Raw genomic sequence first — 114199 nt, forward strand, 5'->3', positions numbered from 1 at the left:
ACCGACACAGCCGCGCGCCCCGCAGGCGCCGGCGCGCCAGGCATTCGCCTGCGGCATCGCCGCGAACAGGCTGACGGCAGCGACCACGGCGCCCGCCGCCAGATAACGTGCACTCTTCATACCGGGATCTCCCTCGTCGATCGTTTCGCTCGTGCCGCCGACCGCATCAGCGCGAATCGAAGCCTAGCCGCACATGGTTAACGGAGCATCCGGGTTCGCCGGGATCGGGGACAATATTGCGGGTGCCCTGCACGCATGCTACGGCCCGCCTCAGCCGGAGGCCTGCCCCATGAACATCCGTCCGCTCATCATCGCCCCCTCCATCCTCGCCAGCGACTTCGCCCGCTTCGGCGAGGAAGTGCGCGCGGTCGACGCGGCCGGCGCCGACTGGATCCACATCGACATCATGGACGGGCATTTCGTGCCCAACATCTCGTTCGGCCCGGACGTGGTGAAGGCGATCCGCCCGCTCACCGCCAAGCCGTTCGACGTGCACCTCATGATCGAGCCGGCCGATCCCTATCTCGAAGCCTTCGCCAAGGCCGGCGCCGACCACATCAGCGTCCATGTCGAGGCGGGGCCGCACCTGCACCGCTCGCTGCAGGCGATCCGCGCGCTGGGCAAGAAGGCGGGCGTCGCCATCAACCCGGCGACGCCTCCCGAGACCATCGAATACGTGCTCGACATCATCGACGTGATCATCGTGATGACGGTCAATCCCGGCTTCGGCGGCCAGGCCTTCCTCACCCCGGTGATGGACAAGGTGCGGCGCCTCGCCGCGATGGTCGGCGACCGGCCGATCGACATCGAGATCGACGGCGGCATCGCCCCCGACACGGCGGGCCTGTGCATGGCCGCCGGCGCCAACGCGCTGGTCGCCGGCTCGGCGGTCTTCAAGGGCGGCCCCGGCGCCTATGCGGCCAATATCCGCGCCATCCGCGACGCCGCCGCGCGCGAGCGCGGGGAGCTCGTCTGAACGGACGGCACGGACCGGCGCCGACGGCGGGATTTGTCGTGCCCCCGCCTATCTGCTAATGCGCGCCATCCATTGCCCGACTGCCGAAAGAGCCGCCCGTGATCCCGCGCTATACACGTCCCGAGATGGCTTCCATCTGGGAGCCGCAGACCCGCTTCCGCATCTGGTTCGAGATCGAGGCCCACGCCACCGACGCCCTCGCCGAGATCGGCGTCGTGCCGAAGGAGGCCGCGGCGAAGATCTGGGAGATGGGGAAGGACGCGACCTTCGACGTCGCCCGCATCGACGAGATCGAGGCGGTTACCAAGCACGACGTGATCGCCTTCCTCACCCATCTCGCCGAGATCGTCGGCCCGGAGGCGCGCTTCGTCCACCAGGGCATGACCTCCTCGGACGTGCTCGACACCTGCCTCAACGTGCAGCTCGTGCGCGCGGCGGACATCCTCATCAAGGATGTCGACCGCCTGCTCGCGGCGCTGGAGGCCCGCGCCTTCGAGCACAAGCTGACCCCGACGGTCGGCCGCTCGCACGGCATCCACGCCGAGCCGACCACCTTCGGGCTCAAGCTCGCCCAGGCCCATGCCGAGTTCCAGCGCAACCGCGCCCGCCTCGTCGCCGCCCGCCACGAGGTCGCGACCTGCGCCATTTCCGGCGCCGTGGGCACCTTCGCGCAGATCGACCCGCGGGTTGAGGAATATGTGGCGGAGAAGATGGGGCTCGCGGTCGAGCCGGTCTCGACCCAGGTCATCCCGCGCGACCGCCACGCCATGTTCTTCGCCACGCTCGGCGTCGTCGCCTCCTCGATGGAGCGCGTGGCGACCGAGATCCGCCACCTTCAGCGCACCGAGGTTCTCGAGGTCGAGGAGTTCTTCTCCGCCGGCCAGAAGGGCTCGTCGGCCATGCCGCACAAGCGCAACCCGGTGCTCACGGAGAACATCACCGGCCTCGCCCGCCTCGTGCGCGGCATGGTGACGCCGGCGCTGGAGAACGTCGCCCTCTGGCACGAGCGCGACATCTCGCACTCCTCGGTGGAGCGCATGATCGGGCCGGACGGCACCGTCACGCTCGACTTCGCGCTGAACCGCCTCGCCGGCGTCGTCGAGAAGCTCGTCGTCTACCCGGAGAACATGCAGAAGAACCTCGACCGGCTCGGCGGGCTGGTGCACTCGCAGCGCGTGCTGCTGGCGCTGACCCAGAAGGGTGCCTCGCGGGAGGACGCCTACCGCCTCGTGCAGCGCAACGCGATGCCGGTGTGGCGGGGCGAAGGCGAGTTCCAGACCCTTCTCACCAACGACCCCGAGGTCCGCCAGTATCTCTCGGCCGAGGAGATCGTCGAGAAATTCGATCTCGGCTACCACCTCAAACACGTCGACACGATCTTCAGGCGCGTCTTCGGACGCGCCTGAGAAGGGCGCGCCCGCTCAGTGGCGCGCCGAGCCCGGCCGGTAGACCGGCGGGCGGCCGCCACCGCCGGGAGGTCCGCCGCGGGGGCCGTAGGCCGAGCGCGGCGGCGGGCGGTAGCCGGGCGGCCGCGGCCCGTAACTCGGCGACCTCGGCCCCGCATATGGCGGACGCGGACCCACGCCCGGACGGTAGCCGGGCTTTGAGCGATAGCCCGGCGGCGGGCGGTAGGCCGGCCGATTGCCCGGAGGCGGCCGGTAGCCCGGGGGCGGACGGTAGCCCGGAGGGGGCTTGGCACCCGGGGGCGGATTGGGACCCCAATAATTGCGGCCGTAATAGCGCGGCGGGCCCCAGTAGCCGCCCCAGGGCGCCCAGGTGGCCCCGCCCCAGCCCCAACCCCAGCTGGGGCCGTAGCCATAGCCGAAGCCGATATAGTCGTCGTCATAGTCGTCGTAGTAGTCCGGCCGCACGATGATGCGCGCGCCCGAGCCGCCGAAGGCGAGATAGCGCGAACTCGCATAGCCGCCGCCGACGCGGCACCAGCCGCCGCTGCACGAGCCGGCATCCACCTGCTGGCCCGCCTGCAGCACCCCGACCACCCGGTAGCGGGTGCCGGGGCCGCTTCGCACGTTGAGATCGGCCGTGGCGACGGCGGGACGTGCCGCCGCGGCCGCGCTGCCGGCCAAGAGAAGGCCAAGCGCCAGAAACAGCGGTCTGGGCGAAAGGCAGCCGGGAAGGAACATCGTACTCTCCTCACCACCCCGGGGGCCGAGCCCCGGCGGGCTGCCACGAAAGGCAGCCCCGGCGTTCATGTGAGATAGCAACATGCAAGCCGGCAATCGGTTGCACCACCTATCCCGCCGGCCGATCCGGTCACGTGATCGTCAATACCACCGCGAGGAGGCGCGCCAGACCACCGGACGGCCGCGATAGCCCGGCCCTTCCTGGTAGGGCCCCTGCCAGTGAGGGCCGATGCCGGAATAGTAGCTGGGCCGCTGCGGCAGGCGCCCGCCACCGCGCCGCGACCAGTAGGTGTCGCCGTTGCGGTCGCCGAAGCGCGCGGTGTAGGCGGGATAGCCGGGGTGCATGTTCCAGTAGGTCGGCCGCCCGCCCCAGTAGCTCGGCCGCGCGCCCCAGTAGGTCGGGCGGTTGGCGCCGTAGAGGCCCGGGCCCCAGTAGCCCGGCCCCCAGCTCGCCCGCCAGCGGTAGTTGAAGCCGTAGCCATAGCCGTAAGTGGGCGCGCCGCCGCCCCAGCCGTCGAAGCCGCTGGCCAGCGTGTCGACGGCCGCCGCCACGCCCACCACCGGCGCCGCGAGCGCCGCCAGCACCGGCGAGCCGACATAGCTGGGATAGGTGCCGCCGGGATAATACTGCCCGGGATAGCTCTCGGGCGGATAGCCCTCGGCGGGATAGCCCTGCGCCACATAAGTCGGGGTCGTATCGGCATAGCCCGTGGTGGCGCCGTAGCTCGGCCCGGCATAGGCGGCGCTGGAATAGCTGCCCGAACCGGCCTGCGCGGGCCGCACGGTGACGCGCGTCGGCGCCGCGCCGGAGGTCGAGAGATGCCGCGCGCTGACATAGCCGTACTGGGTCGCGCACCAGCCGGTGCCACAGGAGCGCACCTCCACCGGGCTGCCGGCCGGCAGGGTGGAGATGACGTCGTAGCTGGTGCCGGGGCCGGTGCGCACATTCACGCCGGCGAGCGTGGTGGCGGTGTAGCCGACCGGCGTCGCCGTCGTGCTGCCGCCCGCCATCTGCGAGGTCGAGGTGCCGGCGGGCGAGACGCCCGGCGCGTAGGCCCGCCCGACGGGCACCGCGGCCGGCGCCGCAGCCGATGGCACCCCGGCCGGCGGCTGCAAGGCGCTTCCGGTGAATGCCCCCGCGCCTACCTGCCCGAGATAGCGCGCGCTGACATAGCCGTACTGGGTCCGGCACCAGCTATCCGAGCAGCCGGCGACATTCACCGGCGTCCCCGCCGGCAGCGTGCCGAGCACGTTGGTGCCGGTGCCCGGACCCGAACGCACATTGACGGTGGCGGTCGTCGCCGCCGTCGCCATGGCCGTCGTCCCGTCGGCCGGGTTCGCGTAGCCAGCCGTCCCGTAGGCTCGCCCGGTCTGCGGCGCGACGTTCGGCGTCAGGCCGTAGATCTGGGTGGTCTCCTGCCCGGAGCCGGGAAGACGGGGTTGCGCCTGCGCCGGCAGGACCTGCTGCACCGCCCCGCGCGAGAGCAGGTAGATGCTGACATAGCCGCCGTCGACCTGGCACCACTCATTGTCGCAGCCCGAGACTTCCACCGATGTCGCGTCCGGCAGCGTCTTGACGATGTCGTACTGGGTGCCGGGGCCGCTGCGCACATTGGCCGTGCCGATGGTGGTGCGCGTACCCTTCATGCTGGTGTCGGCGCCCGCATGCACCGCGCCGGGCGCGGTGGCGATCTGCGCCGCCATCGCTGCGGTCGAGCCCACATCGGCCATGCCGGCCGGCGCATAGGCCGGCACCGTGCCCGGCGCCGCCATGCCGGGGGCGGCATAGGCCGGCGCGCCCGCATAGGTGGGCGCTACGTAGCTCGCGGCGGGAGGCGCCATCATCGTCCGGGCCTGCGACAGGCCGGGGCCCACCCCGCGAACGGTCTGGCCGAGATAGCGCGCGCTGACATAGCCGTACTGGGTGCGGCACCAGCTACCCGAACAGCCGGCAACGTTCACCGGCGTCCCCGCCGGCAGCGTGCCGAGCACGTTGGTGCCGGTGCCCGGACCCGAGCGCACATTGACGGTGGCGGTCGTCGCCGCCGTCGCCATGGCCGTCGTCCCGTAGGCCGGATTCGCGTAGCCAGCCGTCCCGTAGGCCCGCCCGGTCTGCGGCGCGACGTTCGGCGTCAGCCCGTAGATCTGGGTGGTCTCCTGCCCGGAGCCGGGAAGGCGCGGCTGCGCCTGCGCCGGCAGCACCTGCTGCACCGCGCCGCGCGAGAGCAGGTAGATGCTGACATAGCCGCCATCGACCTGGCACCACTCATTGTCACAGCCCGACACCTCGACCGAAGTCGCGTCCGGCAGCGTCTTGACGATGTCGTACTGGGTGCCGGGGCCGCTGCGCACATTGGCGGTGCCGATGGTGGTGCGCGTGCCCTTCATGCTGGTGTCGGCACCCGCATGCACCGCGCCGGGCGCGGTCGCGATCTGCGCCGCCATTGCCGCGGTCGAGCCCACATCGGCCATACCGGCCGGCGCATAGGCCGGCACCGTGCCCGGCCCCGCCATTCCCGGGGCGCCATAGGCCGGCGCACCCGCATAGCCAGCCGCCGGCGCGCTCTGCTGCAGCAGCCCGGCGCTGATATAGCCGTACTGGGTACGGCACCAGTCATTGGCACAGGAGACGACGTCCACCGGCGCGCCGGCCGGCAGGGTGCCGAGCATGCCATAGGCGGTGCCCGGCCCGCCCCTCACATTCGAGGTCGCGCGCGTCGTCGCCGGCCAGGCATCGGCGGACGGCATGCCCGCCACCAATGTGCCGGCTACCGCCAGGCCATACGCCACAGGCCCGGACGCAAGCGCGAAGGGTGTCGTGAACCGCATCGGTTCCTCCTGACGCCGTCGCCGCCACGTCGCGGCAACGGCCCACCTTCACGCTTGCCCGGAATACCCTCTATTTGCAATTGAATGCCGAAAAGATGGTTGCCAACGTGCAACCTCTGTGCATGCCGCCCGAATCGGGCGGCATCGCCCGGCGGCCCGCTCAGCCTTCGGTCTTGAGCGTCTGGATGGCTTCGGCGAGCAGCTCTTCCATGGTCCGGCGGATGCGATGCTCGGACACGTCGATGCCCTTGGCGTCGAAATCACCCTTCACCTTGCGGAAGACGTCCTCGTCGCCGGCCTCTTCCAGATCGGCCTCGATGAGCGTGCGCGCATAGGCCTCGGCCTCGGCGCCGGCCAGGCCGAGCTTCTCGGCCGCCCACATGCCGAGCGCCTTGTTGCGGCGCGCATGCGCCTTGAAGCGCAGCGTCTCGTCGTGGGCGAACTTCGCCTCGAACGCATCTTCGCGCTTATCGAACGTGCTCATGCGGTCTCGCCCCTGTTCCGGAAATCGCGGGGTTGATTATCCCGAGCCCGCACCCAAATCAACGCCGTCGACGCGTCATGGCCGCCCCTACGTCAATGTGACGCTCACAGGCCCTCTCGGGCGCCGCAGAACCGAACATGCACAGGCCCTTTCCGCCGGCGCGTTTGTATCCGCTCCCCCGATCGGCTAGTGTCCGGGCGTGGGTGCCGGTGCCTATGCGACGCGAATCGTCACGCGAGGGGTCGCGCAAAAGTTCGGTACCCCCGCCGTGAAGCCGTACACATCGGAGCCTCGGCACACCAATGGACTTCCTCAACCGACGGTACCCCCCCATGAGCCGCCGCCGCCGCATTTATGAAGGTAAGGCGAAGGTCCTGTATGAAGGCCCTGAGCCCGGCACCCTGATTCAGCATTTCAAAGACGACGCCACTGCTTTCAACAACAAGAAGCATGACGTCATCGATGGCAAGGGCGTCCTCAACAACCGCATCTCGGAATACGTCTTTCAGAAGCTGAACGAGATCGGCGTCCCGACCCATTTCATTCGGCGGTTGAACATGCGCGAGCAGCTCATCCGCGAGGTCGAGATCATTCCGCTCGAAGTGGTCGTGCGCAACGTCGCCGCCGGGTCGCTCTCTTCGCGCCTGGGCATCGAGGAAGGCACGCAGCTCCCGCGTTCGATCATCGAGTTCTATTACAAGAACGACCAGCTCAACGACCCGATGGTGTCGGAAGAGCACATCACCGCCTTCGGCTGGGCCACCACCCAGGAGATCGACGACATCATCGCGCTGGCGATCCGCGTCAACGACTTCCTGTCGGGCCTGTTCCTCGGCGTCGGCATCCGTCTCGTCGACTTCAAGATGGAATGCGGCCGGCTGTGGGAAGGCGACATGATGCGCATCGTCGTCGCCGACGAGATCAGCCCGGATTCGTGCCGGCTGTGGGACATCAAGTCGAACGACAAGCTCGACAAGGACCGTTTCCGCCGCGACATGGGCGGCCTCGTCGAGGCCTATTCGGAAGTCGCGCGCCGTCTCGGCATCATGGCCGAGAACGAGCGGCTCCAGGGCAGCGGCCCGGTTCTGGTGAAATCCGAGCCGGACGAGTGAGGGCCGGCGGCCGGAGCGATGCCCACATGGCTCGGCTGCCATCCGCATTCGCGCATTGAGCCGTTCGCGGCATGATGATAGGCGGGGGCGCAAAGGCCCCCGCTTCTTTATTCCCGAACCATTGTCGTCAAGAGTGGTCTGATGAAGGCACGCGTTCTCGTCACCCTGAAATCCGCGGTGCTCGATCCCCAGGGCAAGGCCATAGAGGGCGCCCTGCGCTCGCTCGGCGTGCCCGGCATCGCCAGTGTCCGCCAGGGCAAGGTGTTCGACGTCGAGCTCGACGGAACGGACAAGGACAAGGCCGAGGCGACCCTGAAGGACGCCTGCGAGAAGCTTCTCGCCAATACGGTGATCGAAACCTACCGCATCGAATTCGTCGGGTGAGGCCTCGCCGATGAAAGCCGCCGTCATCCTCTTCCCCGGCTCGAACCGCGAAGGCGACGTCGCCCACGCCATCCGGCAGATCACCGGCGTCGAGCCGGCCGTGGTCTGGCACGCCGATACCGAGCTTCCCGCCGGCACCGACCTCGTGGTGCTGCCGGGCGGCTTCTCCTATGGCGACTATCTGCGCTGCGGCGCCATCGCCGCCCGGGCCGCGATCATGGACGCGGTGCGCGCCCATGCCGCGCGCGGCGGGCTGGTACTGGGCGTGTGCAACGGCTTCCAGATCCTGTGCGAGAGCGGCCTGCTGCCGGGCGTGCTGGTGCGCAATGCGCGCCTGCGCTTCATCTGCCGCGAGGCGCTGCTGAAGGTCGAGCGCAACGACACCCCCTTCACCAGCCGCTACGCCCGGGGCGCGGTGGTGCGCTTCCCGGTCGCCCATGGCGAGGGCAACTACGCCGCCGACGCCGATACGCTCAAGCGGCTGGAGGGCGAGGGCCGCGTGGTGTTCCGCTATGTGATGCCCGACGGCCGGCGCGACGACACGCAGGTGCTGAATGGCGCCGCCAACTCGATCGCCGGCATCGTTTCCGAAAAGCTCAACGTGCTCGGCCTGATGCCGCACCCGGAGAACCAGGTCGATCCGCTCCTCGGTTCCACCGACGGGCGCGCCCTGTTCGAGAGCATGGTGGATGCGCTGGAGCGGGTGTGAGACCGCGGCTTCCCGCCCTCACCTCGCGCAACCGGATGACCGAACCCGCATGATCAGCGAACCGAAGATCACTCCCGAGCTCATCGCCGAACACGGCCTGAAGCCCGACGAATACGAGCGCATCCTCACGCTCATCGGCCGCGAGCCGAGCTTCACCGAGCTCGGCATCTTCTCGGCGATGTGGAACGAGCACTGCTCCTACAAGTCCTCGCGCCTGCACCTGAAGGGCCTGCCGACCAAGGCGCTCTGGGTGATCCAAGGGCCGGGCGAGAATGCCGGCGTCATCGACATCGGCGACGGCGAGGCCGCCGTGTTCAAGATGGAGAGCCACAACCACCCCTCCTATATCGAGCCCTATCAGGGCGCGGGGACGGGCGTCGGCGGCATCCTGCGCGACGTGTTCACCATGGGCGCGCGGCCGATCGCGGCGCTGAACGCGCTGCGCTTCGGCGATCCCGCCCACCCGCGCACCCGCCATCTGGTGGCGGGCGTGGTGGCCGGCATCGGCGGCTACGGCAATTCCTTCGGCGTGCCGACGGTCGGCGGCCAGGTGGGCTTCCACACCCGCTATGACGGCAACTGCCTTGTCAACGCGATGGCGGTCGGCCTCGCCGACGCCGACAAGATCTTCTACGCCGCGGCGACCGGCGTCGGCCTGCCGGTGGTCTATCTCGGCTCCAAGACCGGCCGCGACGGCATCCACGGCGCCACCATGGCCTCCGCCGAGTTCGGCGAGGGCGCGGAGGAGAAGCGCCCGACCGTGCAGGTCGGCGACCCCTTCGCCGAGAAGCTGCTGCTGGAAGCCTGCCTCGAGATCATGGGCGCGGGCTGCGTGGTCGCGATCCAGGACATGGGCGCGGCCGGCCTCACCTGCTCGGCGGTCGAGATGGGCGCCAAGGGCGACCTCGGCATCGAGCTCGACCTCGACGCCGTGCCCTGCCGCGAGGAGGGGATGAGCGCCTACGAGATGATGCTCTCCGAGAGCCAGGAGCGCATGCTCATGGTCATCGCGCCGGGCAAGGAGGAGCAGGCCGAGGCGATCTTCAGGAAGTGGGGCCTCGACTTCGCCATCGTCGGCCACACCACGGACGACCTGCGCTTCGTGGTGAAGCACAAGGGCGAGGTGAAGGCCGACCTCCCGATCAAGGAGCTCGGCGACCAGGCCCCGCTCTATGACCGCCCCTGGGTGGAGACGCCCAAGCAGCAGCGCATCGACCCGGCCTCGCTGGAGATCACCGGCACGCTGCCGGGCGCGCTGGAGCGGCTGATGGGCTCGCCCAACTTCGCCTCCAAGCGCTGGATCTGGGAGCAGTACGACCATCTCATCCTCAACAACACGGTGCAGCGCCCGGGCGGCGACGCCGCGGTCATCCGCGTCGCGGACGGCCCGAAGGCGCTCGCCCTGACCTGCGACGTCACCCCCCGCTATTGCGAGGCGGACCCGTTCGAAGGCGGCAAGCAGGCGGTGGCGGAAGCCTGGCGCAACATCACCGCCGTCGGCGGCAAGCCCTTGGCGCTGACCGACAATCTGAACTTCGGCAATCCCGAGAAGCCGGAGATCATGGGCCAGCTCGTGTGCTGCCTGCGCGGCATCGGCGAGGCCGCCCGCACGCTCGACTTCCCCGTCGTCTCGGGCAATGTCAGCCTCTACAACGAGACCCACGGGCGCGGCATCCTGCCGACCCCGACCATCGGCGGCGTCGGCCTGCTGCCGGACGTCGAGAAGATGGCCACCCTCGCCTTCAAGGCGAATGGCGAGACCATCCTCGCCGTCGGTGAGACCAGCGGATGGCTCGGCCAGTCCGCCTTCCTCGCCGAGGTGTTCGACCGCGAGGACGGCGCGCCGCCGCCGGTCGACCTCGAACTCGAGAAGCGCAATGGCGACTTCGTGCGCGCGCTGATCGAGGACGGGCTCGTCACCGCGGTCCATGACGTCTCCGACGGCGGCCTGCTGGTCGCGGTCGCGGAGATGGCGATGGCCGCCGGCATCGGCGCCACGCTGGTCTCCCCGCCCGCCGAGATGAGCCCCTTCGCCTACTGGTTCGGCGAGGACCAGGCCCGCTACGTGCTGACCGTGAACGGCGGCTCCAAGGGCGCCGTCATCAAGCGCGCCGAGGCCGCCGGCATCGCGCTCTCCAAGCTCGGCACCACGGGCGGCGACAAGATCGCCCTGCCCGGCGAGCGGGCGATCGTGCTGGAGGCCCTGCGCGAGCGCAACGAAGCCTGGCTGCCCATCTATATGGGCGCGGGCATGATGTGAGGGAGCCCCGACCATGGCGATGGAAGCAGCCGAGATCGAACGTCTCATCCGCGATGGCCTGCCGGACGCGCAGGTGACGATGCGCGACCTGGCCGGCGACGGCAATCACTGGCACGCCACCGTGGTCAGCGAGAGCTTCCGCGGCAAGTCGCGCGTGCAGCAGCACCAGATGGTTTATGCCGCCATCGGCGAGCCCATGGGCGGCGTCCTGCACGCCCTCGCCCTGCAGACCGAAATACCCAAGGCCTGACGGTAGCGGGCGGCGAAAGCCGCTGCCGAAGGTTTGAGGCGGCGCGGCACGACAGCGCGGCGGGCGTGGTTTATATAGGGTCCAAGGGTTGAATGGCGCGCCGGCGCCATCACCTATTCCACAGGACCAGGAACACGCGGCCCGGCGGGCCGCCAACGGGTGAATGCCAGATGAGCATCCAGGATTTCATCGACAGCCAGGTGAAGAGCAACGACATCGTCGTCTTCATGAAGGGGACGCCCCAGTTCCCCATGTGCGGCTTCTCGGGCCAGGTGGCGCAGATCTTCACCCTGCTCGGCGCCGACTACAAGGGCATCAACGTCCTCGATTCCGACGAGATCCGGCAGGGCATCAAGCAGTACACCAACTGGCCGACCATCCCGCAGATCTTCGTCAAGGGCGAGTTCGTCGGCGGTTGCGACATCCTGCGCGAGATGTACCAGTCGGGCGAGTTGCAGACCCTGCTCGAGGAAAAGGGCATCCCGGTGATGGGCCGCGCGAGCGCCTGAGGCCTCGCGCGCGGGGTCGCCTCCCGCGTAGGTTTTGCGGCGCCGGCGCAGCCGGCCGCGATCGCCTGTTCTCAACCCGGGGTCCAGGGTCGCACCCGGCCCGGACCGACAGTGACGGGAAGAGGCATGTCGCCCGAGCGACAGCCGTTGCGTGGCCATTTTTGCTTCGTTGAGCCGGACCAGTTCCGGCTCAAGAAGAACGCCCTGCCTCCTCAATGCTAGGATCGCCGGCATCTACGAACTGCCGGTCGCCGCGCTTTGAATGAGCGATCCCGTTCGGCCGGCGGATTGTAGAAAACCATCTGCTCTTCGCCTCCAGGTTCATGCGCGCGGGCGCAGCACCGGCCTGCGCGCGGCACGTCGAGTCTCATCGACTTCGACCGCTTCGGCGCCCTATATCCCCACCATCAAGAAGACGACCAACCTGAGCATCATCCGCGAACTGCGCGTGACGCGCGAGCAGGGCTGTCGCTGCCGCCGGTTATAGCGCTTCGCCGCCGGCGCCGACCTCTACGAGATTTAGACCTCGAAGCTGTTCCGCATCGGCGGCACGGTGGTGAAGACGCTGGCGCGACGGGTCGGCCTGCGCGACGCCGGCGTGAAGGACGGCGGCACGAAGGAAGACGCCGGCACGGCTCGCCCTTCCCGGCCCTGCTGAGCGCGGGACCGGGGCGGTATTCGTACGTGCCGACGCGGGCGGTGCCTAAACGTCTCGTCGGCTACATCATGCCGAGGTAGGCGGGCAACTGCGCATGGTCCGCATCATGGCGCATGCCGGCCACCTGCCGCGCGCGGCGATGAAGCTGCTGTTCGTCGAGATCGTCGGCCGGCTGCCAGCCCGCGACAAGAACCCTCCGCGCGGCGTGCGCTAAGTCACAGCTGAGCGATGGGACATGGCAGCGACTGCGCCGCTGGACCGGAATCAACCTCTCCAAATTCGCCGGCATCTCCTTGACCAACAACAAAAAAGCCGCCCGGATGGGCGGCTTTTCGTGTCTCGCGATCCGGAAGGATCAGCGCGAATAATACTCGACCACGAGGTTCGGCTCCATCACCACCGGATAAGGCACCTCGTTGAGCTCGGGCACGCGGGCATACTTCGCGGTCATCTTGGAGTGATCGACCTCAAGATAGTCCGGCACGTCGCGCTCGCCGGAGGCGACCGCCTCGAGCACCAGCGCGAGCTGCCTGGAAGCTTCCTTGACCTCGATCACATCGCCGATCTTCAGCTTGTAGCTCGGGATGTTGACGCGGCGGCCGTTCACCTTGACGTGGCCGTGGCTCACGAACTGGCGGGCGGCGAACACGGTCGGAACGAACTTGGCGCGGTAGATCACCGCGTCGAGACGGCGCTCGAGCAGGCCGATCAGGTTGGCGCCGGTGTCGCCCTTGAGGCGCGAGGCCTCGACATAGACGGCGTAGAACTGCTTCTCGCCGATCGAGCCGTAATAGCCCTTGAGCTTCTGCTTGGCGCGCAGCTGCACGCCGAAGTCGGAGAGCTTGCCCTTGCGGCGCTGGCCATGCTGGCCGGGGCCGTATTCACGCTTGTTGACAGGGCTCTTGGCACGGCCCCAGATGTTTTCGCCCATACGGCGGTCAAGCTTGTGCTTGGCCGAAACGCGCTTGCTCATGCGCAGGTCCTCTTCGCATCATGTTGCGTTTGGATCGCGCCCCCTCCTCTGCCCCTCGGGATTATTCCCTGAGGGCCGACAGGACCCCTCCGAACGCGCCGGAGGCATCCACGGGTGCGTGAAACACCACGCGGGGCCGTTGGACAGCCCCGCGAGTGGCGGGTGCATAGTGGGAAACGGACGAAAGGTCAAGGTGCGCGGCCCGGCCCGCCGCCCTCAGTGCGCCTTTCTCAGCGCCGCCAGCACGTCGAGCCCGGCATAGCCGTCCGGCTTCACGCCCATGCGGCGCTGGAAGGTGGCGACCGCGCCCATCGTCATGTTGCCGACGCGCCCGTCGACGCCGCCCGTGTCGAGCCCGATCCGCGTCAGGCGGCGCTGCACCTCCTGCACCTCGGCCAGCGTCAGCGCCCGCTCGCCGCCCGGGAAGGGGGTGACAAAATCGCCGCCGCCCAGCACCCGGTCGCCGAGATGGCAGACGGCGAGCGCGTAGTTCATCGACGGGTTGTAGCTGCGCACCGCGTAGAAGTTCTGCGTCAGCAGGAAGCACGGGCCGTCGGTGCCGACCGGCGCCCACAGGCGCGCCCGCGCCTTCGGATAGGCGAAGCGTCCCCCGCCCGCCGGCCGCACGCCGAGCTTGGCCCAGTCGGCGACCGTGCGCCAGCGCCGCGCGTCGGCATATTTGTCGTCGACGCCCTGCATCGTCACCTCGAAGCCCCAGGGCAGGCCACGCTGGTAGCTTCCGCGCTTGATGAGGTAGCGCGAGCTGCCCGCCAGCGCGTCGGCCACCGAATAGGGCGAGGGATAGCCGTTGCCATCATAGTCGACGCCGAGATTGAGCCACACCTCCGGCATCCACTGGGTGTGGCCCATTGCGCCGGCCCAGGAGCCGAGCATGCCCTCCGGCTTGCCCCAGCCGCGCTGGACGATCGCCAGCGCGTTCAGGTACTCGGTCTCCCAGTAGCGCCGCCGGCGCGGCTCGCCCCAGGCGAGCGCGGCGAGCGAGGGAAAGACCGGATGCATGTGGTCGGGATCGGTGACGAGCTCGCCGAAGGCGCTCTCCATGCCCCACAGGCCGAGCAGCACATCCGGCTCGACGCCGTAATCGGCCTTCAGCCGCTTCAGCAGCGACGCGTTCTCCTTGGCCGCCGCCCGGCCGGTGATCAGCCGCCACTCGGAAATCCGCCGGTTCAGATACTGCCAGAGCTCCTCGCGGAATTCGGGCTGGGCGCGGTCCTTGGCATAGACCGAGAGGTCCGGCTGCAGCCCGCGCGTCACCCGGTCATAGACCGCGTCGGTGATGCCGCGCGCCCGCGCCTTGGCCCGGAACTCCGCCACCCATACCGAAAAAGGCTGCTTGGCCGATTGCGCAACGGCCGGCGAGGCGCCGCCGGCAAGCGCCAGCGCACCCGCCCCAATCAGCAGCCCGCGGCGGGACAACGCTCCCCGCCGCGCCGTGCCGAGGCCGCTCTCATGCTCGTCGCTCACGGGGCGAATCTCCTCCTCCGGCCATTGCCGCCGCTGCGTCATGCTGGGGACGGATCGTGTCGTCGGCAAGGCGCCGGACTACCGCGCCAAAGATTGTCGACGCCTCAGGCCGGCTCGGGCACCGCCGGCACCAGCTCTCCCGCCCGCGCCGGGCGCCCGACGATACGCTCCACCAGCGCCGCGTCGAGAGGCGCGCCGGTGGAGAACAGGCGCAGCGGCGCCGGGCTCGCCGCGAAGGCGACCGGCCCGATGAGCGAGCTCAGCCGCCGGGCGATCGCCGCCGCCGGGTCGATCCAGCGCACTGGCCACGGCGCCAGTCGCTCCAGCCGGTCGAGGATCAGTGGATAATGGGTGCAGGCCAGCACGATCGTGTCGGTGCGCGCACGGCCCTCGCGCAGGAAGGCCGGCGCGCTCTCGGCGGCAATCTCCTCGTCCGCCACCTCCTCGCCGCGCATCGCCGCCTCGGCGAGCGCCGCGAGCCGCGCGCTGCCGACCAGATTGACGGCGCAGCCGCCGGCGAAGTCGCGGATCAGCGCCTGCGTATAGTCGCGGTGCACGGTGCCGGGGGTGGCCAGCACGCTCACCTGCCGCGACAGCGAGCCCTCGCAGGCCGGCTTGATGGCCGGCACCGTGCCGACGAAGGGAATGGGGTAGCGCGCCCGCAGGGCGGGCAGAACCAGCGTCGAGGCGGTGTTGCAGGCGATCACCACGGCGTCGGGCCCGATGCGCGCGATGAGCGCGTCCATCACCCCGAGGACGCGCGCGACGAGGGCCCCCTCCTCGCGCCCGCCATAGGGAAAGCCGGCGTCATCCGCTGCGTAAACGAAGCGCGCATCCGGCCGCGTGCGCGCCAGCTCGCGGAACACGGAAAGCCCGCCGAGGCCGGAATCGAAGACCAGAATGGTCGGCGCACGCAGCGCGCTCGCGGGCGGGTGGGACGGCGCGGAAGACACGAGCGCGGAAACCTGGGACGGCCCTGAGGAACGGAGCGAGGCGCCCCGCGCGGCGGGATCCAGACCGGAAACGGGTGAAGCCTCGATACGCATCTGATGTCCTCCATCCCGGCAGGATTGTGACGCATCCTGGTGAACGGAATCTTTCTTTCAGCGCTCCGTCCCGGCCTCTCCTTCCGCTTCGACGTCGGGCGCCTCCGGGTCGCTCCCGGCAGGCCCGCGCCGGCCGCCCAGACGCGCGGCGGTGCGCGCGGCGCGCGTCTCCCGCCCCTCGACCAGCGCCGCCACCATGCCGTGCAGCGTCGCCAGATCCTGCCGGGTCAGCCCCAGCCGGTGGAAGATGTTGCGGATGTTGCGGGTGGTGACCGGCTGCTTCTCCTTGGAGCGGAAGAACATCGCCGCGTCGAGCTCGCGCTCGACATGGTCGAAGAAGGCGTAGAGGTCGCCCTTGTCCGCGAGCGCATAGCGGTCCGGCTGCTGGAACGGCAGCGTGCCCTCGGAGGCGAGCTTGAACCACTCATAGCTCACCACCGCGACCGCCATGCCGAGATTGAGCGAAGCGAAGGCGGGATTGACCGGCAGGGTGAGGATGACGTCGGCGAGCGACACCTCCTCCGTATAAAGGCCGGTACGCTCGCGCCCGAACAGTATGCCCACCGTGTCGCCGGCGGCGATGCGCGAGGCGGTCTCGACCGCCATGGTATCGGCGCCGATCACCGATTTCTGCATCCCCCGCTCGCGCGCCGTCGCGGCGGCGAGGAAGTTGAGATCCGCCACAGCCGAGCGCAGGTCGGGGAAGATCTCCGCCTCATCGAGGATGCGGTCGGCGCCGGAGGCGAAGGTCACCGCCTTGGGGTTCGGCCAGCCCTCGCGCGGATTGACGATGCGCAGCCGCGACAGGCCGAAATTGCCCATCGCCCGCACGGCCGAGCCGATATTCTCGCCGAGCTGCGGCTCGACCAGAATGACCACCGGTCCGCCCTCCGGCCATGGCCTGGTGCTGTCCGTCCCGGCGCCGGGCATCGCTCGTCTCCTCTCCGCACGGGCGCCGCTCCGTCCGGCGCCGAAAGCTCGCTGATATAGAGGTTGCGGGCGGCGATGCGAAGCGGCCGCCGCGCGCGGCACGCCGCGGCAATAAATCGTGCCGATCGCCCGATTGGTCGAAAATTGGCCCGCCGCATGCTTTCCCTCCGATCCGAGGCGCGCTATCACCCGCGCACCCGGCGTCTGCCGCGCGGACACGACGCCGACCCTCCGACAACGATTTCCGTGCGAGGTGGCTATTCATGGCGAAGATCAAGGTGGCGAATCCGGTCGTCGAACTCGACGGCGATGAGATGACCCGGATCATCTGGCAGTACATCAAGGACAAGCTGATCCATCCCTATCTCGACATCGATCTGGAATATTACGACCTCAGCGTCCAGAACCGGGACGCCACCGAAGACCAGGTCACCGTCGATGCCGCCGAGGCCATCAAGCGCGTGGGCGTCGGCGTGAAATGCGCCACCATCACCCCGGACGCCGGCCGCGTCACCGAGTTCAGCCTCAAGAAGATGTGGCGCTCGCCGAACGGCACCATCCGCAACATCCTCGGCGGCGTGATCTTCCGCGAGCCGATCATCTGCAAGAACGTGCCCCGCCTCGTGCCCGGCTGGACCCAGCCGATCATCGTCGGCCGCCACGCCTTCGGCGACCAGTACCGCGCCACCGACTTCACCGTCCCGGGCCCGGGCACGCTCACCATCAAGTTCGTGGGCGAGAACGGCGAGACGATCGAGCACGAAGTCTACAAGTTCAAGGATTCGGGCGTCGCCATGTCGATGTACAACATCGACGAGTCGATTACCGAATTCGCCCGCGCCTCGCTGAACTACGGCCTGATGCGCAAGTACCCGGTGTACCTGTCGACCAAGGACACCATCCTGAAGCAGTATGACGGCCGCTTCCGCAAGATCTTCCAGGACATCTACGAGACCGAGTTCAAGGCCGAGTTCGAGAAGAACAAGATCTGGTACGAGCACCGGCTGATCGACGACATGGTCGCCTCGGCGCTGAAGTGGTCCGGCGGCTACGTCTGGGCGTGCAAGAACTACGACGGCGACGTGCAGTCGGACATCGTCGCGCAGGGCTTCGGCTCGCTCGGCCTGATGACCTCGGTGCTGATGACGCCGGACGGCAAGGTGGTCGAGGCCGAGGCCGCGCACGGCACGGTGACGCGCCACTACCGCGAGCACCAGAAGGGCAAGGAGACCTCGACCAACTCCATCGCCTCGATCTTCGCCTGGACCCGCGGCCTCGCCCATCGCGCCAAGCTCGACAACAACGCCGAGCTCGCCGCCTTCGCCTCCACGCTGGAGAAGGTGTGCGTCGACACGGTCGAGAGCGGCGACATGACGAAGGACCTCGCCCTTCTGGTCGGCGCCGACCAGAAGTGGCTGTCCACCACCGGCTTCCTCGACAAGATCTCCGACAATTTGCGCAAGGCGCTCGCCTGACGCGCGAACCTGCGCGGCGGGCGCTCAGCCGTCCGCCGCGTCGCCCTTGCCGGGCAGCTCCGGCACCGCGATGTCGACCCGGTGCCGCACCGCCCGCAGCCCTTCGTCGTCATTGATCATCGCGCGGATGCGCTCGCCGATCTCCGGGTGGCGCGAGATGACGTCCGCCAGGTCCCGCGCGTTGAGCATCAGCAGCATGGCGCGGGTGCGCGCCCGCGCCGTCGCCGCCCGCCGCGCGTGCTGCATGAGCGCCATCTCGCCGAAGAACTGCCCGTCCGACAGCACGACCGTCTCGTCCGCGAACTCCAACGCCACCTCGCCGGAGGCGATGAAATACATCGACGTGGCCTCGTCGCCGCGGCGCACGATGAGCTCGCCCGGCTGGGCGGTGTGCGCCGACAGCGCCTTGTGGATCTCGCCGATGCCCCGCGCGTCGAGGTCGGCGAAGAGCGGCACGCGGGCCACCATGCCCCAGGTGATGATGAAGTCGCGCCGCTTGATCACGTCGACGAAGGCGGTCGCGATGATGCCGACCGGCAGGGCGATCATGATGATGCCAGTGATCATGGTCAGCGCCGCGACGACGCGCCCGGCCAGCGTCACCGGATAGGTGTCGCCATAGCCGACCGTCGTCACCGTCGCCATAGCCCACCACATGGCCGCCGGGATCGAGCCGAACTGCTCGGGCTGCACGTTGCCCTCCACCACATACATGGCGGAGGCCGAGATCAGCACCGCGGCGGCGAGCAGCCAGAAGCAGGCGATCAGCGACTGGCGCTCGCTGTGCAGCACCTCCAGCAGCGACTGCATGCCTGGCGAGTAGCGCGCCAGCTTGACGAAGCGCAGCAGCCGCAGGATCGCCAGCGTGCGCAGGTCGATGCCGAAGAACATGGTGAGCACGAAGGGCAGCCAGGCGATCAGATCGATAATCGCCGCCGGCGTGCGCACATAGATTGCGCGCGCCCGCGCGTCGGACAGGCCGCGATAGCGTGGGTTCTCCGGCGCCACCCACACGCGCAGTAGATATTCGATGGCGAAGATGGTCAGCGAGAACAGCTCGAAGGCGCGGTAGAGCACGGCCTCGCGCAGCATCATGCTCGGCACCGTCTCCAGCACCGCGGTCAGCACATTGACCAGGATGAGGGCGATCAGGCCGTAATTGACCTTCTCGGCCAGCTTGTCCTGGGGCGAGTCGCGTTCCAGCACCTCATAGGTGCGCCGGCGCCGGCCGCGTCTCCAAATGGCCGAGCGCCAGCCGGCCTGGCCCTTGCCGGCGCCCATGCCGGTCACTCCTTCCCACGGCCCGGCCCGCCCGGCCTCACCCCGCCAGCGCGCTCTCGATCGCCGCCAGGGCCTCGGCCGCGCGCGCGCCGTCCGGCCCGCCCGCCTGGGCCATGTCCGCCCGGCCGCCGCCGCCCTTGCCGCCCAGCGCCTCGGCGCCGCGACGCACCAGCGCGACCGCGTCATAAGTGCCGGTCAGGTCGGGGGTGACGCCGACGACGATGCCCGCGCGCCCTTCCTCGGTGACGCCGACGATCGCCACCACGCCGGAGCCGAGCCGCTTCTTGCCTTCGTCGACCAGGCTCTTCAGGTCCTTGAGGTCGATGCCGCTCACCTGCCGCGCCATCAGCTTGACCGAGCCGACCATGCGCGCCGCGTCGCCGTCGCCCTCGCCGCCGCCCATGGCGAGCTTGCGGCGGGCATCGCCCAGCTCCCGCTCGAGCTTGCGGCGCTCATCGACGAGCTGGGCGATGCGCGCCTCGACCTCGCCGACCGGCGCCTTGAGCAGGCCCGCCGCGCCGCGCAGCGCACGGCTCTCGGCGTTGAGGTGATGGCGCGCCGCATCGCCCGTCATCGCCTCGATGCGCCGCACGCCGGCGCCGACCGCGCTCTCCCCGACCACGCTGATGAGGCCGATATCGCCGGTGCGCGCCACATGGGTGCCCCCGCACAGCTCGACCGAATAGGGCGCGCCGTTGCCGGCATCCGTCCCCATCGAAACCACCCGCACCTCGTCGCCGTATTTCTCGCCGAACAGCGCGCGGGCGCCGGAGGTGATGGCGTCGTCGACACCCATCAGCCGCGTCACCACCGGCTCGTTGCGAAGCACGATGGCGTTCGCCACGTCCTCGACCTTGATGAGCTCGGCCTCGTCGACCGGCTTGGGATGGCTGAAGTCGAAGCGCAGCCGGTCGGGCGCGACCAGCGAACCCTTCTGCGCGACATGGTCGCCGAGCACCCGGCGCAGCGCCTCGTGCAGCAGATGCGTCGCCGAATGGTTGGCGCAGATCTCGCGGCGCCGCGCGCCGTCCACCGTAAGCACGAGACTGGCGCCGACGGCGAGCGTGCCCCTTTCGACCTCCACCTCGTGGGCGAAGACGTCGCCGAGCTTCTTCTGCGTGCCGAGCACGCGCAGGACGACATCGTCCTCGCCGACCATGCGGCCGATATCACCGACCTGGCCGCCCGACTCCCCGTAGAAGGGCGTCTGGTTCAGCACCACGAGGCCCTGCATGCCGGCGGAGAGCTCCTTCACCTGGCGCCCCTGCGCGACCAGTGCCGTCACCGCGCCCTCGGCCGCCTCGGTCTCGTAGCCGAGGAACTCGGTCGGGCCGACCTCCTCGCGCACGGCGAACCACACCGCGTCGGTCGCCGCCTCGCCGGACCCCGACCAGGAGGCGCGCGCCTCGGCCTTCTGCCGCTCCATCGCCGCGTCGAAGGCGGAGGTGTCGACGCTCACGCCGCGCGCGCGCAGTGCGTCCTCGGTCAGGTCGAGCGGGAAACCATAGGTGTCGTAAAGCTTGAACGCCGTCTCGCCGGAGAACTTGGCGCCCGCGCCCAGCCCCTCGCTCTCGGTCTCGAGGATCGACAGGCCGCGCTCCAGCGTCTTGCGGAAGCGCGTCTCCTCGAGCCGCAGCGTCTCCGTCACCAGCGCCTCGGCGCGTACGATCTCCGGATAGGCACGGCCCATCTCGCGCACCAGCACCGGCACCAGACGGTGCATCAGCGGGTCGCGCGCGCCGAGAAGCTGCGCGTGGCGCATGGCGCGGCGCATGATGCGGCGCAGGACGTAGCCGCGCCCCTCATTCGAGGGCAGCACGCCGTCCGCGACCAGGAAGGTCGAGGCGCGCAGGTGATCGGCGATCACGCGGTGGCTCGCCTTCTGCGGGCCGTCCGCGGGAACGTCCGTCATCTCCTCGACGGCGCCGGTCAGCGCGCGCATCAGGTCGATCTCGTAATTGTCGTGCGTGCCCTGCAGCACCGCCGAGATGCGCTCGAGCCCCATACCGGTGTCGATCGAGGGGCGCGGAAGGTTGACGCGCTCGCCGCCCGGAAGCTGCTCGAACTGCATGAAGACGAGATTCCAGATCTCGATGAAGCGGTCGCCGTCGGCGTCGGGCGAGCCGGGGGGGCCGCCGAAGATGTGCGGGCCGTGATCGTAGAAGATCTCCGAGCAGGGACCGCACGGCCCCGTGTCGCCCATCTGCCAGAAATTGTCCGAGGTCGGGATGCGGATGATCTTCGAATCCGGCAGCCCCGCGATCCGCTTCCACAGGCTGAACGCTTCGTCGTCCTCCGAATAGACGGTGACGAGCAGCTTCTCGACCGGGAGCTCGAACTCGCGCGTGATCAGGTTCCAGGCGAACTCGATCGCGTTCTCCTTGAAGTAGTCGCCGAAGGAGAAATTGCCGAGCATCTCGAAGAAGGTGTGGTGGCGCGCCGTGTAGCCCACATTGTCGAGATCGTTGTGCTTGCCGCCCGCGCGCACGCATTTCTGCGAGGTGGTCGCGCGCGAATAGGGCCGCTTCTCGATGCCGGTGAAGACGTTCTTGAACTGCACCATTCCGGCATTGGTGAACATCAATGTCGGATCGTTGCGCGGGACAAGCGGCGAGGACTCCACGACCTCATGGCCGTTCCTCGCGAAATAGTCGAGAAAGGTCGATCGTATCTCGTTAACGCCGCTCATTGAATCCGGTCCGCCGCAATCTAGACTGCCGGCGCCGCGAGACGTCCGGCCCGCGCCGCAGGCGCGAGTGCACGGTTCTAGCGATGCGCCAAGACCTTGTCCAGAAAGGCCGGCCGGCTCATTTCGAAGGTCCCCGGGAGACTTCCGGAAGGCTTCCGGAACCGCGCCGGACGAGCCCGCCGGCTTGAGGTAAAAGGCGCGGGAGCCGGGCCGCGGCGCGTCCCGAACCTCGCATGGCGCACGGCGTCAGGCCTCGGCCGCGCCGTCGTCCTCTTCCCCTCCGTCGCCGGCGAGAATCTGCTCGGCGATCAGGCCGGCATTCTGCCGGATGGTCGCCTCGATCCGCCCGGCGACCTCGGGATGCTGACGCAGGAAGTTCTTCGCATTCTCGCGCCCCTGCCCCAGCCGCTGGCTGTCATGGGAGAACCAGGCGCCGGACTTCTCGACCACGCCGGCCTTGATGCCGAGGTCGATCAGCTCGCCCATCTTGGAGACGCCCTCGCCATACATGATGTCGAACTCGACCTGCTTGAAGGGCGGCGCCAGCTTGTTCTTCACGACCTTGACGCGGGTCTGGTTGCCGACGACCTCGTCGCGCTCCTTGATCGCACCGATGCGGCGGATGTCGAGACGCACGGAGGAATAGAACTTCAGCGCATTGCCGCCCGTCGTCGTCTCGGGGCTGCCGTACATCACGCCGATCTTCATGCGGATCTGGTTGATGAAGATCACCATGGTGTGGGAACGGTTGATGGAGGCGGTGAGCTTGCGCAGCGCCTGGCTCATCAGCCGCGCCTGCATGCCGGGCTGGTTGTCGCCCATCTCGCCGTCCAGCTCGGCACGCGGCGTCAGCGCCGCCACCGAATCCACCACCAGCACGTCCACCGCGCCGGAACGCACCAGCGTGTCGGCGATCTCCAGTGCCTGCTCGCCGGCGTCCGGCTGCGAGATCAGCAGGCCATCGAGGTCGACCCCGAGCTTGCGGGCGTAGATCGGGTCGAGCGCGTGCTCCGCGTCGATGAAGGCGCACACCCCGCCCTTCTTCTGCGATTCCGCGATGGTATGCAGCGCCAGCGTGGTCTTGCCCGACGATTCAGGGCCGAAGATCTCGACCACGCGCCCGCGCGGCAGCCCGCCGATGCCGAGCGCGATATCGAGCCCGAGCGAGCCGGTCGACACGGTCTCGATCTCCATTATGCGGTCGTTCTTGCCGAGCCGCATGATCGAGCCCTTGCCGAAATGCCGCTCGATCTGGGTGAGTGCGGCGTCGAGCGCCTTGGCCTTGTCCATGGAAGATCCTTCGACGAGTCGCAAAGTCGCTTGAGTCATTGCCGGGCTCCGGTTCGCACGCAAGGGGTAGGAGATGGGATCGGCGGGATTTCGGTGGACCGTACCCTTTTTGTTCGATGTTCGCAATATGTTCTGGCCATTTCGCGCCGAAATTCGGCTCCCTCGCGCGCCGGCCCCTCCTCTCTTTACGGCTTTGCCTCGCCGGCGCACGTGGTATGGGTGCGGCCGAGCCGGCACCGGCAATCACCTGCCCGAAGAAAGTCCCGACATGATCCTCGAAATCGCTCTCCTCGAAATCACCCCCGGCCAGGAAGCCGAGTTCGAACAGGCCTTCGTCAAGGCCGGCCCGCTGTTCCAGCGCGCCAAGGGCTGCCGCGGGATGGAGATCCAGCGCTCGATCGAGCACCCGAGCCGCTACCGCCTGTTCGTGAGCTGGGAGACGCTCGAGGATCACATGGTCGGCTTCCGCGAGTCGGAGGACTTCCAGGGGTGGCGCGCGCTCGTCAGCCCCTATTTCGTCAAGCCGCCCGAGGTGGAGCACACCCAGCTCGCGGTGAAGAACTTCTGAGGCGCAAGGCCGCGCGGCCGTCAGCGCGGCCAATGCCCGTCCCGCAACGCGGCGGGGCGGATGAGGCCGAAGGGCAGCTCGCAACCCTCCCAGAAGCCATCCAGCGCGGCGGCGAGCGCACCGTCGGTCCACCCCCTACCCGGCTCCCGTTCCGCGTGAAGAATGCGCACCTGCGGCAGAAGGGCGAGGCGCTCCCTCGCCCGCCGTTCGCGCGGCGTCGGCATCGAGCCGCCTTCGAGAAAGACGACAAGCAGCTCGCACCCGGTCCAGAACGCCGCGTCGCAACGCACGAAGCCGTGCGGCCCGCCCGCCTCCTCGCGCCAGCCGACATGGGCGGCGGGAAGCGGCAGGAGGGCGCTGAACGCCCAGTCGCGATAGTGCGGCAGCGCGCCCTCAGGGTCGAACCCCGCCTGCGCGAGGCGCTCGCTCAGCACGGTGCGCGCATCCTCCACCCGCGCAGCGACGAAGCCGACATAGTCGTCGAGAAAAGCCCGCAGCGGCGCGGCGAAGAGCGGTGCGCGGCGCCGCAGCGCCACGCCGGCGAAGGCGAGCATGGCCCGGCTGTCGTCGAGCCCGGCGATGGCGGCGGCCGGCGCGCGCAGCCAGCCGGCGCTGTTGAGGCGCAGCGCCGGCATGCCCGGCTGAACCAGGGCGAGCCTCGGGCTGAGGCACGCCCCGGCGGCCCGCATCGCGGCCTCCTCCTGGCGCACGGCCTCGCCGGCATCGGTGATCGGCCCGTAGGAGATGGCGAAGCCGTCGGCCGGCGGCAGGGCGGGCATCGTCGTCAGATGTCCGCCTCGAGGCAGTACAGCCCGCCCGACCAGCGGTCGCCCGAATAGATGACGCCGCGCTCGTCGACATAGATGTCGTTCATCTGCGCCGTCGGCACGCGCGAATTCTCCGGCCCCGGCGGGATGAAATAGGCGATGGTCTCGGGGCGGTACGGGTCGCGGATATCGTAGATGCGGATCCCGGCATTGAAGAAGCAGCCGAAGATGATCTCCTCGCTGTAGAAGGAGGGACCCGGCCGGTTCTCATGGATGTTATGCGAGCCGAAGCGGCCGCCCTTGTGGCCGAACTCCTCCACCGGCGGCAGCGGAAAGGTCGAGATCGGCACCAGATTGCTCTCCAGCCGGGCATCGACCATCCAGGTCAGCTTCGGCCAGTCCCCGGCGTCGTCCAGCACGCACTCGTCGCTCACCACCAGCAGCTCGCGCTCGAACAGCGGCAGCACGGTGTGGGTGAAGCCGGGATAGGGCGGGTGCGGGTTCCAGGCGCCGACGACCTTCGGGTTGGCCTTGTCGGCGATGTCGAGGATGAAGGCGCCGCCGTCGATATAGCCGAGATAGGCACGGTCCGGCCGCTGCGGGTAGACGTTGGCGTTGTGGAGCCGCACCGCGTCCGGCCCGCGGATCATGTCGAGCGGCTGCGGGTTGAGGCGCTTGGGCGGCGGGGCCTCGTCGCCCATGCGTGTGCCGGGATACCACCAGCGCCCCGCCTCGCGCGGGCGGGCGGGAACGCGCACGTCGATGATCTGGTAGAACTGGTCGTCGCGCGGATGGGTGGGCGTGAAGTCGGCCGCGCCGCTCGCGCAGTGCACGAATTCCCCGTCGACGAACCACAGGCAGTGCACGCCGCGCGAATGCGGCCCCGACGTGTCGTAGAACGACACCGAGCGCGGCTGTTCGGGCACGGAGACGTCGAACAGCTCGAAGCCGGCCGGCTTACCGCCATATTCCGAGGTCTGGTAGGCGACGGCCATGAGGTCGCCGACCACCTCCAGCGAGTTCGAACGCATGTTGCGGTTGGGCAGGTCGGTCTGGCAGACCACCGCCGGCTTGCGCGGGTCGCTGACGTCGACGCCGGTGAAGTTCTTCGGCGGCCCTTCATGGGCCAGCCAAAGGATACGCCGGCCGTCCCTGGCGATCTGCATGCTCATGCCTTCGCCCAGCGAACCGAAGCCGTTCAACGTGTCCTGCGACAGCAGCTTCATGTTCTTCGATATGGCGCCCTGCATGAATTTCCTCCCCGTTCGTTCTTGGTTTCGGCGGATCTGGCGGCCCGCTCGGTTGGCGCCAAGTATACAAATTCTCTCCGCCCTGGTATAAAAATATAAATTTTTGCCGGACGTGGCCGCACCTCCCGCGGCGCGAGTTCGAGGAATGTGTGATGAGCCTTCCGGCACCGACCGGACACGCATGGCGCTGCCCGGCCGACGGCCGGAGCCGGGGTGCCGCGTGATGGCCGTCCTGCCCTTCGACCACCCGCCCGCCGCGCGACGGGGCGCGATCCCCGCCTATCTGGTTTCGGGCTTCCTCGGCAGCGGCAAGACGACCCTGATCCGCCACCTGCTGGAACAGCCAGGCATGGCCGACACGGCACTGGTCATCAACGAGTTCGGTGAAGTCGGCCTCGACCAGATGCTGGTCCAGAGCGCGGTCGAGAACGTGCTGCTGATGGAAAATGGCTGCGTGTGCTGCTCGATCCGCGGCGATCTCACCGACACGATCGGCGACCTTTTCGCCAAGGTTGCGACCGGGCGTATGCCCGCTTTCTCGCGCATCGTGATCGAGACCACCGGCCTCGCCGATCCCGCCCCGATCGTGCAGGAGCTGACGACGACGCGCGGGCTGGTCGAGCGGATCCGGCTGGAAAAGGTGATCGTCACCGTCGATGCGGTGCTCGGCGCCCGCCAGCTCGGCGACACGCCGGAAGTAGCGGCGCAGGTGGCGCAGGCGGATCTGCTGCTCGTCACCAAATGCGACCTCGTGGACGACAACGCCGTCTCGGCGCTGGTGGTGCAGTTGCAGACGCTCAACCCGGCGGCGGAGATCGTGCGCTCCTCCGGCGCGGGCTTCGATGTCGGGGACCTGCTCGCCCCCGCCGCCGCGCCGCTTGCGCGCCTCCCCGCGATGCGCTGCGAGGGCGGAGAGCTCTGTGCCCATGCGCCCGGCGAGCCGTGCCCGGAGCACGGCCTTGTCGTCTCCGCGCCGGCATCCGTGCGCCACCACGGCATCGAGAGCTGGTCGACCCGCCACGACGCGCCGCTGCGCTGGGAGGACGTGCGCGACTGGCTGGACCTGCTCTATTCGCTGCGCCCGGCCCATCTCCTGCGCATGAAGGCGATCCTTCATCTCGCGGAGAGGCAGGCGCCGGTCGTCATCCATGGCGTCGGTCATCTCGTCGACCCGCCGGCGACGCTCGACCGCTGGCCGCAGGGCCGCCCGCGCTCGGAGATCGTGGTCATCACCCGGGGACTGGACCCGCGCCTCGTCGGCCGGAGCTTCGAGGCGCTCGCCCTTCGCGGGGCGCGCGCGCCGGCCCGGACCGCCTCCCCCTTCGCCGGCCGCGATCGCGCGGTGCCCGGCATTCCCCTCCACAGTTGACGAGCGACGCCATGTCACGCCGGAAAGCGCAGCAGGACGATAAGGAGCGGGAGGGCGACAGGCCGCCGTCGCTGGCGATGGCTGCCTACCGCCAGCTCTACCGCGACATCACCAACGGCACGCTGGCCCCGGGCCGCAAGCTGCCGGTCGGCGAGCTCCACGCCACCTACGGCATCGGCTTCAGCCCGATGCGCGACGCGTTGAACCGGCTCTGCGCCGAGGGGCTGGTCGAGAAGCGCGAGCAGCGCGGCTTCTTCGTCGCCGACCTCAACGAGGATGTCTTCCTGCAAATCACCAATGCGCGGCTGGTGCTGGAGGAGACCGCGCTGCGGCTCTCCATCGCCGCCGGGGACGTCGCCTGGGGCGAGTCCGTGATCCTCGCCTTCTACCATCTCAGCCGCGCGGCGCGCGACGAGACCAGCTTCGTGCTGACCCCGGAATGGTCGGCCGCCCACCGCGAGTTCCATTTCGCGCTGCTCGCCGGCTGCGGCAATGAATGGCTGCTCGGCTTCTGCCGCAAGCTCTACGAACAGAGTGAGCGCTACCGCGCCCGCCGGCGCCTACTCAGCACCGGCCTCTCACCCGGCACGCGCAGCCACCTTCAGGTGCACGAGGCGATCATGAAGGCCGCGCTCGCGCATGACGCCGATACGGCCAGCGACCTGCTGGTCCGGCACTACAAGGAATCGTTCGAGATCGTGATGAACGCGGATTTCGAGCTGCTCGACAATCCGCGCCGCCTCGTGCCGCGGGCCGCGAGCGAGCCCGAAGGCCGGCGCGACGCGGTCTGACCCGCACGGGATCGAAAGGGCGCGACGCCAAGTCCGCCCGCCTAGGGAGGAAACCATGGGAGACACCATCGTGAAGAGCGAAGGCGTGATATTGCGCCCCGACGAGATAAGGCCCGCCGACCGCGGCGGCGGGGCGAAGACCATCCCGCTCGTGACGCCCGGCATCGGCGCCGAGAGCCTCATCAACGGCATCACCATCTTCGCGCCCGGCGCCGCCGTGCCGTTCCACCTGCACAATTGCGAGGAGAGCGTGATGGTGCTGGCGGGCGACGCCCTCGTCATCATCGACGGCGTCGAGCACCGGCTGAAGCCGATGGACACGGCCTGGGTGCCGGCCAACCTGCCGCACCGATTCATCAACGTCTCCTTCACCGAGGAGATGCGCATCTTCTGGACCTATGCCGACGCGCACGCGACCCGCACCATCGTCGAGACGGGCGAGACCCGCCCGATCGCCGCCGAGCACCTGAAGAGGATGTCGTGATGAGCGAGACCGCGCTGAAGACCCAGCCGGCCCGGCAGGCGTGGCCGGCGGCGATCCTCATCGACTTCATCGCCCGCGCGCTGGAGACGACCGGCATGCGGCCGGCCGACGCCGCCATCGTCGGCGAACTGATGATCGAGGCCGATCTCAACGGCGCCGACGCGCACGGCATCTTCCGCCTGCCCCAGTATGTCCAGCTCATCAGGGACGGCGCCATCAACCCGACCGCCGAGATCAGCGTGAAGAAGACCGCCGCCGCCACTGCGCTGGTCGACGGCGGCAACGGCATGGGGCACCTGGTGGTGAAGCGCGTGGCCGATACCGCGATCGAGCTCGCGCGCGAGAGCGGCATCGGCTGGGTGGGCTGCCACCGCTCCAATCATGCCGGCTCGGGCTCGGTCTATGCGGCGATGCCGGTGCAGGCCGGCATGATCGGCATCTATGCGGCGGTCGCCAACGCCAACCACATGGCGGTCTGGGGCGGCATGGAGGCCGCGCTCGGCACCAACCCGCTCGCCATCGGCATGCCGATGGGCGAGGACCGCCAGCTCATGCTCGACATGGCGACGTCGATGGTCTCCTACGGCACCGTCAAGAAGCACGCCATGCAGGGCCAGCCGCTGCAGGAGGGCTGGATGGTCGATTTGCGCACGGGCGGGCCGCTGATCGACGCGGCGCAGTCCTCGCACGGCCTTCTGCTGCCGATCGGCGGCTATAAGGGGAGCGGCCTCGCGCTGATGCTCGGCTTCCTCGCCGGCACGCTGAACGGGGCGGCGATGGGGCTCGACATCGTCGACTTCAACGCGGTGACCGACACGCCGACCGACACCGGCCAGTTCGTGATCGCGATCGACATCGAGCGTTTCGTGCCGCGCGCCCAGTTCGAAAGCGAGCTGCGGCGCCACAGCAAGGCGCTCAAGGGCACGGCCCGCATGCCCGGCGTCGACGAGATCCGCCTGCCGGGCGAGCAGCGCAACGAGCGGCGCGCCCGCCGGATGAAGGACGGCCTGCAGCTCGCCGCCCCGCTGGTGGCGAAGCTGAACGCGCTCGCCGACAAACTCGGCATCGCCCCGCTCTGACACCGCATCCGGCGGCCGCGCGCCCAAGCGCCGCCGCCGGATTGCCGACAGTACCCGACGGGATTGGCGAGAGCATTTGTGCGCGCGGCGCAAATCGCTCAAGAAGGCGGCTCGTCTCGCAGCCTCCCGGAGAATGGACGTCATGTCTGCCTATGCCTCGCTGTCCGGCCATTTCGACCGCATCGCCGCCATGTCGAACGCCATCGGCATCCTGCAATGGGACAGCGACGCGATGATGCCGACCGGCGCGGCCGGCGCCCGCGCCGAGAGCATGGCGCTGCTGCGCGTTCTCCAGCACGAGATGGCCGTCGACCCGCGACTGGGCGACTGGCTCGCCGAGGCCGAGGGCGACGCGGACCTCACCGACTGGGAGCGCGCCAATCTCCGCGAGATCCGGCGCGTATGGAGCGTGCAGACCGCGCTGCCCGCCGATCTGGTGGCGGCCTCCAGCAAGGCCGTCTCGGCCTGCGAGATGGCATGGCGGCAGGCCCGGGCCGAATCCGACTTCCCTTCCCTGCTGCCCTATCTCGCCGAGGTGCTGAAGCTCCAGCGCGAGGCCGGCGTGGCCAAGGGCGAGAGGCTCGGCCTTGGCGTCTACGACGCGCTGCTCAACGACTACGAGCCGGGCGGCCGCGCGCAGAAGATCGACGCACTGTTCGACGACCTTGCCGCCTTCCTGCCCGGCTTCACCGAGGAGGCCCTCGCCGCGCAGGCGCGCCGCCCCGCGCCGGCACCGCTCGAAGGGCCGTTCCCGGTCGAGGCACAGCGCCGGCTCGGCACCAGGATCATGACCGCGCTCGGCTATGACTTCTCGCGCGGGCGGCTCGACGTCTCCACCCACCCCTTCTGCGGCGGCGCCGACAATGACGTGCGCATCACCACGCGCTATGACGAGACCGATTTCAGCAAGGCGCTGATGGGCGTCATCCACGAGACCGGCCACGCGCTCTACGAGCAGGGCCGCCCCGCCGCCTATATGGGCCAGCCGGTCGGGCAGGCGCGCGGCATGAGCGTGCACGAAAGCCAGTCCCTGCTGATGGAGATGCAGGCCTGCCGCAGCCCGCAATTCCTCGCCTATGCCGCCCCGGTCATGCGCGAGGCCTTCGGCGCCTCGGGCCCGGACTGGGAGGCGGAGGCGCTGTGGCGGCGCTACACCCGCATCGAGCGCGGCTTCATCCGCGTCGACGCGGACGAGGTGACCTATCCCGCCCACGTCATCCTGCGCTACCGGCTGGAGAAGGCGCTGATCGCCGACGCCATGCCGCTGGCCGAGCTGCCGATGGCATGGAACGCGGGCATGAAGGATCTGCTCGGCATCATCCCGCCCAACGACGCCCTCGGCTGCCTGCAGGACATCCACTGGCCGAGCGGGGGCTGGGGCTACTTCCCGACCTACACGCTCGGCGCGATGACTGCCGCCCAGCTCTTCGACGCCGCCTGCCGGGCGGAGCCGGACGCCCTGCCCGGCATCGCGCGCGGCGATTTCGCGCCGCTGGTCGGCTGGCTGCGCACCAACATCTACGAACAGGGCTCGCGCTACGAGACCGACGAGCTGCTGACCCGCGCCACAGGCCGCCCGCTCGACGCGAGCGTGTTCAAGGCCCATCTCGCCCGGCGCTATCTCCCCGCCGGCTGAGCGCGAACGCGCTTGGTTCGCGGGCCGCAGGCGCCGATAGTGGGCGCCCTCGCGGCCTCGGTCGCTGCCTCACACGAGGGTCCGTGCGAATGTCGCAGCCCGAAGCGGTGCCGACGGAGACCTCCGTCCCGGCGATGCAGCAGGTCCTGCGGCGGCTGGACCTCACCTCGCTGCGCCTGTTCATCGCCATTGGCGAAGAGGGATCGCTGACCCGCGCCGCTGCGCGCGAGGGCATCGCCGCCTCCGCCGTCTCCAAGCGCCTCGCCGACCTCGAGGAGATTCTCGGCGTCGCGCTGTTCGAGCGGCTGGCGCGCGGCATGGCCCTCACCCCGGCCGGCGAGACGCTGCTGCACCACGCCCGCGTCACCATGCGCACCATCGAGAAGATGGGCATGGAGCTCGGCGAATATTCGCTTGGCGTGCGCGGGCATGTGCGCATGCTGGCCAACCTGTCGGCGATCGTGCAGTTCCTGCCCGAGGACCTGCCCTCCTTCCTGGAGAGGCACAGCCTGCTGCGCTTCGACCTGCAGGAATGCCCGAGCTCGGAGGTGGTGCGCGGCATCGAGGAAGGCGCGGCCGATATCGGCATCTGCGCCGGCGACATCGAGAGCCGGGCGCTCGAGACCTTCCGCTACCGGCGCGACCGGTTGGTGGTGGTGGTCCACCGAGACCACCCGCTGGCCGTGCGCGACGAGGTGCATTTCGAGGAAACGCTCGATCACGACTATATCGGCCTGCATGCCGCGAGCTCGATCTTCCTGCGCTCGCAATACGCCGCGAACCTTGCCGGCCGCAGCATCCGGCTGCGCGTCCACGTGCCCGGCTTCGACGCCGTCTGCCGCATGGTGCAGGCCAATATGGGCATCGGCCTCATCCCCGACCGCGCTTTCGAAATCCTCGGCAAGGGTATGGGATTGAAGGCAATTCCGCTGCGGGACCGCTGGGGCCAGCGCCAGCTCAAGCTGGTGGTGCGCGAGGTGCAGGCCCTGCCCCCGACCGCGCGGCTGATGCTGGAGCACCTGCGCGCCAAGGACCGCCCGGAGCGTCGTGGACGCCGCACGGTGGGATGAAAGCGTTCGCGTTTGGCGAACGGTCTTTGTCTAAAGACTATTGGACCTGCGCCCCGTTTCGACCGATAGAGCGAAAAAAAGCATGTCGGTGAGGAGCGTCGCGTATGGAAGGATCGGCATCGATCCCGCACGAGGAGCCGCGTGAGGCCGGGCAGCAGGGCCCGCTCGCAGGCATCCGCGTCATCGAACTCGGCAACCTGATCGCCGCGCCCTTTGCCGCGCGGCTGATGGCGGAGTTCGGCGCGGAGGTCATCAAGGTCGAGGCCCCCGGCGAAGGCGACCCCATTCGCAAATGGCGCAAGCTCCACAAGGGCACCTCCCTGTGGTGGTACCTCCAGTCGCGCAACAAGAAGTCGATCGCCATCAACCTGCGCGCGCCCGAGGGACAGGAGATCGTCCGCCGGCTGGTACGCGACGCCGACGTGCTGATCGAGAACTTCCGCCCCGGCACGCTGGAGCGCTGGGGCCTCGGCTGGGACGCGCTGAAGCAGGTGAACCCCAACCTCGTCATGGTGCGCATCTCCGGCTTCGGCCAGGACGGGCCCTATCGCGAGCGCCCCGGCTTCGGCGCGGTGGGCGAGGCGATGGGCGGCATGCGCTTCACCACCGGCGACCCCGACCGACCGCCGGCGCGCACCGGCATCTCCATCGGCGACTCGCTCGCCGCGCTCCACGCCGTGATGGGCGCGCTGATGGCGCTCCTGCACATCAAGTCCGGGCGCGGCACCGGCCAGGTGGTCGACGTCTCGCTGTTCGAGAGCGTCTTCAACATGATGGAGAGCCTCGTCCCCGAATATGACCTGCTCGGCTATGTGCGTGAGCGCTCCGGCGGCTCGCTGCCGGGCATCGCGCCGTCCAATTCCTACGCCACCGCCGAAGGCAGCTATGTCATCGTCGCCGGCAACGGGGACGCCATCTTCCGCCGGCTGATGGCCGCCATCGGCCGCGACGACCTCGCGAGCGACCCGCGCCTTGCCTCCAATGACGGCCGAGTGGCGCATGTCGAGGAGATCGACGGCGCCATATCGGACTGGACCCGCCGCCACTCGATCGAAGAGGTCACCGCCGCCCTCGACCGCGCCGAGGTGCCCAACGGGCGCATCTATTCGGTCGCCGACATCGTGCGCGACGAGCAGTATCTCAGCCGCGACATGATCCTTCCCTCGCAGCTGCCGGACGGCACTGAGGTGAAGATGCCCGGCATCGTGCCCAAGCTCTCGCAGACCCCCGGCGGCGTGAGCTGGCCGGGACCGCGGCTTGGCGAGCACACCGCCGCGCTGATGGCTGGGCTCGGCTACGCGCCCGGGGAGATCGACGCGCTGGTGGCGAGCGGCGTCGTCGCCCGCGCACAGCAGCGCGCGGACAAGGCGGAGGACGTCGAATGAACTGGGAAGGCTTTCCCGAGCGCGTCCACATCCAGGAAGTGGTGACGCGCGACGGGCTGCAGATCGAGCCGCGCTTCCTGCCGACGCAGGAAAAGATCGCACTGATTGATGCGCTGTCGCTGACCGGCGTGTCGAAGATCGAGGTCACCTCCTTCGTCTCGCCCAGGGCGGTGCCGAACCTCGCCGATGCGCGCGAGGTGGCCGGCGCGATCAAGCGTCGCCCCGGCGTCACCTATGTCGCGCTGGTGCCCAATCTGCGCGGCGCGCAGGAGGCGCTCGCCGCCAATATGGACGAGCTCAACCTCGTCATGTCGGTGAGCGAGACCCACAACCTCGCCAATATGCGCATGACGCCGGCGCAGTCGCTGGAAGCCTTCCGCACCATCGTCGATGCCGCGCGCGGCACGCCGGCGGCGCTGAACGGCTCCATCGCCACCGCCTTCGGCTGCCCCTTCGAGGGCATCCAGCCCGAGGACAAGGTGCTAAGGCTCGCCGAGGCCTATCTCGCGCTCGGGCTCGATTCCGTCACGCTTGCCGACACCACCGGCATGGGCAATCCGCGCCAGGTGGCAAGCCTCGTCGGCGCCTTCCGCCGCCGGTTCGGCTCGGTGCCGCTGACGCTGCATTTCCACAACACGCGAGGCATGGGGCTGGCGAACGTGCTCGCCGCGCTCGACGCGGGCGCCGACCGCTTCGACGCCTCGCTGGGCGGCCTCGGCGGCTGCCCGTTCGCGCCGGGCGCGACCGGCAACATCTCGACCGAAGACCTCGTCCACATGCTGGACGAGATGGGCGTCGCCACCGGGGTCGACCTCGGACGCCTGATCGAACTTGCGCGGGGCCTGCCGGCCCTTCTCGGCCATGATATCCCCGGACAGGTGGCCAAGGCGGGGCGGAGCGGCGATCTTCATCCCGCACCGGCAGACATTCGCCTCGCCGCGAAATAAGAAGAACCGCCGAATGGGAGGACGTGACATGGATACCGCCACCGCGCGGAAGCCGGCCACCGAGCCGCCGCCGTCCGTCGCCGCCGCGCCCGTGGCGGTGGCGCTCGATGATGTGAGCATCAGCTTCGCGATGAAGGGGCAGCCGCTGTTCAAGGCGGTCGCGCCAACCTCGCTGCATGTGCGCGAGGGCGAGTTCGTCGCCATCGTCGGGCCGACCGGCTGCGGAAAGTCGACCCTGCTCAACGCCACCGCCGGGCTGCTGCGGCCGGCCGGCGGCACGGTCGCCATCTTCGGCGAGCCGCTGAGCGGGCTGAACGAGAAGGCCGGCTACCTGTTCCAGCAGGACGCGCTGATGCCGTGGAAGACGGCCGCCGACAATGTGGCGATCGCTCTCGAGATCGGCGGCACCCGCCGCGCCGAGGCGCTCGCCCAGGCGCAGGACTGGCTGAAGAAGGTGGGCCTCGGCCGTTTCGGCGACCGCTACCCGCACCAGCTTTCCGGCGGCCAGCGCAAGCGCGTCGGCCTCGCCCAGGTGCTGGTGCGCCACCCCAAGATCCTGCTGATGGACGAGCCCTTCGGCCCGCTCGACGCGCAGACGCGCCAGATCATGGGCACGCTGCTCCTCCGGCTATGGGCGCAGGACCGCAAGGCGGTGATGTTCGTCACCCACGACCTCGAGGAGGCGATCGCGCTGTCCGACCGCGTGGTCATCATGTCGGCGGGGCCCGAGGCGCGCATCATCGGCGATTTCCCGATCGACCTCGAGCGCCCGCGCGACACCGCAGAGATCCGGCTCGACCCGCGCTTCCACACGCTGCACCGGCAGATCTGGGACCAGCTCAAGACCGAAGTCGCCAAGACCTACGGGGAGGACATGCCCTCATGAGGATACATCCCGCCAAGCTGTTCCTCCTGCAGATCCTGGTCGCGGTCGCCGTGCTCGCCTTCTGGCAGGTCGGGGCGACGGTGCCGATCGGCGGCGATTACCTGCTGCCGGAGTTCTTCTTCTCCAAGCCCTGGGACGTCATCGCCCGCGTCTACCAGCTGTTCGCGACCGGCACGATCTGGAAGCACCTCTACATCACCCTCACCGAGACCGTGCTGGCCTTCGTGATCGGCTCGGCGGGCGGGATCGTCATCGGCTTCTGGTTCGCCCGCAAGCCGACCGTGGCGGCGGTGTTCGACCCCTATGTGAAGATGGTCAACGCCCTGCCCCGCGTCGTTCTCGCGCCGATCTTCATGCTGTGGCTCGGCCTCGGCATCTGGTCGAAGGTGGCGCTGGGCGTGACGCTGGTGTTCTTCATCGTGTTCTTCAACGTCTATCAGGGCGTGAAGGAGGTGAGCCCGGTCGTGCTCGCCAATGCGCGCATGATGGGCATGAGCGAGCGCCAGCTCTTCCGCAACGTGTACTGGCCCTCGGCGCTGTCCTGGATGTTCTCCTCGCTGCACACCTCGGTCGGCTTCGCGCTGGTGGGCGCGGTGGTGGGCGAATATCTCGGTTCCTCCGCCGGCCTCGGCTATCTCATCCATCAGGCCGAGGGCGTGTTCGACGTGACCGGCGTGTTCGCCGGCATGTTCATCCTCGCGGCCTTCGTGCTCGTCATCGACTTCGGCGTCACCCGGGTCGAGCGGCGCCTCCTCGTCTGGCGGCCCCAGCCGGCCGGCGAGCAGAACTGACAACGGATCCGACAATAAAGGGAGGAAAGACAATGAAGATGCGTGCATTGCTGCTCGCCGCGAGCCTGCTGATCCCCGCCTTCGGCGCGGCGCAGGCCGGCGAGATCGAAAAGCCGAACGTCACCCTCGGCGTCGGCGGCAAGCCCCTACTCTATTATCTCCCGCTGACGCTGGCGGAGCGGCTCGGCTACTTCAAGGATGCGGGCCTGAACGTCGAGATCAACGATTTCGGCGGCGGCTCCAAGTCGCTTCAGGCGCTCATCGGCGGCTCGGTGGACGGCGTCACCGGCGCCTATGAGCACACCATCCGCATGCAGCAGAAAAAGCAGGACATCCGCGCCGTCATCGACCTCGGCCGCTATCCCGGCATCGTCGTCGGCGTGCGCAAGGCCGAGGCGGACAAGATCAAGTCGGTCGCCGACCTCAAGGGCGCCAAGATCGGCGTCACCGCGCCCGGCTCCTCGACCTACATCCTGGTGCAGTACCTGATGCGCAAGGCCGGCATGAACCCGGACGACGCGTCGTTCATCGGCGTGGGCGGCGGCGCTTCGGCGGTCGCGGCGATGCAGAACGGCGAGATCGACGCCATCTCGCATCTCGACCCGGTTATCTCCAAGCTGCAGGACATGGGCGAGATCAACATCCTGGTCGACACCCGCACCACCGAGGGCACCGAGCAAGTGTTCGGCGGCATGAACCCGGCCGCCGTGCTCTACTTCAAGGAGAGCTTCATCAAGGATAACCCGAACACCGTGCAGGCGCTCACCAACGCCTTCTACCGGACGCTGAAGTGGCTGGAGAAGGCGACGCCGGAAGAGGTGGCCGCGACGGTGCCGGAGGAATACTGGCTCGGCGACAAGTCGCTCTACATCAAGGCGTTCAACGCCTCGCGCCAGTCCTACTCGACCGATGGCAACATCGACGAGGCGAGCATGAAGAGCGCGCTCAACCTCATCACCACCACCGATCCGAGCGTCGACCCGAAGAGCATCGACCTGTCGAAGACCTTCGACGGCTCGTTCCTGGCCAAGGCCAAAGGCCAGTGACGACGGGCCAGTGATGGCAGGCGAGTGATCTCGCCAGAGCATTGAAACGCCGCGACCGCCGCTAGCCGGTCGCGGCCCATCCGAACGACCCGTGCCGTCCGCGTCCATCGCGGACGGCACGGCTGTTTCCGGCGGACGAATTCAGGCCGTTTCCTCGGTCTCGTCCTGCAAGGCGGCGAGCAGCGACATGAAGCGCTCGCCCTGCACCAGCACATGGGCGCGGATGCGCTCGGCGGCGGTGGCGCCGTCCCCCTTCAGCAGGGCGTCGAGAATGGCCTCGTGCTCGGCGAGCGAGGCCTCGATCCGCCGCGGCACCTTGAGCTGCAGGCGGCGATAGGGCTGCAGGGCGAGCTGCAGCCGCAGCGCCTCGGCGCGCAGCACGCGGTTGTTGGTGGCGGCGTAGATCGCCGCATGGAAATCCGCATTGGCCGGATAATAGGCCGCGTCGTCCCCCGCCGAGACGGCGGCGCAGCACGCGTCATGGGCGCGCGAGATCGCCACCCGGTCGGTCGGCCCGAGCCGCTGGGCCGCGAGGCGCGCACAGGAGGCTTCCACCTCCGCCATCAGCTCGAAGGATTCCACCAGCTCGCGCGGCCCCAGCAGCGTGACGAAGGCGCCGCGCCGCGGGCGCATCTCCACGAGGCCGGAGGCGGAGAGCTGGATCAGCGCCTCGCGGATCGGCGTGCGCGACACGCCGAAACGCTCGGCGAGGCCCACCTCGTCGAGCCGCTGGCCCGGCCGCAAGCGGCCGACAACGATGTCGTCCTCCAGCGCTTCGCGAAGCCTGGGTGTCTGCTCACCACGCACGGGCTACCTCCATTGGGAAGAAGGACGCGATTCAAATCAAAGATGCAAGACCCAACTTCATGTATACATGATTGTTGACATTGAATGCCGATTGATCTTGATTTGATACAGCCGTCGACGGCACGACGCCGGGCGGCCGAGCGGGGATCGCGTCCCCGCGGGTTGGCAGGCACCTCGTGCCGGGAAGCTGCAATGGGTTCGAACGCATCGTTCGTCACAGGCCTTCTCACCTCCATCGCGGAGCGTGGCCGCACGCTGCTCGACCGCTCGAGCCGCACCAGTGCGGCGCCCAAGGTCGAGACGCTGATCGACCGCTGCGACACGCTGCTGTCGGGTCAGGGCGAAGCGTCCGGCGCGGCGCTGGCGGCCGACATCCTCGACCGTTACGCCCGCATGAAGCCCGAGGAATGCACCGCCTTCTTCGAGGCGCTGGCGCTGGCCTTCGGCCCCGATCCCGCGCGCCTCGACGCCGCCATCCGCACCTATGAGCGCACCGGCTCGCCGGCGGACGCGGCCAACATCCACGTCGCCAGCGAACCCCGCCGCCAGGAGCTGTTCCGCCGCTTCAACCTCGCTCCCGGCGCGACGCTGGCGCTGGTGCGCATGCGCGAGCAGCTCATGGACGTGCTGAGGCAGCGGCCGGAGCTCGCCGTGGTCGACCGCGACTTCGCGCATCTGTTCTCGTCCTGGTTCAACCGGGGGTTCCTCGTGCTGCGCAGGATCGACTGGTCGACGCCGGCCAACGTGCTCGAGAAGATCATCCGCTACGAGGCGGTTCACGCGATCCGGGACTGGGACGACCTGCGCGCCCGCGTCGACAGCCCGGACCGGCGCTGCTACGCCTTCTTCCATCCGGCGCTGGTCGACGAGCCGCTGATCTTCGTGGAAGTCGCGCTGACCAGGGAGACGCCGGGCGCCATCGCCCCCGTGCTCGACCAGTCGCGCCGGCACCTGACGCCGCAGGAGGCGAACACCGCCGTCTTCTATTCCATCTCCAACTGCCAGCGCGGCCTGGGCGGGGTGAGCTTCGGCAATTTCCTGATCAAGCAGGTGGTGGAGGAAATCTCCCGCGAGCTGCCCTCGCTCACCACTTTCGTCACCCTCTCCCCCGTGCCCGGCTTCCGCAAATGGCTGGAGGGCGAGCGCAAGGCCGAGCACAGCACCGTGCTGACGAGTGCTGACCGCAAGGCGCTGGAGCCGCTCGACACGCCGGACTGGCCCGAAAACGCCGAGCGCCGCGCCGAGCTCGGCGCCGTTCTGGGCCCGCTCGCCGCCTATTACTTCCTCGCCGCGCGCAGCCCCAACGGCAAGCCGGTCGATCCGGTGGCGCGTTTCCATCTCGGCAACGGTGCCCGGCTCGAGCGCATCAACCCGATGGGCGACCTCTCGCCCAAGGGCGTCGCCCAGGCGGCGGGACTGATGGTCAATTACCGCTATATCCTTTCCGACATCGAACGGAACCACGAAGCCTTTGCCGGCAAGGGCGAGGTCGTGGCGAGTCCGGCCGTGCGAAAGCTGGTCAAGGCCGATACGAGCTCGCGCGCCCTGGTGCCGGTCTCCTGAGAACGAGCATGAACGACATCGTGTCCAAGAACCACCTCTTCGCCGCCATCCGCGCCGCCGCCCCCGCGCCCGACAGGCCGCTCGCCCGGCTCGCCGACGGCAGCGTGGTGAGCTATGGCGACGCCTTCGCGCTCTCCGCCCGCCTCGCCGGCCTTCTGGTCGCGCGCGGCGTGAAGCCGGGCGACCGGATCGCGGTGCAGGTCGACAAGTCCTGGCCGGCCTTCGCGCTCTACCTCGCCGCCGTGCGGGCGGGCGCCGTCTATCTGCCGCTCAACACCGCCTACACGCTGAACGAGGTGCGCTACTTCCTCTCCGACGCGGAGCCGACCATGTTCGTCTGCCGGCCGGAGATCGAGGTTGAGGCGCGGACGCTGGCGGGCGAGCTCGGCGTGCCCTGCGTCGAGACCATCGGCGCCGATGGCGGCGGCTCGCTGATGGAGGCGGCGGCCGGCTTCCCGGACGCGTTCGAGGACGTGCCGCGCGGGCCGGACGATCTCGGCGCCATCCTCTACACCTCCGGCACCACGGGCCGCGCCAAGGGCGCCATGCTCACGCACGGCAACCTGCTGTCGAACGCCCTGACGCTGAGGGACTACTGGCGCTTCACCGCCGACGACGTGCTGATCCACGCGCTGCCCCTGTTCCACACCCACGGCCTGTTCGTCGGTGCCAATGTCGTGCTGCTCGCCGGCGCGTCGATGTTCTTCCGCTCGAAGTTCGACGCGCGCGAGGTCATCGACCTGATGCCGGAGGCGACCTGCCTCATGGGCGTGCCCACCTTCTACACCCGCCTGCTCGACCAGCCGGGCCTGACCCCCGAGGCGGCCGGCCATATGCGCCTGTTCATCTCCGGCTCGGCGCCGCTGCTGGCTGAGACCCACCGCGCCTTCCGCGAGCGCACCGGCAAGGCAATCCTCGAGCGCTACGGCATGACCGAGACCGGCATGAACACCTCGAACCCCTATGAGGGCGAGCGCATCGCCGGCACGGTCGGCTTCCCGCTGCCCGGCATCAGCCTGCGGGTGGTCGACCCCGAGACCGGCCGGGAGCTGCCCGAAGGCGAGATCGGAATGATCGAGGTGAAGGGCGCCAACGTCACCAAGGGCTACTGGCGCATGCCGGAGAAGACGGCGAGCGAGTTCCACGACGGCTTCTTCATCACCGGCGACCTCGGCAAGATCGACGAGCAGGGCTACGTCCACATCGTCGGCCGCGGCAAGGACCTCGTCATCACCGGCGGCTTCAACGTCTACCCGAAGGAAGTGGAAGGCGAGATCGACGCCCTGCCCGGCGTGCTGGAAAGCGCCGTGATCGGCGTCCCGCACCCCGATTTCGGCGAGGGCGTCACCGCCGTCGTGGTGCCGGCCGGCAATGCCGACCTGTCCGAGCAGGCGATCCAGAAGGCGCTCGAGAGCCGCCTCGCCCGCTTCAAGCAACCCAAGAGGGTGTTCTTCGTTTCCGAGCTGCCGCGCAACACGATGGGCAAGGTGCAGAAGAACATACTCAGGGACACCTATCGCGATATCTATCGACACAGTGCCTGAAATACTGCCGCCCCCGGGCGGGAGAAAACGTCGACGGCGGATCAACCGCCGCGACACGACAACGAAGCAGGAAACGCCATCCGTCCGCCGACCGGCGGGCCGACAAGGAGGAAAATCATGACCGGAACGCGTTCCGTTACGCGCGCCCTCGCGCTCAGCTGCGCCCTCGCCTTCGCCTCGTCCGCCTTCGCGCAGGACATCACGCTCCGCGCCTCGCACCAGTTTCCGGGCGGCAAGGGCGATCCGCGCGACGAAATGGTGCAGATGATCGCCCGCGACGTCGACGCGGCGAATGTCGGCCTCAAGATCCAGGTCTTCCCCGGCTCCTCGCTCTTCAAGCCGACCGAGCAGTGGGGCGCCCTGACCAAGGGCCAGCTCGACATCACGAGCTTCCCGCTCGACTACGCGTCCGGCCGCGTGCCCCAGTTCTCCGCCACGCTGATGCCGGGGCTGGTGCGCAATTTCGACCGCGCCGAGCGGCTGAACGACTCGCCCTTCATGCAGGAAATCAAGAAGATCATCGAGGACAACGGCGCCATCGTCATCTCCGACGCCTGGCTGTCGGGCGCCTTCGCCTCGAAGAAGGCCTGCATCACCAATCCGGACAGCATCAAAGGCCAGGTGACGCGCGCCGCCGGCCCGGCCTTCGAGCAGATGCTGGCAGCCGCCGGCGCCTCCATCTCCTCCATGCCCTCCTCCGAGATCTATTCGGGCATGCAGACCGGCGTGCTCGACGCGACCAACACCTCCTCGGCGAGCTTCGTCTCCTACCGGCTGTTCGAGCAGGTCAAGTGCCTCACCGCGCCGGGCGAGAACGCGCTGTGGTTCATGTATGAGCCGGTGCTGATGTCGAAGCGCGTCTTCGACCGCCTGAACCCCGACCAGCAGAAGGCGATCCTCGCCGCCGGCAAGAAGGCGCAGGACTGGTTCGCCAAGGAAGTGCGCAACGCCGACAAGAAGCTGGTCGACACCTTCAAGGGCGCCGGCGTCGAGGTGGTCGAGATGTCGTCCGACGACTACGACGCCTGGCTGAAGGTCGCGCAGGAGAGCGCCTACAAGAACTTCTCCGAGAAGGTGAAGGGTGGCGACGAGCTGATCAAGAAGGCCCTAGCCGTCCAGTGACCGAGCCGGGTCCCGCACGCCCGGCGCGTGCGGGACCGCCCGCTGCCGCCTGATCCGGCGGGCCGGCCTGCCCTGAGCGGCAGCCGGCCCGCGCCGCCGCCCGCAGCGAACGAGCCCACCTCCACGCACGAAAGCGCCCCGATGCTAAGCCTGTTCCTGCGAACGGTCGATTTCATCTCCAAGGCCGCCGCCATTCTCGCCGGCCTGATGCTGGTCGCCGCCATGCTGGTGATCTGCGAGATGATCTTCCTGCGCTACGTGTTCCGCGCCCCGACCATCTGGCAGACCGACTTCGTGGTCTTCACCGCGACCGCCGCCGTCTTCCTCGGCTCGCCCTATGTGCTGCACACGCGCGGCCATGTGGGCGTCGACGTGATCGAGCTGATGTTCGCCCCGCCCGTGCAGCGCCTGCTCGGCATTACCGGGGCGCTGCTGGGGCTCCTCTTCGCCCTGTCGATGACGGTCGCCAGCGCCATGTTCTTCCACGAGGCCTATGTGAACGACTGGCACACCTCGTCGGTCGCGGCGATCACGCTGTGGATCCCGCTGCTCCCGCTTCCCGTCAGCTTCGCGCTGCTGTCGCTGCAATATGTGGCCGAGATCATCCGCCGCGTCTGCGCCCCCCTCGAGGCGGGAGAACGGGCATGATGAACCTCTCCCCCACCTCCTCGGGCATGCTCGTCATCGGCCTGCTGCTGGCGCTGCTGGCGACCGGCATGCCGATCGCCTTCGCGCTCGGCCTCACCGCCATTGGCGGGCTCGTGATGGCGAACGGCATCGGCGTGTTCGACGTGCTGGCCGAGACCATGTTCTCGGGCATCGCCAACCTCGCCTATGTGTCGATCCCGATGTTCGTGCTGATGGGCGCGGCGGTCGCCGCGACCCCGGCCGGGCGCGACCTCTACGAGGCGCTCGACCGCTGGCTGAGCCGGGTGCCGGGCGGGCTGGTGCTCTCCAACATCGGCGCCTGCGCCATCTTCGCCGGCATGACCGGCTCGAGCCCGGCCACCTGCGCCGCCATCGGCAAGATGGGCGTGCCGGAGATGCTCAAGCGCGGCTATCCGGCCACGGTCGCGACCGGCTCGATCTGCGCCGGCGGCACGCTCGGCATCCTCATCCCGCCCTCGGTGACGATGATCGTCTACGGCATCGCCACCGAGACCTCGATCGGCCGGCTGTTCCTGGCCGGTGTCATGCCGGGCCTCATGCTCACCGCCATGTTCATGGGCTGGGCGCTCTTCGACTGCCGGCGCAAGGGCTTCCGCTTCGACCAGCAGGCGACCCGCTTCACCTTCTCGCAGAAGCTCGTCGCCCTGCCGAAGGTCGCCCCGTTCCTGATCATCATCCTCGGCACGCTCTACGTGCTCTATGGCGGCGTGGCGACGCCGTCCGAGGCGGCGGGCGCGGGCGCCTTCCTCACCCTGTGCGTCGTCATCATCATGTACCGGCTGTGCCGGCCGAAGCCGATCATCGACATCTTCTCGACCACGCTGCGCGAGAGCGTGATGATCATGATGATCATGGCGTCGGCGGAGCTGTTCGCCTTCGCGCTGTCCTCGCTCTTCATCACCCAGACCGTCGCCTCCTCGATCGCCGCGCTGGAGGTGAACCGCTGGGTGCTGATGGGGGTGGTCAACCTGTTCCTGCTGCTGGCCGGCATGTTCCTGCCGCCGGTGGCGATCATCGTGATGTCGGCGCCCCTGCTCTACCCGATCATCGTCTCCTCGGGCTTCGACCCCTACTGGTTCGCGGTGGTGCTGACGATCAACATGGAGATCGGCCTCATCACCCCGCCGGTGGGGCTCAACCTGTTCGTGGTGAAGGCGATCGCGCCGCAGGTGCCGGCCAGCCAGGTGCTGAGCGGCGCCCTGCCCTATGTGCTGCTGATGATGCTGGGGATCCTGATCCTGAGCATCTTCCCGGGCATCGCCACCTGGCTGCCGGACTTCATCATGGGGCCGATCAACTGAGGCGGCGGCGTCCGCGCCGCAGCCTGCCGCATTTATGTCTATACATATTGGGAGGTTGCGTTAAACTCCCCTACCCCTATCGGGCGAGAGGGAGCGACGCGCAGTGACAGTCCAGACCGAGCCTGCCAAGGCGGCTGCGCCCGCTACGACGCTCCACCAGCGCATCCGCGCGGACCTCGAGACGCGCATCCTCTCCGGAGAATGGCCGCCCGGGCATCGAATCCCGTTCGAGCACGAGCTGATGGCGCAGTATGGCTGCGCCCGCATGACCGTCAACAAGGTCATCGCCGGGCTGGTGGGCGCCGGGCTGATCGAGCGGCGGCGTCGGGCCGGCTCCTTCGTCGCGCAGCCGCGCATCCATTCGGCGGTGCTGCGCATCCCGGACATCCCGGTCGAGATCGCCGCGCGCGGCGAGATCTACGATTACGAGCTGATTTCGAGCCGGCGCCGCCGCGCCACCGCCGAGGACCGGCTGGAGACGGCGCTCGCCGCCGGCGCCGAGGTGCTGGACCTCTCCTGCCGCCATCTCGCAAATGGGCGCCCCTTCGCGCTGGAGGAGCGGCTGATCGGCCTCGACACCGTGCCGGAGGCGGCGAAGGTCGATTTCAGCGCCGAGCCGCCCGGCTCCTGGCTGCTGCGCCACGTGCCGTGGACCGAGGCCGAGCACCGCATCAGCGCGGTCAACGCCTCCGCCCGCGTGGCGAATTCGCTCGCCGTCCCCAAGGGCACGGCCTGCCTCACGCTGGAGCGCCGCACCTGGCGCGCCAATGCCACGGTCACCTTCGTGCGGCAGATCTTTCGCGGCGACCTCTACGATCTCGTCGCCCGCTTCTCGCCCCAGGGCTGAGCTACGCCCGAAATACGAAGGGCCGCGGCACCCTCGCGCCGCGGCCCCCGTCGATCGATGCGGAAGGCGCGTGCCTCAGAAGCTCGCCTCGGTCACGTAGTCGGGCGTCGACATGGCGGTGCCGAACCACTTCTTCTGCAGCGCGGCGAGCCGGCCGTCATGCTTCATGGCGATGATGACCTTGTCCACCGCGTCCATCAGCGACTTGGCGTCCTCCGCCTTGGTGCCGATGAAGCCGAAATAGACCGGCTTGCCGAAGGGCGGCTCGACCACCTCGAACACGTCGGGCTTCTGCTTGGCGAGGAAGGCGATGTTCGGCAGCGAGTTCGCCACCGCCACGATGCGGCCGGCGCCGAGGTCCGCATAGGACTGGCTGAAGTCGATATATTCCTGGATGGTGGGCTCCGGCGACAGCGTCTTGGCGAATTCCTGGAGCTGGGCGAGCTGGGCGGTCGCCTTGCCCGAGCCGACCTTCTTGCCGGCGATGTCCTGCGGCTTGGTGATCGAGCCGTCGCCCTTCTTCTTCAGGATCGCCACCGTCGCGTCGGCGATCGGCGAGGTGAAGCGGTAGCGCTCCATGCGCGCCTTGGTGATGGTCGCCGGGCCCGCCACCATGTCGAACTTGCCGGCCTCGAGCCCCGGCAGCACGCTCGGCCACGGCAGGTCGAGGAAGGTGACCTTGACGCCGAGATCCTTGCCGATCTCCGCGAAGATCTCCTTGTTCATGCCCGCCTGCTTGCCGTCCTCGATGAAGTCGAACGGCGCGAACTGCAGTTCGGTGCCGACCGTCAGCTCGCCCTTGGCCTTCACCTTGGCGAGCAGGTCCTCGGCATGGCCGAGCCCCGCGAACGCCATGGAGGCGACCAGGGAGGTGGCGACGCCGAGGGCGGCGAGCCGGACGGCGCGTATCACGGCGTACCGCCGAGCGGGATGCTGCATAGGTCTCTCCTGTTCCCCGACTGTTCTCATCGGATGACGCAGATGTCTTCCGAAACTATTTGAATATGCAAGTGTATCCACAAGCCCCGCAGCACCGCAACAAGTCGAAAGACGGGGGCGCCCTCCGCCTTCAGGACGCCGCCCCTTCCTCCGACTGCCAGAAGACGTTGCGGTCGAAATAGTTCTGCAGGAACTGGCGCAGACGCGGGTTCGGGTCGCGGCGGAAGACCTCTTCCGGCGAGCCGCTCGCGGCGATCCGGCCGTGGTCGAGGAACACCACCGTGTCCGCCACCTGCGCCGCGAAGCCCATCTCGTGAGTCACCACGGCCATGGTCATGCCCTCGCCGGCGAGGTCGCGCATCACCTGCAGCACCTCGCCCACCAGCTCCGGGTCGAGCGCCGAGGTCGGCTCGTCGAACAGCATGATGTGCGGCTCCATGGCGAGCGCGCGGGCGATTCCGACGCGCTGCTGCTGGCCGCCGGAGAGCTGGCTGGGATAAGCGCCCGCCCGCGCCGACAGGCCGACCTTCTCCAGCATCGCGCCGGCGCGCCGTGCCGCCTCGTCCCCCGCGATCCCGCGCGCGAGGCGCAGCGGCGCCGCCACGTTCTCCAGCGCCGTCATGTGCGGCCACAAATTGAACTGCTGGAACACGAAGCCGACATTGCGCCGCACCCGCGCCACCTCAGCCTCGGAAACGCGCCGGCGCTTGCCGCCCTCCTGCGCGAAGCCGAGCAGCTCGCCCTCGATGTAGATCTCGCCCTCGCTGTATTCCTCGAGGAAAGCGATGCAGCGCAGCAGGGTCGACTTGCCCGAGCCGGACGGCCCGATGATGCAGGTGACGTCCGACTTGTTGATCGACAGGTCGATGCCCTTCAGCACCTCGGTCGCGCCGAAGCGCTTCCACACGCCGCGCACGTCGATGATCGGCCCTTCGCTCATATCCGCCCTTTCCGGTCAGCCCTGCGCGCGCAGCATGAAGCGGCCGACCCGCTTCTCCAGCCGGCGCGCGGCGGCGGTGACGATTTCAAGCAGCGCCCAGTAGACGAGCGCGAGGAACAGCAGCGTCTCGGCAAAGGCGAAGGTGGTGGAGCCGATCGACTGCACCACCGAGGTCAGCTCGTTCACGGTGATGACCGAGAGCACCGCCGTCTCCTTCGACAGCAGCACCGTCATGTTGGCGAGCGCCGGCAGGATGATGACCAGCATCTGGGGAAGCTGCACGTGGCGCACGATGTCGAGCCGGCCGATCCCCATCATCCGCGCCGCCTCGATCTGGCCCGGCGACACGGAGACGAAGCCGGCGCGGAAGATCTCGGCGAAATAGGCCCCGCCATAGAGCGCCAGTCCGCAGATGCCGGCGGTCAGTGGCGACAGGTCGAGCCCGAAGGAAGGTCCGCCATAATAGATGACGAAGAGCTGGATCAGGAACGGCGTGCCCCGCATCAGCGCGACGTAGAAGGTCAGCGGCGCCGCCACCCAGCGATTGGTGAAGAGCTGCAGCGTGGCGACGACGAGCCCGATGGCGAGGCCGAGCACCGTGCCCACCACCCAGATCAGGAGCGTCAGCACCAGCCCGTCGAGCAGGTCGCGCCAGTTGTCGAGGAGGATGGCCGGATTGAAGGTCATCGCGCCGCCTCAAGCTGGAAGCGGCTTTCGAGCAGCGCGCCGAGCAGGGTGATGACGCCGTTGATGACGAAATAGATCGCCCCGGCGGTGAGATAGATCTCCAGCGGCTGGAAGGTGGAGGTGGCGATGTTCTGGGCGAGCCGGGTCAGCTCCAGCACCCCCACCACCGAGATCAGCGAGGAGGCCTTCACCATCATCGTCGTCTCGTTGACGAGCGAGGGCAGCGTGAAGCGCACCGCCAGCGGCACCTCGATGCGGGTGAGGATCTGCGTCCGCGACAGCCCGACCATCCGCGCCGCCTCGATCAGCCCGGCCGGAATGCCGAGAAAGCCGCCGCGCAGGATCTCGGTGATGTAGGCGCCGGTGCACAGGGCGAGCGTGCCCACCGCCGCCACAGAGGACGGCACGTTGATGCCGACCAGCGGCAGGCAGTAATAGGAGATCAGCAGCTGCACCAGCAGCGGCACGCCGCGGAAGAAACTGACATAGAAGGCCGAGACCCGGCGCGCGGCTGGTGACGTGGAAAGCCGCGCCGCGCACATCAGCGTGCCGATGCAGAAGCCGATCGCCACCGAGGTCAGCGAGTAGACCACGGTCCACACCGAGGCCTCCAGCAGCAGCGGCAGCGACTTGATGATGATCGTCGTGTTGAACATCAACGCTCCAGTTGGCCCGCCCCGCCCGATGCCCTATCGCCCCGCCCGTGGGCGAGGTAGCGGGGCCGCCAGTCCCGACCGGCACGCGAATGCCGGCGGGAATGACGAAGAGTGAGGCTGGAAGCAGGATGGCGGCCAAATGCCGAACGGCCAAGCGCCTTTCGGCGAATGCTAGGCGGCGCCCACAGCTTCGCCCTTCTGCCGGCGGGCGCGGGCGTAGCGGTTCTCGGGCGTGGGCAGGCCGAGATTGGCGCGCAGCGTGGTGCCCTCATAGTCGTCGCGGAACAGCCCGCGCCGGCGCAGCTCCGGTACCACCAGCTCGGTGAAGTCCTCGAGCGCCGAGGGAAGGGTCGGGCACATGACGATGAAGCCGTCGGCCGCCCGTCCCTCGAACCACTCCTCCATGAAGTCGGCGACCAGCGCCGGCGTGCCGGTGATGCCGTTGCCGGTGTGCTTCTCGCTGTAGAGGCGGATCAGCTCGCCTACCGTGTGGCCCTTCATCACGAAGCTGGTCAGTTCGTCGAACAGCGCCTTGGAGCCCTTGGGCGTCGCCGGCAGGCGGTCCTTGGGGAACGGCTCGTCGAGCGGCACGCCCGAGAGGTCCGCCTCCAGGAACTCGGCGAGCATCTGCCGCCCGGCGTCCGGATGCAGCTTGTCGGCGAGGTAGCGGACCTTCTCTCGCGCCTCGCTCTCCGTGCGCCCGACATTGATGACCGCGCCGGGCATCACCTTCAGCTCGTCCGGCCCGCGGCCGTACTTCGCCATGCGGTCCTTGAGGGTCGCGTAGAAGGCCTGGCTGCGCTCGAGATTGGAGGCCAGCGAGAACACCACCTCCGCCGTCTCCGCCGCGAGCTCGATGCCCGCTTCCGAGCCGCCCGCCTGCGCAATCACCGGCCGGCCCTGCGGCGAGGCGGCAATGTTGAGCGGGCCACGCACCTGGAAGTGCTTGCCCTTGTGGTCGAGCGTGTGGAGCTTTTCCTTGTCGTAATAGATGCCGCTCTCGCGATCGAGCTTCAGCGCGTCGGGCTCGTAGCTGTCCCACAGCCCGAACATGACGTCGACGAACTCCTTGCCGCGCTCGTAGCGCAGCGCGTGCGGGTCGAGCCCCTCGCGGTTGAAGTTGTAGCCGGTCTCGTCATGGTCCGAGGTGACGACGTTCCAGCACGCCCGCCCCCCGCTGAGATGGTCGATCGAGGCGAAGATGCGGGCGAGGTTGAAGGGCTCGTAATAGGAGGTCGAGGCGGTCGCCACGAGGCCGAGATGCGAGGTCGAGACCGCCAGCGCCGAAAGCAGCGTCATCGGCTCGAAGCGGTTCATCTTGGTCGGCATGCGGCACAGGGCTTCGGGGTCGCCCACGGCGGCGGCGGGCGAATCCGCCATGAACATGAAGTCGAACTTCGCCGCCTCGGAGATCTGCGCCACTTTAAGAAGATGACGGAAATCATTGGCACCGTTCACATCGCATCCCGGGTGAAGCCAGCCGGCGGGATTGTAGCCGAAGGTATAGACGAAGGTCCCGAGCTTCAGCTTGTCCGAACGACGCATCCTGGCGGCCTCCTCTCGACCCAAAGCAGCGCTGTTATTGTATAGACTTAATTTCCGTGCCCGTCGGCGACTTCCCACAACTCGATGACGTAGCAGATGGTCGCATGGTCGGCCTCGATGCGGGTCGGCGCGTCGAGCATCGCGGCGTCGAGCCGCTCCAGCCGCTCGCCGCCGACGCGCAGCCCCGGCGAGAGCGCCAGCACCAGCATGATGCCGCCGCCGGGCGCCAGAGTCACCGGCGCGTCGACTATGCGCCGGGTGAGCCGGTGGGCGTGGCGCCCGCGACGGCTCATCACGTTGAGGTCGGTGATCGGCCCGCCGATCAGGGCCGCCCGCGTCGGCACGTCGCCGGGAAAGACCGCCGGCTCGCTCTCGCCCGTCAGGCGGCGCGGCGGTGCGCCTTCCACCTCCAGCACGATCCCCTCGCCCTCCAGCACCGCCAGCGTGCGGTCGATGCCGGGGAAGGTCGAGAACGCCCCGTCCTCGACCACGCCGGCCATGCTCACCCGCCAGTCGAAGCTGTCGAGCGAGGCGCCGGGCGGGGCGATCGCGATCTGCGTGGTCGCGCCGGCGCCGTTCTTCCACGGCATGACGATATGGTCGCCGGCGTGCAGCAGACGCATCAGCCGAGGATCCCCGGCAGGTTGAGCTGGTGCTCCTTCGCGCATTCGATGGCGATCTCGTAGCCCGCATCGGCGTGGCGCATCACGCCCGTCGCCGGGTCGTTCCACAGCACCCGGGCGAGGCGCGCATCGGCGTCCTCGGTGCCGTCGCAGCAGATCACCATGCCGGCATGCTGGGAAAAGCCCATGCCGACGCCGCCGCCATGGTGCAGCGACACCCAGGTCGCGCCGGAGGCGGTGTTGAGCAGGGCGTTGAGCAGCGGCCAGTCGGACACGGCGTCGGAGCCGTCGCGCATCGACTCGGTCTCGCGGTTGGGCGAAGCGACCGAGCCGGAATCGAGGTGGTCGCGGCCGATGACGACGGGCGCCTTCAGCTCGCCCTTGCGCACCATCTCGTTGAAGGCGAGGCCGAGCCGGTGCCGGTCGCCCAGCCCCACCCAGCAGATGCGCGCCGGCAGGCCCTGGAAGTGGATGCGCTCGCGCGCCATGTCGAGCCAGTTGTGCAGATGCGCGTTGTCGGGGATCAGCTCCTTCACCTTGGCGTCGGTCTTGTAGATGTCCTCCGGGTCGCCCGAGAGCGCCGCCCAGCGGAACGGGCCGACGCCGCGGCAGAACAGCGGGCGGATATAGGCCGGCACGAAGCCGGGGAAGTCGAAGGCGTTGGTCACGCCCTCCTCCAGCGCCATCTGGCGGATGTTGTTGCCGTAATCGACGGTCGGGATGCCGGCGTGGAAGAAGTCGAGCATCGCCTTCACATGCACCGCCATCGAGGCCTTGGCGGCCTTGGCGACGCCGGCGGGGTCGGACTGCTTGCGGTCCTCCCACTCGGAGAGCGTCCAGCCGATCGGCAGGTAGCCGTTCACCGGATCATGGGCGGAGGTCTGGTCGGTCACCATGTCCGGCTTCACGCCGCGCTTCACCAGCTCCGGCAGGATCTCGGCGGTGTTGCCGAGCAGGCCGACGGAGAGCGGCTTGCCCTCGGCGCAGGACTTCTCGATCATCGCCAGCGCCTCGTCGACGCCGGTGGTGTGGGTGTCGAGATAGCCGGTGCGCAGGCGGAATTCGATCGAGGACGGCCGGCACTCGATGGCGAGGCAGCTCGCCCCGGCCATGGTGGCGGCGAGCGGCTGCGCCCCGCCCATGCCGCCGAGGCCGCCGGTGAGGATCCACTTGCCCTTGAGGCTGCCGCCGAAATGCTGGCGGCCCATCTCGACGAAGGTCTCGTAGGTGCCCTGCACGATGCCTTGGGCGCCGATATAGATCCAGGAGCCGGCCGTCATCTGGCCGTACATCATGAGCCCCTTCTTATCGAGCTCGTTGAAGTGCTCCCAGGTCGCCCAGCGCGGCACCAGGTTCGAGTTGGCGATCAGCACGCGCGGCGCGTCCTTGTGGGTGCGGAACACGCCCACCGGCTTGCCGGACTGCACCAGCAGCGTCTCGTCCGCCTCCAGCGTCTTCAGCGTCGCGACGATCTTGTCGAAGCACTCCCAATCGCGCGCCGCCCGCCCGATGCCGCCATAGACCACCAGCTCGCCGGGCTTCTCGGCGACGTCGGGATCGAGATTGTTCATCAGCATGCGCATCGGCGCCTCGGTCAGCCAGCTCTTGGCGGCGAGCTCGGTACCGTGCGGGGCATGGATGACGCGCGAATTGTCGAGACGGGACATGAAGGCTCTCCTCAGGCGTGCGAGCGTGCGAAGGCAAGGCACGCTTTGAGAATGTCGGTAACGGCCGCCCGGCAGGGGGCGGCATAGGCGGGATCATAGTCGCTCGGCCAGTCCTGCGGACCGACGGGGCCAAGCTCCTCGGGCATGTAGGTGCGGCAGGCGAGCTCCATCTGCACGGCATGGACACCGCGCTCCGGCGCGCCGTAATGGCGGGTGATGTAGCCGCCCTTGAAGCGGCCATTGCTCACCCGGCTGAACGAGGTCGCGTCGCAGATGCGCTCGACCTCGGCCTGCAGCTCCGGCGCGCAGCTCGCCCCGGAATTGGTGCCGATGTTGAAGTTCGGCAGCGTGCCCTCGAACAGGCGCGGAATGACCGATCGGATCGAATGGCAGTCATAGAGCGAAACGGTGCCGTGGACGCTTCGCGCGTGCTCGATCTCCGCTTCGAGGGCTGCGTGGTAGGGATCGAACCAGCGCGCCCGGCGCATCGCCACGTCCGGCGCCCTGCCCTCCTTGTAGAGCGGCTCGCCGTCGAAGGTGGTGGTCGGGCACAGCTCGGTCGTCGCCTGCCCGGGATAGAGCGAGACGCCCGAGGGATCGCGGTTCACGTCGATCGCCGTGCGCGAGACCGAGGTGCGCACCACGCTCGCCCCGAGATCGGCGGCGAAGTCGTAGAGCTTCTCGATCCACCAGTCCGCATCCTTGCGCGCCATCCAGGGCGAGACGAGATCGCCCGCGATCTCCTCGGGGATGTCGGTGCCGGTGTGGGGCAGCGAGACGACGAGCGGCGCAGTGCCGCGATGGACGGTGATGAAGTCGGGATGGCTCATGTCACTCCCCGCTGATGGCCGGCAGCATGTCCGCGGCGAGCGCGGCGACGGCGCCGGAGCGCACGAGCGCGTTCGCCGCCTCCATGTCCGGCGCGAAATGGCGGTCGTCGTCGAGATGGGGCACCTGCGCCCGCACCGCGGCGCGCACCTTCTCCAGCACCGGGCTGGAGGCGAGCGGCTGGTGGAAGTCGCAGCCCTGCGCGGCGGCGAGTAGCTCGATCCCGATCACGCAGACCGCGTTCTCCACCATACCGGCGAGGCGCCGGGCGCCATGGGCGGCCATGGAGACGTGGTCCTCCTGGTTGGCGGAGGTCGGGATGGAATCGACGCTGGCCGGATAGGCGCGCTGCTTGTTCTCGGAGACGAGCGCGGCGGCTGTGACCTGCGGGATCATGAAGCCGGAGTTGAGGCCGGGCTTCGGGGTGAGGAAGGCCGGCATGGTCGAGAGCGCGGGGTCGACCAGCATGGCGACGCGCCGCTCGCTGAGCGAGCCGATCTCGCACACCGCGAGCGCGATCATGTCGGCGGCGAAGGCGACCGGCTCGGCGTGGAAATTCCCGCCCGAGAGTGCCACGCCGTCCTCGGCGAAGATCAGCGGGTTGTCGGAAACCCCGTTGGCCTCGGTCCCCAACGTGGCGGCGGCCTGTCGCAGCACGTCGAGCGCGGCGCCCATCACCTGAGGCTGGCAGCGCAGGCAATAGGGATCCTGCACCCGCTCGTCGCCCACCAGATGCGAGGCGCGGATGGCCGATCCCTCCATCAGCCGGCGCAGTGCCTCCGCGGTCTCGATCTGGCCGCGATGCTTGCGAAGCTGGTGGATGCGCGGGTCGAACGGCGCGTCCGAGCCGCGCGCGGCGTCGGTCGAGAGCGCGCCCGTCACCAGTGCCGAGCGGAACAGGTTCTCGGCCTCGAACAGGCCGGCCAGCGCGTTGGCGGTGGAGAACTGCGTGCCGTTGAGGAGCGCGAGGCCCTCCTTCGGGCCGAGCTCGACCGGGGCCAGCCCCGCATCGGCAAGCGCGACGTCGGCCGGCAGCCGGACGCCGCCGACGAAGATCTCGCCGACCCCGATCATGGTCGCCGTCATGTGCGAGAGCGGGGCGAGATCGCCAGAGGCGCCGACCGAGCCCTGGCAGGGCACCACCGGGGTCAGCCCCTTGGCCAGCATCGCCTCCAGCAGCTTCAGCGTGCCCGGCTGGATGCCGGACGCGCCCTGGGCGAGGCTGGCGAGCTTCAGCGCCATCATCAGCCGCGCGATCGGCACCGGCATCGGCTCGCCGACGCCGGCGGCGTGGGAGAGCACGATGTTGCGCTGGAGCTTCGCCAGATCCGCATCGCCGATCTTCACCGTGGCGAGCTTCCCGAAGCCGGTATTGATGCCATAGACCGGCTCGCCGCGGGCGAGGATGTCCGCAACCGCCTTCGCCGAGCGCTCCACGGCCGGCAGGCAGGCAGGGTCGAGACGGACGCCTGCGCCGCGATAGACCGCCCGCCACTCGGCGAGGCTCACATCGCCCGGCTTGAGAACAATATCGCTCATTGACCCCTCCACACCCGCATATGCAGCGGGTTGAAACCCATGCGGTAGACCAGCTCGGCCGGCCGCTCGATGTCCCAGATCGCGAGGTCGCAGCTCTTGCCGGCCTCCAGCGTTCCGACCTCGTCGAGCCGCCCCAGCGCCCGCGCCGCCTCGCGCGTCACCCCGGCGACGCACTCGTCCACCGTCATGCGGAACAGGGTCGCGCCCATGTTCATGGTCAGCAGCAGCGAGGTCAGCGGCGAGGTGCCGGGATTGCAGTCGGTGGCCAGCGCCATATGTGTGCCGTGCTGCCGGAACAGGTCGACCGGCGGCATCCTGGTCTCGCGGATGAAGTAGCACGCGCCCGGGAGCAGCACCGCGACCGTGCCGGCCTTCGCCATGGCGGCGGCGCCGTCCGCGTCCGTATGTTCGAGATGGTCGGCCGAGAGCGCGCCGAAACCGGCGGCGAGCCGGGCGCCATGGAGATTGGAGAGCTGGTCCGCATGCAGCTTCACCGGCAGCCCCAGAGCACGCGCCGCCTCGAACACGCGGGCGACCTCGTCGGGCTGGAAGGCGATGCCCTCGCAGAAGGCGTCGACCGCGTCCGCCAGCCTCTCCTGCGCGATCTCGGGCAGCATGGCGATGACGGCGTCGACATAGCCGCTGCGGTCGTCCTTGAACTCGGGCGGCAGGGCGTGGGCGCCGAGGAAGGTGGTCGTCACCGAGACCGGACGTTCGCCGCCGAGCGCCCGGGCGGCCCTCAGGCTCTTCAGCTCGGCATCCTGCGACAGCCCATAGCCCGATTTCACCTCGACCGTGGTGACGCCCTCGGCCAGCAGCGCGTCGAGCCGGCGCAGCGCGGAGGCGACGAGCTCGCCCTCGCTCGCCTCGCGGGTCGCCTTCATGGTGGAGACGATGCCCCCGCCCGCCCGGGCGATCTCCTCATAGGAGGCGCCGGCGAGCCGCAGCTCGAATTCGTGCGCGCGGTTGCCGCCGAACACCAGATGGGTATGGCAGTCGATCAGCCCCGGCGTGATCCAGCGGCCCTCGCAGTCGACGCTCTCGGCCGCGTCGAAGGCCGGCGCGTCGGAGGCGGGGCCGGCATAGGCGATTCGCCCGTCCAGGGCGGCGACCAGCCCGTCCTCCACGACACCGAGGCCGGGACGCGCCGGATCGAGCGTCGCCAGCCTCGCCCCACGCCATATGCGGTCGCAGCGCATCGGTTCCCCTTCTCGATTACGGCGATTGCGTTTGGCAGTCGCGCGGATAATGTCTATACATAATCGCATCCAATTTGGCTTGTCCATAGCGTCGAGGGAGAGATGCCGCGATGACCCACCTCTGGTTCGAGACCGCCCTCCTTCCCACCGGCTGGGCGTCGGACGTCGCCATCGACATGGTGAGGGGACAGATAGCGGCCGTCACCCCCGGCACCGCGCCTTCGGCGGGTGACGAGCGCCACGCCCTCGCCCTGCCCGGCCTGCCCAATCTCCACAGCCATGCCTTCCAGCGCGCCTTCGCCGGCGGCACCGAGGTGCGCGGCCCCACCGGCGACAGCTTCTGGACCTGGCGCGAAGCCATGTATCGCGCGGTCGACCGCATGGACCCGGAGGATGTCGAGGCCATCGCCGCGCAGGTTTATGTGGAGATGCTGGAGGCCGGCTACACCCGCGTCGGCGAATTCCATTATCTCCACCACGACCGCGACGGCTCGGCCTATGCCGATATCGGCGAGCTCGCCCAGCGCATCGCGGCGGCGGCGCAGCAGACCGGCATCGCCCTCACCCTGCTGCCGGTGTTCTACGCCCATGGCGGCTTCGGGGCCCAGGCGCCCAATCACGGCCAGCGCCGCTTCATAAACGACGTCAACAGCTTCGGGCGGCTTATTGAATCGGCTCGGAAGGCAGCGGCGGCCCTGCCGGACGCCGTCGTCGGCATCGCGCCGCACAGCCTGCGCGCCGCGACCGCCGAGGAGATCGCCGCGATCCTGCCGCTGGCCGAGGGCGGTCCCGTCCACATCCATGTCGCCGAGCAGACCAAGGAAGTCGAGGACTGCATCGCCTGGTCCGGCCGCCGGCCGGTCGAGCACCTGCTCGACAACGCCCCAGTCGACGGTCGCTGGTGCCTGATCCACGCCACCCACATGACCGGCGAGGAAACCCGCCGCATGGCGGCGAGCGGCGCGGTGGCGGGGCTGTGCCCGATCACCGAAGCCAATCTCGGCGACGGCATCTTCCCGGCGCCGGACTTCGTGGCCGCCGGCGGGCGGTACGGCGTCGGCTCCGATTCCAACGTGCTGATCGACGTCGCCGGCGAGCTACGCCTGCTGGAATATTCCCAGCGCCTCGCCCATCGCGCCCGCAACGTCCTTGCCATCAGCGAGGGCAAATCGACCGGCGGCGCGCTGTTCGCGGCGGCACTGGAGGGCGGCGCACAGGCGCTCGGGGCGCCGACCCCGGAGGCCCAGGCGCTCGGGACCCGCGCCGGGCTCGCCATCGGCGCGCCGGCGGACATCGTCACCCTCGACATCAACCACCCCGCCCTCGCCGGCCGCAAGGGCGCGGCGGCGCTCGACGCCTGGATCTTCGCGGCGGCGCGTCCGGCCGTTGACTGCGTCTGGCGGCGCGGCGACAAGCTGGTGGTGGGCGGTCGCCACCGCGCCCGCCTGCCGGTCGAGGCGCGCTTCCGCGCCGCGCTGGGCCGAATCGCGTCCTGATTGGAGAGATCGATGGCGCCGCAGTTCTTCATGGTTCCCGGCGCCCCGACGCCGGTCGCCCCGTTCAGCCACGCCGTCGAGGCCGATGGCTGGGTCTTCGTCACCGGCCAGATGCCGACCTGGCCCGACGACGATTCCCGCCCCCTGCCCGAGGGTGTCGAGGCGCAGACCCGGCGGGTGATGGACAATCTGGTGCTGGTGCTCGCCGGCATCGGCCTCGACCTCAGCCATGTCGTGCAGGCGCGCATCTACCTCACCGAGTTCAAGCGCGACTACCCGGCGATGAACGCGGCCTATGCGTCCTATTTCCCGGCCGACCGGCGCCCGGCGCGCACCTGCATCGGCGTCACCGGCCTCGCGCGCGACGCGCTGGTCGAGATCGACTTCGTCGCCCGCCGGCCCTGAGGCTCACTGCCGCGCCAGCGCGAGGAGACCCTCCAGCGTCGCGGCATCGCCGAGCGCGGCGGCCTTCTCGCGCGGGGCGAGGAGGCCGAGCGCCGTCTCCAGATCGCGCGCATCCTCCACCTTCGCCCGCGCCACCAGCCGCTCGGGCGCATAGTCGCCTGCCCGGCGCTCGCCGCCATCGGCGAGCATCGCGCGGTGGGCGGCGAGAAGCTCGGGGTCGTGCACCAGCCGCTCCACCGCTTCGCCGCTCTCCTGCTGGCTGTCGATCTCCTGCGCGAACTGCCAGGCGCGCGTGAGCACCTCGGGCGGGTGTGCCTCCTCCGGAATGGTCATGAGCCCGGCGAAGAGCCGGCGCACGCCGCCGGTCCACACCACCAGCGGCACGGCCAGCACCAGCCCGAGTACCACCGGCGTCATCCACAGGAACAGCGGCAGCGAGATCGCCAGCGCCGCCCCGCCCAGCAGCACGCCGAACAGCGTGTGCGGTGTGAAATGCTTCAGCGTCTCGGGCACGCTCACGCTGCCATCGTCGCGACGCTGCGGCTGCCAGCCGCCGTCCTGCCCGGCGAGGATGCCCATCACCGCCGCCGACTGCGCCAGCATCATCACCGGCGCGGCGAGGCCGGCGATCAGCGTCTCGCTCAGCAACCCCGCCAGCGCCCGCAGGCCGCCGCCGAAGCCGCGCCGCACCTCGCCATGGCGCAGCATCAGCAGGTAGCCGATGAGCTTGGGCGCCAGCAGCACCGACATGGTGCCGATGAACACCCAGGCGGCGCGGATCGGGTCCTGCGCCGGCCAGCTCGGGAAAAGCGAGAACTCGGACGGGAAATAGTCCGGCGGCACGAAGCGCGCCTGCAGGGCGGTGAGCAGGCCGGCGAGCAGCATGGCGAGCCACAGCGGCGCCGTCACATAGGAGCCGATACCGACCAGCATGTGCATCCGGCTGACCAGGTGCAGGCCGCGCGCCGGCAGCACCGCGGCGTGCTGGAGGTTGCCCTGGCACCAGCGCCGGTCGCGCACGGCGAGGTCGGTGAGCGAGGGCGGGCCCTCCTCGTAGGAGCCCTCCAGCCACGGCACCATGTGCACGGCCCAGCCGCCGCGCCGGATCAGCGCCGCCTCGACGAAGTCGTGGCTGAGGATGTGCCCGCCGAACGGCTTGCGCCCGGTGAGGTGCGGCAGCCCGGCGCATCCGGCGAAGGCGCGGGTGCGGATGATGGCGTTATGGCCCCAGTAATTGCTCTCCGGCCCGTGCCACCAGGCGAGGCCGCGCGCGATCAGCGGGCCGTAGAGCCGGCCGGCGAACTGCTGCATCCGCGCGAACAGCGTGCGCCCGCCCACGATCACCGGCAGGGTCTGGATCAGCCCGACCTTCGGGTTGCTCTCCATGGCGGCGGCGATGCGTACCACGCAGTCGCCGCTCATCACGCTGTCGGCGTCGAGCACCAGCATGCACTCATAGGCGCCGCCGAAGCGGGTCACCCACTCGGCGATATTGCCGGCCTTGCGGTCGATGTTGCGGGCGCGGCGGCGGTAGAACAGGCGCTCGCCGCCGCCGGTGCGCTCGCGCAGCGCGAGGAATGCGGCTTCCTCCTCAACCCACACATCGGCATCGGTGGTGTCGCTGAGGATGAAGAAGTCGAACGCCTCGATCGCGCCCGTCGCCGCGATCGATTCATAGGTCGCCTGCAGCCCGCCGAACACCCGCGCCGGCGCCTCGTTATAGGTCGGCATCAGGATCGCGGTCCGCTGCGCCAGCGCCGGCAGCGGCGCGGACGGGTCGATGCCGAGTTCGCCCGGGCGATGGCTCAGCATGGCGATCGCGCCGCCGAGCGCATTGGTGAAGGAAAAGCCGATCCAGGCGAACAGCACCACGAACAGGCCGAGCACCGCCATTTCCAGCAGCGTCAGCCCGCCGACCTCCAGCACCTCGTACATCTCACAGGCCGCGAAGCCCGTCATCAGCGCCGCCCCGCCGATGACGAAGAGCCGCCGGACGATCAGCGAACCGCGCAGTGCCGGCGGATGAAGCGCCTCCACCCTCTCGGCAAGCGACTGCTCGGGCATGTCGATCGGCGCCGGCGGGGGAAGCGCGGACGCGATGGAGGGCGGCAGGGCCGCGATCCCGCCGCCGGGTTCGGCGCGCATGGTCGCTACGCCGTCCATCGATAGACCCAGGTCTCGGCCAGCTTCTCCTCGCCGCGCAGGAACTCGGCGCGCATCTCGGAAAGGTCGGCGCCCTGCGGCTCGAAATTGAACGAGATCCGCCACCCCTGAATGTCGGGATTGGGCCGGAGCACTATGTCCGACACCTTGCCCTTGCTGGCCGTCACCGGTGCGGAGAGGCCTTCGGGCGAGAGCCCCTTCACCTTGTCGCCCACCACGTCGAGCACGAACAGCCGGCGCTCGTCCGTGCCGCCCACGCGCGTGGCGCCGAAGCGGCCGATATCCGCCTTGTCGGGACCGTCCCAGCCCCAGTGCAGGCGGTAGGTGCTGTAATATTCGCGGCCCTTGCGCAGCGGCTCCTTCGGACGCCAGAAGGCAACGATGTTGTCGTGCACCTCCTCGGGCGTGGGGATCTCGACCAGGATCACCGCGCCGTCCCCCCAATCGCCGATTGGTTCGACCCAGACGCTGGGGCGCTTCTCGTAGCGCGCCTCGAGGTCCTGATAGTCAAAGAAGGAGCGCTGGCGCTGCATCAGTCCGAAGCCGCGCATATTGGTGCTGGCGAAGGAGGAAATCTGCAGCCGCGAGGGGTTCGACAGCGGCCGCCACAGCCGCTCGCCGGTGCCGGTGAGGATGGAGAGCCCGTTGGCGTCGCACACCATGGGGCGGAAATCGTCGACGCCCTCGCGGTCGTTCGGGCCGAACATGAACATGCTGGTCAGCGAGCCGATCCCGACCTGGTCGACATCGACCCGCGGGTAGAGCGTCATCTCCACCGTGATCAGCGTCGAGTCGCCGGGGCGGATGGTGAAGCGGTGCGCCGCCGCCGCGCTCGGGCTGTCGAGCAGCGCGTGCACGACCACCGAATCGACGCCCGGCTGCGGCTTCTCGATCCAGAACGCCTTGAAAATCGGGAATTCCTCGCCGCCGGAGTCGCCGGTCTTGATGGAGAGGCCGCGCGCCGAGGTGCCGTAGCCCTGCCCCTTGCCGATGGCGCGGAAATAGCTCGCGCCCTGGAACACCGCGACCTCGTCGAAATAGTCCGGCCGGTTGATCGGGCTGTGCAGCCGGAAGCCCGAGAAGCCGAGGTCGAGCTTCGGGTCGGGTGCCTTCAGCCCGTGCTCGAAGCGGAACATGTTGGGGTTGTAGGGGAGCAGTTGCGCCTTGCCGCCGTCGACGAGATGGATGTCGACCTTGTCGCGGAACAGGAAGCCGCGATGCAGGAGTTGCACCTGGAACTTCGAATCCTCGCCCCGCCACAGCGCCTGGTCGGCGTTGAAGCGGATGTTGCGGTAGTCGTCATAGCTGAGCTTGTCGAGCTCGGACGGCAGGCTGCGGTCGCTCGCGGCATAGGGCTGGGTGGCGAGTTCGCGGGCGAGCTGGCGCACGGTCTGGGCGTCGAACGGGCTTTCCTTGCCGGCCTTGCCGGCCTCCGCCTCGGCGGGCGCGATTCCCCCGGACATCAGCATGCCCGGCAACGCCGCCAATGCCGGCACCAGCGCGGCCCCGATCAACACCTCCCGACGACGCATGCCCGACCTCGCTTTCCCCATCGTGCCGCGGATGCTGCGTCGCGGCACCGGAACAAGCGCTGAACGGGAATTCGGTTCCCGCGCGGTGGTATCGCGCGAGGGCGTGCGTAGAGGGGTCGGCGCCGGAACAAAAAAACCCGCCGGCCACGAGGGCCGACGGGTGGGCAGGCGGGAATCGGTCGGCTCAGACGACCTTGACGGTGAGCGTGGCGACGCCGTCGACGCCGCCTTCCATCACGTCGCCGCGCTGGATCGCGCCGACGCCGGCAGGCGTGCCGGACATGATGACGTCGCCGGGCTGCAGCTCGAACAGGCCGGAAAGGTAGGAGATCATCTCCGGCACCTTCCAGATCATCTGGTTGAGGTCGCCGATCTGGCGCTGCGTGCCGTTGACGTTCAGCCACAGCTTGCCCTGGTCGGGATGGCCGATCTTCGAGGCCGGGATCAGCGCCGAGCACGGGGCGGACGCCTCGAACGACTTGCCGACCTCCCACGGGCGGCCGAGCTTCTTGGCCTCGCCCTGCAGGTCGCGGCGGGTCATGTCGAGACCGACACCGTAACCCCACACATGCTCCATGGCCTTTTCGACCGGGATGTTGACGCCGCCCTTACCGAGCGCGACCAGCATCTCCATCTCGAAATGCACGTCGCTGGACTTGTCCGGATAGGGGAAGGTGCCGTTGGTGATGACGTTGTCGGGGTTCTTCTGGAAGAAGAAGGGCGGCTCCTTGTTGGGATCGTGGCCCATCTCGATCGCATGCTCGGCATAGTTGCGGCCGACGCAGTAGATGCGGTGGATCGGGAACAGCTTGTCCGAATCCGCGACAGGCAGCGTCGGAATGCCGGGCGGCGTGATCACATAGGCGGAAGTGTCGATAGGCGCGTTCATCAGCGTGCTCCAGCGTAATAGTCGACGCGTTTTTCAATGGATTCGATAAGGGCGGACAACGCCATGGCGACGATGAACAGGATGATCGTCAGCGCCCAGAAGTTGTCCATGTCGAAGTTGCGGGAATACATCTCGAACAGTGCGCCGTAGCCGATGATCGAGACCAGCAACTGGCCGATCACCACGCCCTTGACGCCGCGGACGACGCCCAGCCGGATGCCGGCCAGGATCTCCGGCAGCGCCGCGAGCAGGATGATCTTGGTGTAGAGCTCGAAGGGCGAGGCCCCGTAGCTCTTCCCCATCTCAACGAGCGAGGGGGGCACGCTCTGAATGCCGGCGCGCGTGTCCAGCACGATGATCCACACGGCGAACAGGAACACGGTGACCACCACCGTGGTGTCGCCCATGCCGAACAGGATCATCAGCACCGGCACCAGCGCCGAGAGCGGCGCGGAGACGAAGATGTTGACCCAGATGCCGAACAGTTCGTCCGCCGCCTTGAACCGGCCCATCAGCACGCCGAGCACGACGCCGGCGATGATGGCGAAGAACATGCCGATCAGGAAGCTGTTCAGCGTCGTCACCGCCGCCGACTGCCAGCTCCCGGTCTGCACCAGGTGGAACGCCGCCACCAGCACCTCGGACAGCGGCGGGATGAGGAACATCACCCCGGAGCGTCCGACCACTTCCCAGATCACGCACCAGAAGACGAGCGAGGCCATCATCGGCACGCGGTAGCCAAAGAGTTTCATGGCTCCCTCCTCAGTCGACGTAGCGCTTGAGGCCCTGCCAGATCTCCTCGACCGTATCGAGATAGCCCTGGTCACGGCGGATGGCATCGGGACTTTCGTTGTGGTCGATGTCCGGCTCGATCACCTGCGCGATGCGCCCCGGCCGGCGGGAGAGGATGACGATGCGGTCCGAGCAGTAGACCGCCTCCTCGATCGAGTGGGTGACGAAGATGAAGGTCTTCTTCTCCAGCTCGACGAGGCGCAGCAGGTCTTCCTGGAACTTGCGGCGGTTCTGCTCGTCCACGGCCGAGAACGGCTCGTCGAGCAGCAGCACGTCCGCGTTCACCGCGAAGGCGCGGGCGAGGCCGACGCGCTGGCGCATGCCGCCGGAGAGCTCGTGCGGGTACTTGTTCTCGAAGCCGGTCAGGCCGACCTCGGCGATGTACTTGCGGGCGATCGACTGGCGCTCGTCCTTGCCCATGCCCTTCAGCTCGAGGCCGAAGGCGACGTTGCGCATCACCGTCGCCCACGGCATCAGCGCGAAGTCCTGGAACACGAAGGCGCGCTCCGGGCCCGGGCCGGTGACGACCTTGCCGTTGACCCGGATCTCGCCGGAAGTCGCGGGGATCAGGCCGGCGATGATCTTGAGCAGCGTGGTCTTGCCGCAGCCGGAGGGACCGAGCAGCGTCGTCAGCTTGCCGACCGGGAAGTCGAGGTCGATCGAGCGCAGCGCCTCGACGTCGTTGTACATCTTGCACACGCCGCGCACCTCGACGGCGACGTCGGCGCCGGAAGGCTGGGAGGCGGCTGCGGTGGCCTGGGCCGTGATATTCCGCATGGTCAGGACCTTCTCTTCTCGGGGCGCAGCACGCGAAGCTCGAAAGCCTCAAGCGCGGCCAGCGTCAGGGTCGACACCAGGATGATGGAGACGACGGCGGCGTACATCTCGGGATAGTCCGCCACCGAGCGGTGATAGGTGATGAGGTCGCCGATGCCGGTCGGGGTGATCAGCAGCTCGGCGAGGATCACGCCGATGAAGCCGGCGGCGAGGCCGAGGCGCAGGCCGGCGAAGATGACCGGGCTGGCATCGGGGATGATGATCTTGGTGATGCGCTGCCACCAGGTGCCCTGGAACGAGTAGCACATGGCCACCAGCGAGGGATTGGCGTTGCGCACCGCCTTGTAGCCGTTGAGCGCGATCACCGGCAGGGCGAGCATGATCACCGCCAGCGTCTTCGACAGCAGGCCGATGCCGTAGACGAAGGTGATGAGCGGGATCAGCGCCGCCATCGGCGCCGCCTGCAGCACCACGAACACCGGGGCGATCAGCCACTCGGAGAAGCGCGACAGCCCCATGACGATGCCGAGCGTCACGCCGAGAATGGCGGAGATGGCCACGCCGATGACGAGCGGCTGCAGCGTCTGCCCGTAGGCGGCGATGAGCGAGCCATCGAGCAGCATCTCGATGAAGGCGCGCAGCGTCTCGAGGAAGGTCGGGAAGGCGAAGCTGATAGGGATACGGCCGGCGATCTCCCAGGCCAGGCAGAAAAGACCGATCGACACGATGCGGAAGATCGATGCGCGATGCCGTGCCAGCCTCTGCCGCAGCGGCGAGGCCTCGGGCGGGTGGACGGCTCGCGAGGAGCCGTCCAGATGTGCGGGAGCCACCATCCGCTCCGCCTCAGTTCGTGCCGACCTTGGCGAGGGCACGGTTCAGCGGACCGAGGTCCCAGAAGTCCTCGACCTTCAGCTCCGACGGGTTGCCCTGAATCTGGCCGGCGATGGTGTAGAAGTCGAAGTCGTCCTTCGCCGCCGCCTCGCCGCCGCCGTTCGCCGGGAAGGCCCCGTTCTTCGCCAGCTCGGTGAAGAAGGGCGTGATCTCGGCGACCTGGTCGGCCGGCAGATCGGGGACGAGATTGTACTTCTTGCGCCACTCGGCGACGACCGCCGGGTTCTTGTTCACCTCACGCCAGGTGGTGAGGATCGACTCGACGATGACGTCGACTTCCTTCTGGTGGCTCTTGAGGAAGTCCTCGCGGGCGAACAGCACCTCGTCGGAGGCGTGCACGCCTTCCATCGGCAGCACGATGAACTTGCCCGGCGCCTTCTCCTGCAGGAGGTTGCGGCCGTTGGAGTCGACGATGCTGGCCTTGACGTTGCCCTGGAGCAGCGCGCCGGTGCGCACCTCGGAACCGGGGATGTAGCTGATCTTCGAATATTCGATGTCGTTGCGCTTGGCCATCAGCTTCATGATGGCCTCGGTGCCCGAGCCGCGCGAATGCACCGCGACTTCCTGCCCGTCGAGATCCTTCCAGGTCTTGTAGAACTCGGAATTGACGATCGGGTAGAACTGCAGCGTCGAGAGCTGCAGGAACATGCGCACCGGCACCTTCACCTTCTGGATGAGGGCGTAGGGGCCGCCCACGCCGATATCCGCCTGCCCGCTGACCACGGCCTGGGCCGCGATGTCCTCGGACTTGAGATAGGTCATCTGGATGTCGACGCCCTTCTCCTTGGCGAGCTCGAAGGCGGCGAGCAGGTGGAGGTTCTCGACACTCGCGATGTCGCCATAAGCGACCCGCACGGTGGCCTGCGCCGGCGCGGCGAAGGCGAGCATGGCGCCGCATGCGAGCGCAGCGGCTGATCCTGTAAGGCGTGAGATTTTCATGGGGACCTTCCTGAACATTCCGTTCTCCCGTTATTTTCCGCGGTTGATCCACGGTCGCCCCTAACCCCGCGAGGTTAGAAACCAATTTCTTTTTGGTTTATATTGGCCGCAGCGGCAGGTCAAGACGGATCGCTTGACCTTGCTCAAATTGCGTTCCATAGAGTGGACCAATACTGAGTTTGGTCAAACCGATTCAACCGATGCTGACGCCGAACGACGCACACCCCGAAAAGACCATTGTGACCCAATTGCGCGCCTATCTGGCCCAGACCGACCTCCCCGAGGATGGCCGGCTGCCGCCCGAGCGCGAACTTTCGGCGGCGCTCGGCGTGTCGCGCACGGAGCTGCGCAAGGCGCTGGACGTGCTGGAGTCGGAAGGTCAGCTCTGGCGCCATGTCGGCAAGGGAACCTTCGTCGGAAGCCGTCCTCTCGACACCTTCGCCGACATCGCCGCGCTCGCGCGCCGCTCCAATCCGGCCGAGGTCATGCGCGCCCGCCTGGTCATCGAGCCGGAGATCGCCCGCGCCGCCGCCTTCACCGCCACGCCCGCGGCCATTTCCGAGATGCGGCTGTGCCTCGCCCGCTCGCGCCAGGCCGATACCTGGCGGCAATATGAGGGCTGGGACACGCGCCTGCATCGCACCATCGCCGAGGCGACGCAGAACAGCCTGCTGGTCGGCCTGTTCGACACGCTGAACGCGGTGCGCCGTGCCGTCACCTGGGGCCGGCTGCGCACCGCCCCGTTGCGTCCGCTGCCGAGCCATCACAGCTTCACCGAGCATGAGATGATCGTCGATGCCATCGAGCACCGCGACATGGCCGGCGCGGCGACCGCCATGCGCACCCATCTCCAGACGGTGGAGCGCAAGCTGCTCGAAAAGCAGATGCGCGCGGCCAACGAGGGCTGATCCCCCTCCCCGTCCTGCCGTCTCCCCGTCCGGTTTCCCGTCCTTCGGGGCTGCCCGGCCCGCCGGAATCGTCCATGATTGCGACAGGTCAAGGAGCCGGCGTGCCGGAGCGGGTCTGTGTCATCGCAACGACGATGCGGCCGGCCTAGGCTGCGTGCGAGACGGAGACCAGCCGCATGGACAGCACCACCGGGCACGTGACGCACCGCCACGGCCACTACAAGGAGCTCATCGCCCGCGCCGCGCAGGTCGGGCCGATGACCACGGCGGTCGCCCACCCTTGCGATGAATCCTCGCTTCTCGGCGCCGTCGACGCCGCCAAGGCCGGGCTGATCGTGCCGGTATTGGTCGGCCCCTCGGCACGCATCGCCGCCGCCACGAAGACCGCCGGGGTCGACCTCGCCGGCATCGAGATCGTGGACACGCCGCACAGCGTCGCCTCCGCCGCGAAGGCGGTCGAGCTGGTGCGACAGGGCCATACCGCCCTGATGATGAAGGGCAGCCTGCACAGCGACGAGCTGCTGGAGGCCATCACCGCCCACGACACGGGGCTGCGCACCGGCCGGCGCATCAGCCACGTCTTCATCATGGACGTGCCGTCCTATCCCGAGCCGCTCTTCGTCACCGACGCGGCGGTGAACATCTTTCCCGACCTCGACGACAAGCACGACATCGTGCAGAACGCGGTCGACCTGCATGTCGGTCTCGGCCTTGGCCGGCCGCGCGTCGCCGTGCTCTCGGCGGTGGAGACGGTCACCACGCGCATCCCCTCCACCATCGAGGCGGCGGCGCTGTGCAAGATGGCCGAGCGCGGCCAGATCACCGGCTGCGACATCGACGGCCCGCTCGCCCTCGACAACGCCATCAGCCCCGAAGCCGCCCGCATCAAAGGCATCGTCTCGCCGGTGGCCGGACGGGCGCAGATCCTGGTGGTGCCGGACCTCGAGGCCGGCAACATGCTGGCCAAGAATCTCAGCTTCATGGCCGGCGCGGACGCGGCCGGCATCGTGCTCGGCGCGCGGGTGCCGGTGATCCTCACCAGCCGCGCCGACACGCTGAAGACCCGCCTCGCCTCCTGCGCGGTCGCGGTGCTCTACGCGCAGGCCCGGCTGCGTGAACCCAGGCTTGGAGGTTAGCGGTGACGGATACGCTTTTCGTCGTCAATGCGGGCTCGTCGAGCATCAAGTTCAAGCTCTTCGGCGTCGCGGGCGACGATCTCACGCTCATGATCGGCGGCGCGCTCGACGGCATCGGCACGCGCCCGCGCCTCAAGGCCACGGGCGGGGATGGCGAGGTATTGGTCGAGCGCAGCTTCGAGCCGGGCGAGATCGCCCACGCCTCGGACGCGCAGCACGCCATCGCCGACTGGCTCGCCCCGCTGCTCGCCGAGCACCGGCTGATCGGCGTCGGCCATCGGGTGGTGCATGGTGGGCCGCACTACAACCATCCCGTCCTGGTTGACGACGAGGTCATCCGCACGCTGGAGAGCTTCATCCCGCTGGCCCCGCTCCACCAGCTCACCAATCTCGACCCGATCCGCGTGATCCGCCAGCGCCGGCCGGACCTGCCGCAGGTCGCCTGCTTCGACACCGCCTTCCACCGCGACCACCCCGAGATCGCCGATCACTTCGCCCTGCCCCGCGCACTCTATGAGGACGGGGTGCGGCGCTACGGCTTCCACGGGCTTTCCTACGAATACGTCTCCTCGCGGCTGCAGGAGCTGGCGCCGGACATCGCGAAGGGCCGCGTGGTCATCGGCCATCTCGGTTCGGGTGCCTCCGCCTGCGCGCTGCTCGAGGGGCGCAGCATGGACTGCACCATGAGCTTCACCGCGCTCGACGGCCTGCCCATGGGCACGCGCTGCGGTGCGCTCGACGCCGGCGTCGTGCTCCACCTCATCGAGCAGAAGGGCATGAGCTCGGCCGAGGTCGGCCATATGCTCTATCACGACAGCGGCCTGAAGGGCCTATCCGGCATCAGCGGCGACATGCGCGAGTTGCTGGCGAGTCCGAAGCCCGAAGCGGCGCTCGCGGTCGACTATTTCGCGCTGCACGTCGCCCAGGCCGTCGCCCGGCACGCCGTCACGCTCGGTGGGATCGACGCGCTGGTGTTCACCGCCGGCATCGGCGAGCACGCGCCACAGATCCGCGCCCGGATCTGCGCCCGCCTCGCCTTCCTCGGCATCGCGCTCGACGAGGCGCGCAATGCCGCGAACGAGGTCCGGCTCGATAGTGGCGGCGCGGTGCGCGTGCTGGCGGTGCCGACCGATGAGGAGCTGATGATCGCCCGCCACACGCTGCGCCTGCTCGGCGCGCCGCACTGATGGCCCCCGGCGGGCGGGTCCCGCGGGCGCGGCAGGCTTCGTCAGAAGGTCACGGGCTTATAGGTCGAATCGAACGCGCCATAGGCGCGCTGGATCGCCTCCCGGCGCGCCACCGGCTGGCGCCGCAGCGCATGGCGCCACCACAGCGGGTAGCGGTCATTCGCCTCGTACATCTCGAACAGCAGCGAGACCTCGGAGAAGAAGCGCCGCTTCTGGTCCTCGGTCGCGACGTCCCACATGTCCATGTCGAGGTTCACCCGCCCGACGAGCGGGACGAACTCGCGCGGCGCGGCGATGGACGACATGTCGAGCGCCCCGACCGTGACCTCGGCCGGCGCACCCGCCAGATAGGACTGGCGGGCGAGATCGAGCCATGCCCAGCCATTCACCGGGTCGATCCGCAACCTGTCCGCCACGTCCGGCAGCAGCGTGGTGGCGGGCGCACCGAGAAGCTGGCTGGCGACCTGATAGTCCTTGCGCGCCACCTCGCGCACGCCCGGGGTCTCGCGCCAGGGCGCGATCCGGTCGCGCAGCGAGGTCACGGGGGTAACGTAGTCGCGCTTCCAGTAGGCGCCGGAGGTCTCGCGGCCGAGCGCCCGGTCGAGCCGGTCGAAGCGCAGGAACTGGACCGCGTGATAGGCCGTGAAGCCGGCGACGGCGACGAGCAGCACCGACCACGCGGTGCTCGCGAGCCGCGGGGCCGCCCACGGCGCCGGCGCGCTCATCCGACGTAGTACTTCTTGTAGTAGGCGGAGGAATAGTAGGAATAGCGCCCGTAACGCGGGGTGCGGCGCAGGTCCACCATGTTGAGCGCGATGCCGCACACCTTGCGGTCGCCCGGCAGGCGCTCTATCGCGTGGCGCACGAACTCGCGCGCCGTCGCGTTCCAGCGCACCACGAACAGCACCTTGTCGACCAGCGGCGCCAGCACCGAGGCGTCGATCACCGGGCCGATCGGCGGCACGTCGAGCACCACGAAGTCGAAGGTCTCGCGAAGCTGCTCGATGAGATGCTGCATGCGCGCCGAGCCGAGAAGGTCCGGCGGGTTCTGCGTCTTGGCGCCGGAACCGAGCACGTAAACGCCCGATGCCTTGTCACGATACAGAATGCCGTCGGTCGACGCGCTCTGCGCCAGCAGCTCGACCAACCCCGGCCGGTCGGTCAGGCCGAACTGCTGCGTCACCGAGGGGCGGCGCAGGTCGCAGTCGATCAGCAGCACGCGCTTGCCCGACGTCGCGGCCGAGACGGCGAGCGAGATGGCGAGCATGGACTTGCCCTCGCCCGGTGCCGCCGAGGTGACCTCGACGATGCGCGGCGGCTCGTCGACATTGGACATCTGGATGCCGGCGCGCAGGCTTCGTATCGACTCGCTGAACCGCGACAGCGGTTTGTTGACGAGGTAGTTGACCGCCGGCACGCCTTCGGTGTTGCCCTCGCTCGTGTCGACCCATTCGATGGTCGAGAGCACCGCCAGCCCGGTCTGCTCCTCGACCTGCCGCGGGCTATTGAAGCCGGCGTTGAGCATGTCCAGCAGGGCGGCGACGCCGACCCCGAAGACGAGACCCAGCGCCGCGCCCATGGCGAGGAAGATCGAGGTGCGCGGGAAGGACGGCGTGCCGCTCGGCAGCGCCGGGGTGATGATGCGCGCGTCCTGGATGTTCACCTGCGACTGCTCGGAGGTGAGCTTGGCCTGGTTCAGGAACGTCTCGTAGAGCGTGCGGTTGGCCGCCGCGTCGCGCTCGAGCTCACGCAGGTGCACGGTGAGGGTCGATTCCTGGCCGGACTGGCCCGACGCCGCGGCGACGTTGGCCTTCATCGCGTCGGCGCGGCTCTGCGCCACCTCATAGTCGTTCTTCAGGTTGGCAACGATACGCTGCACCTCGGCATCGATCTGACGCTCGATCTCGCGGCGCTCGGCGCGCACGTTCACCACCAGCGGGTGGCGGGCGCCATAGCGCGTCACCAGATCGGCCTCGCGCGACGAGACTTCGGCGAGCCGGCTTCGCAGATCGCCGATCACCGCCGAATGGATCACGTCCGGCAGCGCCTCGACATTGCCGCCGGACTTGATGATCTGCTCCGCCTGCTCGTATTTCGCGCGCTTGGCGGCGGCCTCGGTCTGGATCTTCACCAGCTCGGCGTTCACCTCGGAGAGCTGCTGCTGGTTCAGCGTCGTCTCGCCGCCGACATCGAACAGCTTGTTGTCGTTGCGGAACTGGGTGACGGCCTCTTCGGATTTCCGCAGCGAGTCGCGCAGCGACTGCAGGCGGTCCGTCAGCCAGGTCGAGGCACGGCGGGCGGCGTCGTACCGGTTCTCGAGCTGGTCGACGATGAACGCGTCGGCGACGGCATTGGCGAGCCGCGCGGCGCGGTTCGGATCGACCGAGGTGACCGACACCTGCAGGATCGCGGTCCGCGTGATCCGCGACACGGAAAGAGCGGCGCCGAGCTTGTGGATGCTGGCCCGCACGTCCGGCGGGATGTTCACGCCGTCGGCGTTCTGCGTCTGGTCGGACGCGCCGTCACGGCTGGAGAAGATCGACTTGATGGAGGCGAACACCGCCCCGATGAAGGAGGGTGACTGCGCGGCGTCGCCGAATTCGGGATCGTGGACCAGATCCTCCTTCTCGACCACGCGGCGCAGGAAGTTGACCGAGCTGATGATCGAGGTCTGGTTGTCGAAACCGGTCGGGTCCAGCACGCCGTCGAGGCCCGAGAGCTCGCCGCCCAGGTTCTGGCGCGAATTGGGATCGAGCAGGATCTGCGCCGTGCTGGTGTAGCGCGGCGTCAGCGTCATCATGATCACGATCGTCAGCGCAACGATCGACAGCGCGACCGCGAGGATCAGCCGCCAGCGGCGCGCCAGGAAATCGACGACAACATGAAGATCTACCTGGCCTTCTTCCTCGGCCTTCTGTCCGGTCGCAATCTGCCCGTGCATCTCAAACTCGTTTCAAGAACCTACCCCGAGCCGGCACGTGAAAGCGGCGGGGCCGCCGTCGCTTGCGGAATTGCCAGCCGACTCGAGCGACGGCACGGATAGAACACATTATAGCTAGTCGCCCCCGGATTCATAGAGACGAACAGCGCCGGCAATGCTATGAAAAATGGCATGCTGAAGATTAATTCGAACCCTCCTCCTGTTGCCTCTCAAGCAGATTTTGAAGAAGCATAAGTTAGGTCGGGCTGCAGGAGCGTCATGCTGCAGGTGTCGTGGTAGAAAGATGCGTATCGGGAACATTGTCGTGCAACTGAATTTTCGCGAACTCCGTTCAATCCTCCGGCAGATCACGCTGCTGCTCCCCGCTCTTGTCTTTCTGGCAGCTTGTTCGGCCGTGCCGAGCGCGCCGCCGCCGGCCGCGAATGCCGCCAACCCCGTGGCCGAATACACCCTCGGCACGGGCGACCAGATTCGACTGACCGTCTTCAACGAACCGACACTTTCCGGCGAGTTCGAAATCGATGCCTCCGGCACGATCTCGATCCCGCTGATCGGCAATGTGCAGGCTTCCGGCAAGACGCCGCGCGAGCTCGAGCAGGCGATCACCACCAAGCTCGCCTCCGGCTACATGCGCGACCCGCGGGTCAATGTCGAAGTGCTGAAGTATCGCCCCTTCTACATCATCGGCGAGGTCGGCAAGCCGGGCGAATACCCCTATCGCAACGGCATGAACCTGATGAGCGCGGTCGCCGTGGCCGGCGGCTTCACCTATCGCGCCAACGACCAGACCGTGTTCATCCGCCGCGCCGGCCAGAGCCAGGAATATTCCTATCCCGCGACCACGACCACGATGGTCTATCCCGGCGACATCGTGCGCGTGGGCGAGCGGCTGTTCTGAGGATAGCGGCGGCCAGCGGGTCATGAGGCGCGCTGCCGCCGGCCGTTCCGGCGGAGCTTTCCCGGGCTAACCCTCGCCGGGCAGCGTTCCTTGCCGGTCTAAGCTGACGTATCGATCTGCCGGCTCCAGCTTTGCGCGAGGCCGGCACCGACCAGGGTCCAGAAGGTAATCGTCACCGCCTGGATCTGAAGGCTGAAGTCGACGATCGCGTGCAGGAACACCTGCGTGGCAATCGCGAGCGTCACGAGGCAGATCATCGGCCGGCTCTCGCGCCGCATGAGGCCGACCGCGACCATGCCGACCAGCCCACCGGCCAGCGCGAAGAAGAGGATCGCCCCGGGGAAGCCGAGATCGAACAGCAGCTCGACATAGGTGTCGTGGGCCTTGTCCCAATGCGCCTCCAGCGCAAGGTCGGCGCGGTAGACGGCGAACATGCGGTCGAAGCTGCCATAGCCGAAGCCGGTCCAGGGCACGTCCAGCGCCGCCTCGAAGGTCCGGCGGGTGACGTTGAGGCGCATCTCGCCACCTCCGGCATCCGCCAGCCTCTCGGCGAGGGCGCCGCCATAGACGAACATCAGCAGCGCGCCGCCGGCGACGATGGCGCCGATCAGGCCGAGCATGATCGCCTTGCGCCGTGCCAGCAGTCCGATCATCAGCAGCAGCATGACGGCGCCTATCAGCGTCGTCGTCACCCCGGCCCGCGAGGTGGTCCACAGCAGGGCAATGCCGATCACCACCAGCGCGACCATGAGCGGCAGGCCCACGCGCGGCGTCATCTCGATCAGCGCCGCGATCCGCTGGGCCCAGGGCACCCCGCGCCCCGAGCCGGCGCGGCGGTAGCTCTCGAACAGCACGCCGAGCGTGGCTATCACGCCCATCCCGGCATAGGTCGCGTAGTTGTTGCGGTTGACGAAGAACGAGGTGAGGCTGTCCACATAGGCGACCTTCGGCTCCCACAGCAGGCTGTCGGGGAACAGCAGAAGCAGGACGATGCCGAAGAGCGCGTAGGCGACGGAAATGACGATGAAGCTCATCATCAGCAGGTCGGCGCGCAGCCGGTCGCGGCAGAGCTGGAGCGCGAGATAGAAGGCGGCCGCGCAGGTCACGAGCCGCATCAGCCCGATCATGCCGGCATCCGGCGCCACCGAAATGCGCCCCTCGACCACGCCGACGAGGGCTATCTGATCCAGATGGCTGCGCGCCAGCGCCCAGAAATCGTTCTGCCAGCCGGACGGGGCGTAGGGCGTGAGCTGGAACACGATCCAGCCGATCAGTACCGCCAGCAGCACCGCGGCCCAGCCGATGCGCCGGATCGCGACCGGCCGGCGCCCGCCGGTGACGAGCTTGCCGATCTCGAACGCCGCGAGCAGCGCGCTCAACAAGACGGCGTTGATACTCCAGCTTATCAGGTGGTTGGAGCCGAGCGGCAGCGGCAGCCAGGCGAGGACCAGCACGAGGCCGGCAAACACGAAATCGTCGACGTTCGCCGCCGGGTCGGATCGCCGGAACAGGCGCGGCCCGCGCTCCGCGGCGCGCATCCTGGCACGTCCGGAGCTGTCGCGCGTGGACCGCACGGGGCTCATGTGTGAATCACCTGCACCTGATCGGTTTCAAGTATCACACATGACAGGCGGTTGGTCAGATAGGCGCCGGTATCGACATTGATGCGATTGGGCAGAATTTCCGGTTCCATCTGCGGCGTGTGGCCGTGGACGATGCGCTTGCCGTGGTCGGCGCGCGAATCGAGGAACACGTCGCGGATCCACATCAGGTCCTCGGGCGACTGCTGCTCGAGCGCCACGCCGGGGCGCACCCCCGCATGGCAGAAGAAATAGTCGCCGATCTCCACATGGGTGGGAAGGCCGCGCAGGAAGGCGAGATGCGAGGCCGGCATCGCCTCGGTGATCGCCGGGCCGAGTTCGTCCATCCGCCCGCTCGCCGTGAAGTCGCGCGCGCTCAGGCCGTAGGAGAACAGCGTCTCCACCCCGCCATTGGCGAGCCAGACCTCCCAGTCGAGCCGGCCGTCCAGCGCCGCGAGGAGCATGGCCTCGTGATTGCCGGTGAGGCAGGTCCAGCCCTGCCCTTCCTGCCCGGCGCGCACGGCCTCGATCACCTCGCGGCTCTCCGTGCCGCGATCGATATAGTCGCCCAGGAAGACGAGCCGGCTCTGAGTGCGCTGAGGGTCCGTGGCGGAACGGTGCTGCTCGATCCGCTCCAGCAGCAGCCGAAGGAGATCGAACCGGCCATGGACATCGCCGATGGCGTAGACGCGCTGGCCCTCGGTGATGCGGAACGCTGTGCTCCGCGCCGCCGATTTGCGAGAGCGGGAAAAGAACATGCCTAACCTGGCCACTACCGGCTCGCGAGGCTTCCCGTATCGGAAGCATATGCATCAAGCATGGGGCAACACGGCTTAAAATAGAACTCCCCGCCGCAGCGGGGAGTTCACATCTCGGTAAAAATCGACGACGGCGGATCGTCAGTAAGTCAGCGTGATGCCTGCCGTCACGACGCTGCGGTTGTAGTCCTCAGCACCGTTGATGTTGTCGAAGTTCGTATCGAAGTCCGTGTAGCTGTAGTTCAGCGTCGCCGTGGCGTAACGGTTGATCAGATAACGAAGCTCGGCACCCATGAAGTAGGTATCGTCGTTACGAGGATACTCTTCATAGTCCTGGTTCTGGTAGTTGAACCAGCCGGACAGCACGATGTTGCGGCGGAGCTCGTAGTCGAGGCGCACGCCGACTTCGTTGCTGGTGACGGCCGAACCCATGATCCCGTCATAGATGTAGTTCGAGGTCAGGACCTCCTGCAGCGCGGTGAAGGTCACCGTCGCCAGCGGCGAGACGAACCAGTTGAGGTCCGCGCCGTAGGTCACGCCCGAGGCGCCGTTCAGGTAGCCGTTGTCCGTCGACCAGTCGCGATAGCCGACATAGGCTTCGCCGCGCAGCAGGCGGGAGGGCTCGAACTTCAGGCCGGTCACGACGTCGTATTCCTCGGCGTCGTAGTTCACGTCCTGCATGTCGTACCAGTAGTAGCTGCCGCCGACGAACCAGCTCGTGAGCGGGCTGATGTCGTAGCCGACACGCCCGGACACCTGGTAGGTCTGACCGTCGCGGTAGCTCTGGTCGGTCGGCGCGCCGTCCAGGAAATTGTCGTAGTCGCGATCGCGGAAGTCGAACGTGCCCGTGGTCCAGAGCCGGTTGAACTCCTTGCGGAAGCCGACGCCGGCGGTCGTGCGGTCATAGGGCAGCGGCGAGGTGAGGCCCGTATTGGTCTCGTCGTCGCCGGGCAGCTCGTTCAGATGCGCGTAACGGGCATAGCCCATCAGCTCGAAGTCCTGCGTGACGTCGAGACGCCCGCGCGAGCCCAGCGACCAGTTCTGATAGTCGGCATCGCTATAGCTGGCGTAGCTTCCGCTCTGAAAGTAGCCGTCGAACGACAGGAAATGGCGCAGCCAGTCCGACTTCAGCTCGAAGGCCGGCCGCACGGTGAGCACAGCGTCATCCTTCACGTTCGTGCCCGACGCGGTGATGTTGCTGTCGTAGCCGCCCGCCAGATACAGCGACGGCAGGAAGATGAAGGAACCGACGGGAACCCCCACCGGGTCGTACCCTTCAGGCTTACGGTCGGCCACCGGCGCCATGGACGGATCGACCTCGACCGCCGCACGTGAAGACGCGGGATAATCCGCTGCCAACGCAACGCTGGCGAAGGGTGCAATTACTAGACTCGACACGGCTCCGAGAGCCGCAAGGCGCCCCTTTTTCATGCCCCCAAACCTCACGTATTCGGACTGATATTGCCGGTCTCATCCTTCTGGATGAAGGTGGTTACCACCTCGACCACGGCATCTTCTGACGTCAGAACCGTCGGCGCCAAGGCGCCGCCCTCGTTGCTGAGCGCCGAATTGAAATTCGTCGCGAAGTCCGACCCCCGCGACACGTCGGCCGAGGCGAACGCCTGGTTGACCGACTCCAGCGCCGCCTGCGAGACGGGAGACGTCCCCGACGTCTGCTGCCATACCGCAACCTGGATCGCGACGCCGGTGGCCAGCGACGCCGTAAGGCTCGAATTCGCGGCCACGCCAGGCACCCCGCCCTTGCTGGCGTCGATGATCGCCCCGGTGATTTCCTGGGCAAGAGAAGGATTGTTAGCCAGCAGGCTGGCGATCGCATCGGCGAGTTGCGCGCCGGTGGCGCCCGAGCTCACGGCCGCCTGAACCAGGGCCGCAACCTGGCTCTGCGCCCAATCCGCGCCCGCGCCGGCCGGCGCGGTCGTGTTCGCGATCGCCTGCATTGTCGCCGGCTGCGCTTTGACCGGCGTGACGATCGAAACGCTCGTCATCGCCACCAAAGCGCCGACACCGGCCGCCAAGGCAGCCCTACGCAGAGCCTTGCTTCTCATGATCGCCCCACCTGCCACATGTTATCTGCAAGAGAACGATACCACAGCCACCCTCTGATACTAGTGCAAGAATGTCACACGACGGGCGGCCCATACGTAAATGTCAGGTACATCTTACCTCCCGGACTCGCTTTGGCGGCCCGCGAAGGTCGGCAGAAATGAAAATCTACTTCGAAATCCAAGATAATCCGGCTCGGAACCCGTGCATTTGATCCGGATCATACATGACTGTCGCTGACTGTCCGCAAATGTTTCTCGATTAACACTTCGTTAAACGCACGCGCGGGCGAGCGAGACATAGATTAGATTAAATTCCGCCACAGTGAAATACTAGAAGACTAACAGTTGGCAAGCAGCCGAAGGTAGAATGATGCGGAGGCGAAATCCTGATAGCGCATTTCGCGACGCAACATTGCTTCCCTGTCGGTACCCCATGCCTCCTCCTGAGTCAGCTCATCTATATGCGCAGCCTGCCACGCCGCTTCGGGACTTAGGTAGCCGCGCCAGACGGCAAGCGCGATCAGGGCCGATCCGCTCAATGTTGTCATGAGGTTAAGCCCGGCGAGTCGCAGGGAATCGGTCGGCAGCGCGCGCGCAATCGCTTCGATCGACGATTCGGGCTGGTCGACGAAACGGATGCCCTCGCTCAGCACGAACACCGCGGCAAACTCATCGCGTGCCCAGGCTAGCAAAGGGTCCCAGTGCTCCGCCTGCCGCGCCACCAGTCGCGCCGGCCCCTCGGCGCGGTAGCAGATGAGATCACTCCCCGCATACCGCACGATCTCGGCGGCCACCGCCTCGCGCGCAGCCTCCACGCCGTCCAGCGCGGAGTTGGTTAGCCGCGTCAGCGGCATGCTCAGCGGGTTGATCACCTCCCCCTGCGCCGCCCATTCGCCGGCAAGCGCTTCTGCGAGCGGTCGGCTCGGCACGGCGAGGAGATTGCGGCCGGGCGTGCGCACCGGGCGGCCGTCCAGTTCCACCCGGTACATGCCCTCCCCCGTCTCCGCGACGCCGGCCTCCTTGTAGAAGCGCTTCGGCAGCGGCCGCTCGCCCGGCGGCGGAGCGCCGCGCGGCGTCTCACCGCTCATCGGCCGTCTCCGCGCGCTCGGTCCGATCCTCAGTGGCAGCCGGCGGCGACACGAGACGCAGGCTGTCGGCCCACAGCTCGTCCATCGCCGCCAGCAGGGCCTCGGAATCGGACACCAGCCGCTCGGCGCCCGAGGAGCGCAGCATCTCCGGGGCGTGATAGCCCCAGGTCACGCCGACGGCGCGGGCGCCGGCCGCGCGAGCCATCACCATGTCGAAGCTGGTATCGCCGATCAGCACCGTGTCCAGCGGCGCCGCGCCGACCGCCGCCATCGCCTGCTGCACCATGGCCGGGTGCGGCTTCGAGGGCGCGTCGTCCGCGGTCTGTATGGTCACGAAGCGGCCCTGGAGCCCGTGATGGCTCAGCACCGCCGCGACGCCGCGCTGCGACTTCCCCGTGGCGATGCCCAGCACCACGTCGTCGCGCGCGGTCAGATGGTCCAGAACGCGGCGCACGCCGGGGAACAGCGGCTCGGCGAAGTCCGGCTCGGCGCGCAATTCATGGAAGGCCTCGCGATAGAGCTGCGCCAGCCGCTCGGCGGGAAATTGCGGATCCTCGCCGCCCAGCCGGCGCATGGCCTCCACCAGCGACAGGCCGACGATGCCGAGCAGCGCCTCGCGCGGCGGCAGCGTCAGGTCCGCACGCGCGAAGGCGCGGGTCATGGCGGCGACGATCACATTCTGGCTGTCGACCAGCGTTCCGTCGCAATCGAACAAGGCGAGTTTCACGATCTACCCATCCGGCCCGGCGGCGCGAGGCCGCCTGCAACAAGGACAATGCCGGTGGTGGGCGGTGACGGGCTCGAACCGCCGACCCTCTCGGTGTAAACGAGATGCTCTACCAACTGAGCTAACCGCCCGAAGCACACCGCCCGCGCCACATGCCGCGGGTTCCGGCGAGACGTCGCGCCCGCCCCCTGTCGTCGGGAGCGGCGCGTCCGCCATAAAGCATCAGTGTGAGGAGGCTTCAAGACCCGAGGCGCCGATGCGGCCCCGGCCTGCCTGCCGGTGCCGGCTCGCCCGGCATCCGGTCCTCGTCCCCTTCCCGCTCTGTCCCGGTCCTGCGAGGCGGACGGGGCGGCGGGCTGTCGGGACGGTCCGGACGGCCATGCCGCCCGGAGAACGTACCGCCGTCGCGGGGGCGAGAGGGTCTGTGCAACCTGCTCTCACCTGCGGCACGCCGGGCACCGACCCCGAAGGCTCCCGTCTCGCTGAGACGGCGCCCCGGCCCGTGCAGCGTGCCGGCCCGCGACTGGAAATCGCGTCAGCCGTTCACGACTTCCTTGAGGCCCTTGCCGGGCGTGAACTTCGGGGCCTTCGAGGCCTCGATCTTGACCGGCTTGCCGGTGCGCGGGTTGCGACCCTCGCGCGCGGCGCGCGTCACGACCGAAAAGCTGCCGAAACCGATGAGCTTCACTTCCTCGCCCGCCTTCAGAGACGCGGCAATGGCGTCGAAGGTCGCGTCGACAGCAGCCGCGGCGGCAGCCTTGGTCAGCTTGGCCTGCTCGGCCACGGCGGCGACGAGTTCATTCTTCGTGGTCATCTGACCGGTCCTTCCCTTGATTGCACAAGAATCGTCGGTTGCATGCATCGACGACGGGCGCGACCCTTTCTCCAAATTGCGGCGAATGCAAGCGCCATAGGCCAGAAACCCGCACGAATACACGATTTTCAGGCTGTTTCCGGTATCAAGGGGCCGTCGCGGGCTGGCATGCCAGCGCCCGGATTTTAGGCGCCCGCGACTTTCCGTTGCAGGATTGTCATGGCCCGGGTGCAAAATGGAAGCGGCGGCGCCCTTCCGGACGCCGCCGCTCGCCATTCTCATCGTGCCCGGAAGAGGCTCAGTGAGCGGCCACGCCGCTCCCCTCGTCCCGCCCGATCACCGTGTCCGGCGCCGAGATCGCCTTCTCCTCCCACACGATGGGCTCAGGCTGGCGCGTCAGCGCGTGGTGCAGCACCTCGTCCATGCGAGAGACCGGAACGATCTCCAGGGCGTTCTTCACGTTGTCCGGGATTTCCGCCAGGTCCTTGGCGTTCTCCTCGGGGATCAGCACCTGCTTGATGCCCGCGCGCAGCGCCGCGAGCAGCTTTTCCTTCAGCCCGCCGATCGGCAGCACCCGCCCCCGCAGCGTGACCTCGCCGGTCATGGCGACGTCGCGCCGGATCGGGATGCCGGTCAGCACCGAGGTCAGCACGGTCGCCATCGCGACGCCGGCGGACGGACCGTCCTTCGGGGTCGCGCCCTCGGGCACGTGGACATGGATGTCCCGACGGTCGAAGAGCGGCGGCTCGATGCCGAAATCGAGCGCGCGCGAGCGGACATAGGACGCCGCCGCCGAGATCGATTCCTTCATCACGTCGCGCAGGTTGCCGGTGACGGTCATCTTGCCCTTGCCGGGCATCATGACGCCTTCGATGGTCAGGATCTCGCCGCCGACTTCCGTCCAGGCGAGCCCGGTGACCACGCCGACCTGATCCTCCGCCTCGGCTTCGCCGTAGCGGAATCTCGGTGCGCCGAGATAGTCCTCGAGCTGCTTGACCGTCACCTTCACCGACTTGCGCTTGGTGAGGATGAGGTCCTTCACCGCCTTGCGCGCGAGGTTGGAGATCTCGCGCTCGAGGTTGCGCACGCCAGCTTCCCGCGTGTAGCGGCGGATCAGGGTGAGCAGCGCCTCGTCGTCGATCGACCACTCCTTGACCTGCAGCCCGTGCTTGGTGAGCGCGGACGGGATCAGGTGGCGGCGGGCGATCTCGACCTTCTCGTCCTCCGTGTAGCCGGCGATGCGGATCACTTCCATGCGGTCCAGAAGGGCCGGCGGGATGTTCAGCGTATTCGCCGTGGTCACGAACATCACGTTCGAGAGGTCGTAGTCGACCTCCAGATAGTGGTCCGCGAAGGTCGAGTTCTGCTCGGGGTCAAGCACCTCCAGAAGCGCCGAGGACGGGTCGCCGCGGAAGTCCATGCCCATCTTGTCGATCTCGTCGAGCAGGAACAGCGGGTTGGACTTCTTGGCCTTGCGCATCGACTGGATGACCTTGCCGGGCATCGAGCCGATATAGGTGCGCCGGTGGCCGCGGATCTCCGCCTCGTCGCGCACGCCGCCGAGCGAGACGCGCACGAACTCGCGCCCGGTCGCCTTGGCGATGGACTTGGCGAGCGAGGTCTTGCCCACGCCCGGAGGGCCGACGAGGCACAGGATCGGGCCCGTCAGCTTGTTCTGCCGGCTCTGCACGGCGAGATATTCGACGATGCGGTCCTTCACCTTGTCGAGGCCGAAATGCTCGGAATCGAGGATGCCCTGAGCAAAGGGAAGATCCTTCTTCACCTTGCTCTTGTTGCTCCACGGGATCGAGAGCAGCCAGTCGAGATAGTTGCGCACCACCGTCGCCTCGGCCGACATGGGCGACATCTGCCGGAGCTTCTTGAGCTCGTGCGTCGCCTTCTCGCGCGCTTCCTTGGAGAGCTTGACGGTCTTGATCCGCTCCTCCAGCTCGGCGAGCTCGTCGCGGCCATCCTCGCCGTCGCCCAGCTCCTTCTGGATCGCCTTCATCTGCTCGTTGAGGTAGTACTCGCGCTGCGTCTTCTCCATCTGCCGCTTGACGCGGGTACGGATGCGCTTCTCCACCTGGAGCACCGAGATCTCGGACTCCATCAGCGAGAGCACCTTCTCGAGGCGCGCGGTGACCTTCAGGATCTCCAGCACCGCCTGCTTCTCGGGGATCTTCACCGCGAGATGCGAGGCGACGGTGTCGGCCAACTTCGAGTGGTCCTCGATCTGGGTGACGACGCCGACCACCTCGGGCGACACCTTCTTGTTCAGCTTCACATAGGAGTCGAACTCGGCGAGCACCGAGCGGCCCAGCGCCTCGGCCTCGACCTTGGAGCCGATATCCTCCTCGAGCGCCACCGCCTCGGCCTCGTAGAGGTCGGTGCGGTCGGTATAGTGGTCGACCTTGGCGCGCGAGATGCCCTCGACCAGCACCTTCACGGTGCCGTCGGGCAGCTTGAGCAGTTGAAGGACCGAGGCGAGCGTGCCGATCTTGTAGATCGAGTCGGTCGCCGGATCGTCGTCGGAGGCGTTCTCCTGCGTCGCCAGCAGGATGAAGGTGTCGTTGCGCATCACCTCTTCGAGGGCGCGGATCGACTTCTCCCGGCCAACGAACAGCGGGACGATCATGTGCGGGAAGACCACGATGTCGCGCAGCGGAAGGACGGGAAAGGTCTGCGCGACGCCGGGCGCAAGCGCGGTGCGAGGCTTGGAGCTCGTCATGGCTCTTTCCTTTCTATGGGCGGCCGGCCGTTCCCGCCGTCCCGGAGGGCGCGCAGGGGTACGGACCGTGCCGCAAAGCGGCCGGAACGCGAACGAAGATCGCTGTGCAGGAGCGGTGCGAACCGGGTTGGGCTCGTCTTGGCGAAGCACGTCGATGCGGTCGTGGACCGGAGGTCTCGGCTCAGATGGCGACTGCACCCGGCCCCGTCAAGGGAGCCGGTCGAGGCCCCGGCCGGATGTCCGGCCGGGTTATGCTGTAGCGCGCCCTCAGGCACTCGCGCCCGCATCGCCGGTAGCCGCGCGGTCCGCATAGATATAGAGCGGACGCGCGTTCTGCTCGACGACCTCCTTGGAGATGACCACCTCCTCGACCCCTTCCAGGCCCGGCAGGTCGTACATCGTGTCGAGCAGGATGCCCTCCATGATCGAGCGCAGGCCGCGCGCGCCGGTCTTGCGCTCGATGGCCTTGCGGGCGATGGCGCCCAGCGCCTCCTCATGGATGGTCAGCTCGACGTTCTCCATCTCGAACAGGCGCTGGTACTGCTTGACCAGCGCGTTCTTGGGCTCGGCGAGGATCTTCTTCAGCGCCGCCTCGTCGAGGTCCTCGAGCGTGGCGATCACCGGCAGGCGGCCGATGAATTCGGGGATCAGCCCGTACTTCAGCAGGTCCTCGGGCTCCACCTCGCGGAACACCTCGCCGGGACGGCGGTCCTCCGGGGCGTGGACGACCGCGCCGAAGCCGATCGAGGTGCCCTTGCCGCGCGAGGAGATGATCTTGTCGAGCCCGGCGAAGGCGCCGCCGCAGATGAACAGGATGTTGGTCGTGTCCACCTGCAGGAACTCCTGCTGGGGATGCTTGCGCCCGCCCTGAGGCGGCACGGAGGCGACCGTGCCTTCCATGATCTTCAGCAGCGCCTGCTGCACGCCCTCGCCCGACACGTCCCGCGTGATGGACGGGTTGTCGGACTTGCGGCTGATCTTGTCGATCTCGTCGATATAGACGATGCCGCGCTGGGCGCGCTCGACATTGTAGTCCGCCGACTGCAGCAGCTTGAGGATGATGTTCTCGACATCCTCGCCGACATAGCCCGCCTCGGTCAGCGTCGTCGCGTCCGCCATGGTGAAGGGCACGTCGAGGATGCGGGCGAGAGTCTGCGCGAGCAGCGTCTTGCCCGAACCGGTCGGCCCGATCAGCAGGATGTTCGACTTCGCCAGCTCGACGTCGCCGGCATGCTTGGTCGCGTGGTTGAGCCTCTTGTAGTGGTTGTGCACCGCCACCGAGAGCACGCGCTTGGCATGGAACTGGCCGATCACGTAATCGTCCAGCACCTTGCAGATTTCCTTGGGGGTGGGTATCCCGTCACGCGACTTCACCAGCGAGGACTTGTTCTCCTCGCGAATGATGTCCATGCACAGCTCGACGCATTCATCGCAGATGAACACGGTAGGTCCCGCGATAAGTTTGCGGACCTCGTGCTGGCTCTTGCCGCAGAACGAGCAATACAGTGTATTCTTGCTGTCGCCGCCGCCAACCTTGCTCATGCGTCTCTCCGTCCGCTCAGCGGGCCGGGCACTGCCCGTACCGCCCCAGTCTCGAAGGCCGCCGCGGGCCTCCGAAGGGGGAGAAACGCGACGGCGCCTTGGCCGTCAAAAGGAAGCGACTTAAGGCTTCGACCGTTCAGCGCTAGCCAAGCACGCTAGAAGCAGCCCGATCAAGACGGCATTCACGCCATCCCCGACTTCGGCGGTCCTTACCGCCCCGGCCGGCACCTCGTCACACCTCCCGGCGACACTTCATCCGTTCGTCATGCAAGCGCGATACCGCGATGCATGCAAGTCCGCCACGCATCCGATGGCGGGTCCCGCCGTGATATAGGAAGCCGACGTGGCTTCCGAAACACTAAGCCTAATCCCCATCAGGGCTTCGCAGGGGCCTCGTCGGGACGCTTGTCGATCACATTGTCGATAAGTCCGAAGGACTTGGCAGCCTCGGACGTCATGAAGTTATCGCGCTCGAGCGCATCTTCCACCGCCTGCAGCGACTGGCCGGTGTGCTTCACGTAAATCTCATTGAGCCGCTTCTTGAGGCTCAGGATCTCCTGCGCGTGCAGCATGATGTCCGTCACCTGGCCCTGGAAGCCGCCCGAGGGCTGGTGCACCATGATTCGCGCGTTCGGCAGCGCGAAGCGCATGTCCTTCTCGCCGGCGGTCAGCAGCAGCGAGCCCATCGAGGCCGCCTGGCCGATGCACAGCGTCGACACGGCCGGCTTGATGAACTGCATGGTGTCGTAGATCGCCAGGCCCGACGTCACCACCCCGCCCGGCGAGTTGATGTACATCGAGATCTCCTTCTTGGGGTTCTCGGCCTCCAGGAACAGCAGCTGCGCGACCATCAGCGTCGCCATGCCGTCCTCGACCGCCCCGGTCAGGAAGATGATGCGCTCCTTCAGGAGGCGCGAATAAATGTCGTAGGAGCGCTCGCCGCGGTTGGTCTGCTCGACCACCATCGGGACGAGATAGTTCATGTAGGTATCGATAGGGTCACGCATATTCCGCTCCTGAGCGGGCCGGCGAGAGGCGCCGTCCGCGAATCCATCTCTTCCAACATAAGCGGAAAGTCCGTTCCCGCTAGAGTTCGCCTGCCATCCAGCGATCTGGATAGCCCAATCATGGCCGGCGTGCGACCGGGCGGGTCGCCGCGCCCCGCGCAAATCGCGCCCGCGCGGAATGCAAAAGGGGCCAGCGCGCGCCGACCCCTCCCGCTTTCGATGTGCCGGCCCGCCTCGCGTGCGGGCCTCGAGCAGAGCGCGCCGAACCGGTCGCGTCCGCTCAGGCCTTCTCGGCCTCGTCCTTGCCCGCTTCGGCCTTGTCGGCCTCGTCCTCGGCGTAGAGCTCCTCGCGGGTCACGGGAACTTCCTTGACCTTGGCGAGCTCGAGCAGGAAGTCGACGACCTTCTCCTCGAAGATCGGCGCGCGCAGGCTGGCGAGCGCCTGGGCGTTCTTGCGGTAGAACTCCCACACCTGCTGCTCCTGGCCCGGGAACTGGCGGGCGCGCTCGACGACGGCGCGGGTCACCTCGTCGTCGCTGACCTGGATGTCGTTCTTCTCGCCGATCTCCGCCAGCACGAGGCCGAGCCGCACGCGGCGCTTGGCGATGGTCTCGTAGTCGGCGCGGGCGGCCTCCTGGGTCGTGCCCTCGTCCTCGAAGGTGCGCTTCTGCTGCTCCATCTCGGAGGTCACCGAGCCCCAGATGCCCTCGAATTCCTGCTCGGCGAGGGTCGGGGGCACGTCGAACTGGTGCATCGTGTCCAGCACGTCGAGCAGCTTGCGCTTCACCTTGGCGCGGCTCTGGGCGTTGTGCTCCTGGGCGATGCGGCTCTTCACCTGCTCCTTGAGCGCGTCGAGGCTGTCCATGCCGAGCGTCTTGGCGAACTCGTCGTCGAGCTTCACCTCGCCCGGGGCCTCGATGGTCTTGGCGGTCACCTCGAACGAGGCCGCCTTGCCGGCGAGATTGGCGGCCTGGTAGTTCTCGGGGAAGGTCACGTTGACGGTGCGGGTCTCGTCGGCCTTGATCCCGACGAGCTGCTCCTCGAAGCCCGGGATGAAGGTGTTCGAGCCGATCACGACCGGGATGTCCTCGCCCGAGCCGCCCTCGAACTTCTCGCCGTCGATGGTGCCGACGAAGGCGACGGTGACGCGGTCGCCGTTCTCGGCCGCGCCTTCCTTCGCCGAATAGGGACGGTTGCCCTCGGCGATGCGGTTGACCATCTCGTCGACCTCGGCGTCGGTGACGGCGAGCACCGGCTTGTCGAGCTCGATCGACTTGAAGTCGCCCAGCTCGATGCTCGGCAGCACCTCGAGGCCGACGGTGTAGGACAGGTCCGCCTTGCCCTCGAGCACCTCGTTCACCGCCCCCTCGTCCTGCGGCAGCTCGATCTTGGGCTGGAGCGCGAGCTTGAAGCCGTGCTCCTCGACGATCTGGCCGTTGGCCTCGTTCACGGCCTGGTCGATCACCTCGGCCAGCACCGACTTGCCGTACATGCGCTTGAGATGGGCGACCGGCACCTTGCCGGGCCGGAACCCGTTGAGGCGGACCTTGTCCTTCATCTCGTTCAGGCGCTCGTTCGCCTTGGCGTCGAGTTCGGCGGCCGGCAGCACCACGCGGTATTCGCGCTTCAGACCTTCGGCGAGGAGTTCGGTGACCTGCATGTTCTATCGGCCTTCGTCTTGGTCCCCGGGGTCGGGGGTCTCGAAATGGGTGTGCGAGGCACGTGGCTGCTGCGCCGCGAACCCTCGTCGGTGCGAATTCGGTCGGGAGGCTGCGGACGCTCGGAAGCCTGGTGCGGGCGGAGGGTTTCGAACCCCCACGACTTTCGTCACGGGAACCTAAATCCCGCGCGTCTACCAGTTCCGCCACGCCCGCGGACGTGCCTTCGTCTCCGCCACCGCCCGGAAGCACCGCCGGAAGGATCGCAAAGACGCACGGACACGCGCACCTGCGAGGGTGCCGCCTGCCGGGTGCGGGCTTATAGCACGGCGATGCCGCAGCGCCAGCCCTAAAAGCGGCCGATCCGGGCGCGAGCCGGCGCCCGCTCGCGCAGCTTTGAGCGAAGCCTTACAGGCGCTGGAAAAGCCGGCGGTAGACCGGCCTCAGCGCGTCGATCAGATCGTCGGCGACGAGGCCCGGCCCGGCCTCCCGCGCCGCCTCGCCATGCACCCACACGCCCGCGCAGGCGGCCTCGAAGGCGGGCATGCCCTGCGAGAGCAGGCCGCCGACGATTCCCGACAGCACGTCCCCGGCCCCCGCGGTCGCGAGCCAGGGCGGCGCGTTGGCCGCGACCGCCGCCCGCCCGTCCGGCGCCGCCACCACCGTATCCGGCCCCTTCAGCACCACGACGATGCCGAGCAGGCGCGCCGCCGCGCGCACGCGCTCGATCTTCGAGGGCGGCGAGAGCACCTCCTCATGCCCGGCGAACAGCTTGGCGAACTCCCCGTCATGGGGCGTGGCGACCGCCGCCGGCGAAAGGCTCATGGCCTGTGCCAGCTCGTCCGGCGCGCCGGCGAAGCTGCTGATGAGATCGGCATCGATGACGACGCGGCGGTCGGCGCAGGCCCGCAGCTTGTCGCGCGCGCCCTGCCCCACCCCGACGCCCGGCCCGATGACGACCGTCGCGAGCCGCGGATCGGCGAGCAGATGCGCCAGCCCGTCCGCATCCTCGACCGGCCGCACCATGATCGCCGAGAGGTTGGCCGCATGGATCGCCAGCGCCGCCGCCGGGCAGGCGACGGTGACCAGCCCCGCCCCCGCCCGGAGCGCGGCGCGGGCGGCAAGCCGTGTCGCACCCGTTGCCTGCGCCGGCCCGGAGACGGCGACCAGGTGGCCGCGTGAATACTTGTGCCCCTCGGCCCGCGGCACCGGGAAGCCGCCGCCCCACAGCTCCGGCACGTTCTCGAACGCCTGCGAGCGGATGACGTCGAGCGTCGCCGGCCCGATGCCGATATCGGCGACGGTCAGCTCGCCGCAGTGCAGCCGCCCCGGCATCAGCAGGTGCCCCGGCTTGGCGCGGAAGAAGGTGACGCTCCAGCGCGCCCGCACCGCCGAGCCGCGCACCGCGCCGCTCGCGCCGTCGATGCCGGAGGGAAGGTCCACCGCGACGACCGGGAGCGCTGCGGCGTTCAGCCTTTCGACCAGCTCGCGCGCCGCGCCGTCGAGATCGCGGGCGAGGCCCGCCCCGAACAGCGCGTCGATGACGAGGTCCACCGGCGCCAGCGAGGCCTCGGCCGCCGCCTCCACCGGCCCGCTCCAGCGCCCCGCCATCAGCGCGGCGTCGCCCTTCAGCGCCTCGCGCGCGCCGAGCAGCGCCACCCGCACACGGTATCCCATCCCCGCCATGAGCCGGGCCGCGACGAAGCCGTCGCCGCCATTGTTGCCCGGCCCGCACAGCACCAGCACCCGGCTGCCGACGGCCGCCTGGCGGCCCGCCACCCGCGCCACGGCGGCGCCGGCATGCTCCATCAGCCGCTCGCCCGGCACCCTGCCGGCGATCGTCAGCGCATCGGCACGCCCCATCTCGTCGGGGGTGAGAAGTTCCATGGCGCGATCCCTTCGGAGAGCAGCTGGCGGCGGTGTCACGTTAGGCGAAAGCCCCGCTCCGGGCGAGCTTACGCCGCCCTGTGCGCGGCATTTGGCAACCTTTGCCTAATATGCGCGCTGCTCCGGCCGCCGACGCGCATCATTTTTTGCATATAAATTATGCATTTCGCCTATATATTAATCAAACGGTGAAATTATCCGGTGGGCTCCCGGGGACTGTCACTCGCAACGGCCGGATATGCCGCTATTTTCCCGTCTACCCGACGTTTGGCATGGGTTCTGCTTGCTGGCGGTCCGGCTCGACCGGGTGTCGCGGAACGTCGGGCCAGGGAGACGAGATGACATGAAGAAGATTGAGGCCATCATCAAACCCTTCAAGCTGGACGAGGTGAAGGAGGCGCTGCAGGAAGTTGGCCTGCAGGGGATCACGGTCACCGAGGCCAAGGGTTTTGGCCGTCAGAAGGGTCACACCGAGCTGTACCGCGGCGCGGAGTACGTGGTCGATTTTCTGCCCAAGGTGAAGATCGAGGTCGTGGTCGGCGACGATATGGTGGAGACCGCCATCGACGCCATCCGCCGTGCCGCCCAGACCGGCCGGATCGGCGACGGCAAGATTTTCGTCTCGAACATCGAAGAAGCCATTCGCATTCGTACCGGCGAGTCGGGCGTCGACGCCATCTGACGGCACGCGTAATATGATTGGGCCGACAGGACGCGCCGCATCGCGAACGATGCGGCGCGCATCGTTGTTCGACCATCGCACGCGCCTCGCTGTCCGCAGCGCGTTACGGTATTCAGAAGAGGTACGGATATAATGACGACGGCCAAGGATGTAATGAAGCTTATTAAGGACAACGACGTAAAATACGTCGACCTGCGCTTCACCGATCCGCGCGGCAAGTGGCAGCATGTGACCTTCGACATTACGATGGTCGATGACGACTTCTTTGCCGAAGGTCAGGCGTTCGACGGCTCGTCCATCGCCGGCTGGAAGGCGATCAACGAGTCCGACATGCACCTCCAGCCGGATCTCGAGTCCGCCTGCATCGATCCTTTCTTCTCCGAGACCACGCTCGTCGTCGTCTGCGACGTGCTTGAGCCGACCACCGGCGAGCCCTATGGGCGCGATCCGCGCGGCATCGCCAAGAAGGCCGAGGCCTATCTCAAGTCCACCGGCATCGGCGACACGGTCTATTTCGGACCCGAGGCCGAGTTCTTCATCTTCGACGACGTCCGCTTCAAGACCGACCCGTACAACACCGGCTTCAAGCTGGATTCGGTCGAGCTGCCGAGCAACACCGACACCGACTATGAGGGCGGCAATCTCGGCCACCACGTGAAGACCAAGGGCGGCTACTTCCCCGTGCCGCCGGTCGACAGCGGCCAGGACATGCGCGGCGAGATGCTGGCGGCCATGGCCCGCATGGGCGCCAAGGTCGAGAAGCACCACCACGAGGTGGCTTCCGCCCAGCACGAGCTCGGCCTCAAGTTCACCACTCTGGTGACGATGGCCGACCACCTGCAGATCTACAAGTACTGCATCCACCAGGTGGCGAACGTCTACGGCAAGACCGCGACCTTCATGCCCAAGCCCGTCTTCGGCGACAACGGCTCGGGCATGCACGTGCACCAGTCGATCTGGAAGGGCGGCAAGCCGACCTTCGCCGGCAACAAATATGCCGACCTCAGCCAGGAATGCCTGTGGTACATCGGCGGCATCATCAAGCACGCCAAGTCGCTCAACGCCTTCACCAACCCGCTCACCAACTCCTACAAGCGTCTGGTGCCAGGCTATGAGGCGCCGGTGCTGCTGGCCTATTCCTCGCGCAACCGTTCGGCCTCGTGCCGCATCCCCTACACCACCTCGCCCAAGGCGAAGCGCGTCGAGACCCGCTTCCCGGACCCCGGCGCGAACCCCTATCTCGCCTTCTCGGCGCTGCTGATGGCCGGCCTCGACGGCATCGCCAACAAGATCGATCCCGGTCCGGCCATGGACAAGGACCTGTACGATCTGCCGCCGCGCGAGCTGAAGAAGATCCCGACCGTGTGCGCCTCGCTGCGCGAGGCTCTCGCCTCGCTCGACAAGGACCGCGAGTACCTGAAGAAGGGCGGCGTCTTCGACGACGACTTCATCAACTCCTATATCGAGCTGAAGATGACCGAGGTGGCGCGCTTCGAAATGACGCCGCACCCGGTCGAGTTCGAGATGTACTACTCGGTCTGATCGTCCGCGATCGCCGCGATCATCGGAAGGGGCGCCTCAGGGCGCCCCTTTTCGTTTCACGCCGCCCCTGCCGCCGTGCCGGGCGAGGAGCGGAACGCCTCGCCGGTCTCGATCCGGTTCCGCCCGGCCGCCTTGGCGCCGTAGAGCGCGCGGTCGGCCTGCGCGATCAGGTCCTGAAGCCCGGTCTCGATCTGGTCGGCACCGGCATCGGGCGGCAGCACGGTGACGGCGAGGCCGATGCTGACCGTGCCGACCAGCAGGCCCGCCCCGTCCGTCAGCCCCAGCTTCGCACTCGCCTCAGCGAAGGCGCCCTGCACCCGGGCGGCGACCTCGCGCGCCCGCGCGAGATCCGCGCCCGGCAGCACCGCGGCGAACTCCTCGCCGCCGATCCGCGCCACTACGTCGCTCTGGCGCAGACGCTCGTGCAACACATCGGAGAACAGCGCCAGCAGCCGGTCGCCCGCGGCATGGCCGAAGCGGTCATTGACCTGCTTGAAGCGGTCGAGGTCGCACACCATCGCCGCGCACGGCCCGCCCGCCATCGCCGCCGAGAGCGAGCGCTCGAGGAAGCCGCGCCGGTTGAGCGCGCCGGTGAGCGGGTCGAGCAGCGCCGCGCTCTTGTAGATGAGCTCGGAACGCTCGCGCACCATCAGCACCAGGATGAAGCAGATGAACATCGCCATCGCCACGCCCACCATGCCGAGCCACGCCATGGAGGGGTCGGTGAACAGCAGCACCTGCCCGCCCGAGACCTGGCTCGGGGCGAAGATGATGCGCCCGAGATTGACCAGCAGCGCCACCGAGAGCAGCCCGACCAGCGTCTGCCGCGGCTTCGAGGCGAGCGCACGCCGGCGCGCGAGCTGCACGATGCTGAGGACCAGCAGCACGCTTATCATGGTCGAGATCACGATGACGCGGTCGACCATGGAGTCGCTGAGCGGCGGGAACTGGACCAGCACCACCCAGGCGAGCGGCGCGATCAGCGCATAGACCGTGCGGGGCGCCCGACGGTCGAAACTGCGCGTGCCGGTCCACAGCAGGCCGTAGGCGCCCAGCAGCGCCGCATTGGCGAGCTCGACCGACATGAAAGCCGGGATCTGCCCGCGCATCGCCCCGCCGAACAGCCCGTAGGCCACCAGCACGAACGCCACCGCCCACTGCGCCAGCGCCGGCTCGCCCGGCGTCAGCCAGCGCACATAGAGCATGGCGCTGGCGAGCAGGAGGGAGATCGCCATCAGGACCGCCCAGAGCGTCCATGGATCGAGCATGTTGGGGTTACACGTCCATATTCCAGCGTCGGCACTCTAGCCGGTTCTTCATGGGCCGGAAACCGAGGGGATTCAACCGGAAGCATACATATCCGCGCGCGGCCGAAGGTCCCGCCCGACGCGGCCGGGGATCGCCGGCACATGCAAAAAGGGCAGGCCGCGAGGCCTGCCCTTTCGATAATCTCGGCAACCGGAAGAACCGGTCAGCGCTTCGAGAACTGGAAGCTGCGGCGGGCCTTCGCCTTGCCGTACTTCTTGCGCTCGACCACGCGCGAGTCGCGGGTCAGGAAGCCGCCCTTCTTCAGCGGGCCGCGCAGCTCGGGCTCGTAATAGGTGAGCGCGCGCGAGATGCCGTGGCGCAGCGCGCCGGCCTGGCCGGAGAGGCCGCCGCCGGAGACGGTGGCCACCACGTCGTACTGGCCGGTGCGGGCCGCGGTGGTGAAGGGCTGCTGGATGATCAGGCGCAGCACGGGGCGAGCGAAATAGGTCTCGATCTCGCGCTCGTTCACCACGATCTTGCCGGTGCCGGGGCGGACCCACACGCGGGCGACGGCGTTCTTGCGCTTGCCGGTGGCATAGGCGCGACCGTACTTGTCGAGCTTCTGGACGTGCTTGGGAGCCTCGTCGGCCTGCGACGACTTCAGGGCCTCGAGCCCGTCGAGCGACTGGATGAGCTCAGCCATGATCAGATCCCCACATTCTTGCGGTTGAGCGCGGCGACATCGAGCGCCTCCGGCTTCTGGGCCTCGTGCGGGTGGCTGGCGCCCTTGTAGACGCGCAGATTGCCCATCAGCTTGCGGCCGAGCGGGCCGCGCGCCAGCATGCGCTCGACCGCCTTCTCGACCACGCGCTCCGGGAAGCGGCCGTCGAGCAGGAACTTCGCAGTCCGCTCCTTGATGCCGCCCGGGAAGCCGGTGTGGTGGTAGTAGACCTTGTCGTTGCGCTTGTTGCCGGTCAGCGCCACCTTCTCGGCGTTGATCACGACGACATTGTCGCCGCAGTCGACGTGGGGGGTGTAGGTCGGCTTGTGCTTGCCCTTGAGGCGGGTCGCGATGATGGTCGCGAGACGGCCGACCACGAGGTCGGTGGCGTCGATCACGATCCACTTCTTTTCTACGTCGGCCGGTTTCGCCGAATAGGTCTTCATGGGAATGTCCGTGTGCAAGGCATGCGGACCTTCGCGGCCGCACTTCTCTCTTGGCCGGGCTTCTAGCCGAGAGCGCGCGCAACGTCAATGTAACGCAGACGCGAATATCCCTTACATAACAATGGTTTAAAAAATAGGTATTTTTATACCTCGCGCTAAGCCCTTGAAATCGTCACGCCGGGATCGAATAGGTCGTCACCGCGTGGGCGCACAGCTCCTCCCCGCCCGTCACCCGAAACGGCGCGTCGCCCTCATGCGGAGCGCGCAGGCCCACCTCGCAGACCGCGAGCCGCCTGCCGAGCTTCATCAGCCGCGCATCGGCGACCAGCAGGCCCGGCTGCGGCTTGCGCAGGAAGTTGATGGAGAAATTCGTCGTCACCGCCAGCGGCACCGGGCCGATCGCGGCGAGGATCACCGCATAGGCGGCGATGTCGGCGAGCCCCATCATCGAGGGGCCGGAGACCGTGTCGCCCGGGCGCAGATGCTCCTCGCTGGCGGCCAGCGTGACGCCGACGCCCGCGGCGTCGACCCGCACCACGCGATGGGGCCGCCCTGCCCCGAAGGCCTGCGGAAACTCGGCGACGAGATAGGCCTGCAATTCCTCGGCGTTCATTCCCATTCCCGTCCTCCCGCGTCTCCGGCGGCTATTAGGGCGGGTGCCGGTGACGTGCGCACGCCAATAGTTTTGATAGCCGCCATCACCATATGAAGGCCACTCCTGCCGGCGCCGCCGAGCCGGCAAACGTGAAAGGGACGCGCGGATATGACCCACGACCACTATGACGACGCCTTTATCGCCGACTGGCTCGGAAAGGTGCACACCATCGCCGTCGTCGGCGCCAGCCCGAACCCGGCGCGGCCCAGCCACGGCGTCGCCCGCTTCCTCGCCATGCACGGCTACAAGGTGTTCGCCATCAATCCCGGCCAGGCCGGCCGCGACGTTGCCGGCCTGCCGACCTATGCCCGCCTCGCCGACGTGCCCGAGGCGATCGACATGGTCGACGTGTTCCGCGCGCCGCAATACCTGCCCGGGGTGGTCGACGAGGCGCTCGCCCTCTCTCCCCGTCCGAAGCTGATTTGGGGCCAACTCGGCGTGCGCGACGACGAGGCCGCGGCGACGGCGGAGGCGGCGGGCGTGGCGGTGATCATGAATCGCTGCCCGGCGATCGAGATGCCCCGGCTCGGCCTCAAGGGCCCACGCTGAGGGCTCGCGCCGGATCACGCTGCCGGGAACGGTATCGGACACCCGGCGCGAAAGCTCTTTGCACTCACAAGAGTGTGACCCAAGGGCTCCCCCAAGAGAATTCCCTTTGCTGCAAAGCAATGCTCCCCTCCCTATCGCCTCGTTCTGCGATAGGGAGATGGATAGTGGACACGAGGAGTACGTACCCTCAGCTTTGGTTTTATTTGCGTATGAATTCGCTACGTTTTCCTCGGGACTTCGTGAGCAAAATTCTTTCGATATGTTTTGTCAGCACCCACATACCGCTTCTCGCCTTCATCGGCTTTACAATCTCTGAATCGCGCTGGGCCGACCACAACACGCAGATCGCCTTCGTTGTGCTGCTCATCGCCACGCTGTGCGGCACGGCATTGGCGCTGTTCGCCCTGCACGCGATGCTGGCGCCCGTGGACATCTCCCGCGTGGCGCTGGCGAACTACCGCAATCACGGTCAGCTCCCGCACCTGCCGCTCCACTATCAGGACGCCGCCGGGCAGCTCATGCGCGAGGTGGACATCACCGTCTCCCGGCTCGACAACGCCCTCGCCGAGCTCGCGCGCGAGGCGCGGATCGACCCGCTCACCGGCATCGGCAACCGGCGCTTCCTGATGGAGCAGGCGCAGCGCATGAGCTACGCCGCCCGGCACGGCGGCCGCTCGTTCGCCGTCGCCATCATCGACGTGGACAAGTTCAAGGGCATCAACGACCGCTTCGGCCACACCGCCGGCGACAACGTGCTCAACGGCGTCGCCGCGATCATGCAGCGCGTCGTCGGCAAGGAGGGGATCGTCGGCCGGCTGGGCGGCGACGAGTTCTGCATCCTGCTGCCGGACCGGCCCCTGTCGGCGGCGGCGGCACAGCTCGAAGCCGTCCGCGTGGCGGTGGAGGCGGCCGATTTCGAGGGTGTCTCCGCCCGCGCGGTGAGCCTCAGCATCGGCCTCGCCGAAGCCGAGCGGGACCGGCCGGAGACGGTGACGCAGCTTCTCAAGCGCGCCGACACGCAGGTCTACCTGTCGAAGGAATCCGGCCGCAACCGCACCAGCGTCGACGGCACCACCTAGCGGCGCCCGGTCTCGCGGCGTCCGGCGGCGGCGCAAGAGTCGCCGCTTGCCTTCCCGATTGCGCTTCTGACAGATGTCGCGACACTGCCGGTGCATCAATGCCGGCAGGACAGGAGGAATTCGCCATGACCGACGCCACGACACCCGGATTCGCCACCCTCGCCGTCCATGCCGGCGCCCAGCCGGACCCGACGACCAAGGCGCGCGCGACGCCGATCTACCAGACGACTTCCTTCGTCTTCGACGACGCCGACCATGCCGCCGCGCTGTTCGGGCTCCAGGCTTTCGGCAACATCTATACGCGCATCACCAACCCGACGACCGCCGTGCTCGAGGAGCGCGTGGCTGCGCTCGAAGGCGGCACAGCCGGGCTCGCCGCCGCCTCCGGCCACGCCGCGCAGTTGCTGATCTTCCAGACCCTGCTGGCGCCGGGCGACGAGTTCATCGCCGCCAACAAGCTCTATGGCGGCTCGATCAACCAGTTCAACCACGCCTTCAAGAGCTTCGGCTGGAACGTCGTCTGGGCCAATGCCGACGACCCGGAATCGTTCGAGAAGGCGGTCTCGCCGCGCACCAAGGCGATCTTCATCGAGTCGATCGCCAATCCGGGCGGCGTGGTGGTCGACATCGCCGCCATCTCCAAGGTCGCCAAGCGCGCGGGCGTGCCGCTCATCGTCGACAACACGCTGGCGACGCCCTACCTCGTCAAGCCGATCGAGCACGGCGCCGACATCGTGGTGCACTCGGCGACCAAGTTCCTTGGCGGCCATGGCAACTCGATCGGCGGCGTCATCGTCGATGCCGGCAGCTTCAACTGGCTGCGCGACGACCGCTTCCCCATGCTCTCCCAGCCGCGGCCGGAATATCAGGGCATGGTCATCGGCGAGACCTTCGGCAATTTCGCCTTCGCCATCGCCGCCCGCGTGCTCGGCCTGCGCGATCTCGGGCCGGCGCTCTCGCCCTTCAACGCCTTCCTGCTGCTGACCGGCATCGAGACCCTGCCGCTGCGCATGCAGCGCCATTGCGACAACGCGCTGGCGGTGGCGAAATTCCTCGCCGAGCACCCCAAGGTGGAATGGGTCAGCTATCCCGGCCTGCCGGGCGACCGCTACCACAACCTCGCCTCGCGCTACCTGCCGAAGGGCGCCGGCGCGGTGTTCACCTTCGGGCTGAAGGGCGGCTATGACGCCGGCACGGCGCTGGTGTCGAACGTCAAGCTGTTCTCGCACCTCGCCAATGTCGGCGATACGCGCTCGCTGATCATCCACCCCGCCTCCACCACCCACCGCCAGCTTTCCGACGCCCAGAAGACGGCGGCGGGCGCCGGGCCGGACGTGGTGCGGCTGTCGGTCGGCATCGAGGACGCGGCCGACATCATCGCCGATCTCGACCAGGCGCTGGCCGCGAGCTGAACGGAATCCGCGCGCGCGGAAGCCCTGACGGTACGTCGTGCAGATTGTGAACGAACTGTGAGCGTGTCATGCACGCCTCGCAGGGCTGGAATGCGGTATATTTCCTACCAATTAGGCATTCTGTCGAATATCTAGGCAACGGAATGATTAACGGACACGCAGCTGCCGGAAGCGACCGGTAGCCGTGCTCCGTGTCCGAACCTGATGGAGACTGAAATGCTGCTCTGGGGCTTCTTTGCCAAGCAGATCCGCCGTTGGCACGCTTACCGCCGCACCCTCGCCGAGCTCTCGCAGCTCGACGACCGTACCCTCGCCGACATCAACGTCTCGCGTGGCGAGATCGTGAGCGTGGCGCGTCGGGCGGCGGCCGTCGCCTGATCCTGGCGATCACCGAACGACCGAACTGACGAACCGGCCTCGGATATCCTCCGGGGCCGTTTCTTTTTTGCCTGCGTTCCGTGCTAAGGGGCCGCTCGGCTGAGGCAGACGAATCCGCCGAGTGGGAATGAGCAGCATCGACAAACGCCCCGTCCACGTCATCGGCGGAGGTCTCGCCGGCTCCGAGGCCGCGTGGCAGCTCGCGAGGCGCGGCGTGCCCGTCACCCTGCACGAGATGCGCCCCACGCGCGGCACCGAGGCCCATCAGGGCGACGGGCTGGCCGAACTCGTCTGCTCAAACTCCTTCCGCTCGGACGATTCCACCTCCAACGCGGTCGGCGTGCTGCATGCCGAGATGCGCCGGCTCGGCTCGCTCATCATGGAATGCGCGGACCGCTGCCAGATTCCGGCCGGCGGCGCATTGGCCGTGGACCGCGAGGGCTTCTCCGCCGCCGTCACCGCCGCCATTGCCGCGCGCCCGCAGATCACCGTCGAGCGCGGCGAGGTCGCCGGCCTGCCGCCGCAGGACTGGGAGCGGGTGATCATCGCCACCGGGCCGCTCACCTCCCCGCCCCTCGCCGAGGCCATCCGGACCCTCACGGACGAAAGCGCGCTCGCCTTCTTCGACGCCATCGCGCCGATCGTCCATTTCGATTCCATCGACATGGACGTCTGCTGGTTCCAGTCGCGCTACGACAAGGCCGGGCCCGGCGGCACAGGAGCGGACTACATCAACTGCCCGATGGACAAGGAGCAGTACGAGGCCTTCGTCGCCGCGCTCGCCGCCAGCAACACCGTGCCGTTCCGCGATTTCGAGGCGAACACGCCCTATTTCGACGGCTGCCTGCCGGTCGAGATCATGGCCGCGCGCGGGCCGGAGACGCTGCGCCACGGGCCGATGAAGCCGATGGGCCTCACCAACCCGCGCAACCCGACGGTGAAGCCCTATGCCGTCGTCCAGCTTCGCCAGGACAACGCGCTGGGCACGCTCTACAACATGGTCGGTTTCCAGACCAAGACCCGCTATGCCGACCAGGTGAAGCTGTTCCGCATGATCCCGGGGCTGGAGAACGCCGAGTTCGCGCGCCTCGGCGGCCTGCACCGCAACACCTATCTCAATTCGCCGCGCCTGCTCGATCCCACGCTGCGCCTCAACGCCCAGCCGCGCCTGCGCTTCGCCGGACAGATCACCGGCTGCGAGGGCTATGTCGAGAGCGCCGCCATGGGTCTCGCCGCCGGCCTGTTCGCCGCTGCCGAATGGCACGGGGCCGCGCCCGCCGTGCCGCCGCCGACCACCGCGCATGGCGCGCTGCTCAACCACATCACCGGCGGCCATATCGAGACGCTGGACGCGGGCCCGCGTTCCTTCCAGCCGATGAACGTGAATTTCGGCCTGTTCCCGCCGCTCGCCAGCGCACCTACCCGCGATGCCGAAGGCAACCGCCTGCGCGGCTCGGCCAAGACGGTGGCCAAGAAGCAGATGATGGCCGCCCGTGCGCTCGGCGACATGGACGCGTGGGCGAAGACCCATGCGGACCCCATCGGCGAGGCGGCGGCGTGAGCGAGGTGGCTTCCGCGAACGGGCGGTTCGAACTGGAAAGCGTGCTGAAGCGGGACGTGTTCAGCACCATCGAGCGCGGCGTCTGGCATGATGCCGAGGGCGCGACGCACCCGGCCGTGCGCCGCAACTATGCCGGCGTCGCCTGGTGGGTGAAGCCGCTCGCCCGCCATTTCGCCCGCCGCGAGGCCCGCGCGCTGCGCCGGGCCGAGGGCAGCGGCCACACCGTCCCGGTCTATGCGCTGGAGGAAGGCCATCTGGTTCGCGGCTTCGTCGACGGCGTGCCGCTCCAGATCGCCCGTCCCTATGGCGACGTCGCATTCTTCGCCTCAGCCCGGCAGGGCCTGCGCGAGGTCCACCGCCGCCACATCGCCCATAACGATCTCGCCAAGCCGCAGAACTGGCTCTACGCCGCCGACGGGCGCGCGGTGCTGATGGATTTCCAGCTCGCCATGTGCTTCCGAAAACGCAGCAAGCTGTTCCGCATCGCCGCCTATGAGGACATCCGCCACCTCCTCAAGCAGAAGCGCAGCTACTGCCCCTATGCGCTGACCGCGAGCGAGCGCCGGATCCTCGCCCGCAAGAGCCTGCTCAACCGCATCTGGATGAGCACCGGCAAGCGCGCCTACAACTTCGTCACCCGGCGGCTGCTGAACTATCACGACACCGAGGGACGCGGCCCGCGCGCCATGGAACAGGGCCCACGCATCGCGCTGGCGCTGGCCGAGGCGCCGGGCGTCAAGGCGGTCCACATCGCCGATTTCCCCACCGCCGGGCACAGCTTCGGCCTCTATGCCTTCGTCGAGGCCGGCGGCGAGGTGGACGAGCCGGCGCTGCGCGCCCATCTGGCGACGGCGCTACCCGACATCCTGCCGCCCGAGCACATCCAGGTCGTGGACGCCCTGCCCCGCGACGAGGCCGGCGAGGTGCGCGACGACCTGCTGCGCCTCGTGGCGCTCAACCAGATCGACCAGCTCTCGCTGCTGCCGCGCACGCCCGAGCAGCAGGAGCGGCTCGACGCCATCATTCGCGACCGGCGAAATCTCAGCGACCGGGTGCGACGCGGCATCTAGTTCACCGACAAGACGTCCGGCATGTATGCGGATGGAACCTGACGAACCGGAGCACGAAGCGAGCGCCATGCGATATTTCATCACCGGCACCGCCGGCTTCATCGGCTACCATCTGGCCCGCCGGCTTCTGGAAACCGGCCACCATGTGGTCGGCTTCGACGGCATGACGCCCTACTACAACATCCGCCTCAAGGAAGCCCGCCACGCCGCCCTCGCCCAGTTCCCGGGCTTCGAGGCCCATATCGGACGGCTCGAGGACGGCGAGATGGTGGCGCGCGTCGCCGGCGCCGCGCGGCCGGACGTGATGTTCCACCTCGCCGCGCAGGCGGGGGTGCGCTACAGCCTCGAAAACCCCAAGGCCTATCTCGACTCCAACCTCGTCGGCTCGTGGAACGTGCTTGAGGCCGCGCGGCAGATCGGGGTCGGGCACCTGATGCTCGCCTCCACCTCCTCAATCTACGGCGCCAGCCCCACCGTGCCCTTCCACGAGAGCGACCGCGCCGACGAGCCGCTCACCTTCTATGCCGCCAGCAAGAAGGGCATGGAGGCGATGGGCCATTCCTACGCCCACCTGCACAAGATCCCGATCACCGCCTTCCGCTTCTTCACGGTCTACGGGCCCTGGGGCCGGCCGGACATGGCGCTGTTCAAGTTCGTCGAGGCGATGCTGGACGACCGCGAGATCGAGATCTACGGCGAAGGCAAGATGAGCCGCGACTTCACCTATATCGACGACCTGATCGACGCCGTCGTCGCCCTCGCCGCCGTCCCGCCGGACGAGGCCAACCGCGTCGACCCGTCCAGGGCCGAGGACACGCTGTCCCACCAGGGGCCGTTCCGCGTCGTGAATATCGGTGGCGGCAATCCGGTCGGGCTGCTCGACTTCGTCGAGACCATCGAGCAGATCCTCGGCCATCCCGCGCGCCGCCGGATGCTGCCGATGCAGAAGGGCGACGTGCCGCGCACCTATGCGAGCCCGGCGCTTCTGGAGGCGCTCACAGGCTCCAAGCCGGCGACGCCGCTGATCGACGGGGTGCGGGCCTTCGTGGAATGGTACCGCGACGCGCGCAGCTATCTCTAGAAGCGGCGGCATCGATTAGCCGGCGATCCGATGTTGTCGCGAACAATAGACCGATTGGTAATGATTGGCTGCTAGTCAGTCGAAGCTGTCCCGACCCCGCGTTATTCTTCCGGCATCGTTCTCCCGTCATGAATTGCATCCGTTTCCCATTGCACGATTGCGAACCGGCAGCACATGCGGGTGTCCTGCCTTCGGCTTCTCCGCCGGAACGGGCCCGATGACACGCTGGACCCACGGGCTGATCAATCGGCTCGTCATCCTTTGCGACGTCGTCATGATCGCGGTCGCGGCGGTCGTGTTCTACCTCCTGTGCCCGCGTTTCAGCTGGAGCCAGATCCTCGTCCTCGCGGTCCTCGGCGGGGCGAGCTTCGTCGGCACGCTGAGCCTCGGCCATGCCTACCGGGTCGAGCACTATGTGCGCTGGACCCGCGCCGTCCGCCATCTGGTCATCGGCGGCGTGCCCGCCGTGCTGGCGGTGACGGTCGTGTGCTACGCCCTCGTGCCGACGCGCGAGGACGACATCAACCTCCTCGCCTCCTGGGCCAGCTTCACGCTGGTCGCGCTGATGTTCGGCCGCTTCGTGCTGGTGCGGGTGGGCATGGCGTGGGTCATGCACCGTAACCTGCTGCGGCGCGACGCCGTGGTCATCGGCGACCTCGACCGCGCCTATGAGCTGGTGCGCCGCTATTCGCTCGCGCAGGAGGACGGCAACCTGCTCGACTTCGTCGCCGTGTTCGAGGACGAGCCGAGCGAACCGTACGAGCGGACCGCACCGCGCCTCCCCCCCATGCTGGGCGGGATGCGCGAGCTGCTGGAATATGCCAAGCGCTCTCCCGTCGACGTCGTCGTCATCACCAAGCCCTGGACCGACCCGGCCGCGATCGAAAAGCTCGCGACCGAATTGCGCCGCGTCGCCACCGACGTCGTGGTCGAGCTCGAACCCGGCATCTTCGGCCCGTCCTATGCCCGCCTGACCAACATCGCCGACCGTGGCGCGCTGCAGATCCAGCAGCGCCCGCTCAAGGGCTCGCTCGGCATATTGAAGGCGATCGAGGACTATGTGGTGGCGACCGCCGGCCTCGTCCTGCTGTCGCCGGTGCTGATCCTCTCGGCGCTGGCGGTGAAGCTCGACTCGCCCGGTCCGGTGCTGTTCCGGCAGGCACGCGTCGGCCTGAACAACCGCCCCTTCATGGTCTACAAGCTGCGCACCATGCGCTACGACCCGGGCGACGATGGCTCGGTCGGCGCCGTGAAGCAGGACCCGCGCATCACCCGCGTCGGCGCCGTGCTGCGCAGCCTCTCGATCGACGAGATCCCGCAGCTTCTCAACGTGCTGAAGGGCGACATGTCGGTGGTCGGCCCGCGCCCCCACGTGCCGAACATGCGCATCACCGAGGATTTGCGCTATGAAGCGGTGAGCGACTACGTCGCCCGCTACCGCATGAAGCCCGGCGTCACCGGATGGGCCCAGATCAACGGCATGCGCGGGGGCATCTACACGGTGGAGAAGGCCGAGCGCGGCGTCGAGCTCGACCTGTTTTATATCGAGCACTGGTCGATATGGTTCGACATCCGCATCCTGCTGCTGACCGTCACCCGGGGCCTCTCCGACAATTCGGCCTTCTGACGCTGGCGCTGCTCTGCGCCCTCCCGGCCCTCGCCTCCTCCGCCGGGGCCGAGCCACGGCGCCCGTTCCTCGCCTATCAGGCGAGCTGGGAGGCGCCGCCCGCTTCCTCCGGCGCGCAGACCAGCCTCGCTGGCCTGCCGGCCTACATCACCCATGTCGCGCTCGCCTTCGTGAAGCCGGACCTCGTCTATCCGGGCGGGCTCGACCTGTCGGCGACCGGGCTGCAATACCCCTATTCCGGCGCCGTGCTGCGTGACGCCATCGCGGCGCTGAAGCGGCGCAATCGCGAAACGAAGGTGCTGCTCGCGGTCGGCGGCGCCACCTATGGCGGGTGGGATCGGCTCGACACCGATGCGCTCGCCCGGCTGGTGGCCGATCTCGGCGCCGACGGCGTCGACATCGATTACGAGCCGAAGCACCCGTCCTGCGTCGCCCTTTCGGGACGCGTCCACTGCGCCGACGACCTCTTCTCGATCCGCCTCGTCGAGCAGGTCCGCGCCGCCCTGCCGCGTCCCCTCGTCGTCAGCATCGCCGGCTGGAGCGTCGGCGCCTATGGCGAGGGCGCGTTCGCCGATGCCCCGCCGCGCAGCCAATGGCGCGGCTCCATGCTGGCGCTGCTGCGCTCGCCCGCTGCCGGCGCGCTCGATCTGGTCTCGATCATGAGCTACGACGCCGGCCCGAGCTACCGGCCGGAGGATGCCTTCCGCGCCTATCGCGCGCTGTGGAAGGGCCCGCTCGCGCTGGGCGTCCAGGTCGAGCCGGGCACCAATGGCGGGCCGCGCTTCACGCTGGCCTATACCGGGAGCATTCTCGCCGCGGTCGCGGACGATCCGCTGGCGGGCGCCATGCTCTATGCGCTCGAACTCGAGCCTCCCGGCCCGCCGGGCCCGGACAATCCCGATTACCGTTCGCTGGCGGCGGCCATCTGCGTCACGCTCGACCTCGCCGACTGCTCCGCCCTGGTTCCCTAGGGAAGGAAAGGCCGACGTCACATCGCCATAATGAAGGCCGACGACAATAAGATTCAAAATTACAGTGATTTTTCAATAATCCCGCGTAATTTCCCGCCTGCCTGCCCACCACAGAGTTTGCCGCCCGCATGACGATCCTTGGCGTTTCCGACTCCCACAACGCTGCCGCCGCCCTGCTTCTGCCGGACGGTTCACTTTCCGCCCTGCAGGAGGAGCGGCCGCGCCGGGTGAAGAACTTCCACGGCGTTCCGACCGAGGCGATCGGCTGGCTGCTCGACAGTCGCGGCCTGAAGCCGGCGGATATCGATGTGGTCGCCTTCGCCGGCCTGCCCTCCATCCCGCTCGACCGCATGGGCTGGCTCGACTTCTTCCGCCGGAGCGGCAGCCTGCCGGCGCGCCTGCGCACCCTCGCCGGAGAGACCCCGCTGCGGCAATGGGTCGAGCGCGAGCGCCAGCAGCGCCGGCGCGACGAGTATGTGAAGCTCGGCTTCCGCCCCGAGGCCATCCGGCGCTTCGACCATCATAGCTGCCACGCCGCCACCGCCTATTACGGCCAGCCCGAGCGCGAGCAGCCGGTGCTGGTGATCACCGTCGACGGCGGCGGCGACGGGCTCTGCTCGACGGTCAGCGTCGGGCGCGACAACCGCCTCGAGCGCCTGCATTCCGTCGACTGGAGCCATTCCTTCGGCACGCTCTACGCGGTCGTGACCTACATGCAGGGCATGGTGCCGCTCGAGCACGAATACAAGCTCATGGGCATGGCGCCCTATGCCTCCGCCAGCGCCTCGCGCAAGCTCGCGGACCAGCTCCACGGCCTGTTCCGCTGGGCGGAGGACGGCACGCCGGTCTGGCGCCGCGCGCCGGGTCTGCCGCACACGCTGCATATCCGCCCCACGCTGGAGAAGATGTTCTACGAGCAGCGCTTCGACGCCATCATGGGCGGCGTCCAGCTCTTCACCGAGGAGATGCTGTGCGAGTTGCTGAGCCGCGCGATCCGCTCCACCGGCATCCGCCGCGTCGCGCTGTCCGGCGGCGTGTTCATGAACGTGAAGGCGAACAAGCGGATCATGGAGCTCGACGAGGTCGAGCAGCTCTTCGTCTTCCCCTCTTGCGGCGACGAGACCAACGCCATCGGCGCCGCCTTCCTCGCCCGGGCGGAACGCTCCGGCGGCGCGGCGATCCCGCCCATCGACGCCTTCTATCTCGGCCCGGACTGGAGCGAGGACGAGATCACGGCAGAGCTCGCCCCGCTGCGCGACAGCGGCGCCATCTCCGTCTCCCGCCCCGACTCGATCAACGAGGCGGTGGCCGAGTTGCTGGCGAAGGGCGAGGTGGTCGGCCGGTTCGCCGGCCGCGAGGAGTTCGGCGCCCGTTCGCTCGGCAACCGGGCCATCCTCGCCGACCCGCGCGACAGCGAAGTCATCCGCATCATCAACGAGATGGTGAAGAGCCGCGACTTCTGGATGCCCTTCGCCTCCTCCATCGCCGCCGAGCACGCCGACACCTACCTGGTCAATCCCAAGCAGGTCGCCGCGCCCTATATGATCCTGTCGTTCGATACGACGGAGGCGGGCTCAAAGACCCTGCGCGCGGGCATCCACCCCTATGACCGCAGCTGCCGGCCGCAGATCGTGACGGCGGCCGCCAACCCGGACTACTGGGACCTCATCAACCGCTTCCACGCCCGCACCGGCGTCGGCGGCCTGCTCAACACCTCGCTAAACCTGCACGGCCTGCCGCTGGTGCACCGGCCGGCAGACGCGCTGCACGTGCTGATGAATTCCGGCCTCGACTGGCTGGCGATCGGGCCGCTGCTGGTCACGAAGCGGGTCGGCCGGGCTCAGCAGGAACATCCGGACCGGGCACCGGAGGCGCTCGCCACGGCACCGTGAAGCGGATGCGGTGGGCCGCGACCTGCCCGGGCGGCGGGCGCAGCCGCTCCCGCGCGAGATAGAGCGCGAGCGCCATCGTCACGGCGAGTTCGCCCGGCGTGAAGACGAGCGAATAGACCGTCGAGGTCAACAGCATGAAGACGATGTAGTCGGCGAGCGCGAGGACGATGGGGTCCTCGACGCCGCGCGTCGCCCTCAGGATCAGGTAGAGCCCCCAGCCATAGAGGCCGGCGATCAGCGCCGCGCCGACCAGGCCGTATTCGAAGATCTCGCCGAACCAGCCGATATCGGCCACGTAGAACTGGCTGTTGCCGAAGATGTCGGCCAGCGTGACGCTGCCGAAGCGCGTCGTCGCCCCGACGCCGAACAGCCAGCGCCAGGGATCGTCGCCGAGGAAATTCGCCGCCAGCGCCAGCGAGGTCTGGCGCACGGTCAGCGAGCCGCCGAGCGACTGCTGGAAGTTCTGCGCGTTCTCGACCGCGAGATAGGCGATGGCCAGCGGCACGATGGCGAGCAGCGCCCCCACCGCCACCAGCCGCCGCCGCGGCGCCAGTGAGACGATCACCCCATAGGCGCAGACGAGGAACATGGCGCCGATGGCGGTGCGCTGCTTGAAGATGGTCAGCAGCAGCACGAAGCCGATCGCCACGCCCACCGCCGGCAGCCAGTGCGGACGGCGCATGAAGCTGCGGGTCAGGAAGAACAGCAGCAGCGCGCCGAAGAACATCGGCATGTAGATCCGGTAGCCGCGCTCCTCCTCCACCATGAACAGCTTGCCGAGCTCGGGATTGTCCACATAGGAGCTGCTGGGCACGACCAGCCACAGGAACAGCATGATGACGAAGGTCGCGACGCCGAGGCCGATCAGCACCGCGCGCGTGCGCCGGTAGGTCGGGGCCATCCAGGCGAGCATGCCGGAGAGCCCGAAATAATAGGTCAGCGGCCAGATCTTCACCGTGGTGAACACGCCATCGAAGAAGCCGTTGCCCAGATGGATCATCGACACGAAGGGCGTCACGCCAAGCGTATAGGCGAAGAAGACGAGATAGGCCGTCTTGCCCGGCAGGCGCAGATAGACCAGCGCGTAGACGCTGAACGGCAGGACGAGGATCGGCCATGCCTTCGACAGCAGGTAGGGGACCGGCAGCTCGTTGAGATAATAGAAGGTCTGCGCGAACAGCGGCAGCGTGACGACGAGGATCAGGCCCGTCAGCCGGCCCGGGAACCGCTCGTTCGAGAGTTCGACCGGGGCCGGGGTGAATCCCCGCGGGAGCGTGACGACGGCCCGGCGCGCCTGCCCGCGGACCACGCTCACGAGCCCGCCTTTCCCCGCTCCGGCAGCCCGTCGCCGGCCATGCCGAAGGCGGCGGGATCGAGCCGCGCCTGCAGCGCGATGGCAAGGATCGGCAGCGAATCGACGAACACCCTGCGGGCATGGCCGAGCGGATTGCGCATCAGCCGATAGGCCCATTCGAGCCCGGCCCTGCGCAGGAAGCGCGGCGCGCGCGGCACCCGCCCGGTGGCGAAGTTGAGCGCGCTGCCCACGCACAGCCCGCACCCCACCGCCCCGCCGCGCTCGGCGATCCGCAGCGCGAGATATTCCGACTGCGGCGCGCCGGTGACGAGGAAGACGTAGCGGGCGGGATGCTCCAGCACGAAGTCGACGCACGCCTCGACCGCCGCCGGCTGGTCGATGAAGCCCATGGGCGGCTCGTGCTGGGCGACGTCGACGAGGCCGAAACGCTCGATCATCGCCTCGCGCAGCCCCGGCCCGCCGCCGATGACGGTGACCGGATCGTCCCGGCGCAGATGGCGCTGCAGCAGCAGGGCGGTGACGTCGCTGCCCGGCGCGAGCGGCAGGTCGAGGCCGAACAGGCGCTTGGCCAGCACATGCGGCGCGTGGCCGTCGAGCAGCCGCAGCCAGGCATGGGAGACGGCCTCGCGAAAGCGCGCGTCGCGAAGGCGGATCAGCCGCGTGAAATGCGCAGCGTTAGGCGTGACCACATAGGCGAAGGGGAGCCCCGGCGCGCGCGCGGCGATGCGCGCCGCCGCCCCGGCGGTGTCGAGCCGGGCGATCGGCACGCCGAGATAGACCGCCTCGTCGACCGCGTCCGCCGGCCGGCCGGCGGCACCATCGGCTGGGTCGGCGAGCAGGTTCGTCACCGGCGCTTCCTTCAGACGTCCCGCTCAGGGGACCACGGTACTCTGGCTGCCGAGCGTATAGTTGAAGCTGCGCTGGAACGGCACAACTTTGTTGATGAACTGGTCGATCCAGACGTTCAGCTCGGCGATGGAGCTGCGCGGCACATAGACGATGTCGCCCGCGACGAGCTGCACGTCGTCCAGCGTGAAGCCGGTCTGGATGATGTCCTTCACGTTGACCAGCCGCAGCATCGGCATGTTGTCGGGGCCGCGGCGGATGATGGCCACCTGCCCGGTGCGCGCCTCGTCGGTGAAGCCGCCGGCGGTCAGGATGCCCTGCAGCGTGCCCGCCCGCATCTCCGAGAGCTTATAGGGGCCGGGGCTCTTCACCATGCCGCCAATATAGACCTTGGCGGAGACGGCATCCTCCAGCGAGATCACCACCTTCTGGTCGGCGAGCTCGACGCGGGAGGCGCGGCGCACCGCCTGCTGGGCGCCGGCTAGGGTCATCCCCTCGACCTTGAGCTGGCCGATGGCGCGCGGGGCGATGGTGCCGTCCGGCGCGACGATGAGCTCCTCGTCCATGTCGCGGGTGAGGAAATACTTGACCTTCAGCTTGTCGCCGGCGCCGATCCGGTAAGGCGGGAGCTGGCTGCTCCACGGGCGGAAGCCCTGCGGATTGACCTCGGTGAAACGCAGCTCCTGCCCGGTGGTGAAGGTGTCGCCCGGGCCCTGCGGCTGGCTGATCGAGCCGGTCGTCTCCGCGCCCGCGGTTCCCGATCCGGTGGTCTGGCAGCCGCCCAGCGCCAGCGCACACAGCGCGACGCCCGCCATTGCCGGCCATCGGACGGCGGCGCGGCGCTGCGCTTCCCGACTGAGCACCGGCATGGACCCGTCAGCGGCGAAAATCGCGCCGCGTGGGCGAAAAGGCATCATGTCGACTCCCGATCGGCCGCCCCCAGCCACCCGGAGCGCAACGCCTCCCCTCGCCGCCGGGACTGCCGGAGGAATCGCGAATGGGAGACATGGCTGGACGGCTCATCGCTGCGAGCCAAAACCTAAACAAACGCAGTTAATGAAGGTTTAATAGTTAAATTATTGAACTTACTTGCAATTTCCGGGGGCTTACGCGCCCCTCTCAGCGCTGGCAGCTCGCCGTCGCGCGCCGGGCATCGCGGTAGAATGGAACCAGGTCGATTCGCCCCACATGCCGCCAGATCGCGTTCTCGTAGGGCGGGCAAAGGTTCATCAGCGCCGAGGTTGGGTTGCCCTTCCAGCCGTCCGGCACATGGACCAGCGCGGTCAGCACGCCAAGCGAGGTCTGCGGCTCGTTGGCCCACCAGCGGCTCGGCAGCACGGCCTTGAGATAGTCGCGCAGGGATCTGTGCGCGTCATAGGGAAAGGGATCGATGCGCGGATCAATGTCCACCGCGCCCGGCAGGTCGGTGATTCCCGCCTGCGCATGCGCCGGGAACGCGCCGCCCGCCAGCAGCACGGCCAGCAGCGGCAAGGTCTTCGCAAGCGCCAAGAACGGCCTTGCGACACGGCTTCTGCCATGGTTCATGCCGCGCGGGCCCCGTGGAGTGCGCGCGTCGCCGCCGCCTGCGCCTTCACGCAGCCTCCCGTCGAACCGTCGATCCCGAGCATGAAGCTTCCGCACCCTTCCGAACTGCGCCGCCACGTCGCGACCTATGGCGCATATGCGGGCGCGCTGATGGTGCGCGGGACCGAGCTGATCGGCAAGCTCTGCCTCTATATGCTCGCCGCGCGCCTGCTCGGCGCCCATGAGGCGGGCCTGTTCTTCCTCTGCCTCACATGGGTCGGCCTCGCCGCGACCGCGGGCCGCGCCGGCTTCGAAAAGGCGGCGGTGCGGCACATAGCCGGCGAACTCGCCTTCGGCCATGCGCGCGCGGCGCGGGCGGCCATGCTGACCGGCGGCGCCTGCGTCGTCGCTGGCGGCCTCGCCGCGACGCTCGTCACGCTCGCCGTGGCCGGGCCTGCCTCGATAATGATCTTCGGCGAGCCCGGCCTCTATCACCCGCTGCTCATCGCCGCGGCCGCGATCCTGCCGCAGGCGCTGTGCTTCTTCGCCGCCCATGTCCTGTTCGGCCTCGACCGGGGCGTGGCCGGGCAGTTCGTGCAGAACGCCTCGTGGCCGGTCTTCATCCTGCTGGCCATGCTGGCCGGCGTGCATTCGCTGGCCGGCATCCTCAGCGCACTGGCGCTGGCCAATCTCGCCTCGGCGCTGATCGGCCTCGCGCTCATCCTGCGCACGCCCCTCGCCGCCTCTCCCGCCGTGCCGCAGGCCCAGGCCGAGAAGCTGCCCGGCCTGTGGCGCACGGCGCTGCCGCTCGGCATGGTGGAGATCGTGCAGGTGTCGATCACCGCCATCCCCGTCCTGCTGCTCGCCGCCTTCGCCAGCCCCACCGAGGTCGGCGCCTTCAGCGTGGCGAACCGGCTGTCGCAGCTCATCTGGGTGGTGATCATCGCCATCGGCTCGATCGCCGCCCCACGCTTCGCCGCCCTGCATCGCCGGCAGGACTGGCCGGCCCTGCGCGCCCAGAACCGCCGCGCGCGGCTGCTGGTGGCACTGACCGGCCTGCCGCCGATCGCGCTGATGATGCTGTTTGCCGGCACCATCCTCCACCTTGTCGGCCCGGGCTACGAGATCGCTGCGGCCGCGCTGGTGGTCATGTGCGCCGGCCAGCTCGTGAACTGCCTCCTGCCCTGCCAGGACGTCATGCTGGCCATGACCGGCCATGGCGGCGTGCTGCGCTGGCTCAATCTCGGCCAGCTCGCCACCTGCGCGGTGGCCGGCGTGCTTCTGGTGCCCGCCTTCGGCATGATGGGCGCCGCGGTGCTCAGCGCGCTGGTGATCGCGCAGGGCGCGCTCGGCACCACGCTGATGGTGGCGCGGCGCATGCCGCAGGTAATCTAGAAATATTGCCGTTTCGGACGGCATGTTTACGTCCCGTTAGCTACGCCTCTTCAGATTTGTGCCACGTACTCTCGCTAGTGAGGAACGTACTGCCAACGCTGTATCGAGGCACCGGGAACCGAATATGTCGATGACGTCCACCCTTGCCGGCCAGACGGAAGAGTTCCGCTCCCGTCCCGGGGCCGAAGGACGCCATTCGACGTTCACCCTGCGCGATTTTCTCATCGCCGCTTTCTTCCATGTCCGCATCGTCCTGCTGGCCGCGCTGGTGCCGATCGGCCTCGGCGTCGCCGCCGCGACGCTGTCGAAGACCGAGTACACCGCCTCCAGCCTGGTGATGGTGATCGTCAGCCGCGAGGTCTCCAACGACCAGAACGTCACCGGCAACGGCCCCTCGGTGCTGTCGATCGAGGGCCTGAAGCAGGTCGAGTCCGAGGTCCAGATCATCGAGAGCGCGGACGTGATCCGCTCGGTGATCGAGGGCATCGGGCCGGACAGGCTGTTCAAGCCGGGCCTGTTCTCCGGGCTGCGCGACATGCTGTCGAGCAATGGCAGCGTGATGGACCGCTCGATCGAGCGCTTCCGCCGCAACCTGCGGGTCGAGGTGCTCGACGATTCCAACGTGGTGCAGGTCTCCTACACCAGCCCGGACCGCGATCTCGCCATCGAGGCGGCGAACAAGCTGGTCGAGGTTTACATGGCGCGCCGGCGCGCCATCATGCAGAACCCGACCGCGCGGATCCTGATGAACGAGGTGGATCGCTTCAAGCGCCAGCTCGCCGACACCGACAAGTCGATCGAGGCCCTGAAGGCACGCGTCGGCATCATCGATTTCGACCAGGACGCCGTGCTCGCCGCCAACCAGGTCGACGCCGTGGTGCAGCGGCGGCGGCAGGTGGCCGAGCGCAAGGTGGCGGTGGCCGGCCAGATCGCCGAGGCCGAGCGCCAGCTCAAGGCCCTGCCCTCCACCGTCCTCGACTTCAACCAGAAGAGCGACGCGCTGGGCAATGACGACGACAACAACGCCCTGTCCCGCCTGCTGATCGAGCGCGACAAGCTCGCCACGCAATACGCGCCGAACGGCTCGATGATGCGCGAGATCAACCGCCAGATCGACACCATCCGCGAGCAGATCGCCACCCGCAAGGACCGCAGCTACGAGACCAGCCGCGACGTCCGCAACCCCGCGATCGGCTATGTGAACAACATGGTCCTGTCGCTCCGCATCGAGCAGGACGCGCTGACCCAGCAGGAGAAGGAGCTGGCGCAGCAGCAGGCGGACGCGGAGAAGCGCCTCGCGACGCTGCGCACGGCGGAGACCGACCTCGTCGAGCTCAACCGCCGCCGCGACACGCTCAATGACGGCTATCGCGAATATCTGCGCCGCGCCACCGCCGCCCAGATCGAGGAAGCGGCGGCCGCCGAGCGCGAGTCGAATGTCCGGCTGATCCAGGACGCCGGCGCCGCCGTCACCAATCGCAGCATGCGCCTGCCCTTCCTCGCCGCCGGTCTGCTCGGCGGCGTGCTATTCGGCGCGGCCGCCGGCGCCGTCGCCTCGGCGCTGCGGTCCTCCTTCATAATGCCGGCCGAGGCCGAGCGCGCCCTGGCGCTGCCCCTGCTGGGCGAGGTGGGCAACCAGTCGCGCGCCGACGACCCCGAGGCGACCCAGCGCGACATCGCGGTGCTGGCCAGCCTGCTGCTCGACACGCAGGTCGACGAGCACGCGGTCCGCGCCATCCAGTTCGTGGCGCCCGGGCCGGACGAGGCGCTCTCCCCGCTCGCCGCCGGCATCGCCACCGAGATCACCGTCCAGCGCGGGCTGCGCACCCTGCTCGTCGATCTCAGCACCGAGGAGCCGCCCGTCGCAGATCCCGCCGCGCGGGAGAAGGGCGGCCTGATGGTGATGCCCACGCCCACCCCGCTGCTGTGGGCCCTGGCCGGCCGCGAGGGCAGCGCGCTGCTCGACGTGCGCCTGCCGGCGAACGAGGCCCGCCGGCTGATGGACGAACTCGGCCGCGAGTTCGAGGCCATGGTGTTCTGCTCCACGGCGCAGGACCCGGCCGGGCTCGGCTCGCGCATCGCCGCGCTGGTCGACGGCAACGTCGTCGTGCTTCGGGCCGAGAAAACCCGCAAGGCGCAGGCCGTCGCGCTCGGCTCCGCCATCATGGAGAATGGCGGCGTGCCGCTGGGCTTCGTCTTCCTCGGCCGGCGCTACCTGCTGCCGGACTGGATCTACCGGCTCACCTGAACGCTGCCTGGACCCGGGGGCTGCGCCTGCGCCCTCAATTCGCGCATGAAGGCGTCGACCAGCGGCTGCTCGCCCTTCAGCCGCCGGGTTGCGGCGAAATGGGCGGATTCGAAACCGTAGCTCTCCGGCCCCAGCACCCGCATCTGCCCGCGCTGCGCCCAGTCGTCGCCGATATGGCGTGGCAGGTAGCCGATGAAATGGCCGGACAGGATCATCATCACCTGCGCCTCCATCTGCACGATGGCGGCGCTCGCGCGCGGATGGTTCACCCGGTAGAGATCGTCGAGGTGGCGATAGCCGCGCACCGAGAACAGCGCCTGCTCGATCTTCTCATGGGTGATCTCGCGCTCGGCCAGCTCGAACAGGGCGTGCCCGCGCCCGCAATAGAGCGCCTGCGCCTCGCGATGCAGCGGCACATAGGTGATGCCGGGCAGCTTTTGCGACAGCGGGCCGATGACAACGTCGCGCGCGCCGTCCATCAGCGCCCTCTCCAGCACGAGCGGCGTGCCGAGCTCGAGGTCCACGAACACCTCCGAAGCATAGGCCATGTAGCGCGACAGTGCCGTCTGCAGCCCGAGCCGGGGATTGGTGATCACCCCGTCGACGATGCCCACGCGGAGCCGGCCGACGAGGGGACCGTGATCGCGCCCGATCCGCCCCTGGAACGCGTCGACGTCGTCGAACAGCTGGCGCGCCGCGGCGAGCACCGACTGGCCATAGGGCGTCAGCCGGAAGCCCGAGCGTCCGCGCTCGCACAACTGCCCGCCCAGCCGGCGCTCCAGCGCGGCGAGGTGGGTCGACAGCGTCGACTGCGAAAGGTTGAGGGCGATCTGCGCGTCGCGGAAGCTGCCCTCCTCGGCGAGCACGAGGAAGACGCGCAGCAGGCGCAGGTCGATATTGTCCAGACGGCGCATGCCCGCTTTCCCGGTTCGCATCGATGTTCGTCGATATGAGTTTTCACGAATTCCTATTTTTTCGGAAGTGAAACTGCGACACCATGGGCGTGCCTCCGACCAAGGACACCGTCTTGGATTCGCGCCCGACCATGCCCGCGCCCGCCGCGTGTCGCCCCGCGCCGTGTCGCCCTGCCCCCGCGGAGCGCGTCTCGTGACGCTGGAC

102 protein-coding genes and 2 tRNA genes (2 of these 104 only partly in view) are annotated in these 114199 nt (G+C 68.3%); 48 read left to right on the forward strand and 56 right to left on the reverse strand.

All coding sequences use genetic code 11. The features are described 5' to 3' along the window. Nucleotides 1-120 carry the start of a hypothetical protein gene (locus NVS89_RS13050; protein WP_258733188.1) on the reverse strand. 264 nt of this gene lie to the left of the window's left edge, so 120 of the gene's 384 nt are visible here — the first part of the coding sequence; it begins with the start codon at nt 118-120; the stop codon falls past the left edge of the window. Between the two features lie 169 nt (nt 121-289). On the opposite strand from NVS89_RS13050, the gene rpe reads away from it, so the two are divergent. Together rpe and purB are read left to right on the forward strand one after the other, a co-directional pair. Further along, nucleotides 290-976, forward strand: coding sequence for a ribulose-phosphate 3-epimerase (gene rpe / locus NVS89_RS13055; RefSeq protein WP_258733189.1), 687 nt, complete (start codon nt 290-292; stop codon nt 974-976). A gap of 98 nt (nt 977-1074) precedes the next feature. After that, nucleotides 1075-2382: an adenylosuccinate lyase gene (gene purB, locus NVS89_RS13060; protein ID WP_258733190.1), complete on the forward strand. Its 1308-nt coding sequence runs from the start codon at nt 1075-1077 to the stop codon at nt 2380-2382. Nucleotides 2383-2397: 15 nt separating this feature from the next. Here purB and NVS89_RS22945 read toward each other — a convergent pair whose 3' ends face one another. The 3 genes from NVS89_RS22945 to NVS89_RS13080 all read right to left on the reverse strand — a co-directional run bounded on the left by NVS89_RS22945 (nt 2398) and on the right by NVS89_RS13080 (nt 6433). Further along, nucleotides 2398-3120, reverse strand: a complete 723-nt coding sequence (locus NVS89_RS22945) for an SH3 domain-containing protein (protein ID WP_309486548.1) — start codon at nt 3118-3120, stop codon at nt 2398-2400. A gap of 141 nt (nt 3121-3261) precedes the next feature. After that, nucleotides 3262-5868, reverse strand: a complete 2607-nt coding sequence (locus NVS89_RS13075) for an SH3 domain-containing protein (RefSeq protein ID WP_258733191.1) — start codon at nt 5866-5868, stop codon at nt 3262-3264. A gap of 241 nt (nt 5869-6109) precedes the next feature. Then, nucleotides 6110-6433: a DUF1476 domain-containing protein gene (locus NVS89_RS13080; RefSeq protein WP_258733192.1), complete on the reverse strand. Its 324-nt coding sequence runs from the start codon at nt 6431-6433 to the stop codon at nt 6110-6112. A 302-nt stretch (nt 6434-6735) separates the two neighbouring features. Between NVS89_RS13080 and purC the strand changes: the two genes are divergently transcribed. From purC to grxD, 6 genes are all read left to right on the forward strand, one after another. Continuing rightward, a complete protein-coding gene (purC, locus tag NVS89_RS13085; RefSeq protein ID WP_258733193.1) occupies nt 6736-7545 on the forward strand; it encodes a phosphoribosylaminoimidazolesuccinocarboxamide synthase in 810 nt (269 codons plus the stop codon). A 141-nt stretch (nt 7546-7686) separates the two neighbouring features. Continuing rightward, entirely contained in the window at nt 7687-7929 is a 243-nt protein-coding gene (purS, locus tag NVS89_RS13090) for a phosphoribosylformylglycinamidine synthase subunit PurS (protein ID WP_258733194.1), read from the forward strand. A gap of 10 nt (nt 7930-7939) precedes the next feature. Then, complete coding sequence (purQ, locus tag NVS89_RS13095) at nt 7940-8638, forward strand: phosphoribosylformylglycinamidine synthase subunit PurQ (RefSeq protein ID WP_258733195.1); 699 nt, start codon at nt 7940-7942, stop codon at nt 8636-8638. A gap of 49 nt (nt 8639-8687) precedes the next feature. Continuing rightward, on the forward strand, nt 8688-10898 hold the full coding sequence (purL, locus tag NVS89_RS13100) for a phosphoribosylformylglycinamidine synthase subunit PurL (protein WP_258733196.1): 2211 nt from the start codon (nt 8688-8690) through the stop codon (nt 10896-10898). A gap of 13 nt (nt 10899-10911) precedes the next feature. Continuing rightward, nucleotides 10912-11148, forward strand: coding sequence for a BolA family protein (locus NVS89_RS13105; protein ID WP_258733197.1), 237 nt, complete (start codon nt 10912-10914; stop codon nt 11146-11148). Between the two features lie 170 nt (nt 11149-11318). After that, nucleotides 11319-11657: a Grx4 family monothiol glutaredoxin gene (gene grxD / locus NVS89_RS13110; protein WP_258733198.1), complete on the forward strand. Its 339-nt coding sequence runs from the start codon at nt 11319-11321 to the stop codon at nt 11655-11657. Between the two features lie 1013 nt (nt 11658-12670). On the opposite strand, the gene rpsD is transcribed toward grxD, so the two are convergent. From rpsD to NVS89_RS13130, 4 genes are all read right to left on the reverse strand, one after another. Beyond that, nucleotides 12671-13288, reverse strand: a complete 618-nt coding sequence (rpsD, locus tag NVS89_RS13115; RefSeq protein WP_258733199.1) for a 30S ribosomal protein S4 — start codon at nt 13286-13288, stop codon at nt 12671-12673. A 216-nt stretch (nt 13289-13504) separates the two neighbouring features. Then, nucleotides 13505-14773, reverse strand: a complete 1269-nt coding sequence (locus tag NVS89_RS13120) for a lytic murein transglycosylase (RefSeq protein WP_258733200.1) — start codon at nt 14771-14773, stop codon at nt 13505-13507. Between the two features lie 104 nt (nt 14774-14877). Beyond that, nucleotides 14878-15726 (reverse strand): glutamate racemase, encoded by an 849-nt coding sequence (gene murI, locus NVS89_RS13125; RefSeq protein ID WP_258733201.1) that lies wholly within the window; start codon nt 15724-15726, stop codon nt 14878-14880. A gap of 150 nt (nt 15727-15876) precedes the next feature. Continuing rightward, nucleotides 15877-16749, reverse strand: a complete 873-nt coding sequence (locus tag NVS89_RS13130; protein WP_258733202.1) for an RNA methyltransferase — start codon at nt 16747-16749, stop codon at nt 15877-15879. A gap of 263 nt (nt 16750-17012) precedes the next feature. On the opposite strand from NVS89_RS13130, the gene NVS89_RS13135 reads away from it, so the two are divergent. Further along, entirely contained in the window at nt 17013-18224 is a 1212-nt protein-coding gene (locus NVS89_RS13135; RefSeq protein WP_258733203.1) for an NADP-dependent isocitrate dehydrogenase, read from the forward strand. A 24-nt stretch (nt 18225-18248) separates the two neighbouring features. Here NVS89_RS13135 and NVS89_RS22950 read toward each other — a convergent pair whose 3' ends face one another. From NVS89_RS22950 to recA, 3 genes are all read right to left on the reverse strand, one after another. Then, the gene (locus NVS89_RS22950) at nt 18249-19505 is read right to left on the reverse strand and encodes a cyclic nucleotide-gated ion channel (RefSeq protein WP_309486549.1); all 1257 of its coding nucleotides are present in this window, start codon (nt 19503-19505) and stop codon (nt 18249-18251) included. Nucleotides 19506-19542: 37 nt separating this feature from the next. Continuing rightward, the gene (alaS, locus tag NVS89_RS13150; RefSeq protein WP_258733204.1) at nt 19543-22194 is read right to left on the reverse strand and encodes an alanine--tRNA ligase; all 2652 of its coding nucleotides are present in this window, start codon (nt 22192-22194) and stop codon (nt 19543-19545) included. 246 nt (nt 22195-22440) lie between these two features. Continuing rightward, on the reverse strand, nt 22441-23523 hold the full coding sequence (recA, locus tag NVS89_RS13155) for a recombinase RecA (RefSeq protein WP_258733205.1): 1083 nt from the start codon (nt 23521-23523) through the stop codon (nt 22441-22443). Between the two features lie 229 nt (nt 23524-23752). Between recA and NVS89_RS13160 the strand changes: the two genes are divergently transcribed. After that, nucleotides 23753-24052 carry an antibiotic biosynthesis monooxygenase family protein gene (locus NVS89_RS13160; RefSeq protein ID WP_258733206.1) on the forward strand — a complete coding sequence of 100 codons (300 nt, stop codon included), beginning with the start codon at nt 23753-23755 and terminating at the stop codon, nt 24050-24052. A gap of 20 nt (nt 24053-24072) precedes the next feature. Here the strand turns inward: NVS89_RS13160 and NVS89_RS13165 are convergent, their stop codons facing one another. Beyond that, nucleotides 24073-24831: a hypothetical protein gene (locus NVS89_RS13165; RefSeq protein WP_258733207.1), complete on the reverse strand. Its 759-nt coding sequence runs from the start codon at nt 24829-24831 to the stop codon at nt 24073-24075. 5 nt (nt 24832-24836) lie between these two features. Beyond that, nucleotides 24837-26069 (reverse strand): LVIVD repeat-containing protein, encoded by a 1233-nt coding sequence (locus NVS89_RS13170; RefSeq protein WP_258733208.1) that lies wholly within the window; start codon nt 26067-26069, stop codon nt 24837-24839. 223 nt (nt 26070-26292) lie between these two features. Between NVS89_RS13170 and NVS89_RS13175 the strand changes: the two genes are divergently transcribed. The 11 genes from NVS89_RS13175 to NVS89_RS13225 all read left to right on the forward strand — a co-directional run bounded on the left by NVS89_RS13175 (nt 26293) and on the right by NVS89_RS13225 (nt 37553). After that, entirely contained in the window at nt 26293-27438 is a 1146-nt protein-coding gene (locus tag NVS89_RS13175; RefSeq protein WP_258733209.1) for a CobW family GTP-binding protein, read from the forward strand. 11 nt (nt 27439-27449) lie between these two features. After that, nucleotides 27450-28229 carry an FCD domain-containing protein gene (locus NVS89_RS13180; RefSeq protein WP_258733210.1) on the forward strand — a complete coding sequence of 260 codons (780 nt, stop codon included), beginning with the start codon at nt 27450-27452 and terminating at the stop codon, nt 28227-28229. A 55-nt stretch (nt 28230-28284) separates the two neighbouring features. Further along, entirely contained in the window at nt 28285-28713 is a 429-nt protein-coding gene (locus tag NVS89_RS13185; protein WP_258733211.1) for a cupin domain-containing protein, read from the forward strand. After that, nucleotides 28713-29792 carry an Ldh family oxidoreductase gene (locus NVS89_RS13190; protein WP_258733212.1) on the forward strand — a complete coding sequence of 360 codons (1080 nt, stop codon included), beginning with the start codon at nt 28713-28715 and terminating at the stop codon, nt 29790-29792. Before NVS89_RS13185 ends, NVS89_RS13190 begins: the two co-directional genes overlap by 1 nt. A 142-nt stretch (nt 29793-29934) precedes the next feature. Continuing rightward, nucleotides 29935-31428 carry a carboxypeptidase M32 gene (locus tag NVS89_RS13195; protein WP_258733213.1) on the forward strand — a complete coding sequence of 498 codons (1494 nt, stop codon included), beginning with the start codon at nt 29935-29937 and terminating at the stop codon, nt 31426-31428. 89 nt (nt 31429-31517) lie between these two features. Continuing rightward, the gene (locus NVS89_RS13200; protein ID WP_258733214.1) at nt 31518-32498 is read left to right on the forward strand and encodes a LysR family transcriptional regulator; all 981 of its coding nucleotides are present in this window, start codon (nt 31518-31520) and stop codon (nt 32496-32498) included. A 104-nt stretch (nt 32499-32602) separates the two neighbouring features. Continuing rightward, nucleotides 32603-33883 (forward strand): CaiB/BaiF CoA transferase family protein, encoded by a 1281-nt coding sequence (locus NVS89_RS13205; RefSeq protein WP_258733215.1) that lies wholly within the window; start codon nt 32603-32605, stop codon nt 33881-33883. Next, nucleotides 33880-34830, forward strand: a complete 951-nt coding sequence (locus NVS89_RS13210) for a hydroxymethylglutaryl-CoA lyase (RefSeq protein WP_258733216.1) — start codon at nt 33880-33882, stop codon at nt 34828-34830. Before NVS89_RS13205 ends, NVS89_RS13210 begins: the two co-directional genes overlap by 4 nt. A gap of 28 nt (nt 34831-34858) precedes the next feature. Further along, nucleotides 34859-35716: an ABC transporter ATP-binding protein gene (locus tag NVS89_RS13215; RefSeq protein ID WP_374114568.1), complete on the forward strand. Its 858-nt coding sequence runs from the start codon at nt 34859-34861 to the stop codon at nt 35714-35716. Next, on the forward strand, nt 35713-36507 hold the full coding sequence (locus tag NVS89_RS13220; RefSeq protein ID WP_258733217.1) for an ABC transporter permease: 795 nt from the start codon (nt 35713-35715) through the stop codon (nt 36505-36507). The genes NVS89_RS13215 and NVS89_RS13220 overlap by 4 nt, the downstream gene beginning before the upstream one ends. 32 nt (nt 36508-36539) lie before the next feature. Further along, complete coding sequence (locus tag NVS89_RS13225) at nt 36540-37553, forward strand: ABC transporter substrate-binding protein (RefSeq protein ID WP_258733218.1); 1014 nt, start codon at nt 36540-36542, stop codon at nt 37551-37553. Between the two features lie 141 nt (nt 37554-37694). Here the strand turns inward: NVS89_RS13225 and NVS89_RS13230 are convergent, their stop codons facing one another. Continuing rightward, complete coding sequence (locus NVS89_RS13230) at nt 37695-38360, reverse strand: GntR family transcriptional regulator (RefSeq protein WP_258733219.1); 666 nt, start codon at nt 38358-38360, stop codon at nt 37695-37697. 192 nt (nt 38361-38552) lie between these two features. Here NVS89_RS13230 and NVS89_RS13235 point away from each other — a divergent pair, with 192 nt between their 5' ends. The 6 genes from NVS89_RS13235 to hutC all read left to right on the forward strand — a co-directional run bounded on the left by NVS89_RS13235 (nt 38553) and on the right by hutC (nt 45406). Further along, nucleotides 38553-39923 (forward strand): malonyl-CoA decarboxylase, encoded by a 1371-nt coding sequence (locus tag NVS89_RS13235; RefSeq protein WP_258733220.1) that lies wholly within the window; start codon nt 38553-38555, stop codon nt 39921-39923. 8 nt (nt 39924-39931) lie between these two features. After that, nucleotides 39932-41467: a malonate--CoA ligase gene (locus tag NVS89_RS13240; RefSeq protein WP_258733221.1), complete on the forward strand. Its 1536-nt coding sequence runs from the start codon at nt 39932-39934 to the stop codon at nt 41465-41467. A gap of 117 nt (nt 41468-41584) precedes the next feature. Continuing rightward, complete coding sequence (locus NVS89_RS13245; protein WP_258733222.1) at nt 41585-42589, forward strand: TRAP transporter substrate-binding protein; 1005 nt, start codon at nt 41585-41587, stop codon at nt 42587-42589. Nucleotides 42590-42730: 141 nt separating this feature from the next. Next, on the forward strand, nt 42731-43237 hold the full coding sequence (locus tag NVS89_RS13250) for a TRAP transporter small permease subunit (protein ID WP_258733223.1): 507 nt from the start codon (nt 42731-42733) through the stop codon (nt 43235-43237). Beyond that, complete coding sequence (locus tag NVS89_RS13255; RefSeq protein ID WP_258733224.1) at nt 43234-44559, forward strand: TRAP transporter large permease; 1326 nt, start codon at nt 43234-43236, stop codon at nt 44557-44559. The genes NVS89_RS13250 and NVS89_RS13255 overlap by 4 nt, the downstream gene beginning before the upstream one ends. Nucleotides 44560-44662: 103 nt before the next feature. Continuing rightward, nucleotides 44663-45406: a histidine utilization transcriptional repressor HutC gene (gene hutC, locus NVS89_RS13260; protein ID WP_258733225.1), complete on the forward strand. Its 744-nt coding sequence runs from the start codon at nt 44663-44665 to the stop codon at nt 45404-45406. 75 nt (nt 45407-45481) lie between these two features. Here hutC and NVS89_RS13265 read toward each other — a convergent pair whose 3' ends face one another. From NVS89_RS13265 to hutI, 10 genes are all read right to left on the reverse strand, one after another. Next, nucleotides 45482-46261 (reverse strand): transporter substrate-binding domain-containing protein, encoded by a 780-nt coding sequence (locus NVS89_RS13265; RefSeq protein WP_258733310.1) that lies wholly within the window; start codon nt 46259-46261, stop codon nt 45482-45484. A gap of 214 nt (nt 46262-46475) precedes the next feature. Continuing rightward, nucleotides 46476-47285, reverse strand: coding sequence for an amino acid ABC transporter ATP-binding protein (locus tag NVS89_RS13270; RefSeq protein ID WP_309486221.1), 810 nt, complete (start codon nt 47283-47285; stop codon nt 46476-46478). Nucleotides 47286-47300: 15 nt separating this feature from the next. Beyond that, complete coding sequence (locus tag NVS89_RS13275) at nt 47301-47972, reverse strand: amino acid ABC transporter permease (protein ID WP_258733226.1); 672 nt, start codon at nt 47970-47972, stop codon at nt 47301-47303. Further along, entirely contained in the window at nt 47969-48613 is a 645-nt protein-coding gene (locus tag NVS89_RS13280) for an amino acid ABC transporter permease (RefSeq protein ID WP_374114571.1), read from the reverse strand. Before NVS89_RS13280 ends, NVS89_RS13275 begins: the two co-directional genes overlap by 4 nt. 186 nt (nt 48614-48799) lie before the next feature. Further along, the gene (locus NVS89_RS13285) at nt 48800-50173 is read right to left on the reverse strand and encodes an LLM class flavin-dependent oxidoreductase (RefSeq protein WP_258733228.1); all 1374 of its coding nucleotides are present in this window, start codon (nt 50171-50173) and stop codon (nt 48800-48802) included. A gap of 47 nt (nt 50174-50220) precedes the next feature. Further along, nucleotides 50221-50796, reverse strand: a complete 576-nt coding sequence (locus NVS89_RS13290; protein ID WP_258733229.1) for a HutD/Ves family protein — start codon at nt 50794-50796, stop codon at nt 50221-50223. Further along, entirely contained in the window at nt 50796-52463 is a 1668-nt protein-coding gene (gene hutU, locus NVS89_RS13295) for a urocanate hydratase (RefSeq protein WP_258733230.1), read from the reverse strand. Before hutU ends, NVS89_RS13290 begins: the two co-directional genes overlap by 1 nt. Nucleotides 52464-52474: 11 nt before the next feature. After that, nucleotides 52475-53293: an N-formylglutamate deformylase gene (hutG, locus tag NVS89_RS13300; protein WP_258733231.1), complete on the reverse strand. Its 819-nt coding sequence runs from the start codon at nt 53291-53293 to the stop codon at nt 52475-52477. Nucleotide 53294: 1 nt separating this feature from the next. Beyond that, nucleotides 53295-54830, reverse strand: coding sequence for a histidine ammonia-lyase (gene hutH, locus NVS89_RS13305; protein WP_258733232.1), 1536 nt, complete (start codon nt 54828-54830; stop codon nt 53295-53297). Further along, a complete protein-coding gene (gene hutI / locus NVS89_RS13310; RefSeq protein WP_258733233.1) occupies nt 54827-56029 on the reverse strand; it encodes an imidazolonepropionase in 1203 nt (400 codons plus the stop codon). Before hutI ends, hutH begins: the two co-directional genes overlap by 4 nt. A 110-nt stretch (nt 56030-56139) precedes the next feature. Here hutI and NVS89_RS13315 point away from each other — a divergent pair, with 110 nt between their 5' ends. Beyond that, nucleotides 56140-57525, forward strand: coding sequence for a formimidoylglutamate deiminase (locus tag NVS89_RS13315; protein WP_258733234.1), 1386 nt, complete (start codon nt 56140-56142; stop codon nt 57523-57525). A gap of 12 nt (nt 57526-57537) precedes the next feature. Beyond that, nucleotides 57538-57930, forward strand: coding sequence for a RidA family protein (locus NVS89_RS13320; protein WP_258733235.1), 393 nt, complete (start codon nt 57538-57540; stop codon nt 57928-57930). A gap of 3 nt (nt 57931-57933) precedes the next feature. On the opposite strand, the gene mdoH is transcribed toward NVS89_RS13320, so the two are convergent. The 7 genes from mdoH to NVS89_RS13355 all read right to left on the reverse strand — a co-directional run bounded on the left by mdoH (nt 57934) and on the right by NVS89_RS13355 (nt 65862). Further along, a complete protein-coding gene (gene mdoH / locus NVS89_RS13325) occupies nt 57934-60075 on the reverse strand; it encodes a glucans biosynthesis glucosyltransferase MdoH (RefSeq protein ID WP_258733236.1) in 2142 nt (713 codons plus the stop codon). Between the two features lie 5 nt (nt 60076-60080). Further along, complete coding sequence (locus NVS89_RS13330; RefSeq protein ID WP_258733237.1) at nt 60081-61625, reverse strand: OpgD/OpgG family glucan biosynthesis protein; 1545 nt, start codon at nt 61623-61625, stop codon at nt 60081-60083. A 184-nt stretch (nt 61626-61809) separates the two neighbouring features. Then, nucleotides 61810-62514 carry a fumarylacetoacetate hydrolase family protein gene (locus NVS89_RS13335; RefSeq protein ID WP_258733238.1) on the reverse strand — a complete coding sequence of 235 codons (705 nt, stop codon included), beginning with the start codon at nt 62512-62514 and terminating at the stop codon, nt 61810-61812. Continuing rightward, on the reverse strand, nt 62514-63266 hold the full coding sequence (locus NVS89_RS13340; RefSeq protein WP_258733239.1) for an ABC transporter permease: 753 nt from the start codon (nt 63264-63266) through the stop codon (nt 62514-62516). Before NVS89_RS13340 ends, NVS89_RS13335 begins: the two co-directional genes overlap by 1 nt. Before the next feature lie 10 nt (nt 63267-63276). After that, nucleotides 63277-64083 carry an ABC transporter ATP-binding protein gene (locus NVS89_RS13345; RefSeq protein WP_258733240.1) on the reverse strand — a complete coding sequence of 269 codons (807 nt, stop codon included), beginning with the start codon at nt 64081-64083 and terminating at the stop codon, nt 63277-63279. A 2-nt stretch (nt 64084-64085) separates the two neighbouring features. Next, on the reverse strand, nt 64086-64916 hold the full coding sequence (locus NVS89_RS13350) for an ABC transporter permease (protein ID WP_258733241.1): 831 nt from the start codon (nt 64914-64916) through the stop codon (nt 64086-64088). Nucleotides 64917-64926: 10 nt separating this feature from the next. Next, complete coding sequence (locus tag NVS89_RS13355; RefSeq protein ID WP_374114572.1) at nt 64927-65862, reverse strand: ABC transporter substrate-binding protein; 936 nt, start codon at nt 65860-65862, stop codon at nt 64927-64929. Between the two features lie 251 nt (nt 65863-66113). Here NVS89_RS13355 and NVS89_RS13360 point away from each other — a divergent pair, with 251 nt between their 5' ends. From NVS89_RS13360 to NVS89_RS13370, 3 genes are all read left to right on the forward strand, one after another. Then, the gene (locus tag NVS89_RS13360) at nt 66114-66821 is read left to right on the forward strand and encodes a FadR/GntR family transcriptional regulator (protein ID WP_258733243.1); all 708 of its coding nucleotides are present in this window, start codon (nt 66114-66116) and stop codon (nt 66819-66821) included. Nucleotides 66822-66997: 176 nt separating this feature from the next. Then, the gene (locus NVS89_RS13365) at nt 66998-67957 is read left to right on the forward strand and encodes a phosphate acetyltransferase (RefSeq protein ID WP_258733244.1); all 960 of its coding nucleotides are present in this window, start codon (nt 66998-67000) and stop codon (nt 67955-67957) included. 2 nt (nt 67958-67959) lie between these two features. Further along, nucleotides 67960-69144, forward strand: coding sequence for an acetate/propionate family kinase (locus NVS89_RS13370; protein WP_258733245.1), 1185 nt, complete (start codon nt 67960-67962; stop codon nt 69142-69144). 41 nt (nt 69145-69185) lie between these two features. On the opposite strand, the gene NVS89_RS13375 is transcribed toward NVS89_RS13370, so the two are convergent. Further along, the gene (locus NVS89_RS13375) at nt 69186-69869 is read right to left on the reverse strand and encodes a hypothetical protein (RefSeq protein ID WP_258733246.1); all 684 of its coding nucleotides are present in this window, start codon (nt 69867-69869) and stop codon (nt 69186-69188) included. Next, nucleotides 69866-72085: a polysaccharide biosynthesis tyrosine autokinase gene (locus tag NVS89_RS13380; RefSeq protein ID WP_258733247.1), complete on the reverse strand. Its 2220-nt coding sequence runs from the start codon at nt 72083-72085 to the stop codon at nt 69866-69868. The genes NVS89_RS13375 and NVS89_RS13380 overlap by 4 nt, the downstream gene beginning before the upstream one ends. Before the next feature lie 436 nt (nt 72086-72521). Here NVS89_RS13380 and NVS89_RS13385 point away from each other — a divergent pair, with 436 nt between their 5' ends. Beyond that, nucleotides 72522-72983, forward strand: coding sequence for a polysaccharide biosynthesis/export family protein (locus NVS89_RS13385; RefSeq protein ID WP_258733248.1), 462 nt, complete (start codon nt 72522-72524; stop codon nt 72981-72983). Between the two features lie 98 nt (nt 72984-73081). On the opposite strand, the gene NVS89_RS13390 is transcribed toward NVS89_RS13385, so the two are convergent. From NVS89_RS13390 to NVS89_RS13455, 14 genes are all read right to left on the reverse strand, one after another. Beyond that, the gene (locus NVS89_RS13390; protein ID WP_258733249.1) at nt 73082-74521 is read right to left on the reverse strand and encodes an O-antigen ligase family protein; all 1440 of its coding nucleotides are present in this window, start codon (nt 74519-74521) and stop codon (nt 73082-73084) included. Between the two features lie 41 nt (nt 74522-74562). After that, nucleotides 74563-75321 (reverse strand): metallophosphoesterase family protein, encoded by a 759-nt coding sequence (locus NVS89_RS13395; RefSeq protein WP_258733250.1) that lies wholly within the window; start codon nt 75319-75321, stop codon nt 74563-74565. Between the two features lie 141 nt (nt 75322-75462). Next, a complete protein-coding gene (locus NVS89_RS13400; RefSeq protein ID WP_258733251.1) occupies nt 75463-76626 on the reverse strand; it encodes an outer membrane beta-barrel protein in 1164 nt (387 codons plus the stop codon). Between the two features lie 137 nt (nt 76627-76763). After that, on the reverse strand, nt 76764-77387 hold the full coding sequence (locus NVS89_RS13405; RefSeq protein ID WP_258733252.1) for a hypothetical protein: 624 nt from the start codon (nt 77385-77387) through the stop codon (nt 76764-76766). A 338-nt stretch (nt 77388-77725) separates the two neighbouring features. Then, complete coding sequence (locus NVS89_RS13410) at nt 77726-78475, reverse strand: ATP12 family chaperone protein (RefSeq protein ID WP_258733253.1); 750 nt, start codon at nt 78473-78475, stop codon at nt 77726-77728. Continuing rightward, on the reverse strand, nt 78465-79202 hold the full coding sequence (locus NVS89_RS13415) for an HAD-IA family hydrolase (protein WP_258733254.1): 738 nt from the start codon (nt 79200-79202) through the stop codon (nt 78465-78467). The genes NVS89_RS13410 and NVS89_RS13415 overlap by 11 nt, the downstream gene beginning before the upstream one ends. A gap of 55 nt (nt 79203-79257) precedes the next feature. Continuing rightward, nucleotides 79258-79333, reverse strand: a tRNA-Val gene (locus tag NVS89_RS13420). A gap of 404 nt (nt 79334-79737) precedes the next feature. After that, nucleotides 79738-80016, reverse strand: a complete 279-nt coding sequence (locus tag NVS89_RS13425; RefSeq protein ID WP_258733312.1) for an HU family DNA-binding protein — start codon at nt 80014-80016, stop codon at nt 79738-79740. A gap of 298 nt (nt 80017-80314) precedes the next feature. Then, on the reverse strand, nt 80315-82744 hold the full coding sequence (gene lon / locus NVS89_RS13430; RefSeq protein WP_258733255.1) for an endopeptidase La: 2430 nt from the start codon (nt 82742-82744) through the stop codon (nt 80315-80317). Between the two features lie 267 nt (nt 82745-83011). Beyond that, entirely contained in the window at nt 83012-84286 is a 1275-nt protein-coding gene (gene clpX, locus NVS89_RS13435; protein ID WP_258733256.1) for an ATP-dependent Clp protease ATP-binding subunit ClpX, read from the reverse strand. A 374-nt stretch (nt 84287-84660) separates the two neighbouring features. Beyond that, nucleotides 84661-85293 (reverse strand): ATP-dependent Clp endopeptidase proteolytic subunit ClpP, encoded by a 633-nt coding sequence (clpP, locus tag NVS89_RS13440; RefSeq protein ID WP_258733257.1) that lies wholly within the window; start codon nt 85291-85293, stop codon nt 84661-84663. A gap of 280 nt (nt 85294-85573) precedes the next feature. Then, complete coding sequence (gene tig / locus NVS89_RS13445) at nt 85574-86953, reverse strand: trigger factor (protein ID WP_258733258.1); 1380 nt, start codon at nt 86951-86953, stop codon at nt 85574-85576. A gap of 129 nt (nt 86954-87082) precedes the next feature. Beyond that, nucleotides 87083-87167 (reverse strand) — tRNA-Leu (locus NVS89_RS13450). 192 nt (nt 87168-87359) lie between these two features. After that, nucleotides 87360-88838: an NAD(P)H-hydrate dehydratase gene (locus NVS89_RS13455; RefSeq protein WP_258733259.1), complete on the reverse strand. Its 1479-nt coding sequence runs from the start codon at nt 88836-88838 to the stop codon at nt 87360-87362. A gap of 343 nt (nt 88839-89181) precedes the next feature. Here NVS89_RS13455 and NVS89_RS13460 point away from each other — a divergent pair, with 343 nt between their 5' ends. Further along, entirely contained in the window at nt 89182-89520 is a 339-nt protein-coding gene (locus NVS89_RS13460; protein ID WP_163076591.1) for a P-II family nitrogen regulator, read from the forward strand. Nucleotides 89521-89652: 132 nt separating this feature from the next. After that, nucleotides 89653-91062, forward strand: coding sequence for a type I glutamate--ammonia ligase (gene glnA, locus NVS89_RS13465; protein WP_258733260.1), 1410 nt, complete (start codon nt 89653-89655; stop codon nt 91060-91062). A gap of 56 nt (nt 91063-91118) precedes the next feature. Here the strand turns inward: glnA and NVS89_RS13470 are convergent, their stop codons facing one another. The 4 genes from NVS89_RS13470 to NVS89_RS13485 all read right to left on the reverse strand — a co-directional run bounded on the left by NVS89_RS13470 (nt 91119) and on the right by NVS89_RS13485 (nt 94090). Beyond that, the gene (locus tag NVS89_RS13470) at nt 91119-92330 is read right to left on the reverse strand and encodes a GGDEF domain-containing protein (protein ID WP_258733261.1); all 1212 of its coding nucleotides are present in this window, start codon (nt 92328-92330) and stop codon (nt 91119-91121) included. A gap of 203 nt (nt 92331-92533) precedes the next feature. After that, complete coding sequence (gene rpsI / locus NVS89_RS13475; protein ID WP_258733262.1) at nt 92534-93013, reverse strand: 30S ribosomal protein S9; 480 nt, start codon at nt 93011-93013, stop codon at nt 92534-92536. A 2-nt stretch (nt 93014-93015) separates the two neighbouring features. Continuing rightward, nucleotides 93016-93477 carry a 50S ribosomal protein L13 gene (gene rplM, locus NVS89_RS13480; protein WP_258733263.1) on the reverse strand — a complete coding sequence of 154 codons (462 nt, stop codon included), beginning with the start codon at nt 93475-93477 and terminating at the stop codon, nt 93016-93018. Between the two features lie 172 nt (nt 93478-93649). Then, a complete protein-coding gene (locus NVS89_RS13485; protein WP_309486550.1) occupies nt 93650-94090 on the reverse strand; it encodes a PaaI family thioesterase in 441 nt (146 codons plus the stop codon). A gap of 150 nt (nt 94091-94240) precedes the next feature. On the opposite strand from NVS89_RS13485, the gene NVS89_RS13490 reads away from it, so the two are divergent. From NVS89_RS13490 to NVS89_RS13535, 10 genes are all read left to right on the forward strand, one after another. Further along, nucleotides 94241-94681, forward strand: a complete 441-nt coding sequence (locus NVS89_RS13490; RefSeq protein WP_258733265.1) for a CoA-binding protein — start codon at nt 94241-94243, stop codon at nt 94679-94681. Between the two features lie 239 nt (nt 94682-94920). Then, a complete protein-coding gene (locus tag NVS89_RS13495; protein ID WP_258733266.1) occupies nt 94921-95760 on the forward strand; it encodes a GGDEF domain-containing protein in 840 nt (279 codons plus the stop codon). A 125-nt stretch (nt 95761-95885) separates the two neighbouring features. Beyond that, complete coding sequence (locus tag NVS89_RS13500; RefSeq protein ID WP_258733267.1) at nt 95886-97172, forward strand: O-acetylhomoserine aminocarboxypropyltransferase; 1287 nt, start codon at nt 95886-95888, stop codon at nt 97170-97172. A gap of 216 nt (nt 97173-97388) precedes the next feature. Next, the gene (locus NVS89_RS13505) at nt 97389-97550 is read left to right on the forward strand and encodes a DUF1127 domain-containing protein (protein WP_258733268.1); all 162 of its coding nucleotides are present in this window, start codon (nt 97389-97391) and stop codon (nt 97548-97550) included. 127 nt (nt 97551-97677) lie between these two features. Then, the gene (trmFO, locus tag NVS89_RS13510; protein WP_258733269.1) at nt 97678-99111 is read left to right on the forward strand and encodes a methylenetetrahydrofolate--tRNA-(uracil(54)-C(5))-methyltransferase (FADH(2)-oxidizing) TrmFO; all 1434 of its coding nucleotides are present in this window, start codon (nt 97678-97680) and stop codon (nt 99109-99111) included. After that, the gene (locus NVS89_RS13515; RefSeq protein ID WP_258733270.1) at nt 99108-100181 is read left to right on the forward strand and encodes a serine/threonine protein kinase; all 1074 of its coding nucleotides are present in this window, start codon (nt 99108-99110) and stop codon (nt 100179-100181) included. Before trmFO ends, NVS89_RS13515 begins: the two co-directional genes overlap by 4 nt. Before the next feature lie 67 nt (nt 100182-100248). Next, nucleotides 100249-101262, forward strand: coding sequence for an NAD-dependent epimerase/dehydratase family protein (locus NVS89_RS13520; protein WP_258733271.1), 1014 nt, complete (start codon nt 100249-100251; stop codon nt 101260-101262). A 217-nt stretch (nt 101263-101479) separates the two neighbouring features. Then, the gene (locus NVS89_RS13525) at nt 101480-102889 is read left to right on the forward strand and encodes an exopolysaccharide biosynthesis polyprenyl glycosylphosphotransferase (RefSeq protein ID WP_258733272.1); all 1410 of its coding nucleotides are present in this window, start codon (nt 101480-101482) and stop codon (nt 102887-102889) included. Continuing rightward, nucleotides 102823-103860 carry a glycosyl hydrolase family 18 protein gene (locus tag NVS89_RS13530; protein ID WP_258733273.1) on the forward strand — a complete coding sequence of 346 codons (1038 nt, stop codon included), beginning with the start codon at nt 102823-102825 and terminating at the stop codon, nt 103858-103860. Before NVS89_RS13525 ends, NVS89_RS13530 begins: the two co-directional genes overlap by 67 nt. Before the next feature lie 128 nt (nt 103861-103988). Continuing rightward, nucleotides 103989-105752 (forward strand): carbamoyltransferase C-terminal domain-containing protein, encoded by a 1764-nt coding sequence (locus tag NVS89_RS13535; protein WP_258733274.1) that lies wholly within the window; start codon nt 103989-103991, stop codon nt 105750-105752. Here NVS89_RS13535 and NVS89_RS13540 read toward each other — a convergent pair. From NVS89_RS13540 to NVS89_RS13555, 4 genes are all read right to left on the reverse strand, one after another. After that, nucleotides 105679-107067, reverse strand: coding sequence for an O-antigen ligase family protein (locus NVS89_RS13540; protein WP_258733275.1), 1389 nt, complete (start codon nt 107065-107067; stop codon nt 105679-105681). The genes NVS89_RS13535 and NVS89_RS13540 overlap by 74 nt on opposite strands. Next, a complete protein-coding gene (locus NVS89_RS13545) occupies nt 107064-107915 on the reverse strand; it encodes a WecB/TagA/CpsF family glycosyltransferase (protein WP_258733276.1) in 852 nt (283 codons plus the stop codon). The genes NVS89_RS13540 and NVS89_RS13545 overlap by 4 nt, the downstream gene beginning before the upstream one ends. A gap of 24 nt (nt 107916-107939) precedes the next feature. Continuing rightward, a complete protein-coding gene (locus tag NVS89_RS13550; RefSeq protein WP_258733277.1) occupies nt 107940-108728 on the reverse strand; it encodes a polysaccharide biosynthesis/export family protein in 789 nt (262 codons plus the stop codon). A 304-nt stretch (nt 108729-109032) separates the two neighbouring features. Beyond that, entirely contained in the window at nt 109033-109422 is a 390-nt protein-coding gene (locus tag NVS89_RS13555) for a hypothetical protein (protein WP_258733278.1), read from the reverse strand. A gap of 117 nt (nt 109423-109539) precedes the next feature. Between NVS89_RS13555 and NVS89_RS13560 the strand changes: the two genes are divergently transcribed. Next, nucleotides 109540-110832, forward strand: coding sequence for a lipopolysaccharide biosynthesis protein (locus NVS89_RS13560; protein ID WP_258733279.1), 1293 nt, complete (start codon nt 109540-109542; stop codon nt 110830-110832). Nucleotides 110833-110956: 124 nt separating this feature from the next. Then, nucleotides 110957-113080, forward strand: a complete 2124-nt coding sequence (locus NVS89_RS13565; RefSeq protein WP_258733280.1) for a GumC family protein — start codon at nt 110957-110959, stop codon at nt 113078-113080. Here NVS89_RS13565 and NVS89_RS13570 read toward each other — a convergent pair. Further along, on the reverse strand, nt 113065-113994 hold the full coding sequence (locus tag NVS89_RS13570; RefSeq protein WP_258733281.1) for a LysR family transcriptional regulator: 930 nt from the start codon (nt 113992-113994) through the stop codon (nt 113065-113067). The two genes, NVS89_RS13565 and NVS89_RS13570, sit on opposite strands and share 16 nt — an antisense overlap. Nucleotides 113995-114187: 193 nt before the next feature. Between NVS89_RS13570 and NVS89_RS13575 the strand changes: the two genes are divergently transcribed. Next, nucleotides 114188-114199 carry the beginning of an SDR family NAD(P)-dependent oxidoreductase gene (locus NVS89_RS13575; protein ID WP_258733282.1) on the forward strand. Its footprint extends 747 nt past the window's final position, so only the first 12 of its 759 coding nucleotides appear in the window; the start codon lies at nt 114188-114190; the stop codon falls past the right edge of the window.

The organism is Ancylobacter mangrovi, from assembly GCF_024752355.1.
GTDB lineage: Bacteria > Pseudomonadota > Alphaproteobacteria > Rhizobiales > Xanthobacteraceae > Ancylobacter > Ancylobacter mangrovi.

What these genes read in the sequence shown, in the direction of transcription:
- NVS89_RS13160 (WP_258733206.1), top strand. Translation starts at nt 23,753, where the DNA reads ATGATCCTCGAAATCGCTCTCCTCGAAATCACCCCCGGCCAGGAAGCC.
- NVS89_RS13205 (WP_258733215.1), top strand. Translation starts at nt 32,603, where the DNA reads ATGGAAGGATCGGCATCGATCCCGCACGAGGAGCCGCGTGAGGCCGGG.
- NVS89_RS13560 (WP_258733279.1), top strand. Translation starts at nt 109,540, where the DNA reads ATGAAGCTTCCGCACCCTTCCGAACTGCGCCGCCACGTCGCGACCTAT.
- NVS89_RS13275 (WP_258733226.1), bottom strand. Translation starts at nt 47,972, where the DNA reads ATGACCTTCAATCCGGCCATCCTCCTCGACAACTGGCGCGACCTGCTC.
- NVS89_RS13175 (WP_258733209.1), top strand. Translation starts at nt 26,293, where the DNA reads ATGGCCGTCCTGCCCTTCGACCACCCGCCCGCCGCGCGACGGGGCGCG.
- NVS89_RS13425 (WP_258733312.1), bottom strand. Translation starts at nt 80,016, where the DNA reads ATGACCACGAAGAATGAACTCGTCGCCGCCGTGGCCGAGCAGGCCAAG.
- recA (WP_258733205.1), bottom strand. Translation starts at nt 23,523, where the DNA reads ATGACTCAAGCGACTTTGCGACTCGTCGAAGGATCTTCCATGGACAAG.
- NVS89_RS13505 (WP_258733268.1), top strand. Translation starts at nt 97,389, where the DNA reads ATGCTGCTCTGGGGCTTCTTTGCCAAGCAGATCCGCCGTTGGCACGCT.
- tig (WP_258733258.1), bottom strand. Translation starts at nt 86,953, where the DNA reads ATGCAGGTCACCGAACTCCTCGCCGAAGGTCTGAAGCGCGAATACCGC.
- glnA (WP_258733260.1), top strand. Translation starts at nt 89,653, where the DNA reads ATGACGACGGCCAAGGATGTAATGAAGCTTATTAAGGACAACGACGTA.
- NVS89_RS13365 (WP_258733244.1), top strand. Translation starts at nt 66,998, where the DNA reads ATGGACAGCACCACCGGGCACGTGACGCACCGCCACGGCCACTACAAG.
- NVS89_RS13075 (WP_258733191.1), bottom strand. Translation starts at nt 5,868, where the DNA reads ATGCCGTCCGCCGATGCCTGGCCGGCGACGACGCGCGCGACCTCGAAT.
- NVS89_RS13485 (WP_309486550.1), bottom strand. Translation starts at nt 94,090, where the DNA reads ATGAACGCCGAGGAATTGCAGGCCTATCTCGTCGCCGAGTTTCCGCAG.
- NVS89_RS13345 (WP_258733240.1), bottom strand. Translation starts at nt 64,083, where the DNA reads ATGCGGAATATCACGGCCCAGGCCACCGCAGCCGCCTCCCAGCCTTCC.
- hutI (WP_258733233.1), bottom strand. Translation starts at nt 56,029, where the DNA reads ATGCGCTGCGACCGCATATGGCGTGGGGCGAGGCTGGCGACGCTCGAT.
- NVS89_RS13340 (WP_258733239.1), bottom strand. Translation starts at nt 63,266, where the DNA reads ATGAAACTCTTTGGCTACCGCGTGCCGATGATGGCCTCGCTCGTCTTC.
- NVS89_RS13265 (WP_258733310.1), bottom strand. Translation starts at nt 46,261, where the DNA reads ATGGCGTTCGCGGGGCTCGGCCATGCCGAGGACCTGCTCGCCAAGGTG.
- NVS89_RS13165 (WP_258733207.1), bottom strand. Translation starts at nt 24,831, where the DNA reads ATGCCCGCCCTGCCGCCGGCCGACGGCTTCGCCATCTCCTACGGGCCG.
- NVS89_RS13315 (WP_258733234.1), top strand. Translation starts at nt 56,140, where the DNA reads ATGACCCACCTCTGGTTCGAGACCGCCCTCCTTCCCACCGGCTGGGCG.
- hutH (WP_258733232.1), bottom strand. Translation starts at nt 54,830, where the DNA reads ATGAGCGATATTGTTCTCAAGCCGGGCGATGTGAGCCTCGCCGAGTGG.
- NVS89_RS13195 (WP_258733213.1), top strand. Translation starts at nt 29,935, where the DNA reads ATGTCTGCCTATGCCTCGCTGTCCGGCCATTTCGACCGCATCGCCGCC.
- NVS89_RS13410 (WP_258733253.1), bottom strand. Translation starts at nt 78,475, where the DNA reads ATGAGCGGTGAGACGCCGCGCGGCGCTCCGCCGCCGGGCGAGCGGCCG.
- NVS89_RS13220 (WP_258733217.1), top strand. Translation starts at nt 35,713, where the DNA reads ATGAGGATACATCCCGCCAAGCTGTTCCTCCTGCAGATCCTGGTCGCG.
- NVS89_RS13320 (WP_258733235.1), top strand. Translation starts at nt 57,538, where the DNA reads ATGGCGCCGCAGTTCTTCATGGTTCCCGGCGCCCCGACGCCGGTCGCC.
- NVS89_RS13180 (WP_258733210.1), top strand. Translation starts at nt 27,450, where the DNA reads ATGTCACGCCGGAAAGCGCAGCAGGACGATAAGGAGCGGGAGGGCGAC.
- NVS89_RS13470 (WP_258733261.1), bottom strand. Translation starts at nt 92,330, where the DNA reads ATGCTCGATCCATGGACGCTCTGGGCGGTCCTGATGGCGATCTCCCTC.
- NVS89_RS13290 (WP_258733229.1), bottom strand. Translation starts at nt 50,796, where the DNA reads ATGCGTCTGCTGCACGCCGGCGACCATATCGTCATGCCGTGGAAGAAC.
- clpP (WP_258733257.1), bottom strand. Translation starts at nt 85,293, where the DNA reads ATGCGTGACCCTATCGATACCTACATGAACTATCTCGTCCCGATGGTG.
- NVS89_RS13405 (WP_258733252.1), bottom strand. Translation starts at nt 77,387, where the DNA reads ATGAGAAGCAAGGCTCTGCGTAGGGCTGCCTTGGCGGCCGGTGTCGGC.
- NVS89_RS13525 (WP_258733272.1), top strand. Translation starts at nt 101,480, where the DNA reads ATGACACGCTGGACCCACGGGCTGATCAATCGGCTCGTCATCCTTTGC.
- NVS89_RS13185 (WP_258733211.1), top strand. Translation starts at nt 28,285, where the DNA reads ATGGGAGACACCATCGTGAAGAGCGAAGGCGTGATATTGCGCCCCGAC.
- NVS89_RS13245 (WP_258733222.1), top strand. Translation starts at nt 41,585, where the DNA reads ATGACCGGAACGCGTTCCGTTACGCGCGCCCTCGCGCTCAGCTGCGCC.
- NVS89_RS13335 (WP_258733238.1), bottom strand. Translation starts at nt 62,514, where the DNA reads ATGAACGCGCCTATCGACACTTCCGCCTATGTGATCACGCCGCCCGGC.
- NVS89_RS13395 (WP_258733250.1), bottom strand. Translation starts at nt 75,321, where the DNA reads ATGTTCTTTTCCCGCTCTCGCAAATCGGCGGCGCGGAGCACAGCGTTC.
- hutU (WP_258733230.1), bottom strand. Translation starts at nt 52,463, where the DNA reads ATGTCCCGTCTCGACAATTCGCGCGTCATCCATGCCCCGCACGGTACC.
- NVS89_RS13105 (WP_258733197.1), top strand. Translation starts at nt 10,912, where the DNA reads ATGGCGATGGAAGCAGCCGAGATCGAACGTCTCATCCGCGATGGCCTG.
- NVS89_RS13460 (WP_163076591.1), top strand. Translation starts at nt 89,182, where the DNA reads ATGAAGAAGATTGAGGCCATCATCAAACCCTTCAAGCTGGACGAGGTG.
- NVS89_RS13200 (WP_258733214.1), top strand. Translation starts at nt 31,518, where the DNA reads ATGTCGCAGCCCGAAGCGGTGCCGACGGAGACCTCCGTCCCGGCGATG.
- NVS89_RS13215 (WP_374114568.1), top strand. Translation starts at nt 34,859, where the DNA reads ATGGATACCGCCACCGCGCGGAAGCCGGCCACCGAGCCGCCGCCGTCC.
- NVS89_RS13080 (WP_258733192.1), bottom strand. Translation starts at nt 6,433, where the DNA reads ATGAGCACGTTCGATAAGCGCGAAGATGCGTTCGAGGCGAAGTTCGCC.
- NVS89_RS13250 (WP_258733223.1), top strand. Translation starts at nt 42,731, where the DNA reads ATGCTAAGCCTGTTCCTGCGAACGGTCGATTTCATCTCCAAGGCCGCC.
- NVS89_RS13490 (WP_258733265.1), top strand. Translation starts at nt 94,241, where the DNA reads ATGACCCACGACCACTATGACGACGCCTTTATCGCCGACTGGCTCGGA.
- mdoH (WP_258733236.1), bottom strand. Translation starts at nt 60,075, where the DNA reads ATGCGCGCCGAACCCGGCGGCGGGATCGCGGCCCTGCCGCCCTCCATC.
- NVS89_RS13565 (WP_258733280.1), top strand. Translation starts at nt 110,957, where the DNA reads ATGTCGATGACGTCCACCCTTGCCGGCCAGACGGAAGAGTTCCGCTCC.
- NVS89_RS13535 (WP_258733274.1), top strand. Translation starts at nt 103,989, where the DNA reads ATGACGATCCTTGGCGTTTCCGACTCCCACAACGCTGCCGCCGCCCTG.
- rplM (WP_258733263.1), bottom strand. Translation starts at nt 93,477, where the DNA reads ATGAAGACCTATTCGGCGAAACCGGCCGACGTAGAAAAGAAGTGGATC.
- NVS89_RS13225 (WP_258733218.1), top strand. Translation starts at nt 36,540, where the DNA reads ATGAAGATGCGTGCATTGCTGCTCGCCGCGAGCCTGCTGATCCCCGCC.
- alaS (WP_258733204.1), bottom strand. Translation starts at nt 22,194, where the DNA reads ATGAGCGGCGTTAACGAGATACGATCGACCTTTCTCGACTATTTCGCG.
- lon (WP_258733255.1), bottom strand. Translation starts at nt 82,744, where the DNA reads ATGACGAGCTCCAAGCCTCGCACCGCGCTTGCGCCCGGCGTCGCGCAG.
- rpsD (WP_258733199.1), bottom strand. Translation starts at nt 13,288, where the DNA reads ATGAGCAAGCGCGTTTCGGCCAAGCACAAGCTTGACCGCCGTATGGGC.
- NVS89_RS13190 (WP_258733212.1), top strand. Translation starts at nt 28,713, where the DNA reads ATGAGCGAGACCGCGCTGAAGACCCAGCCGGCCCGGCAGGCGTGGCCG.
- rpsI (WP_258733262.1), bottom strand. Translation starts at nt 93,013, where the DNA reads ATGGCTGAGCTCATCCAGTCGCTCGACGGGCTCGAGGCCCTGAAGTCG.
- NVS89_RS13455 (WP_258733259.1), bottom strand. Translation starts at nt 88,838, where the DNA reads ATGGAACTTCTCACCCCCGACGAGATGGGGCGTGCCGATGCGCTGACG.
- NVS89_RS22950 (WP_309486549.1), bottom strand. Translation starts at nt 19,505, where the DNA reads ATGGGCGCCGGCAAGGGCCAGGCCGGCTGGCGCTCGGCCATTTGGAGA.
- NVS89_RS13380 (WP_258733247.1), bottom strand. Translation starts at nt 72,085, where the DNA reads ATGCACGGGCAGATTGCGACCGGACAGAAGGCCGAGGAAGAAGGCCAG.
- NVS89_RS13530 (WP_258733273.1), top strand. Translation starts at nt 102,823, where the DNA reads ATGGTTCGACATCCGCATCCTGCTGCTGACCGTCACCCGGGGCCTCTC.
- NVS89_RS13550 (WP_258733277.1), bottom strand. Translation starts at nt 108,728, where the DNA reads ATGGCGGGCGTCGCGCTGTGTGCGCTGGCGCTGGGCGGCTGCCAGACC.
- NVS89_RS13210 (WP_258733216.1), top strand. Translation starts at nt 33,880, where the DNA reads ATGAACTGGGAAGGCTTTCCCGAGCGCGTCCACATCCAGGAAGTGGTG.
- NVS89_RS22945 (WP_309486548.1), bottom strand. Translation starts at nt 3,120, where the DNA reads ATGTTCCTTCCCGGCTGCCTTTCGCCCAGACCGCTGTTTCTGGCGCTT.
- NVS89_RS13355 (WP_374114572.1), bottom strand. Translation starts at nt 65,862, where the DNA reads ATGCTCGCCTTCGCCGCGCCGGCGCAGGCCACCGTGCGGGTCGCTTAT.
- rpe (WP_258733189.1), top strand. Translation starts at nt 290, where the DNA reads ATGAACATCCGTCCGCTCATCATCGCCCCCTCCATCCTCGCCAGCGAC.
- purC (WP_258733193.1), top strand. Translation starts at nt 6,736, where the DNA reads ATGGACTTCCTCAACCGACGGTACCCCCCCATGAGCCGCCGCCGCCGC.
- NVS89_RS13130 (WP_258733202.1), bottom strand. Translation starts at nt 16,749, where the DNA reads ATGCCCGGCGCCGGGACGGACAGCACCAGGCCATGGCCGGAGGGCGGA.
- NVS89_RS13390 (WP_258733249.1), bottom strand. Translation starts at nt 74,521, where the DNA reads ATGCGCGCCGCGGAGCGCGGGCCGCGCCTGTTCCGGCGATCCGACCCG.
- clpX (WP_258733256.1), bottom strand. Translation starts at nt 84,286, where the DNA reads ATGAGCAAGGTTGGCGGCGGCGACAGCAAGAATACACTGTATTGCTCG.
- grxD (WP_258733198.1), top strand. Translation starts at nt 11,319, where the DNA reads ATGAGCATCCAGGATTTCATCGACAGCCAGGTGAAGAGCAACGACATC.
- NVS89_RS13350 (WP_258733241.1), bottom strand. Translation starts at nt 64,916, where the DNA reads ATGGTGGCTCCCGCACATCTGGACGGCTCCTCGCGAGCCGTCCACCCG.
- purQ (WP_258733195.1), top strand. Translation starts at nt 7,940, where the DNA reads ATGAAAGCCGCCGTCATCCTCTTCCCCGGCTCGAACCGCGAAGGCGAC.
- trmFO (WP_258733269.1), top strand. Translation starts at nt 97,678, where the DNA reads ATGAGCAGCATCGACAAACGCCCCGTCCACGTCATCGGCGGAGGTCTC.
- NVS89_RS13520 (WP_258733271.1), top strand. Translation starts at nt 100,249, where the DNA reads ATGCGATATTTCATCACCGGCACCGCCGGCTTCATCGGCTACCATCTG.
- purL (WP_258733196.1), top strand. Translation starts at nt 8,688, where the DNA reads ATGATCAGCGAACCGAAGATCACTCCCGAGCTCATCGCCGAACACGGC.
- NVS89_RS13375 (WP_258733246.1), bottom strand. Translation starts at nt 69,869, where the DNA reads ATGAGCGCGCCGGCGCCGTGGGCGGCCCCGCGGCTCGCGAGCACCGCG.
- purS (WP_258733194.1), top strand. Translation starts at nt 7,687, where the DNA reads ATGAAGGCACGCGTTCTCGTCACCCTGAAATCCGCGGTGCTCGATCCC.
- hutG (WP_258733231.1), bottom strand. Translation starts at nt 53,293, where the DNA reads ATGAGCCATCCCGACTTCATCACCGTCCATCGCGGCACTGCGCCGCTC.
- NVS89_RS13570 (WP_258733281.1), bottom strand. Translation starts at nt 113,994, where the DNA reads ATGCGCCGTCTGGACAATATCGACCTGCGCCTGCTGCGCGTCTTCCTC.
- NVS89_RS13360 (WP_258733243.1), top strand. Translation starts at nt 66,114, where the DNA reads ATGCTGACGCCGAACGACGCACACCCCGAAAAGACCATTGTGACCCAA.
- NVS89_RS13235 (WP_258733220.1), top strand. Translation starts at nt 38,553, where the DNA reads ATGGGTTCGAACGCATCGTTCGTCACAGGCCTTCTCACCTCCATCGCG.
- NVS89_RS13170 (WP_258733208.1), bottom strand. Translation starts at nt 26,069, where the DNA reads ATGCAGGGCGCCATATCGAAGAACATGAAGCTGCTGTCGCAGGACACG.
- NVS89_RS13330 (WP_258733237.1), bottom strand. Translation starts at nt 61,625, where the DNA reads ATGCGTCGTCGGGAGGTGTTGATCGGGGCCGCGCTGGTGCCGGCATTG.
- NVS89_RS13400 (WP_258733251.1), bottom strand. Translation starts at nt 76,626, where the DNA reads ATGGCGCCGGTGGCCGACCGTAAGCCTGAAGGGTACGACCCGGTGGGG.
- NVS89_RS13285 (WP_258733228.1), bottom strand. Translation starts at nt 50,173, where the DNA reads ATGCGTCGTTCGGACAAGCTGAAGCTCGGGACCTTCGTCTATACCTTC.
- NVS89_RS13240 (WP_258733221.1), top strand. Translation starts at nt 39,932, where the DNA reads ATGAACGACATCGTGTCCAAGAACCACCTCTTCGCCGCCATCCGCGCC.
- NVS89_RS13135 (WP_258733203.1), top strand. Translation starts at nt 17,013, where the DNA reads ATGGCGAAGATCAAGGTGGCGAATCCGGTCGTCGAACTCGACGGCGAT.
- NVS89_RS13255 (WP_258733224.1), top strand. Translation starts at nt 43,234, where the DNA reads ATGATGAACCTCTCCCCCACCTCCTCGGGCATGCTCGTCATCGGCCTG.
- NVS89_RS13500 (WP_258733267.1), top strand. Translation starts at nt 95,886, where the DNA reads ATGACCGACGCCACGACACCCGGATTCGCCACCCTCGCCGTCCATGCC.
- NVS89_RS13270 (WP_309486221.1), bottom strand. Translation starts at nt 47,285, where the DNA reads ATGAGCGAAGGGCCGATCATCGACGTGCGCGGCGTGTGGAAGCGCTTC.